Source organism: Vibrio neonatus (assembly GCF_024346975.1).
In the GTDB taxonomy this organism is placed as follows: Bacteria; Pseudomonadota; Gammaproteobacteria; order Enterobacterales; family Vibrionaceae; genus Vibrio; species Vibrio neonatus.
In genome coordinates this window covers 1,787,816-1,903,158 of record NZ_AP024885.1, presented here as the reverse complement: position 1 = coordinate 1,903,158, position 115,343 = coordinate 1,787,816, and the positions used below count along the sequence as shown (strand labels likewise).

104 protein-coding genes, 2 tRNA genes and 2 riboswitches (2 of these 108 running past the window's edge) are annotated in these 115,343 nt (G+C 41.5%); of the genes, 76 read left to right on the top strand and 30 right to left on the bottom strand.

All coding sequences use genetic code 11. From position 1 onward, the window contains the following. Both sucC and sucD read left to right on the top strand, forming a co-directional pair. Positions 1 to 814: the 3' portion of an ADP-forming succinate--CoA ligase subunit beta gene (sucC, locus tag OCU38_RS08770; protein WP_023403469.1), read on the top strand. Its footprint begins 353 nt before the window's first position; only the last 814 of its 1,167 coding nucleotides appear in the window; its start codon lies beyond the left edge, outside the window; its stop codon occupies positions 812 to 814. Further along, complete coding sequence (gene sucD, locus OCU38_RS08765; protein WP_261822790.1) at positions 814 to 1,686, top strand: succinate--CoA ligase subunit alpha; 873 nt, start codon at positions 814 to 816, stop codon at positions 1,684 to 1,686. Before sucC ends, sucD begins: the two co-directional genes overlap by 1 nt. A gap of 262 nt (positions 1,687 to 1,948) precedes the next feature. Here the strand turns inward: sucD and znuB are convergent, their stop codons facing one another. Together znuB and znuC are read right to left on the bottom strand one after the other, a co-directional pair. Beyond that, positions 1,949 to 2,734, bottom strand: coding sequence for a zinc ABC transporter permease subunit ZnuB (gene znuB, locus OCU38_RS08760; RefSeq protein WP_261822789.1), 786 nt, complete (start codon positions 2,732 to 2,734; stop codon positions 1,949 to 1,951). Beyond that, positions 2,727 to 3,512: a zinc ABC transporter ATP-binding protein ZnuC gene (znuC, locus tag OCU38_RS08755; RefSeq protein WP_261822788.1), complete on the bottom strand. Its 786-nt coding sequence runs from the start codon at positions 3,510 to 3,512 to the stop codon at positions 2,727 to 2,729. Before znuC ends, znuB begins: the two co-directional genes overlap by 8 nt. 161 nt (positions 3,513 to 3,673) lie before the next feature. On the opposite strand from znuC, the gene znuA reads away from it, so the two are divergent. The 4 genes from znuA to OCU38_RS08735 all read left to right on the top strand — a co-directional run bounded on the left by znuA (position 3,674) and on the right by OCU38_RS08735 (position 7,491). Then, positions 3,674 to 4,564, top strand: a complete 891-nt coding sequence (gene znuA, locus OCU38_RS08750) for a zinc ABC transporter substrate-binding protein ZnuA (protein WP_261822787.1) — start codon at positions 3,674 to 3,676, stop codon at positions 4,562 to 4,564. A 126-nt stretch (positions 4,565 to 4,690) separates the two neighbouring features. After that, the gene (locus OCU38_RS08745; RefSeq protein ID WP_023403474.1) at positions 4,691 to 4,918 is read left to right on the top strand and encodes a FeoA family protein; all 228 of its coding nucleotides are present in this window, start codon (positions 4,691 to 4,693) and stop codon (positions 4,916 to 4,918) included. After that, the gene (feoB, locus tag OCU38_RS08740) at positions 4,918 to 7,194 is read left to right on the top strand and encodes a Fe(2+) transporter permease subunit FeoB (protein WP_261822786.1); all 2,277 of its coding nucleotides are present in this window, start codon (positions 4,918 to 4,920) and stop codon (positions 7,192 to 7,194) included. The genes OCU38_RS08745 and feoB overlap by 1 nt, the downstream gene beginning before the upstream one ends. 75 nt (positions 7,195 to 7,269) lie before the next feature. Further along, positions 7,270 to 7,491, top strand: coding sequence for a FeoC-like transcriptional regulator (locus OCU38_RS08735; protein WP_261822785.1), 222 nt, complete (start codon positions 7,270 to 7,272; stop codon positions 7,489 to 7,491). 129 nt (positions 7,492 to 7,620) lie between these two features. Here the strand turns inward: OCU38_RS08735 and OCU38_RS08730 are convergent, their stop codons facing one another. Next, a complete protein-coding gene (locus tag OCU38_RS08730; protein WP_261822784.1) occupies positions 7,621 to 8,559 on the bottom strand; it encodes a DMT family transporter in 939 nt (312 codons plus the stop codon). A 195-nt stretch (positions 8,560 to 8,754) separates the two neighbouring features. Beyond that, positions 8,755 to 8,914: riboswitch (FMN riboswitch) on the bottom strand. Positions 8,915 to 9,256: 342 nt separating this feature from the next. On the opposite strand from OCU38_RS08730, the gene OCU38_RS08725 reads away from it, so the two are divergent. Continuing rightward, on the top strand, positions 9,257 to 10,555 hold the full coding sequence (locus OCU38_RS08725; RefSeq protein ID WP_261822783.1) for a hypothetical protein: 1,299 nt from the start codon (positions 9,257 to 9,259) through the stop codon (positions 10,553 to 10,555). 183 nt (positions 10,556 to 10,738) lie between these two features. Here the strand turns inward: OCU38_RS08725 and OCU38_RS08720 are convergent, their stop codons facing one another. After that, complete coding sequence (locus tag OCU38_RS08720) at positions 10,739 to 12,169, bottom strand: sodium-dependent transporter (RefSeq protein ID WP_261822782.1); 1,431 nt, start codon at positions 12,167 to 12,169, stop codon at positions 10,739 to 10,741. Positions 12,170 to 12,520: 351 nt separating this feature from the next. After that, positions 12,521 to 13,468 carry a LysR family transcriptional regulator gene (locus OCU38_RS08715; protein ID WP_261822781.1) on the bottom strand — a complete coding sequence of 316 codons (948 nt, stop codon included), beginning with the start codon at positions 13,466 to 13,468 and terminating at the stop codon, positions 12,521 to 12,523. A gap of 100 nt (positions 13,469 to 13,568) precedes the next feature. On the opposite strand from OCU38_RS08715, the gene OCU38_RS08710 reads away from it, so the two are divergent. The 3 genes from OCU38_RS08710 to OCU38_RS08700 all read left to right on the top strand — a co-directional run bounded on the left by OCU38_RS08710 (position 13,569) and on the right by OCU38_RS08700 (position 16,853). Beyond that, the gene (locus OCU38_RS08710; RefSeq protein ID WP_261822780.1) at positions 13,569 to 14,915 is read left to right on the top strand and encodes an MATE family efflux transporter; all 1,347 of its coding nucleotides are present in this window, start codon (positions 13,569 to 13,571) and stop codon (positions 14,913 to 14,915) included. A 121-nt stretch (positions 14,916 to 15,036) separates the two neighbouring features. Continuing rightward, positions 15,037 to 15,297 (top strand): DUF5062 family protein, encoded by a 261-nt coding sequence (locus OCU38_RS08705; protein ID WP_152819629.1) that lies wholly within the window; start codon positions 15,037 to 15,039, stop codon positions 15,295 to 15,297. Positions 15,298 to 15,644: 347 nt separating this feature from the next. After that, positions 15,645 to 16,853, top strand: a complete 1,209-nt coding sequence (locus OCU38_RS08700) for a multidrug effflux MFS transporter (protein WP_261822779.1) — start codon at positions 15,645 to 15,647, stop codon at positions 16,851 to 16,853. Between the two features lie 108 nt (positions 16,854 to 16,961). Here the strand turns inward: OCU38_RS08700 and OCU38_RS08695 are convergent, their stop codons facing one another. Then, on the bottom strand, positions 16,962 to 18,566 hold the full coding sequence (locus tag OCU38_RS08695; RefSeq protein ID WP_261822778.1) for an ABC-F family ATPase: 1,605 nt from the start codon (positions 18,564 to 18,566) through the stop codon (positions 16,962 to 16,964). A gap of 380 nt (positions 18,567 to 18,946) precedes the next feature. After that, the gene (locus OCU38_RS08690; RefSeq protein WP_261822777.1) at positions 18,947 to 21,697 is read right to left on the bottom strand and encodes a polysaccharide lyase 6 family protein; all 2,751 of its coding nucleotides are present in this window, start codon (positions 21,695 to 21,697) and stop codon (positions 18,947 to 18,949) included. Here OCU38_RS08690 and OCU38_RS08685 point away from each other — a divergent pair. The 3 genes from OCU38_RS08685 to OCU38_RS08675 all read left to right on the top strand — a co-directional run bounded on the left by OCU38_RS08685 (position 21,678) and on the right by OCU38_RS08675 (position 23,730). Beyond that, entirely contained in the window at positions 21,678 to 22,043 is a 366-nt protein-coding gene (locus OCU38_RS08685; protein ID WP_261822776.1) for a hypothetical protein, read from the top strand. The genes OCU38_RS08690 and OCU38_RS08685 overlap by 20 nt on opposite strands. A 515-nt stretch (positions 22,044 to 22,558) precedes the next feature. Then, positions 22,559 to 22,849 carry a putative quinol monooxygenase gene (locus OCU38_RS08680; protein WP_261822775.1) on the top strand — a complete coding sequence of 97 codons (291 nt, stop codon included), beginning with the start codon at positions 22,559 to 22,561 and terminating at the stop codon, positions 22,847 to 22,849. Positions 22,850 to 22,950: 101 nt separating this feature from the next. Further along, entirely contained in the window at positions 22,951 to 23,730 is a 780-nt protein-coding gene (locus OCU38_RS08675) for a glycine betaine ABC transporter substrate-binding protein (protein WP_261822774.1), read from the top strand. A gap of 28 nt (positions 23,731 to 23,758) precedes the next feature. On the opposite strand, the gene OCU38_RS08670 is transcribed toward OCU38_RS08675, so the two are convergent. Together OCU38_RS08670 and argS are read right to left on the bottom strand one after the other, a co-directional pair. Further along, positions 23,759 to 24,790, bottom strand: a complete 1,032-nt coding sequence (locus OCU38_RS08670) for an acyltransferase (RefSeq protein ID WP_261822773.1) — start codon at positions 24,788 to 24,790, stop codon at positions 23,759 to 23,761. A gap of 183 nt (positions 24,791 to 24,973) precedes the next feature. Further along, positions 24,974 to 26,707 carry an arginine--tRNA ligase gene (argS, locus tag OCU38_RS08665; RefSeq protein ID WP_261822772.1) on the bottom strand — a complete coding sequence of 578 codons (1,734 nt, stop codon included), beginning with the start codon at positions 26,705 to 26,707 and terminating at the stop codon, positions 24,974 to 24,976. Between the two features lie 206 nt (positions 26,708 to 26,913). On the opposite strand from argS, the gene OCU38_RS08660 reads away from it, so the two are divergent. Continuing rightward, entirely contained in the window at positions 26,914 to 27,489 is a 576-nt protein-coding gene (locus OCU38_RS08660) for a VOC family protein (RefSeq protein WP_261822771.1), read from the top strand. 69 nt (positions 27,490 to 27,558) lie between these two features. Here the strand turns inward: OCU38_RS08660 and purU are convergent, their stop codons facing one another. After that, the gene (purU, locus tag OCU38_RS08655) at positions 27,559 to 28,392 is read right to left on the bottom strand and encodes a formyltetrahydrofolate deformylase (protein ID WP_261822770.1); all 834 of its coding nucleotides are present in this window, start codon (positions 28,390 to 28,392) and stop codon (positions 27,559 to 27,561) included. Between the two features lie 177 nt (positions 28,393 to 28,569). Between purU and OCU38_RS08650 the strand changes: the two genes are divergently transcribed. From OCU38_RS08650 to rnd, 6 genes are all read left to right on the top strand, one after another. After that, positions 28,570 to 30,507, top strand: a complete 1,938-nt coding sequence (locus OCU38_RS08650; RefSeq protein WP_261822769.1) for an ATP-dependent DNA helicase — start codon at positions 28,570 to 28,572, stop codon at positions 30,505 to 30,507. A gap of 27 nt (positions 30,508 to 30,534) precedes the next feature. Further along, positions 30,535 to 31,236 (top strand): tRNA (adenosine(37)-N6)-threonylcarbamoyltransferase complex dimerization subunit type 1 TsaB, encoded by a 702-nt coding sequence (tsaB, locus tag OCU38_RS08645; RefSeq protein ID WP_261822768.1) that lies wholly within the window; start codon positions 30,535 to 30,537, stop codon positions 31,234 to 31,236. 37 nt (positions 31,237 to 31,273) lie between these two features. Continuing rightward, positions 31,274 to 31,825, top strand: a complete 552-nt coding sequence (locus OCU38_RS08640) for a Slp family lipoprotein (protein ID WP_261822767.1) — start codon at positions 31,274 to 31,276, stop codon at positions 31,823 to 31,825. Further along, complete coding sequence (locus OCU38_RS08635; RefSeq protein WP_261822766.1) at positions 31,825 to 32,493, top strand: alpha/beta hydrolase; 669 nt, start codon at positions 31,825 to 31,827, stop codon at positions 32,491 to 32,493. The genes OCU38_RS08640 and OCU38_RS08635 overlap by 1 nt, the downstream gene beginning before the upstream one ends. Positions 32,494 to 32,804: 311 nt before the next feature. Next, positions 32,805 to 34,487, top strand: coding sequence for a long-chain-fatty-acid--CoA ligase FadD (gene fadD, locus OCU38_RS08630; protein WP_261822765.1), 1,683 nt, complete (start codon positions 32,805 to 32,807; stop codon positions 34,485 to 34,487). 110 nt (positions 34,488 to 34,597) lie between these two features. Then, a complete protein-coding gene (gene rnd / locus OCU38_RS08625) occupies positions 34,598 to 35,716 on the top strand; it encodes a ribonuclease D (RefSeq protein ID WP_261822764.1) in 1,119 nt (372 codons plus the stop codon). A gap of 91 nt (positions 35,717 to 35,807) precedes the next feature. On the opposite strand, the gene minE is transcribed toward rnd, so the two are convergent. Genes minE through minC form a run of 3 tightly spaced genes read right to left on the bottom strand, consistent with a single transcriptional unit; the run spans position 35,808 to position 37,568 of the window. Next, entirely contained in the window at positions 35,808 to 36,068 is a 261-nt protein-coding gene (gene minE, locus OCU38_RS08620; RefSeq protein WP_021715003.1) for a cell division topological specificity factor MinE, read from the bottom strand. 7 nt (positions 36,069 to 36,075) lie between these two features. Continuing rightward, positions 36,076 to 36,888 carry a septum site-determining protein MinD gene (minD, locus tag OCU38_RS08615; protein WP_261822763.1) on the bottom strand — a complete coding sequence of 271 codons (813 nt, stop codon included), beginning with the start codon at positions 36,886 to 36,888 and terminating at the stop codon, positions 36,076 to 36,078. A gap of 17 nt (positions 36,889 to 36,905) precedes the next feature. Further along, positions 36,906 to 37,568 (bottom strand): septum site-determining protein MinC, encoded by a 663-nt coding sequence (minC, locus tag OCU38_RS08610; RefSeq protein WP_023402644.1) that lies wholly within the window; start codon positions 37,566 to 37,568, stop codon positions 36,906 to 36,908. Between the two features lie 178 nt (positions 37,569 to 37,746). On the opposite strand from minC, the gene OCU38_RS08605 reads away from it, so the two are divergent. Together OCU38_RS08605 and OCU38_RS08600 are read left to right on the top strand one after the other, a co-directional pair. Further along, complete coding sequence (locus OCU38_RS08605; RefSeq protein WP_261822762.1) at positions 37,747 to 38,034, top strand: YcgL domain-containing protein; 288 nt, start codon at positions 37,747 to 37,749, stop codon at positions 38,032 to 38,034. Positions 38,035 to 38,059: 25 nt separating this feature from the next. After that, positions 38,060 to 39,061, top strand: a complete 1,002-nt coding sequence (locus tag OCU38_RS08600) for a lytic murein transglycosylase (RefSeq protein WP_261822761.1) — start codon at positions 38,060 to 38,062, stop codon at positions 39,059 to 39,061. A gap of 81 nt (positions 39,062 to 39,142) precedes the next feature. Here OCU38_RS08600 and folD read toward each other — a convergent pair whose 3' ends face one another. Further along, positions 39,143 to 39,994, bottom strand: coding sequence for a bifunctional methylenetetrahydrofolate dehydrogenase/methenyltetrahydrofolate cyclohydrolase FolD (gene folD / locus OCU38_RS08595; RefSeq protein WP_261822760.1), 852 nt, complete (start codon positions 39,992 to 39,994; stop codon positions 39,143 to 39,145). A 199-nt stretch (positions 39,995 to 40,193) separates the two neighbouring features. Here folD and OCU38_RS08590 point away from each other — a divergent pair. The 13 genes from OCU38_RS08590 (at position 40,194) to OCU38_RS08530 (ending at position 54,851) form a co-directional block, all read left to right on the top strand. Then, a tRNA-Arg gene (locus tag OCU38_RS08590) sits at positions 40,194 to 40,270 on the top strand. 921 nt (positions 40,271 to 41,191) lie between these two features. After that, positions 41,192 to 41,818, top strand: a complete 627-nt coding sequence (locus tag OCU38_RS08585) for an LPP20 family lipoprotein (RefSeq protein ID WP_261822759.1) — start codon at positions 41,192 to 41,194, stop codon at positions 41,816 to 41,818. Positions 41,819 to 41,849: 31 nt separating this feature from the next. After that, positions 41,850 to 43,754, top strand: coding sequence for a hypothetical protein (locus OCU38_RS08580; RefSeq protein ID WP_261822758.1), 1,905 nt, complete (start codon positions 41,850 to 41,852; stop codon positions 43,752 to 43,754). Continuing rightward, positions 43,751 to 45,235: a hypothetical protein gene (locus tag OCU38_RS08575; protein WP_261822757.1), complete on the top strand. Its 1,485-nt coding sequence runs from the start codon at positions 43,751 to 43,753 to the stop codon at positions 45,233 to 45,235. The genes OCU38_RS08580 and OCU38_RS08575 overlap by 4 nt, the downstream gene beginning before the upstream one ends. Next, entirely contained in the window at positions 45,235 to 45,873 is a 639-nt protein-coding gene (locus tag OCU38_RS08570) for an ATP-binding cassette domain-containing protein (protein ID WP_261822756.1), read from the top strand. The genes OCU38_RS08575 and OCU38_RS08570 overlap by 1 nt, the downstream gene beginning before the upstream one ends. After that, positions 45,870 to 46,709 carry a hypothetical protein gene (locus tag OCU38_RS08565; RefSeq protein WP_261822755.1) on the top strand — a complete coding sequence of 280 codons (840 nt, stop codon included), beginning with the start codon at positions 45,870 to 45,872 and terminating at the stop codon, positions 46,707 to 46,709. The genes OCU38_RS08570 and OCU38_RS08565 overlap by 4 nt, the downstream gene beginning before the upstream one ends. A 4-nt stretch (positions 46,710 to 46,713) precedes the next feature. Further along, positions 46,714 to 49,251 (top strand): WD40 repeat domain-containing protein, encoded by a 2,538-nt coding sequence (locus OCU38_RS08560; protein ID WP_261822754.1) that lies wholly within the window; start codon positions 46,714 to 46,716, stop codon positions 49,249 to 49,251. Then, complete coding sequence (locus OCU38_RS08555) at positions 49,244 to 50,062, top strand: hypothetical protein (protein ID WP_261822753.1); 819 nt, start codon at positions 49,244 to 49,246, stop codon at positions 50,060 to 50,062. Before OCU38_RS08560 ends, OCU38_RS08555 begins: the two co-directional genes overlap by 8 nt. Before the next feature lie 37 nt (positions 50,063 to 50,099). After that, complete coding sequence (locus tag OCU38_RS08550; protein ID WP_261822752.1) at positions 50,100 to 50,678, top strand: SUMF1/EgtB/PvdO family nonheme iron enzyme; 579 nt, start codon at positions 50,100 to 50,102, stop codon at positions 50,676 to 50,678. 4 nt (positions 50,679 to 50,682) lie between these two features. Next, positions 50,683 to 51,999 (top strand): hypothetical protein, encoded by a 1,317-nt coding sequence (locus OCU38_RS08545; protein WP_261822751.1) that lies wholly within the window; start codon positions 50,683 to 50,685, stop codon positions 51,997 to 51,999. Further along, on the top strand, positions 51,996 to 53,051 hold the full coding sequence (locus OCU38_RS08540) for a hypothetical protein (RefSeq protein WP_261822750.1): 1,056 nt from the start codon (positions 51,996 to 51,998) through the stop codon (positions 53,049 to 53,051). The genes OCU38_RS08545 and OCU38_RS08540 overlap by 4 nt, the downstream gene beginning before the upstream one ends. 1 nt (position 53,052) lies before the next feature. Next, entirely contained in the window at positions 53,053 to 53,955 is a 903-nt protein-coding gene (locus OCU38_RS08535; RefSeq protein WP_261822749.1) for a hypothetical protein, read from the top strand. 47 nt (positions 53,956 to 54,002) lie between these two features. After that, entirely contained in the window at positions 54,003 to 54,851 is an 849-nt protein-coding gene (locus tag OCU38_RS08530) for a hypothetical protein (RefSeq protein ID WP_261822748.1), read from the top strand. Positions 54,852 to 55,397: 546 nt separating this feature from the next. Here OCU38_RS08530 and OCU38_RS08525 read toward each other — a convergent pair. After that, positions 55,398 to 55,958, bottom strand: coding sequence for a ricin-type beta-trefoil lectin domain protein (locus OCU38_RS08525; protein ID WP_261822747.1), 561 nt, complete (start codon positions 55,956 to 55,958; stop codon positions 55,398 to 55,400). Between the two features lie 403 nt (positions 55,959 to 56,361). Between OCU38_RS08525 and OCU38_RS08520 the strand changes: the two genes are divergently transcribed. From OCU38_RS08520 to OCU38_RS08500, 5 genes are all read left to right on the top strand, one after another. Further along, on the top strand, positions 56,362 to 57,525 hold the full coding sequence (locus OCU38_RS08520) for an ABC transporter substrate-binding protein (protein WP_261822746.1): 1,164 nt from the start codon (positions 56,362 to 56,364) through the stop codon (positions 57,523 to 57,525). Next, the gene (locus OCU38_RS08515; protein ID WP_261822745.1) at positions 57,525 to 58,607 is read left to right on the top strand and encodes a FecCD family ABC transporter permease; all 1,083 of its coding nucleotides are present in this window, start codon (positions 57,525 to 57,527) and stop codon (positions 58,605 to 58,607) included. The genes OCU38_RS08520 and OCU38_RS08515 overlap by 1 nt, the downstream gene beginning before the upstream one ends. Then, on the top strand, positions 58,607 to 59,353 hold the full coding sequence (locus OCU38_RS08510) for an ABC transporter ATP-binding protein (protein ID WP_261822744.1): 747 nt from the start codon (positions 58,607 to 58,609) through the stop codon (positions 59,351 to 59,353). Before OCU38_RS08515 ends, OCU38_RS08510 begins: the two co-directional genes overlap by 1 nt. A 278-nt stretch (positions 59,354 to 59,631) precedes the next feature. Next, the gene (locus tag OCU38_RS08505; RefSeq protein WP_261822743.1) at positions 59,632 to 60,318 is read left to right on the top strand and encodes a response regulator transcription factor; all 687 of its coding nucleotides are present in this window, start codon (positions 59,632 to 59,634) and stop codon (positions 60,316 to 60,318) included. A 3-nt stretch (positions 60,319 to 60,321) separates the two neighbouring features. Continuing rightward, the gene (locus OCU38_RS08500) at positions 60,322 to 61,602 is read left to right on the top strand and encodes a sensor histidine kinase (RefSeq protein WP_261822742.1); all 1,281 of its coding nucleotides are present in this window, start codon (positions 60,322 to 60,324) and stop codon (positions 61,600 to 61,602) included. An 82-nt stretch (positions 61,603 to 61,684) separates the two neighbouring features. Here OCU38_RS08500 and rlmF read toward each other — a convergent pair whose 3' ends face one another. Next, complete coding sequence (gene rlmF / locus OCU38_RS08495) at positions 61,685 to 62,656, bottom strand: 23S rRNA (adenine(1618)-N(6))-methyltransferase RlmF (RefSeq protein WP_390625259.1); 972 nt, start codon at positions 62,654 to 62,656, stop codon at positions 61,685 to 61,687. Between the two features lie 156 nt (positions 62,657 to 62,812). Between rlmF and OCU38_RS08490 the strand changes: the two genes are divergently transcribed. Beyond that, positions 62,813 to 63,685: a DMT family transporter gene (locus tag OCU38_RS08490; protein ID WP_261822740.1), complete on the top strand. Its 873-nt coding sequence runs from the start codon at positions 62,813 to 62,815 to the stop codon at positions 63,683 to 63,685. Between the two features lie 72 nt (positions 63,686 to 63,757). Here the strand turns inward: OCU38_RS08490 and OCU38_RS08485 are convergent, their stop codons facing one another. Together OCU38_RS08485 and OCU38_RS08480 are read right to left on the bottom strand one after the other, a co-directional pair. Further along, positions 63,758 to 64,648, bottom strand: coding sequence for a hypothetical protein (locus OCU38_RS08485; RefSeq protein WP_261822739.1), 891 nt, complete (start codon positions 64,646 to 64,648; stop codon positions 63,758 to 63,760). Positions 64,649 to 64,708: 60 nt separating this feature from the next. Then, positions 64,709 to 65,761 carry an aldo/keto reductase gene (locus OCU38_RS08480; RefSeq protein ID WP_261822738.1) on the bottom strand — a complete coding sequence of 351 codons (1,053 nt, stop codon included), beginning with the start codon at positions 65,759 to 65,761 and terminating at the stop codon, positions 64,709 to 64,711. A gap of 41 nt (positions 65,762 to 65,802) precedes the next feature. Here OCU38_RS08480 and OCU38_RS08475 point away from each other — a divergent pair, with 41 nt between their 5' ends. Next, positions 65,803 to 66,807, top strand: a complete 1,005-nt coding sequence (locus tag OCU38_RS08475; RefSeq protein ID WP_261822737.1) for an endonuclease/exonuclease/phosphatase family protein — start codon at positions 65,803 to 65,805, stop codon at positions 66,805 to 66,807. Here OCU38_RS08475 and OCU38_RS17070 read toward each other — a convergent pair. After that, complete coding sequence (locus OCU38_RS17070; protein ID WP_315972549.1) at positions 66,804 to 67,625, bottom strand: MaoC family dehydratase; 822 nt, start codon at positions 67,623 to 67,625, stop codon at positions 66,804 to 66,806. The two genes, OCU38_RS08475 and OCU38_RS17070, sit on opposite strands and share 4 nt — an antisense overlap. A 217-nt stretch (positions 67,626 to 67,842) precedes the next feature. After that, a riboswitch (Fluoride riboswitch) is annotated at positions 67,843 to 67,910 on the top strand. Between the two features lie 145 nt (positions 67,911 to 68,055). Between OCU38_RS17070 and OCU38_RS08465 the strand changes: the two genes are divergently transcribed. The 4 genes from OCU38_RS08465 to OCU38_RS08450 all read left to right on the top strand — a co-directional run bounded on the left by OCU38_RS08465 (position 68,056) and on the right by OCU38_RS08450 (position 72,303). Next, complete coding sequence (locus tag OCU38_RS08465) at positions 68,056 to 68,748, top strand: iron-sulfur cluster assembly scaffold protein (protein ID WP_021712549.1); 693 nt, start codon at positions 68,056 to 68,058, stop codon at positions 68,746 to 68,748. 17 nt (positions 68,749 to 68,765) lie between these two features. Beyond that, entirely contained in the window at positions 68,766 to 69,749 is a 984-nt protein-coding gene (locus OCU38_RS08460; protein ID WP_261822736.1) for a GGGtGRT protein, read from the top strand. 389 nt (positions 69,750 to 70,138) lie between these two features. Beyond that, positions 70,139 to 70,738 carry a LysE/ArgO family amino acid transporter gene (locus tag OCU38_RS08455; protein ID WP_261822735.1) on the top strand — a complete coding sequence of 200 codons (600 nt, stop codon included), beginning with the start codon at positions 70,139 to 70,141 and terminating at the stop codon, positions 70,736 to 70,738. Between the two features lie 92 nt (positions 70,739 to 70,830). After that, positions 70,831 to 72,303: an MATE family efflux transporter gene (locus OCU38_RS08450; RefSeq protein ID WP_261824265.1), complete on the top strand. Its 1,473-nt coding sequence runs from the start codon at positions 70,831 to 70,833 to the stop codon at positions 72,301 to 72,303. Positions 72,304 to 72,367: 64 nt separating this feature from the next. Here the strand turns inward: OCU38_RS08450 and OCU38_RS08445 are convergent, their stop codons facing one another. Both OCU38_RS08445 and rne read right to left on the bottom strand, forming a co-directional pair. Next, positions 72,368 to 73,927 carry a SulP family inorganic anion transporter gene (locus OCU38_RS08445; RefSeq protein WP_261822734.1) on the bottom strand — a complete coding sequence of 520 codons (1,560 nt, stop codon included), beginning with the start codon at positions 73,925 to 73,927 and terminating at the stop codon, positions 72,368 to 72,370. 163 nt (positions 73,928 to 74,090) lie between these two features. Continuing rightward, positions 74,091 to 77,174: a ribonuclease E gene (rne, locus tag OCU38_RS08440; RefSeq protein WP_261822733.1), complete on the bottom strand. Its 3,084-nt coding sequence runs from the start codon at positions 77,172 to 77,174 to the stop codon at positions 74,091 to 74,093. A gap of 602 nt (positions 77,175 to 77,776) precedes the next feature. Here rne and rluC point away from each other — a divergent pair. Beyond that, entirely contained in the window at positions 77,777 to 78,718 is a 942-nt protein-coding gene (gene rluC, locus OCU38_RS08435) for a 23S rRNA pseudouridine(955/2504/2580) synthase RluC (protein ID WP_261822732.1), read from the top strand. 25 nt (positions 78,719 to 78,743) lie between these two features. On the opposite strand, the gene OCU38_RS08430 is transcribed toward rluC, so the two are convergent. Beyond that, positions 78,744 to 79,331 (bottom strand): Maf family protein, encoded by a 588-nt coding sequence (locus tag OCU38_RS08430; RefSeq protein ID WP_261824264.1) that lies wholly within the window; start codon positions 79,329 to 79,331, stop codon positions 78,744 to 78,746. 117 nt (positions 79,332 to 79,448) lie between these two features. Here OCU38_RS08430 and yceD point away from each other — a divergent pair, with 117 nt between their 5' ends. The 15 genes from yceD to OCU38_RS08355 all read left to right on the top strand — a co-directional run bounded on the left by yceD (position 79,449) and on the right by OCU38_RS08355 (position 92,428). Continuing rightward, positions 79,449 to 79,985: a 23S rRNA accumulation protein YceD gene (gene yceD / locus OCU38_RS08425; protein ID WP_021712557.1), complete on the top strand. Its 537-nt coding sequence runs from the start codon at positions 79,449 to 79,451 to the stop codon at positions 79,983 to 79,985. Between the two features lie 5 nt (positions 79,986 to 79,990). After that, the gene (gene rpmF / locus OCU38_RS08420; protein ID WP_004414666.1) at positions 79,991 to 80,161 is read left to right on the top strand and encodes a 50S ribosomal protein L32; all 171 of its coding nucleotides are present in this window, start codon (positions 79,991 to 79,993) and stop codon (positions 80,159 to 80,161) included. 9 nt (positions 80,162 to 80,170) lie between these two features. Beyond that, positions 80,171 to 81,196 carry a phosphate acyltransferase PlsX gene (gene plsX, locus OCU38_RS08415; protein ID WP_261822731.1) on the top strand — a complete coding sequence of 342 codons (1,026 nt, stop codon included), beginning with the start codon at positions 80,171 to 80,173 and terminating at the stop codon, positions 81,194 to 81,196. Positions 81,197 to 81,201: 5 nt separating this feature from the next. Further along, entirely contained in the window at positions 81,202 to 82,152 is a 951-nt protein-coding gene (locus tag OCU38_RS08410) for a beta-ketoacyl-ACP synthase III (protein ID WP_261822730.1), read from the top strand. 66 nt (positions 82,153 to 82,218) lie between these two features. Further along, positions 82,219 to 83,142 (top strand): ACP S-malonyltransferase, encoded by a 924-nt coding sequence (fabD, locus tag OCU38_RS08405; protein WP_261822729.1) that lies wholly within the window; start codon positions 82,219 to 82,221, stop codon positions 83,140 to 83,142. Positions 83,143 to 83,166: 24 nt separating this feature from the next. Beyond that, positions 83,167 to 83,901, top strand: a complete 735-nt coding sequence (gene fabG / locus OCU38_RS08400) for a 3-oxoacyl-ACP reductase FabG (RefSeq protein ID WP_261822728.1) — start codon at positions 83,167 to 83,169, stop codon at positions 83,899 to 83,901. A gap of 161 nt (positions 83,902 to 84,062) precedes the next feature. Further along, the gene (gene acpP / locus OCU38_RS08395) at positions 84,063 to 84,296 is read left to right on the top strand and encodes an acyl carrier protein (RefSeq protein ID WP_017051317.1); all 234 of its coding nucleotides are present in this window, start codon (positions 84,063 to 84,065) and stop codon (positions 84,294 to 84,296) included. A gap of 101 nt (positions 84,297 to 84,397) precedes the next feature. Continuing rightward, entirely contained in the window at positions 84,398 to 85,648 is a 1,251-nt protein-coding gene (gene fabF / locus OCU38_RS08390; protein ID WP_023402689.1) for a beta-ketoacyl-ACP synthase II, read from the top strand. 108 nt (positions 85,649 to 85,756) lie between these two features. Further along, positions 85,757 to 86,563: an aminodeoxychorismate lyase gene (pabC, locus tag OCU38_RS08385; RefSeq protein ID WP_261822727.1), complete on the top strand. Its 807-nt coding sequence runs from the start codon at positions 85,757 to 85,759 to the stop codon at positions 86,561 to 86,563. Next, positions 86,556 to 87,572: an endolytic transglycosylase MltG gene (mltG, locus tag OCU38_RS08380; RefSeq protein WP_261822726.1), complete on the top strand. Its 1,017-nt coding sequence runs from the start codon at positions 86,556 to 86,558 to the stop codon at positions 87,570 to 87,572. Before pabC ends, mltG begins: the two co-directional genes overlap by 8 nt. Continuing rightward, positions 87,572 to 88,201, top strand: coding sequence for a dTMP kinase (gene tmk, locus OCU38_RS08375; protein ID WP_261822725.1), 630 nt, complete (start codon positions 87,572 to 87,574; stop codon positions 88,199 to 88,201). Before mltG ends, tmk begins: the two co-directional genes overlap by 1 nt. A 5-nt stretch (positions 88,202 to 88,206) precedes the next feature. Next, the gene (gene holB, locus OCU38_RS08370; protein ID WP_261822724.1) at positions 88,207 to 89,169 is read left to right on the top strand and encodes a DNA polymerase III subunit delta'; all 963 of its coding nucleotides are present in this window, start codon (positions 88,207 to 88,209) and stop codon (positions 89,167 to 89,169) included. A gap of 67 nt (positions 89,170 to 89,236) precedes the next feature. Then, positions 89,237 to 90,007, top strand: coding sequence for a TatD family hydrolase (locus OCU38_RS08365; RefSeq protein ID WP_261822723.1), 771 nt, complete (start codon positions 89,237 to 89,239; stop codon positions 90,005 to 90,007). Positions 90,008 to 90,408: 401 nt separating this feature from the next. After that, on the top strand, positions 90,409 to 91,797 hold the full coding sequence (gene ptsG / locus OCU38_RS08360; RefSeq protein WP_261822722.1) for a PTS glucose transporter subunit IIBC: 1,389 nt from the start codon (positions 90,409 to 90,411) through the stop codon (positions 91,795 to 91,797). A 205-nt stretch (positions 91,798 to 92,002) separates the two neighbouring features. Then, positions 92,003 to 92,428 (top strand): hypothetical protein, encoded by a 426-nt coding sequence (locus tag OCU38_RS08355; protein ID WP_261822721.1) that lies wholly within the window; start codon positions 92,003 to 92,005, stop codon positions 92,426 to 92,428. Positions 92,429 to 92,683: 255 nt separating this feature from the next. On the opposite strand, the gene OCU38_RS08350 is transcribed toward OCU38_RS08355, so the two are convergent. From OCU38_RS08350 to OCU38_RS08340, 3 genes are all read right to left on the bottom strand, one after another. Beyond that, positions 92,684 to 92,782 carry a MetS family NSS transporter small subunit gene (locus tag OCU38_RS08350; protein WP_023402697.1) on the bottom strand — a complete coding sequence of 33 codons (99 nt, stop codon included), beginning with the start codon at positions 92,780 to 92,782 and terminating at the stop codon, positions 92,684 to 92,686. Positions 92,783 to 92,784: 2 nt separating this feature from the next. Continuing rightward, on the bottom strand, positions 92,785 to 94,254 hold the full coding sequence (locus OCU38_RS08345) for a sodium-dependent transporter (protein ID WP_261822720.1): 1,470 nt from the start codon (positions 94,252 to 94,254) through the stop codon (positions 92,785 to 92,787). A gap of 479 nt (positions 94,255 to 94,733) precedes the next feature. After that, positions 94,734 to 95,318: an outer membrane beta-barrel protein gene (locus OCU38_RS08340; protein ID WP_261822719.1), complete on the bottom strand. Its 585-nt coding sequence runs from the start codon at positions 95,316 to 95,318 to the stop codon at positions 94,734 to 94,736. Between the two features lie 230 nt (positions 95,319 to 95,548). Here OCU38_RS08340 and cydH point away from each other — a divergent pair, with 230 nt between their 5' ends. From cydH to mlc, 3 genes are all read left to right on the top strand, one after another. Continuing rightward, complete coding sequence (gene cydH / locus OCU38_RS17100) at positions 95,549 to 95,638, top strand: cytochrome bd-I oxidase subunit CydH (RefSeq protein ID WP_390625219.1); 90 nt, start codon at positions 95,549 to 95,551, stop codon at positions 95,636 to 95,638. Positions 95,639 to 95,655: 17 nt separating this feature from the next. Beyond that, positions 95,656 to 96,810 (top strand): patatin-like phospholipase family protein, encoded by a 1,155-nt coding sequence (locus OCU38_RS08335; protein WP_261822718.1) that lies wholly within the window; start codon positions 95,656 to 95,658, stop codon positions 96,808 to 96,810. Between the two features lie 97 nt (positions 96,811 to 96,907). Beyond that, positions 96,908 to 98,122: a sugar metabolism global transcriptional regulator Mlc gene (gene mlc / locus OCU38_RS08330; RefSeq protein WP_261822717.1), complete on the top strand. Its 1,215-nt coding sequence runs from the start codon at positions 96,908 to 96,910 to the stop codon at positions 98,120 to 98,122. Between the two features lie 107 nt (positions 98,123 to 98,229). Here mlc and metG read toward each other — a convergent pair whose 3' ends face one another. Beyond that, complete coding sequence (gene metG, locus OCU38_RS08325) at positions 98,230 to 100,281, bottom strand: methionine--tRNA ligase (RefSeq protein ID WP_261822716.1); 2,052 nt, start codon at positions 100,279 to 100,281, stop codon at positions 98,230 to 98,232. A gap of 242 nt (positions 100,282 to 100,523) precedes the next feature. On the opposite strand from metG, the gene apbC reads away from it, so the two are divergent. The 4 genes from apbC to OCU38_RS08305 all read left to right on the top strand — a co-directional run bounded on the left by apbC (position 100,524) and on the right by OCU38_RS08305 (position 105,628). Further along, positions 100,524 to 101,597: an iron-sulfur cluster carrier protein ApbC gene (gene apbC / locus OCU38_RS08320; protein WP_261822715.1), complete on the top strand. Its 1,074-nt coding sequence runs from the start codon at positions 100,524 to 100,526 to the stop codon at positions 101,595 to 101,597. A 143-nt stretch (positions 101,598 to 101,740) separates the two neighbouring features. Next, on the top strand, positions 101,741 to 102,382 hold the full coding sequence (udk, locus tag OCU38_RS08315) for a uridine kinase (protein WP_152819673.1): 642 nt from the start codon (positions 101,741 to 101,743) through the stop codon (positions 102,380 to 102,382). A 163-nt stretch (positions 102,383 to 102,545) separates the two neighbouring features. Further along, positions 102,546 to 104,927 carry an AsmA family protein gene (locus tag OCU38_RS08310; RefSeq protein WP_261822714.1) on the top strand — a complete coding sequence of 794 codons (2,382 nt, stop codon included), beginning with the start codon at positions 102,546 to 102,548 and terminating at the stop codon, positions 104,925 to 104,927. An 11-nt stretch (positions 104,928 to 104,938) separates the two neighbouring features. Then, positions 104,939 to 105,628, top strand: coding sequence for an aspartate/glutamate racemase family protein (locus tag OCU38_RS08305; RefSeq protein WP_261822713.1), 690 nt, complete (start codon positions 104,939 to 104,941; stop codon positions 105,626 to 105,628). 66 nt (positions 105,629 to 105,694) lie between these two features. Here the strand turns inward: OCU38_RS08305 and cobO are convergent, their stop codons facing one another. Further along, positions 105,695 to 106,291 (bottom strand): cob(I)yrinic acid a,c-diamide adenosyltransferase, encoded by a 597-nt coding sequence (gene cobO, locus OCU38_RS08300; RefSeq protein WP_152819676.1) that lies wholly within the window; start codon positions 106,289 to 106,291, stop codon positions 105,695 to 105,697. A gap of 494 nt (positions 106,292 to 106,785) precedes the next feature. Between cobO and dcuC the strand changes: the two genes are divergently transcribed. Both dcuC and OCU38_RS08290 read left to right on the top strand, forming a co-directional pair. Then, positions 106,786 to 108,153 carry an anaerobic C4-dicarboxylate transporter DcuC gene (dcuC, locus tag OCU38_RS08295; RefSeq protein WP_261822712.1) on the top strand — a complete coding sequence of 456 codons (1,368 nt, stop codon included), beginning with the start codon at positions 106,786 to 106,788 and terminating at the stop codon, positions 108,151 to 108,153. A gap of 60 nt (positions 108,154 to 108,213) precedes the next feature. Continuing rightward, positions 108,214 to 109,338: a M20 family metallopeptidase gene (locus tag OCU38_RS08290; protein WP_261822711.1), complete on the top strand. Its 1,125-nt coding sequence runs from the start codon at positions 108,214 to 108,216 to the stop codon at positions 109,336 to 109,338. An 86-nt stretch (positions 109,339 to 109,424) separates the two neighbouring features. Here OCU38_RS08290 and OCU38_RS08285 read toward each other — a convergent pair whose 3' ends face one another. Further along, complete coding sequence (locus OCU38_RS08285; RefSeq protein WP_261822710.1) at positions 109,425 to 110,522, bottom strand: alkene reductase; 1,098 nt, start codon at positions 110,520 to 110,522, stop codon at positions 109,425 to 109,427. Positions 110,523 to 110,664: 142 nt separating this feature from the next. Then, the gene (locus OCU38_RS08280) at positions 110,665 to 111,252 is read right to left on the bottom strand and encodes a YhgN family NAAT transporter (protein WP_152819680.1); all 588 of its coding nucleotides are present in this window, start codon (positions 111,250 to 111,252) and stop codon (positions 110,665 to 110,667) included. 255 nt (positions 111,253 to 111,507) lie between these two features. On the opposite strand from OCU38_RS08280, the gene OCU38_RS08275 reads away from it, so the two are divergent. After that, a tRNA-Arg gene (locus OCU38_RS08275) sits at positions 111,508 to 111,583 on the top strand. Between the two features lie 212 nt (positions 111,584 to 111,795). Here the strand turns inward: OCU38_RS08275 and OCU38_RS08270 are convergent. Continuing rightward, positions 111,796 to 112,788 carry a polysaccharide lyase family 7 protein gene (locus tag OCU38_RS08270; RefSeq protein WP_261822709.1) on the bottom strand — a complete coding sequence of 331 codons (993 nt, stop codon included), beginning with the start codon at positions 112,786 to 112,788 and terminating at the stop codon, positions 111,796 to 111,798. 567 nt (positions 112,789 to 113,355) lie between these two features. Here OCU38_RS08270 and OCU38_RS08265 point away from each other — a divergent pair. The 4 genes from OCU38_RS08265 to OCU38_RS08250 all read left to right on the top strand — a co-directional run. Then, the gene (locus OCU38_RS08265; protein ID WP_261822708.1) at positions 113,356 to 113,841 is read left to right on the top strand and encodes a hypothetical protein; all 486 of its coding nucleotides are present in this window, start codon (positions 113,356 to 113,358) and stop codon (positions 113,839 to 113,841) included. Further along, on the top strand, positions 113,838 to 114,191 hold the full coding sequence (locus OCU38_RS08260; RefSeq protein WP_261822707.1) for a hypothetical protein: 354 nt from the start codon (positions 113,838 to 113,840) through the stop codon (positions 114,189 to 114,191). The genes OCU38_RS08265 and OCU38_RS08260 overlap by 4 nt, the downstream gene beginning before the upstream one ends. Next, positions 114,182 to 114,883, top strand: coding sequence for a hypothetical protein (locus OCU38_RS08255; RefSeq protein ID WP_261822706.1), 702 nt, complete (start codon positions 114,182 to 114,184; stop codon positions 114,881 to 114,883). The genes OCU38_RS08260 and OCU38_RS08255 overlap by 10 nt, the downstream gene beginning before the upstream one ends. Before the next feature lie 63 nt (positions 114,884 to 114,946). Next, positions 114,947 to 115,343, top strand: the 5' end (the start) of a protein-coding gene (locus OCU38_RS08250) for a viperin family antiviral radical SAM protein (RefSeq protein WP_261822705.1). 485 nt of this gene lie beyond the right edge of the window; 397 of the gene's 882 nt are visible here — the first part of the coding sequence; its start codon is at positions 114,947 to 114,949; its stop codon lies off the right edge, out of view.

Below are 115,343 nucleotides of genomic sequence, written 5' to 3'. Positions count from 1 at the left end.
ACGTCGCATTGTATTTATGGCATCCACTGAAGGTGGCGTAGATATTGAAAAGATTGCGGAAGAGACGCCAGAGTTGATCCATAAAGCGGCTATCGACCCATTGGTAGGGCCTCAGTCTTATCAAGGTCGTGAGTTGGCGTTTAAGCTAGGTCTTAAAGGCGATCAAATTAAACAATTCGTTAAGATCTTTTTAGGTCTGGGCAACATGTTTGCACAGTACGACTTAGCGTTATTGGAAATTAACCCGCTAGTGATCACCGCAGAAGATAACCTGCTGTGTCTAGACGGTAAAATCAACATCGATTCTAATGCGATGTACCGCCAACCAAAACTGCGTGAAATGCACGATCCATCGCAAGAAGATGAGCGCGAAGCACACGCAGCGCAATGGGAGCTTAACTATGTAGCTCTTGATGGCAGCATTGGTTGTATGGTGAACGGTGCGGGCTTAGCCATGGGTACGATGGATATCGTAAACTTGCACGGCGGACAACCAGCAAACTTCCTTGATGTGGGCGGCGGCGCAACCAAAGAGCGCGTAACAGAAGCCTTCAAAATCATCCTTTCTGACAGCAATGTAAAAGCCGTTTTAGTGAATATCTTTGGCGGTATTGTTCGTTGTGACTTGATTGCTGACGGTATTATCGGCGCAGTTGAAGAAGTGGGTGTCGAGGTGCCTGTTGTGGTTCGTTTAGAGGGCAACAATGCGCCTTTGGGCTCGAAGAAACTGGCGGAAAGTGGTCTAAACATTATTGCTGCAAACTCTCTGACTGAAGCAGCAGAAAAAGTTGTAGCTGCAGCGGAGGGCAAATAATGTCTGTATTAATTAATAAAGAGACTAAAGTTATCTGCCAAGGTTTTACTGGCGGTCAAGGTACGTTCCACTCAGAACAAGCACTTGAGTACGGCACGCAAATGGTTGGTGGTGTTTCTCCGGGTAAAGGCGGTCAAACGCATCTTGGTTTACCTGTGTTCAACACTGTGCGTGAAGCGGTAGAGACAACCGGTGCGACAGCCTCTGTAATTTATGTGCCAGCGCCGTTTTGTAAAGATGCCATTTTAGAAGCAATTGATGCGGGCATTAAACTGATTGTTACGATCACCGAAGGCATCCCAACACTGGATTTGCTTGATGTTAAAGTGCGCTTAGACGAAGCGGGCGTAGTGATGATTGGTCCTAACTGTCCGGGCGTTATCACTCCTGATGAGTGTAAGATTGGCATCATGCCAGGTCACATTCATAAGAAAGGCAAAGTGGGCATTGTGTCTCGCTCTGGCACCTTGACTTATGAAGCGGTTAAGCAAACGACAGATGAAGGTTTTGGTCAGTCTACTTGTGTTGGTATTGGTGGCGACCCAATTCCGGGTTCTAACTTTATCGACATTTTAAAGCTGTTTGAACAAGACCCTGAAACTGAAGCTATCGTGATGATTGGTGAAATTGGTGGCACAGCGGAAGAAGAAGCTGCAGCCTACATTAAAGAGCACGTCACTAAACCCGTAGTATCGTATATCGCAGGTGTGACAGCGCCTCCAGGTAAGCGTATGGGGCACGCAGGGGCAATTATCTCAGGTGGTAAAGGTACTGCGGAAGATAAATTCCAAGCGTTGGAAGCCGCTGGCGTTAAAACCGTGAAAAGCCTTGCTGATATTGGTCAAGGGCTACGCGAAATTACCGGCTGGTAATGAGATAACCCGCTCTACTAATAGAGAACCTGTAATAGAAAGCCTCTGATGTTTCCATCAGAGGCTTTTTGTTTGGATTCGATTTATTGAGAGGTAATACCAATCGTACTAAATAACTGGTCATTCTAGCTTGTTAAAATGCTCGATAACGGCGTTAGAATTTTTGATTGTAGAATAACTACTTATCGAAAAATTCTGCCTTGTTCTCGAGCATTTTCCCTGCGCTAGTTCTGATCACTTACTTAGTGTGATTGGTATAATACTAATTATTTTGCGGTTTAAGCTGAACTAATAGGAACAGTAGCGCAGCGCTAACCACAACCGATGGGCCGGCAGGGGTGTCATATTGCCAAGAAAGGCTCAGCCCCGATAAGACGCACACACCGCCAATAACCGATGCCATGACTGCCATTTGCTCAGGGCTCTTAGAAAAACGTCGCGCCGTTGCCGCCGGTATAATCAGCAAGGAGGTGATAATAAGTGCGCCGACAAACTTCATGCCTACCGCAATCACCAAGCTTATCATCAGCATAGTGAGCAGACGCATCAGCGAAATGTTAACGCCCTCAATCGCGGCTAATTCTTCATTAACCGTACTTGAGAGTAGAGGACGCCAAAAGCTCACGAGCAGTAGCATCACAATAGCTACCCCAATAAAAATAAACATCACATCTTGTGAGTTAACCGCCAGTAAATCACCAAATAGATAGCCCATTAAATCGACACGAACATTGTCCAGAAAACTGACCGCAATTAAGCCCAGTGATAACGAGCTATGCGCTAATATTCCAAGCAAAGTATCGGTTGCCACCATTTGTTGGCGTTGCAATGCAACTAAAATTACGCCCAATGTCAGGCAGCAAACAACTAACGCAAGATAAAGGTTTACATCAAATAAAAAGCCCAGCGCTAAACCCATTAGCGAGGCGTGGGCGAGGGTATCGCCGAAGTAGGCCATTTTTCGCCATACAACGAAAGAGCCTAGCGGGCCTGCAATAATGGCGATGCCTAACCCTGCAAGTATCGAAGGCAGTAAAAACTCAATCATGTTGGTGTCCGTGTTTATGGTGGTGGCAGGTATTGATATCCCCAGAGGCAGGGTCGCCGGATAAGTCGTGGTGATGGTAGTCGTGCTGGTGGCGATACAGCGCCAAACTTGCTTCAGGGGCGCCGCCAAACATTTTTAAATAACTAGGATGACTGGAAATCGCTAAGGGCGAACCCGAACAGCAAATATGATGCTGCAAGCAAATGACATTGTCGGTTTTAGCCATTACGAGGTGTAAATCGTGCGAGATCATAAATACCGCACAACCAAAGCGGTGGCGTATGGTATCAATAAGGTTATACAAATCTATTTGCCCTTGTACATCCACCCCTTGCGCTGGCTCATCTAATACTAATAATTGCGGGCGAATTAGTAGTGCTCTAGAGATCAGCACTCGTTGGGTTTCGCCGCCAGATAATTTATGTATATCTAAATGGATAAGATGGCTAGCCCCAACCAGTGCCAGTGCCTCTTGGCGCTCTTGTTGGCTGTATTTTCCGGCAAGACGTAAAAAGCGATCCACAGTTAACGGCAGTGTCTCGTTCAAATGCAATTTTTGCGGTACATAGCCAATTCTTAATTTATGGGCCTTAGTGACTTTCCCTTGATACTTTTTATGTATCCCTAATATCACTTTGACTAAGGTCGATTTACCTGCGCCATTAGGGCCGACTAAAGTGGTGATCTCAGACTCGTTGATTGAAAGACTGATGTTGTCCAAAACTTTGCGTTGATTAAATTGAACGGTCACGTCTTTTAATGTGACGATTTGGGTCATAGTGAGTTGGCCTGTATCTATTTGTTATGCAATGAGTATCTTCGCATTAATTCCAAGAATACCTTTGTACCATATTTGGAATCATATTATTCATTTGCTCTGTGTCAGTGTTATAATGTAACATCTGCGCTAGAAATTCTCTAATATTATGGAACACATCAATGAAACGTATATTGCTGTGCTTACTATCGTTGGTATTTGTGAACAATGCCCAAGCGATAGAAGTTGTAAGTAGTATCAAACCGATACATCTTATCACCCAAGAGATCATGACTAACATCGGGACGTCTTCAGCTCTACTAGGAACTGCAATGTCTCCGCATGACTACTCTTTACGCCCATCTGATGTGAAGAAACTTCGCAATGCAGATTTAGTGATCTGGTTTGGCCCAGATCTAGAAAGCTTTATGACGTCAGTTGTAAAAGACCAATCAAACACTTTAGCTATTAGCACAATTTCTGGTCTGGATCTTCGTCACTTTGCAGAAGGCCACGAGCATCACCACGATCATGGTGCACATGAAGGGCATCATCACGGCAATACTGATCCACACTTTTGGTTAGGTCCAAAACAAGCAGCGGTTGCAGCGAAGGCGATTGCGAGTAGACTGATCGAATTAGATCCAGACAACGCGGCTCGTTATAACGTAAACCTTGATAACTTCTTAAATAACTTACAGCTAACAACGACTGAAATTAGCACTAAGTTGCGATCAGTGAAAGGTCATGGTTACTTCGTATTCCATGATGCTTACGGCTATTTTGAAGATTACTTTGGTTTGAACCATTTAGGTCACTTTACCGTAAGTCCAGAAAGAAAGCCGGGTGCAAAAACCCTAATTGAAATTAAAACACGCCTAGCAAAAGGCGATGTACATTGTGTCTTTAGTGAACCGCAATACACTCCTGCAGTCATTGAAACAGTGACTCGTGGTAGTCATGTAAATACTGGCGTATTAGATCCACTAGCGACCGATGTTGAAGAAAGACCAGGCGCTTATTTTGCGTTCCTAAAACAGCTGTCTCAACAATTTGAGACGTGTTTGAAGTAATTTTAGGTGAAACGAATGAATGATAAAGCGCCCTCTCTATAGGGCGCTTTTTTTGATTTAAAACAAGTAAATTTGTAAGAATGTATGATACATTTTATGCAAATGATAATAATTGGCATTTAGATTATGAAACTATCAGAGCTCACAGTTGGGCAACAAGCAAATATTTGCTCTTTAAAACAACTAGATAATTCGACTAGAAAAAAACTAATGGTAATGGGACTACTGCCAAATACAGCAGTAACACTAATCCGTAAAGCGCCAATGGGCGACCCGTTACAAGTCAGAATTCGAGACGTAAGTGTTGCTATTCGTAAATCTACTGCCAATCAAATAACGGTAGAGGTTAACTAATGGACTATTCGATTTTAACCGTTGGTAACCCAAACAGCGGTAAAACAACACTTTTCAATGCTTTCACTGGTGCAAACCAAAAAGTAGGTAACTGGGCTGGTGTGACAGTCGAGAAAAAAGTCGGCGTTTACTCCTTCTCAGGAGCAGAGTTCAGCCTTACTGACTTACCGGGTATTTATGCTCTAGACAGTGGTAACGACACCAACAGTGTGGATGAAACTATCGCGTCTCGCGCCGTTCTTTCTACACCTGCTGATGTGATTGTGAACGTCATTGATGCCAGTTGCCTAGAGCGCAGCTTGTATGTGACCTTGCAATTAAGAGAGCTAGGCCGACCTATGGTCGTTATCCTAAATAAAATGGATGCACTGGCTCGAAATGGTCAAAAAGTTAACACTAAAGGCTTGTCCAAAGCGTTAGGCTGTCCAGTACTGACCGTCACTGCAACTCGTGAAAACGAAGTCAACAAACTAAAAGCAGACCTGCATAGCATGTTGGCTGAAGGTATTGAAGTTGAACCACTAGCACTTGATTATGGCACTGAATTTGAAGCGGTTGCGGCGGATATCCGTTCACTATTTACCAATGACATGGTGGATGAGCGCGCTCTGGCGATTCGTGCATTAGAAGACGATAAACTGGTTTTGAACAACGTTTCTTCCGACGTAAAAGACACCGTTGCTCAAGCTCGTCACTCGTTGGATCTGGACATTGACCTGCACATTGCCGATGTAAAATTTACCTTCCTACACGAGTTGACCAAATCTTTTAGAATCACGGAAGGTAAAATCACTCGTCGTTTGAGTGAGCGTATTGATGCTGTCGTGTTGAATAAATGGGTAGGTATTCCATTGTTCTTCTGCGTTATGTATTTGATGTTTATGTTTGCCATCAATATTGGTGGGGCATTCATTGATTTCTTCGATATCTCATTTGGCGCAGTACTGGTCGATGGTACTCACCATCTGCTTGATCCTTTGTTACCGCAATGGATAGTGACTGTCCTTGCTGATGGTATCGGCGGCGGTATTCAAACGGTTGCTACCTTTATTCCTGTGATTGCGGGTTTGTATTTGTTCCTGACTCTTCTAGAAGGCTCAGGTTACATGTCTCGCGCCGCTTTTGTATTAGATAAAGTGATGCAAAAAGTCGGTCTACCGGGTAAAGCATTTGTACCGCTTGTTCTTGGCTTTGGTTGTAACGTTCCAGCTATCATGGCAAGCCGTACCCTAGACCAAGAGCGTGAGCGTCGCCTAGCGGCTTCAATGGCGCCATTTATGTCTTGTGGTGCTCGTCTACCGGTTTACGCATTATTTGCGGCAGCGTTTTTCCCAAGCGCTGGACAAAACGTGGTATTTGCTCTGTACATCATTGGTATTCTAGCGGCCGTCTTTACCGGACTTGTGCTAAAACACACGATTTATCCGGGCGGTAACGATAGCTTTATTATGGAAATGACTGATTATGAAATCCCTCGTCTACGTAATGTGATTATCAAAACTTGGCAGAAACTAAAACGCTTTGTCTTTGGCGCAGGTAAAACCATCGTTATCGTAGTGACTATCCTAAGTTTCCTAAACTCTATCGGTACTGATGGCAGCTTTGGTAACCAAGACAGCGAAGCGTCTGCGTTATCGAAAGTGGCGCAAGTCATCACACCTGTATTTGCTCCTATGGGTATCAAAGAAGATAACTGGGCTGCAACGGTAGGTATTGTGACGGGTATCTTTGCTAAAGAAGCGGTAGTAGGTACGTTAAATAACCTTTACGCAACTCCAGCTGATGAAGGTGCTGATTATGATTTAGTCGGTAGCCTAAAAGAAGCGGTGATGTCTATTCCTGAAAACTTATCCGGTCTAAGCTTTAGCGACCCACTAGGTATTGAAGTAGGTGAGTTGAATGACACAGCGGTTGCTGCCGATGAGCAAGATGTTGATCAGTCAGTCTTTGCCAACCTACAAAGTAAATTCTTGTCAGGCCATGCGGCATTTGCTTACTTACTCTTCATCCTGATGTACACACCATGTGTGGCCGCTCTTGGCGCATACGTGAGAGAGTTTGGCCGTGACTACGCTAAATTCATTGCGGTATGGACTATGGGACTTGCGTATTCAAGTGCGGTACTTTACTACCAAATCATGATGTTTAGCATGAATCCAGTAGCAAGTGCTTGTTGGATTGTCGGTATTATTGCTGCTGGCTTTGCCACTTTCTTAGGGCTTAAACACCACGCAAGAAAACAACAATGGCACGATGATCCACAACCCGCAGTATAAGATGTAAGGCTCTATATTGGATTGTACGATAAAGCAGTACCGTTCAAATATAGAGCCTAGAAGTAAGGCAGTATTATGATTTTACAACAACTCAAAGCTTATCTTGACGAGCACGGCACCACAGATAGAGTGACGCTGTCTAACCACTTTGGTTTGTCTGAAGATGGCGTCGATGCCATGTTACAAGTCTGGATCAAGAAAGGTAAAGTGTCGCGTATGTTCGATACCATCAAAGGTAAAGAAAAGGGCGTACGTTACACCATCAACCAAGGTATTAGTTTGAACGTACAGATGTAAGCAATTACTTACATCTGCTATTTTCCAGTCAGCTAGGCGTTTACTGCTCACAGTCGCCTAGCTTTTTTTTGCCCAGAATAATGGCTTGACCCCAGTTAATGATTTAGCTGGGGCTATCTTTCTAGCCCATTATTTTGCGAATACCGCATCCACTTCAGGCAGTTCAGCTTGCTTAGGCTCGCGACTGATCATCAATGCACCGCCCACTAGTAACACGGCACCAACAATCTGTTGCGGAGTTAAGGTCACGTCAAAGGCAACCCAGTTGATGACTACCGCTGAAACAGGGAAGAATAGCTCGGCAATGGTGCCATAACGGGCAGGTATTCGTTCAAGGCCTTTATAATAGATAAACATCCCTAGCAGACCAGAGAGCATCACCATATAAAATAGGTGAGAAAAACTGCCCTGTGAAAGAGAAAACTGTTCGCCATAGCCAAGCATAGCGATAGTCAGAGTAAACAGAGCGAAAGTGTATCGACCAGACATGATTTGCATGGTGTTATAACCCATTATGGTCAATTTTCGCCCGTAAACAGTGGATGCGCCCCAAGCAACAACGGCCAATAGCGCACAGCCGTAACCGAGTAAAATAGCCATCAATTTAGGGTTATAGTGCCATACTGAGTTTTCCGACCACAGCGCCATAATATCCGGCGAAATCATCACAATACTGCCCAGCAAACTCACGCTTGCCCAAAGCAAAAAGTGCTTTTGTAGCTTCTCTTTGAGTAAAATGACAGACAGTGAAATGGCCACAATAGGTTGCAGCTTTTGCAACAAAATAACGATGGTAGGGTTCATCAAAGTAAAGGCTTTAGTAAAGGCAAGGGTGCCAATCGCTGAGCCAATCACGCCAATTAAAATAAAAGAAAACAGCGAACCTTTGATATAAGCAAATCGCCAACGAGGCACCATAATCTGCAATAGCGCAATGATGACAACCAACACCAAATGCTCAAAGAACACGATTTGTAAGGTGCTGTTGCTTTCCAGTAACGGATAGCGAAATAAAGTATCGGCAGCCCAAAGACCAGCTGCGATCATAACAAAAATAATACCTGCCACGAGGATCTCCAAATATAAGCCATGCAAGCCAAAAGCGACTTGTGTGCTTGGTTTGATATATACGTGAACAGAGCTAAGAGGTTAGGCAATCGGCGCGATAAACCACACTGCCACTATGGCTAGTGGGTGAGTTTACGCAAAACGCAAAAACCGCCCTAAGTGAGGATCACTAGGCGTCATTGGGTTAAATCAATTGTGTCACTTCTTTCATCCGGACTATAACCGTCGGCTCTGGATTCACACCAGATCTGCTGTCCCTTAATCGCTACTCATTAAAGTAGAAGCTAAGGCGCTCGTGGGCTCAAGCTAGGCTTTTACCACCGGTGGGGAGTTTCACCCCGCCCTGAAGTCCGTTTAAGGTATCAAATTTTGTGGATGAGGCAAATCTCTTTATTGAGATTGTGGGTATTTTTGGTGGGGGGTAAATAAGAGGCGGTGGAGTAAGGCATTGTGCTTTGCTTTGCTCTGCTGTGGGTATGAGGTGGGTTATTTGGGGTTTTAATAGACAGTATATTCAGCCTTATTTGAGCACCTTAGCTCATAATTGGACAGCACTGCTTTAGATTACTGAGGCTCGACTAACAATATTATAAGTCAGAACCAGACTGATGTTGTTATAGCTGATATTATACATTCATTCAAAATGAGTGTGCGCATAGCACCATCGTTGCTTCAAACTACAAGACCCGTCAGCGAAATGAACAAACATCTTAATCTTTTTAGAACCTACTCAAAAACAGAACGAACCTACCAGCTTGAGAACGACTTAACTCGCGCTTTGGCAATCTGCCTCCAAGAAGATGCGCTATTTCTTCATGAAGTACTCAAGTCTATTTTTGATGGGGATGAGCGTTACAATAAACTTTTTCAAGACATTAATAGCTCCCCAAAGCTTAAGATCTCAATTCAAAAAAAAACCGAAAGTATTAAGGGTTATAAGCATATCTATGCTGTTAGTTTGAGTGAAGCAGAATTGGTTGACTTTTGGGGACAAACACAGGTAGATGAGTATGACCCGGTATGTGACCTAGTACTTACTATTAATGATGTTTGTATAGTAATCGAAGCCAAAAGAGATGGTATCGACTGTACTGCTCAATTGTTTAACCAAATCTTCAATATTCTCCGCAAGGACGAATTATCTATCACTGAATGCAAAGATATGGTCACCGACAGGGATCTCAATTGGCAAAAGCTAATGGCAATTGCGGTGAAAGTATCAAGTTTTGAGAAAATGAGTGGGAACAAAAATCGTTTCTTAGCTGATTTTATTCAATTGGTGCGAGACCACAACCCAGAGTGGCTTCCAGCAACTCCAATTGCTTCTCTAAATGCAAATAGTTTCAATGCGATCTATCGTCGTATTCGCATTGCTGTCGAGGAGTTTGTGGCATCTAGATATACCCTAGAGCTCTTAAATTACAATGACCGTCTTGGGACAACCTTTTCTAAGGGATGGGCTGATGAAGTACTCTTTGAAGTATCTTCTGATAAAGGTGACTTAGTGAGTTCAATTTATCCAGCAAATACTAAAGCGCAGGGGTGGCATATTTTCCATAAAGATCCCCAATTTAGTACTGAGATATTATTGAATGGTCAATCTTACTCCTTAGCAATTGGTTATCACGTGAAGTTTTCAGGACAGGGTTACATAAGTGGCTTATGGTTTGATAAAAGTAAGATGAAAAAGAACCTGTACACGCATGAAATATTTAAGAATAAGACTGGCCGATACTCGAGAGATACTTGGTCTGGCATTGAAGAACTACTTGATGAACACTTATCTTACGATTGGAGAAAGCAATCTGAGTGGAAGATGAAGATCTTAGACTCAAATCGCACAGTTATAAACATGGCGATTGGCTACGTAATTACATTGACAATACCTAAAGAAGCTTTGGATAAACTAGATACACAGATCTATGATACTAAACAGCTTACAAAGCTTATTGGAAATATATACGATGCCTTTGAAACTGACTTGATAAAGAGCTAATGGGTTAGCTTTTATGAACAAATCACAGAAAGCGATCTTCTAGTAGTTCGACAACGCTTGTTTAAAACTTAAACCCCCTAAGCTAAAAGGAGCTCAATAGTGAACTCCTTTTTGATTTTCACACTAAGAAACTACAATAGTTTGACCGTGTGGCCTCCTATTGGTTGAATAACTAAGTCAATCTTAAAGCTTCTTAGAAATCAGCGCTGTACTACCAATAATAACCAAAGCCAATATCATGATAGCGCCTTTACCACTTTCAAATCCGCTCAATATGCCTGCACAAGCAACTACTGCAATAGCAACTGGAATCACGTATTTAATTAGGTTGTACCAAAGACCAAACAGTGGGAAAGAGACTTTGCCGTTGTTGGTGATCTCTTTTTCCAAGTCGATACGATTTAAACGCCAGCCCGCAAAGATACAGATAAACATGCCGCCAACTGCTAGGAATACTTTATCAGTCAGAAGGTCGAAAATATCAAACACGCCTGTGTCGAACAGTTTCGGTCCAACGCCGCCAAGAGAGAGTGACGCAAACACACACATTGCGGCCATTACACAACTTGCAGAAAGTACCGCAGTAACACGCTTCATACCTTTTTCTTCAATAAGGTAAGAAACCACAACTTCAAGTAGTGAAACAGAAGAGGTCAGCGCCGCTACAGTTAGGCCGATAAAGAACATCAGTGCAAATAGCAAACCAACGTGACCCATTTCAGCAAATAGCTGTGGCACAACAACGAACACTAAGCCTGGGCCTGCTGCAGGTTCCATATTGAAGGCAAACATTGCAGGGAACATGGCGATACCTGCCAGTAATGCAACCGCAGTGTCCATGCCAACAACCATACCTGTGGTTTGTACTAGGTTCTCTTTCTTCTTCAGGTAGCTACCGTAAGTAATCATCGCGCCCATACCTAGAGATAGAGAGAAGAAGGCTTGACCCAGTGCGGCCAATACAACATGGCTGTCTACTTTGCTGAAATCAGGTTTAAATAGGAATTCAAGACCTGCGCCTGCGCCCGGCAGTGAAAGCCCTTTTACTGCAACTACGACAAGGATAAGGAACAGTAGAGGCATAAGGATTTTGCCTGCTTTTTCTATGCCACCTGAAATGCCTTTACTCACAATCACAATGTTAAGCACTAGGTAGGCTGCCATCCATAGTAGTGGCTGCACAGGATCAGAGATAAATCCGCCGAAGCTGTCACCGATAGCTTCTGGAGTATCAAGTAAGCCAGTGGCTATCTTTGGTACGTAGGCAAGTGCCCAACCGCCAACGACAGGGTAAAAACCCATGATTAATAGGCCAGTAAGCACACCTATGATGCCGACAAAACTCCAACGCTTATCCGTAGATTTAAAAGAACCTACGACAGAGCGGCTTGTATGACGACCGATGGAAAATTCCGTTAGCATAACGCTAAAACCAATCACAATAACAAAGGCAAGATAGATAAGTACAAAAGCACCGCCACCGTTTTCGCCTGCTGTGTATGGGAATTTCCAAATATTACCAAGACCAACAGCCGAACCTGCTGCTGCCATTACGAATCCAAGTTTTGAACCCCAGTTATCACGAGGGGCTGCGGTTGTATTTCCAGTCGCCACAATGTCTCCAAATTATCTGTTATGTGTAGAACTAGGCGCTAAAAAGTGAGGTGTAAACAAAAATGTACACCTATATAAGGATTAACTCACGCTCTAGGTATGGCAAGTTAATCAGTTTGTAGGTAAAGTTGAAACCCTGAAAATTGTATTTATAGACGCTTGATCTTAATTTTGTGATCAAGTGCTGATTTATTATGTAAATCTTTGTTTATTTTCTTTCTTTCATATTGTAAAAACTTCCTCTTAATTCACCTAAGATATTGATATTTATCAATTATGATTGAATATTCAATTTATCCCCATAAATATCCCGACGTGTTATTAATGCGATAAAATCTGCAACTATATTGGCTAATTCTGCGCCATATACCACTCAAAATCATGGCTAAGCCTTTGTAATGTATCGAGCTCTTTCTTTGTCTCACTTTGTATCCATTGGCTTATGTCAGCAACGATAGTCGAAGTGCTTCTGCAATGACAAAAGTATTGCCACGCGCTGGGCTGAATTTGTGCTTTGTTGGGGCAAATTAGATAGCCATGTTCTAGTTCTGGCAAGATGAGCAATAAATCAGTCACCGTTACCCCTTGCCCTGACAAGCAGGCACTTAACGCCAGATCTAAAGTAAAGAAGGTGGTATTACGCACCTTAATAGCATCTTGATAGCCAACAGTGCTGAGCCATGTTTTCCAATCGTGGTGATCAAGGGTAGGGTGCAGGCGAGGCAAACGCAGTAGGGCATCAAAGTTGGGATCATGAGCATACAATTCTTGCGAGCATACCGGAGCCATGTATTCATCTCTTAAAAAGATCACATCACTGCGATCTTTATAACGATGAGGTACGCGTGAATTCAGGATCAACAAGTCATAATCGGTTGAGTTGAGTGCTTCATCTTCTTCAATGGTTGGGATCACCACAATTTCATACTCTGGGTAGCGCTCTTGTAACTGCTGGATCTTAGGCAGTAGAGAGCGAGTGGCATAACTTAGCGCCGCTTTTATTACGATGCGCTTTTGTGTCTCAGGTCGCCACGACTCAAGCAGTGTCTGTATGTTTTGATAGTTTCTTTGCAATACCGCAAATAGTTCACTGCCTTGCGCAGTCAATTCGATACTGCGATGCTTGCGAATAATGAGGTTTACTCCAATCCCTTGTTCCAGCTGCTTTATTTGCCGACTGACGGCACTTTGCGTGACATTTTGCTCATTGGCCGCTTCGGTAAAGCTTAAGTGCCTTGCCACACTTTCAAACATTTTTAGGCTGTTGTGAGAATAGGGAATGTCTGGATACGATTTCATTGTTGATTCACATGATTTCAAGTAATGCCAAGAGGCGTAAATGTTAATTGAATGCTAGCCCAATAATCATTACTTTGGCTAGGCATTCAATGAGGTCTTTATGAAAAACATTTTAAAACTGGCGTTGCCACTTACATTATCCCAACTCATCGGTATGGCGTTGGTGCTCACCGACGTATGGATGATGTCGCGTATTAGTGTTGCTGATTTGGCTGCTGGTGGTCTGGGCGCTTCGGTGTATTCATTTGTTTTTCTTGTAGCAGGAAGCATTGTCGGTTGTGTAGCAAACCTAATTGCGATTGCTTATGGGCAAAGTATTGCCCGTCCTGAGTTTGGTCATCAGCAGATACGTTTTGCCGTAAAAGGGGCGGTCATGCTCTCTTTATTATTGAGCATGGCACTTACGTTTAGTTTTGTTTTTGCGCCGCATTTGCTAATCGAAGCCAAACAATCCCCAGAGGTGGTTGCGGTGGCGATGCAATATTTAAATGCGCTTAAATGGGCCATGTTACCCACTTTATTGCTGTTGGTGCTTCGAGGCTTAACCAGCACTTTTGGTGATGTACGCTCGGTGATGATCATGTCCATTATTACGGTGTTCATCAATGTACCCATTAGTTACTTCATGGCCTTTAACTTGCAGTGGGGTATTGCAGGGCTAGGTTATGGCACAGCGCTATCTGCTTGGATTGTGCTTTTAGGGTATGGGTTTTGGGTGTTTCGCCAACACAAATATCAGCGATTCTCCCCTTGGACAAATACCGATGAATACTCAGCAAAATTGCTATTGCCTATGCTCGCAATGGGAAGCCCAATCGCGTTAGCCGCTTTACTTGAACATGGGCTAATTTATGGTGGCACCTTGATGGCAGGGAGTATTAGCGTGGCATCTCTGGCGATACATCAGATCATGTTGCAGTGTTTATCCTTTACTTGGAATGTGAATTTTGGTTTTGCTCAAGCCTCAGCTATTTTGGTTGGTAAAGAATATGGCGCGAATAACTTTGCGGGCATCAAGAAAATAGCCAGTAAAAGCTTTATTGCGGTCACCATATTAAGCCTAGTGATTGCCAGTGCCTTTGCGATTTGGCCAGAAGTGATTGCCAATTTGTTCCAGCTCGATAGCGGCAGCAGTCACGAGCTTAGCAATATGCTGATTTCTGTTATCTGGGTTGTGGCATTGTGCTTTGTGGTAGATGCATGGCAATTGCTTGCCATTAACCTTCTGCGCGGCATGAAAATAGTGGTGGTGCCTACCATTATGACCGCTATCGGCTACTGGGTATTTGGCCTTCCAGCAGCTTGGTTTTTAATGAAAAGCTACGGCCTAGCGGGCATTTGGGGCGGAATAGGCATTGGACTTGGCGTAACAGGTATATTGTTGTTAACAGTACTTATTTTTGAAACGAAACGTGTGTGTTCGATAAAACTCATTCCTGCCGTATAATTTGTGAGCGAGGTGTGTATGACAGTTTGTGGATGCATTCCCAACTTGAGATCTAGATATACGTGTAACCTTTCTTGTTTGGTATACTCATTCTTAAATCAATGCAAAGGATGAGTTTACTATGTCAAAAACCGCTAAGATCCATAACGAAGACAAGCTAGTTAAAAAAGCAATAGAAGTCGGTTTTAAGATGGCAAAAATGCAAGGCTTTGATTTGCCAAGTTCGACACAGCCTTTAAAAGTACAATCTGTCTACCTATTCCTAGTCGGCGTAAAACAAATCGCCCCCCTCCCAGAAGACAAACAAGACGGCCCAAACATCAAAAAACGCCTAGCCCTCTGGATGCACAAAGTCCTCCCAGACAACGACCCTCTAAAATAGCCGGTCAAAATTGCGGGGTCAGGTCTTGAAATTTGCACTTATCATACTTTTAAGGCCTGAACTCGATGAGCTATTACGGGGTCAGTTGCAGGGTCAGGTCTTGAATTTTGCAGGTTTTGAGGGTTAACAGAATAAGAAAATATCAAATAACATAAGTGGTACTACCTACGGCATAAGAATTAATACTGTGACTAGTATGATTTTTAAGCTAAAGTTTTCTCTATAAGTCGACTCTCAGAAAGTGGTAATTAAAGGCTAGATTGGATATCTAATTGACACTTGTATGACTTAAGCTCAGAATCACCCCCCGCATTTACCCCGCTTAAACTTTGATATAGAGATTTATTTTGACAAAACACCAACCAATCCTTGGTAACAAAGGCACTTTGTTCTTTTTAGTAATTATCAGTGCTTTTCCTCCCTTAACGACCGATTTGTACCTACCTGCATTGCCACAAATGGTCGAAATTTTAAATACGACCCAAGTAATGGTGAACCTCACTCTTAGTGTTTACTTTGTCACTTACGCGGTTGGCTTACTATTTTGGGGGCCATTGAGTGAAAAGTTTGGGCGCAAGCCTATATTGCTGACTGGACTTGGTGTGTATATGTTGGCGAGCATACTTTGTGCCTTTGCTTTTAATATCGATATTTTAATCGGCGCAAGGTCTCTACAAGCCTTTGGTGGCAGTGCTATCACAGTGGTGGCAACGGCAATCGTCAAAGATATGTTCAGCGGCCGCGAGCGTGAAAAAATCATGGCGACCATTATGTCTTTGGTGATTATTGCGCCTATGGTCGCGCCAGTGATTGGCGCACTGTTATTGAAAGTGGCTTCTTGGCACATGATGTTTGTGTTTTTAGCATCGTTTGGGCTTGTCGCAACCCTAGTGGCGCTTTGCTACACAGAGACATTAGAGCACCGCTACGAAGGGTCAATGCTGCGTTCCTGGAGTCGTCTTATTATCGTATTTAAAAATCCACGCTTTGTTGCGTTGCTGGCGATTTTTTCTCTTACGCCAATGGCGCTAATGGCATTCTTGGCTGCCGGTTCTTATATTTACATTAATGGCTTTGGTTTGACTGAGCAGCAATTTAGTTACGCGTTTGCATTTAACGCACTGTTTGCCTCGTTTGGGCCAACGATCTACATGAAAGTGTCCAAACGCATTCGCACGCAAAGCATCATTACCGCATGTTATGTCATGATTGCATTCTTAGGTGTGTTGACACTCACTATTGGTCATCTATCGCCTTGGGTTTTCGCCTTTATTGCCGCACCAATCACCATGGCAATTATTACGACTCGAATTCCTGGTACCAATTTAATGCTAGATCAGCAAGAGAAGGATACGGGCTCTGCGGTTGCAATTATTCAGTTCAGCGGCATGATGGCGGGTTCTTTGGGCATGGTATTAGTGTCACTTCGTCAGCAGTCGCTTATTGAAGATCTTGGATTGATTCAGATTGGAGTAGGGTGCTTGGGATTGGTGATGTGGTTACTGGTGAAAAATCGCGACTTTGTGACGCACAATATTATTAGCAGTAAAAAGTAGCTTCAAATATTTATAGAAAAAGACCTGATTTGTGAGAATCAGGTCTTTTTTATTGGCAATACTTAAAGAAAGGTCAGGTTGCAAATTTCAAGACCTGACCCCGCAAGTTTAGGCTATCGCGAGTTCTTTCTTTTGGTGAGCTAAGTACTCGTCGTAGGTGCCTTGGAAGTTAACTAGCTTTTTATCTTTTACGTCGATAATTGAAGTTGCCAATGATGAAACGAATTCACGGTCATGGCTGACAAAGATAAGCGTGCCTTGGTATTCTTTCAATGCGTTATTTAGCGCTTCGATGGCTTCCATATCCATGTGGTTGGTTGGCTCATCCATGACCAGTACGTTGATGTCTTGCATCATTAACTTGCCAAATAACAGACGGTTTTTCTCACCACCTGAGCAGTTTTTTGCTTTTTTGTTGGCATCGTCAGCGGTGAACAGTAAACGCCCTAGAATACCACGTACCATAAGATCATCGTGCTTGACGGTGCGCCATTGTGAAATCCAATCAAAGATAGATAAGTCATTGTCAAAATCGGCGGTGCTGTCTTGCGGGCAATAGCCGATTGAGGCGTTTTCTGACCATTTCACTACGCCTTGCGTTTGTTCTAGTTCTTTGACTAGGCAGCGTAATAATGTGGATTTACCGACGCCATTTTCTCCGATCACTGCTAGGCGAGTACCGGCTTCAAGCAGTAAATTACCTTGTTCAAATAGCAGTTCATCGTCAAATGAATGCCCTAAATCTTGCAATTCTAGTGCAAGTCTATGCAGTTTTTTACCTTCACCAAAGTCGATAGAAGGACTGATACGGCTGGAAGACTTGACCTCATCTAGCTTGATTTTATCCATCTTCTTAGCTCGTGAACTGGCTTGTTTCGCTTTAGAAGCATTTGCGCCAAAACGGTTCACAAAGTCTTGCAGTTCGTTAATTTCAGCCGCTTTCTTGGCATTACTTGCTAACAACTGCTCACGAATAAGGCCCGATGCTTCAAGGAAGTATTCATAGTTACCTGGATAAATACGAAGCTCGCCGTAATCGATATCAGCCATGTGGGTACAGACAGAGTTTAGGAAGTGACGGTCATGCGAGATAATGATCATGGTGCACTTACGTTGATTGAGCTCTTCACCTAGCCAGTTAATGGTGTGAATATCCAAGTTGTTGGTAGGTTCATCAAGTAGCAAAATATCTGGGTTGGCAAACAAGGCTTGCGCTAGCAACACACGCAGTTTCCAACCGGGAGCCACTTGCTGCATTAAGCCGAAGTGAAACTCTTCTTCAATGCCCGCCTGCAGTAATATGTCCCCAGCGCGGCTTTCTGCTGTGTAGCCATCCATCTCGGCAAATTCGCTTTCAAGTTCTGCGACTTTCATGCCATCTTCTTCGCTCATTTCTGGCAAAGAATAAATACGGTCACGCTCTTGTTTGATTTCCCAAAGCTTGCGATCACCCATGATCACAACGTCGATAACATTGTATTGCTCAAATGCGAACTGGTCTTGGCTTAATACGCCAAGTTTAAGCCCTGGAGTAATCGACACGTTACCTGAGCTCGGTGTTAGTGCACCACTTAGGATTTTCATAAAGGTTGATTTACCACACCCATTTGCGCCAATTAGGCCATAGCGGTTGCCGTTACCAAACTTAGCAGAGATGTTTTCAAATAGCGGCTCTGCGCCAAATTGCATGGTGATGTTTGCGGTAGATATCAAAGAAGAATTCCTAGGTATAGAAGTTGGAAATTGCCCAATCAAAGACAATGAATTTAGAGGCGACGAATTATACAGACTTATCACACAAATGACAGTTATGAGATGTAAGTCACAAGCGGGGTCAGGTCATGAAATTTGCACGGAAGAGCTGTTTATGGAGGATATACCGTCAACAAGGTGGCAAATAAGTTACAGGGGTCAGGTCTTGAAATTTGCACGGAAGGGCTGTTTATAGAAGATGTATTGCCAACCTTGATTTAAATGGTTGGCGAGTTGAACATAAAATAGAAGGTGAGTCGGTGCAAATTTCAAGACCTGACCCCCTAAATAAAAAAATGCCGCTCACAGGAGTGAACGGCATAGCTTTGTTGATGATTCGCTTATTCAGCTTGTTGAGGTTTTTGGTCCATACGGGTTGCGGCACGTATTTCATCAAAACTTGCGGTTAAATCATCGCTTGCTTTTGCTTCATAAGAAACGGCGAAGTTATCTAGGCGCACTTCAAATTTATTTTTTTGATAGAAGCTATCGGTTTTAATTTGATCGTTGGTCAAACTGCCGTCTTTGTCGACTATCATGTTGGCAAAGAGTTCGATGCTAGTATTGTCACCAGTATTAAATGTAGTGGTGACTTTTTTGAAGCAATCTTTATTTGAACCTTCTGGTGCGTTGGCTAGGTCTTTGTTATGCGCGAAATCTTCTTTTAGTAATGTACCTTTAAGAGATTCAGCTGCTACTGTACGTGCGCCAAAGCCAAGGGTTGCAAGGGATTTATCCCCCATTCTGTCACAGTAGTACATAGAGAATGTCACATCTGTGTTGGTTGGTAATCCACTGACAACACGAGTTACGCTAGGTTGTGCGGTAAAGTCATTTTTGGCATCGATATTGTTGCCATCTTCATCTGTACCATTAATGAAGCGTAAACGAATAGACCCTTCGCCAGAAAAGGCGCTGTCTTTAGAGCCGCCAACTTCACCTAGGCCTGCGACACTGTCTTCATGCTCAACCCAGTTTTCTCTATCACCTTTGTAGTATTGTGTGAAGTCGCCATCAACTAGAGGTGCATTTACAGTTACTGTTTCTGGAATGCCTAGAGAGATAGTCACTGTGTCATTTGAGCCAGTATCAAACGGTACTCTTACCCATTTGTATTGGTCGCCTTTCACATCACCTTTGGTGCTTGCAATGCCATCAACTGAAAGTTTGTAGTTACCTTTTACAAATGCACTTAGTTCGTAGTGATGGTTTGGCATAACGGCAATATCCTGACGCATATAACCATTGTCACTAAGAGCAAGTGTTTGACCTGAGAAGGCTTCTGCACCTGTCACTGTGTAACCGCCTTGACCTTGCCAATCTTCTAACCAGTTGTCAAAGTTGCTATTTTTGATGTCAGCGGTGACAACAATTGGGCTTGGTTTGGTGACTTTATAAGTCACAGGGCCTACATCTTTATAGGTCAATGGCGCAACAGTACGAGTGGTTGCATTTCTTTCATCGGCACCAATAGTGGTCATCGCACTACGCAACTGTCCATCCATGTCATAAGTAGGCGCTGTGAAGTTGCGGGTAACGTGTAATGTAGCATCTAAGTTTGGTGTGTTGGCTGTTGGACGATATAGGTGGTCGCCTTGTGTATTACGTTCAAGCTCAGCAGACTCAAAGCTATTTTGACTGGCAAGTTGAGACTCTTTTATACCATCGCTATCCGCGAATTGATTACCAGAGAATATATTGCCTAAGATTTCTGAGTTAGGTGGTAGGCCACGGTCAGAGCTTTTGAAGATAGGGCCAATCGCTTTTTCAACGATATTGTTTTCGATGAACACATTTTGAGGCTGTGTTTTTTTACCGCCGCCATCTAAGTTCAAGCTGTTTACACTGTCGACGATGGTGTTGTGAGCAATATGAACATTTTCAACTTGTTGATAGCCGTTGTCGCCATCACCTGCACCATCAGAGCCTAATAGAACAATACCGCCGTGGTGAGTGGTACTTAAGTAACGAGCGCCATCGATGTAGTTATTTTGGATAACGTGTCCGTTATCAACGATACGAATACCACCGGCAAGAGGGTAACCTTCGCCTAAAATAAAGTTGTTTTCGATATTGTTGTCGTGACCATGACGGTTAGTGAGTGAACCATTACTGTTTCTGATGGTGTTGAAACTAATAGTGTTTTCACTGGCTTTGTTAGAGATAACTTCTGCTTCACCTTGGATGTTTTCAAACAAGTTGCCAACAACAAAAGAGTGACTGGCTTGTTCGTGAGTTTCACTTAAGCCGGTACGAATAGCTTCGTAGTTATTATCTTGTGCACCAGCATAAATTTTGCCATCAGCGGGGGCACGGTTGGCAATGTAGTTTTTATAAACCACGATATTGTGCGCTCTTTGTTCGTCAGTCAGACCTTTTTCACGCACTAATGAAATCATAGGGTTAGCGGATGTTTTACCACTTAGAATACTGTGATCAAACCAGTTACCATCACCATAAAGTTTAACTAGGTTACCGGCTTTGCCTTGTCCTGTTCGTTTGTCTATTACAGTTTTTGGATCAATAACTGAAATCTCAGTAATACGACAATCTGTACAAGTAGTATTGTCATGACCACGAGTATTGATCATGGCACTTTTATAGGTGATGTCTTTAAATACTAAACCTTGAAGTCGGCTATGTTCGCCATTTAACGAGATAGAAATAACACCATCTTTAATAATTGCTTTACCTGAGTGTTCAGCGGCAACGGTCATGCCTCTTACCACCCTTAGGTCAAGGTCATCACTATATTCCCCATCGGCTAAACATAACGTAGAACCTGCTGCTAAAGTCTCAGGATGTCTTTCGGAATCCTTAGCAACCTTTTCTAAATCCTCTAGTGAATCAAATACTTTGTCACATTTTACTTCAGGGATTTTAGTCACACCTTCAGGAATACCGGTTGATCTAAATGCCGCGTCGTTTGCTTCAAATTTACTAATAGGCAGAGTCGGTGTTTGCACAATATCGGTTGCAGGCGAAATCTCAGCCATTTGTGGGATTTCTGTTGATGGTTCAATTTTTGCTGCGTCAACAACCTCAGTAGCCGGTGTCAGTTTAGATACATTAATGACTTCACTAGCAGACATTATTTTAGATGCATTGATTGCTTCGCTATTAGCGGGTGTTAGTTTAGATGCATCAATTGCTTCACTATTAGCGGGTGTTAGTTTTGACGCATCAATTGATTCACTATTAGCTGGTGTTAATATGGATGCATCAATTACTTCATTTTTAGACGGTGCTGCTGTATTAGATTCGCTATTACACCCAACGAGTGCCAAGCCAATTAATATAGCTAATGTTTTTCTTTTCATATTCGCGACCTCTTGTAATATTTATTTACAATATATTACGCTTGGGTCTTCGCTAAACAGTGATATATATCTTGTTTTTATTTCTGATAAAGTCTCGAATAACATATTGTTACAGTGATCTCTCTGTGTTTTTCCTTTAAAAACAGGTATTTAGAATGTTACTTTTTGCCGCTTAATTTCTTGTAGTATTTTAATATATATGTGATAAAGATCTCTATTTTATAATTATCGAATATATTGAAATGGGAGTGGTTATTTTATTCATGATTTCGAATAAATATTTCCAATAATATTCTAATATTTATGCATGTTAAGAAATGTAATTTATTTAATTAAATAAAAGATATAAAGTTAGACTTAAAAATCCCAATAGATAAAAGCTTCTTCCTGCTTAACCCCTAAAGCATGCAAATTTCAAGACCTGACCCCGCTGAATAATTATCTCAAAGTGCGGGGTCAGGTCTTGAAATTTGCAGTGTCGTGATTGATTGCTCCTTGCAATTCTATTATCAATTTAAATTTGATAATAATTCAAATATTGGTGTGTTTACGGATTTTGTTTGAGACTCTAATCTGTGTGCACATTTTTGAGGCATATCGCTTCATTTGCAGATGATTATAGAGAGACATCAAATGAGTAAACTGACTATCGTAGCCAATATCGTCGCGAATCCAGACAAAATTGAATTGGTAAAAGCCGAGCTATTAAAGCTGATTGATACTACTCGAGCAGAAGAGGGTTGCATCAATTACGACTTGCATCAAGATAATGAAAACCCAGCCCATTTTACCTTCTATGAGAACTGGGCATCGCGTGAACTATGGCAAGTACACATGGGTAATGCTCACTTAGCTGATTATATGGCTGCAACAGAAGGCGCGGTGGCGAGTTTTACACTAAATGAAATGACTCACATAGCGTGAGCAAATCGCAGTAAGTACGGCTTGTCCCGTTCACATGACTGAGTCATACCAAAACATTATCTACCGCGATAATCCACCACAATATCCACCGGAGTGTACTTATGTGTAAACAAATCAAAATGGGGGTGACAGACCTCTCTTTTCATCGCATCACCGCTTCTATTGTTAGCCATGTGTTGAGTGATATGGGTTTTCAGGTGCAGCGTATTTATTCACCGCATCAACAGAATTTTGCTAAGTTAAAATCGGCTGAAGTAGGAATGATTACATCGGCTTGGTTGCCATCAAGTCATGGCATTTATAAAGCTGATGTAGAGCAAGTCGAGCCTCTAGTTGAGCTAGGGTTGCATTACGAACCTTACGCACATTGGGGTGTGCCTGATTATGTCCCTGAACAATCAGTCAAAGAGGTAGCAGATTTACTCAAGCCTGAAGTTTTAGCGCGTATGAATAAAGATATTCAAGGCATTAATGCAGGGGCAGGGATCACTCGTTTTTCCATTCAAATGATGGAAGAGTATGGATTGAGCGCTGCGGGCTATCGTTTTCATACTGGCACAGAGCAAGATTGCTTTAGCGCGTTTGAACAAGCTGTGGCTGAGAAACAGTGGCTAATTGTGCCATTATGGAAGCCGCAATTTTTACATCACAAATATGCGATTAGAGAAGTGATTGAGCCTAAAGGCTTGTTAGGAATTGTTGACCGAGCTGTATTGCTGCTGCGTGAAGATCAAGCGAAAGTCTTCTCTCAAGAGCAACTAGATATCTTAGATCGCTTAAGATTCTCAAATGAAATCATTGCTGAGCTCGATTATAAAGTCTCTCGTGAAGGACGCGAAATTGATCAAGTGACGCGAGAGTGGTTAGACGCGCAGTCTTAAACTGAGATCAGTGGGTCAGGTGCAAATTTCAAGACCTGACCCCGCAAGTGCGGTGGGTGAGGTGCATGGTTAAGTAAGAGAGGCTGACGCTTGTTAGTGTGACGAGCGGGATATAAATTGCCACGTCTATGTATGCTAATAGCCAATGATCAAAAAGTGACGTTATAGATTTGATAAATAAAGGGTGTATTAGGTAGACCCCAAAACTATACGCTGCCAATTGTGTTAGTTTTAAATTTTTATTGAGGTGCTGTTTGATTAAGAGAAATAGCGCAATTGAAGCAATAACAACGTTGATGCTCAAGTAAGAATAAAAATACAAATGGGTAATGAAATAGCTACCTAAGACTGTGATTACCACACTAGTAATCAGGGCGATGGTTGCCCATCTCGAATTCAGCTTTATCTCATATTTCCCAATATAGCCTCCTAGACAGAAATAACCGATATAGTTTAAAAACTCATGGGTAAATAAGCTGATTTTTGCATTCAAGTTAAAATACAGCAGCACAATGTCGGACACAGCAGATAGCATTGCTAATGCAAAGCAAAGGCTGATGAGGAGCAATAGCTCCTTTTGCGTGATTGAGTTGCTGATGATTCTTAATACAGGGGTGATGAGATATAAGAAAGGTATCATGAACAAATACCAAAGATGATAGTAAGGCTCTCCCAATACCCAACCTTTTGCAACCGTAAAATAAGCACTGGATAAGTCGTCGTTTAGAGCGTGTTTTACTATCACCCACAGTGAGTAAAACACAGACCAAAAAATTAAAGGCGTTAAAATTCGTCGACAACGTTTTTTGAAGAAGAGACGGTGACTATCTGTTTTATTTAGCAAAAAATAGCCACTGATCATCACAAATAGCGGGATACACCACAGGCTGATAGAGATGTAAATATTGCCTGCCCACCAACTGGCGCTGCCATAGAATGGGTTATGAACATCGATGTCACTGACAAACTCGGAAGCGACATGCAATAACACCACGGCAATGACACTTAAAGCGCGCAAGTTATCGGCCCATAGTAGGCGTGAGTGATGGGTTTTATTCACTATTTTTATCTCGAAGTCATTTCGCTCAATCTAACATTATTTTGCGAAAATTCGCTCGCTCAGCGAACGCTAATGCGTCATAGCACATTAAAAAAGGGTCTGAATGCTATATTCAGACCCTTTACTATTATTGCTATAGCTCACCAAGCGTTAGTTCAAACGTTGGCAAGCACAGCCGGTTAATTACATACGCTCTAGCGTTTGGATACCCAGTAGAGATAGACCTTGTTTGATAGTCTTCGCTGTTAGTGCAGCAAGTTGTAGACGGCTTTGTTTAACCGCTTCGTTTTCTGCTACTAAGATTGGGCATGCTTCGTAGAAGCCAGAGAATTGACCTGCTAGTTCAAATAGGTAGCTACACATGATGTGCGGTTGACCTTCACGAGCGACAGATTGTACCGCTTCTTCAAACTGTAGCAGTTTAGCGATAAGTGCTTTTTCTTTTTCATCAGTAACGATGATATCGCCTTGCAAGTCATCCATAGACACGCCCGCTTTAGCGAAGATAGACGCAACACGAGTGTAGGCATATTGCATGTAAGGCGCTGTATTGCCTTCAAATGCTAACATGTTGTCCCAATCGAACACGTAGTCTGTAGTGCGGTGTTTAGATAGGTCAGCGTATTTTACTGCCGCCATTGCCACTGTGGTTGCGATGGATTTTTTCTCATCTTCCGCAAGCGTTGGGTTTTTAGACTCAATCAGTTTTTGTGCGCGCTCTTCCGCTTCATCTAGAAGATCGACAAGGCGAACTGTACCACCTGCACGAGTCTTAAATGGACGACCGTCTTTGCCTAGCATCATGCCAAATGCGTGGTGCTCAAGAGACACTTCTTCTGGGACATAACCAGCTTTACGCACGATAGTCCATGCTTGCATTAGATGCTGATGCTGACGTGAATCGATGAAGTAAAGAATGCGGTCTGCGCCCAGTTCTTCATAACGGTATTTCGCACATGCAATATCGGTGGTGGTGTATAGGAAGCCGCCGTCACGTTTTTGCACGATAACGCCCATAGGGTCGCCATCTTTGTTTTTGAACTCATCAAGGAATACAACTTGAGCGCCGTCATCTTCTTGCGCTAAGCCTTTTTCTTTAAGGTCAGCAACAACGTTAGCCAACATGTGGTTGTATTGGCTTTCGCCCATCACGTCGTCACGAGTCAGTGATACGTTTAGACGGTCGTAGTTAAGCTGGTTTTGTTGCATGGTGATGTCAACCAACTTTCTCCACATGTCTACGCAGAATTTGTCGCCGCTTTGCAGCTTAACGACGTAGTTACGTGCTTTAACTGCAAACTCTTCGTCTTCGTCATATAGCTTTTTAGATTCGCGGTAAAAGCCTTCCAGATCAGACAGTTTCATTGAAACTTCGCCTTCTTGTTCTTGAACGCGTTCAAGGTTAGCAATCAGCATACCAAACTGAGTACCCCAGTCACCGATGTGGTTAGCACGGATAACTTTATGGCCTAAGAACTCTAAAGTACGCACTACCGCATCACCAATGATGGTTGAGCGAAGGTGGCCTACGTGCATTTCTTTAGCCACGTTAGGTGCAGAGTAGTCCGCGACGATAGTTGTTGGCGCGTCAGTCGATACACCAAGGCGAGAGTCAGCCAGTGCAGCTTTTGCTGATTTGGCTAGGAAATCTTCGCTAAGGAAGATGTTGATAAAGCCAGGGCCAGCAATTTCAGTTTTGCTAGCAATACCGTCAAGGTCTAGGTGCTCAAGCACTTTTTGAGCAAATTCTCGTGGGTTTGTACCTAGTCGTTTTGCTACGCCCATTACGCCGTTGGCTTGGTAGTCACCAAACTGAGCTTTTGCAGATTGACGCACTGCTGCCGGGCTACCCGCTGGGGCGCCTGCGGCTTCTAGTGCTTGAGATACTTTGTCGTTAATAAGTGCTTGAATATTCACACGCAATTCCTTCAATTCAAGGAGTGTCAAGAAAGCTAATAAAGTGCTTTCGTGCCGTAGTTCACAAAAATGTAGGTAATAATAACAAGTTAATGCCCAATCTAAAAGTGCTCCAACTAGTGCAATCTCGAATAAATCTATAGTAAAACTCTGTGTTGCAGGTAAACTTTTGCAAAAGCGCCAAAAAATAAAGAAAAGGCTAAAAAATGACACCTTTATTCGCAGCCGGCCTGCACCCGCAACAGATGCTAGAACGAGTGGAAGCGTTTGCGCAAAAGATAGAAGCATTAGGGCAGGAGATCGGCTTAGAGCTTACTCAATTTCAGGCCGATCATATTGCGCTACGCATTAATGATGCGCAGTTAGCCAAATTGGCACATCAAGCGTGGCTAGAGCAGGGACAGACACTGTCAGAAGCGCAGATTAATGGCAGACCAATCGTAGTCATCGCTTTTAATACGCCCATTCAGGTAGGCGCTTGGTCTATTGAGTGTTTGGAGCTTCCATACCCTGCGGCGGGCAAAATCTATCCGGCTCAAGATTGGGAACATATTGAATTTGTGGTGCCGTCAGATAAAGAGCACGCCAGTGACTATTTAGCTGATTTACAGCAGCGCTTTACTCGCTTTTTACCTAATGATGATTTGAAAATGAAATTATCGAGCCCGAAAGGGGAAGGGGAGCGTTTAGCCAATCCAACCATAGCGTTTAAAAAAGACGGGGTTTGCATCAAACTGCATCCGCACTCTTTAAAGCGCATTGTTGAATCAGAGCAAGCATAAGCAACTGCCGATTATGGTGCAGTTGCTTACTGTCTATACTTTAAATAAGGCGTTTATAAAATAGCGTTCTTATAAAATAACCGTCTTATTGCCGTACACAAATACGTGGTCATTCACCACTTTATTGAGCGCTTTACTCAATACGTTTTTCTCAACATCACGACCGGCTTGCGCCATATCTTGCGCACTAAAGTTGTGATCCACAGGAATCACATCTTGTTTGATGATTGGGCCTTCATCTAAATCATTTGTCACAAAGTGCGCAGTGGCGCCGATGATTTTCACGCCGCGCTCATACGCTTGCAAATAAGGTTTTGCACCAATAAATGCCGGCAAGAAACTGTGGTGAATATTGATAATGCGATTTTGATAATGCTCAACGAAGCTCGGAGTTAAAATGCGCATGTATTTTGCTAGCACGATGTAATCGGCGTCAAAATCATCAATGGCTTCTTGAACTTTCAGCTCGTGTCCTTCGCGCGACAAGCCTTCATGGCTGACGTGACGAAATGGAATATCAAATTTTTCGACCAATGGCTGCAAAATATCGTAGTTACTGACCACTGCGGTAACGTCGACATTCAAACTGCCATCGAACGTCTTCATTAAAATATCACCTAGGCAGTGAGATTCTTTGGTGACGAGCACCACTACTTTTTTCTTGCTCGAATCAACCAGAGTCTTTTCTGCATTATTTGGCAGTGCAAAGTCGAGATCTTCTTTAAATACCGCATCGTTGAAATTGCCTTCAAGCTCGGTACGCATAAAAAAGTGCCCGCTAGTATTATCAACAAACTCATTATTATGAATGATGTTTAGCTGGTGTTTGTAACAGATATTGGTGATCTTTGCGATCAAGCCAGGCTCGTCTGAGCAATGCGTTAATAGGGTTTTTCTTTCCATGATAACTCTTTGATAACAGGTTGATAATGATTGATGATTTTTTCATCCTCTTCCTTGACAGTATCGAATTATCGTCTAGCTTGCAAATTGATCCGCTTATGCTGTCGGGTGTCGCGCCTGAGTCTAAAAGCTGACATAATTATTTTTTGATGCACAAAACGGATCTAAAGGCTTTTTTTGAATATCAGCACGGTTTTTTCTCGCGATGGCGCTCTTGGTAAAGCGATCTCTGGTTTTCAGCCAAGGGATGAGCAAACGCGCATGGCGCAAAGTGTTGTGCAAGCCATCAAAGAGCAAAGTCAGTTGGTGGTGGAAGCGGGCACAGGTACGGGCAAAACTTTTGCTTATTTAGCGCCTGCGCTATTAAGTGGTAAAAAAACCATAGTTTCAACCGGTTCAAAAAACCTGCAAGAGCAGTTGTATCATCGTGACCTGCCGCTAATGAAAGATGCGCTGGGTTTTACTGGGCGCATTGCATTGCTAAAGGGGCGCTCAAATTACCTGTGTTTAGACAGGTTAAGTCGTCAGTTGGTGGAAAGTCATAGCCACGATTCCGACCCACAACTTTTGAGTCAGTTAGTTAAAGTGCGCTCTTGGTCGTCATCGACTCAAAGTGGCGATCTGGGTGAGTGTGAAGACTTGGCCGAAGACAGTAAAGTGATCCCCGATATCACCTCGACCAATGAAAACTGTTTAGGCAAAGAGTGCCCAAGTTTTAACGAGTGCTTTGTTTTTAAAGCGCGCGCTAAAGCCTTAGAAGCGGACTTAGTGGTGGTTAACCACCACCTGTTTTTAGCGGATATGGCGGTTAAAGAAACCGGTTTTGGTGAGTTATTGCCGGAGGCGGAAGTGTTTATTTTTGATGAAGCGCATCAAATTCCAGATATTGCCAGCCAATACTTTGGGCAGTCGATGAGCTCCAAGCAAATTGCCGATTTGGCTAAGGACATTGAAATTGGCTATCGCACCGAAGCCAAAGACATGCGTCAATTGCAAAAAGTGGCGGATAAATTAATCAGCTCAGCCTCTGAAATGCGCCTAGCATTAGGTGAACCGGGCTTTCGCGGCAATTGGCGTGACGCATTAAAAAATCCCAAAGTACAACGCGAAATCGAGCGTCTGCAAGATGCATTGTCCTTATGCCGAGAAGTATTGAAAGTCGCCTTGGGGCGAAGTCAGTTGCTCGACACTGCTTTTGATCGCACCACCCAGATCCAAAACAGGCTGACGCGGGTCTGTGATATCTCAATCATGGGTTATTCGTATTGGTTTGAGTGTACCCCTCGTCACTTTTCCCTCAACATCACTCCATTATCGGTGGCGAACAAGTTTCAAGAGCAAGTGGATAATCATGGCGGCACTTGGATATTTACCTCGGCAACTCTTTCGGTGTCGGGAGATTTTCATTACTTCACCTCTCGCTTAGGACTAAATACTGAGCATAGTTTGGCGCTGAACAGCCCCTTTGATTATCAGTCTCAAGCCAGATTGTGCGTGCCACGATACTTACCTGAACCCAATAGCCCGCAAATGGCGCAGAAACTGGTGTCGATGTTAACGCCAGTCATTGAAGCAAACAAAGGTCGCTGTTTTTGCCTGTGCACCTCGCATGCAATGATGAAAGATCTCACTGAGCGCTTTCGTCAGCGTCTAGAGTTTCCAGTATTGATGCAAGGGGAAAGCAGCAAGCAGGCACTACTAAAAGAGTTTACTGAATTAGGCGATGCACTGCTGGTGGCAACGGGCGCATTTTGGGAAGGGATAGATGTTAGAGGTGATGCGTTAAGCTGTGTTATTATTGACAAATTACCCTTTACCGCCCCAGATGATCCATTATTAAAAGCGCGCATTGAAGATTGTAAGCTCAATGGCGGTGAACCCTTTTTTGATGTTCAGCTTCCTGATGCAGTTATCGCATTAAAACAGGGAGTGGGGCGTCTAATTCGAGACAAAAGCGATAAAGGTGCGTTGATTATCTGTGATAATCGTTTAGTCACTCGTGATTACGGCAAAATGTTTTTATCCAGTTTGCCGCCGATACCGCGCACCCGCAGTCTGTCAAATACGATACATTTTTTGCAGTCAGGGAACGATGAAAGCGTTTCAGACTCATAATAAGTACAACGAATAACTGAGAAATAGATGAAAGCAAAAATTCTAGCACTAGATACTTCCACTGAATTTTGTTCAGCCGCTCTTATGATTGATGGCGAAGTATTGTTTAGCGGTGAAGTGGCTCCTAGAGAGCACACCACCAAGATCTTACCTATGGTTGATAAATTACTGGTGGATGCTGGCGTTAAATTAACGGATTTGGATGCTTTGGCATTTGGTCGCGGTCCGGGCAGCTTCACTGGGGTAAGAATTGGCATTGGTATCGCACAAGGGCTAGCGTTTGGCGCAGACTTACCTATGTTAGGTGTGTCTACGCTGCAAGCTATGGCGCAAGGCGCGTATCGCGTACAAGGCGCAACTCATGTTGCCGCGGCAATTGATGCGCGTATGAGTGAAGTATACTGGGCGCGTTACAATCGTTTAGCGTCAGGAAAATGGCAAACTCAAGATGCTGAGTGTGTAGTGCCGCCACAACAACTTGCCGAGCAAGAACTAGAAAGTACTCAGGTTTGGGCGCAAGTTGGTACTGGTTGGGATGCATATGCTGATGAATTTAAAGCACTTAAATTAAAACGTAGTGAAACAGGCGTGCTTTATCCTGAATCACAAGATATTGTCGTACTTGCACAACATGAACTTGAAGCCGGTCATCAATTGAACGCAGAGCAAGCTTCTCCTGTGTATTTACGTGACAAGGTAGCTTGGAAAAAATTACCGGGTCGTGAGTAATTGGTAAAAAATGAATGGGCGAATACATGGAGGTATTATGGTTAGGATTTTAGGAATATTGATTTTGAGTGCGGTGATGGCTGGATGCAGCTCTTTACCAGAACCTTTAGTGTCATCAAACAAGTCGGTTATCACCGATTACGATACTTGGCTCAATGATGAACAAGGTAATGCCGCTGAGATTCGTCTTGGCGGTGTGATTGCTAAGGTGACCAATTTAGAACAAAAAACGCGTTTAGAATTGGTCAATTTACCGATTGGTAAGAATGGCAAACCTGATATTAACGTCGAGCCTAAAGGTCGATTTGTGGCTTACATTGATGGCTTTATCGATCCTACCACTTTTTCCGAAGGGCGTTTGGTGACTGTATTAGGTCAATCTGATGGCATCGAGCAAGGAAAAGTAGGCGAGTTTGATTATCGTTTTCCGGTGTTGAGTGCCAGCGGTTACCATTTGTGGCAAGTTCGCGAAAAAGTCATTGTGTATGATCAGCCATTAACTAGCTTCCCATGTCGTTCATTACACTGTCGTCAATCTCGTTATGGCTATGGTCCAAGCACTGGACAAGTTATTCAGAGCGTAGAGTAGTGCTAACAGAACAAACCTTTCAGGTTCGACATTATGCGTTATCTGCATTGTGCTTCGAACCTGAGCAATTCACAAGATGCATTGTATTTTTGCACGGTTGGTTAGATAATGCCGCGTCCTTTCTCCCTCTGATAGAGGAGATGCAAAAGCAAAACTCTGCTGTGAAGCTAGTGGCTTTGGATCTTCCCGGTCACGGTTTAAGCTCTCATGCTAGAGATGGCTTTTATCCCTTTCATGATTATATCGATACGCTCAATCAAGTGATCGTACAGCTGAAACAGCAGAGCACATGCCCTGTGGTATTGGTTGGACACTCCCTTGGTGCTTTGATTGCCAGTTGCTATAGCGCGGCGTTCCCCGAGCACATTGATTACCTTGTACAAATAGAAGGTTACGGGCCTATTTCTGAGCCTGAACAAAATGCATTGCAGCGACTGAGAAAAGGCGTACTTAGCCGTCAGCGCGTGATGCAAAAGCCTGAGCGTTATTTTAATAGCCAAGCTCAGATGAAAGAGTTGCGTGCCATGCGTTATGGTTTGACGGTTTCACAAGTAGCAGCGCTGGTGGAGCGAGACAGTCAACATAGTGATAAAGGATGGCAATGGCGGCACGACAAAAAACTCAAAGCAAATTCGCTGTATCGTATGTCACCTAGCCATAGCCAGTAGGTGATAGAGGCTTTGCCTAGCTCCAACTTATTAGTGTTAGGAGATAAAGGTTTTAAGCATTTGGATGTAAATTGCGCATCAAACACAAAAATCATACAGGTTGCAGGTGGTCATCATTGTCATTTCACCTCGCCGCACCCTATAGCGTTCGCAATCTTCGAGTTAATTTTGCCGTTACAGTGAGCTTTTGTGACTCAAGTTTGAGTGAATATCAAAATTCCTACTATCTTGTAATGGAATCGCAATAAAACAAATAAATTCAACCTGATAGTCGTATATAATGCGCTACTATTTTTTTCAGGAGTATTAACGTGAATAAACCTTGGCTCTCTCGATATCCTTCTGACGTTCCAGAGATGATTGACCCTGATTCTTACTCTTCTTTAATTGAGATGTTTGAAAACAGCGTGCATAAATTTGCCGACCAACCCGCCTTCACCAATATGGGTTCGGTAATGACCTACCGTAAGCTCGAAGAAAGAAGTCGTGCATTTGCAGCTTACCTACAAAATGAATTAAAACTGAAAAAAGGCGACCGAGTTGCCTTAATGATGCCAAACCTGCTGCAATACCCAATTGCCTTGTTTGGTGTATTGCGCGCAGGCTGTATTGCGGTAAACGTAAACCCGTTATACACCCCGCGTGAGCTTGAGCATCAACTCAATGATGCACAGGTCGAAACCATTGTTATCGTGTCTAATTTTGCCAACACACTAGAGCAAATTGTTGATAACACTGAGGTGAAAAACGTAGTTCTGACTAGCCTAGGACAAATGCTTCCTAGAGCAAAAGGCACCGTAGTCGACTTTGTGGTTAAATACGTAAAAGGCATGGTGCCTAAATACGATTTGCCGGGCGCAATTTCATTTAGAAAAGCGTTACATAAAGGTCGTCGCCTACAGTATGTGAAACCGTTTTTAAGCGGTGAAGACATTGCCTTTTTGCAATACACCGGCGGCACCACAGGTGTAGCAAAAGGCGCGGTACTGACTCATCGCAATATGGTTGCCAATGTACTGCAAGCAAAAGGTGCGTACTTAGGCAAACTCGAAGTCGGCAAAGAATTAGTAGTTACGGCATTGCCGCTTTACCACATCTTTGCACTGACCGTGAACGGTCTATTGTTCTTAGAGTTGGGTGCGAATAACCTGCTTATTACTAACCCGCGTGATATTCCAACCTTTGTCAAAGAGCTGAAAAAAGTGCCATTTACTGCCATTACTGGGGTAAATACCTTATTTAATGCTTTGGTCAATAATGAAGATTTCCATGAGTTAGACTTTAGCCACATGCATTTAGCTGTGGGCGGCGGCATGGCCGTACAAAAAGCGGTGGCAGAAAAATGGAAAAAGACCACAGGCGTCTTTTTGCTAGAAGGCTACGGTTTGACGGAATGTTCTCCATTGGTTTCTGGCTGCCCGCACGATATGTCAGATTACAATGGCTCGATTGGTTTGCCTGTGCCTTCTACCGAAGTGCGCATTGTAAATGATGACGGTGAAGTGCTACCAAATACCGAAGTGGGCGAGTTGCAAGTTCGTGGTCCTCAAGTAATGCAAGGTTACTGGCAACGCCCAGAAGCCACTCGTGAAGTGATTTCACAAGATGGTTGGTTATCGACAGGCGACGTGGTTAAGTTTGATGAAGAGGGCTTCTTACACATAGTTGATCGTAAGAAAGATATGATTCTGGTTTCAGGGTTTAATGTCTATCCAAACGAAATTGAAGATGTGGTTGCCCTGCACGGGAAAGTGTTAGAAGTGGCTGCCATTGGTGAGGCGCATGAAGTGTCAGGAGAAGTGGTTAAGATCTGCGTGGTGAAACGCGACCCTTCTTTGACTAAAGATGAGCTAATTAGCCATTGCCGTTTGCATCTAACTGGTTATAAGATACCTAAGATTGTTGCCTTTATGGAAGATCTACCGAAAACAAACGTGGGTAAGATCTTGCGTCGTGAATTGCGCACTAAGGTAACGACAGAAAAATCGGCATAGCGGTAACTGACAAAGTTTACTTCTAACCGATACTGAACATAAGCCCTCACTAAGCTGGCGCAATCGGCGCATGCGATGTGGGGGCGTTTTAATTAGGGTATAAGAGCATTTTGAATTATCAAATAGTGACAGACACTCAAACTCTGGCACAAGCGTGCAACCAAGCACGACAGAAAGCAGCCGTTATGTTGGATACGGAGTTTGTTCGTACCCGCACCTTTTTCCCACAGCTTGGCTTGGTGCAAATGTATGATGGTGAACTTCTCAGCCTGATTGATACTTCTGTTATTGACGATATCACGCCAATGGTGGAGTTGCTTCAAGACCAAGATTTACTCAAAGTGTTGCATGCTTGTGGTGAAGACATCGAAGTATTCCAGCATCACTTCCACACCATACCAACGCCAATGGTAGATACTCAGGTCATGGCCGCATTTTTAGGGCACGGGCTTTCTACAGGCTTTGCCAGCCTAGTCAATGAGTATTTGTCCGTCGAGTTGGATAAGAGTGAAGCGCGTACCGATTGGCTAGCAAGACCGCTGACCGCAAAACAATTAGATTACGCCGCTGCCGATGTATTCTATCTACAACCTTTGTTTGACAAACTGCAAGCGTCATTGCAAGAGTCAGGCTACTGGGACAACGCACTGCAAGAGTCTGAATTGCAGGTGTCAAAACGCATTCGTCATCATGAGCCAGAAAAAGCGTATTTAGATATTAAAGGGGCATGGCAGTTGTCACCAAAACAGCTGAGTGTACTCAAGCCATTGGCAACTTGGCGTTATGAAACGGCACTGCGCAAAGATTTGGCGCTTAACTTTGTGTTTAAAGAAGCCGACTTACTCACCGTCGCTCGCTTTAATTTAACCTCTAGTCGCGATATGGAGCGTGAGCAGTGTGATGTACGTTCAGTGCGTCGTTACAGCGCTGTGATAGCCAATATTGTACGTAAAGCACAATCGACGCCAGAGTCAGAATGGCCGCAAAAGGTCGATCGCTTAGTGGATTTACCCACTTATAAGCAAACATTTAAAGTGCTAAAAGATGAAGTGAATAAGGTAGTGAAACAATCGCACCTTGCGCCAGAATTTTTAGCCTCTAAAAAGCAAGTCAATCAGCTAATTTCTTGGGTGTGGCGAAAAGATCAGGCGGCAGAGTTTACCCCTGATTTAATGCAAGGTTGGCGCAAGCCATTACTGGGCGATAAATTGCTAGAAAAGCTGAAATAAGAAGCCAAATTAGCAGTAGAAACTTAAGACAAAAAAGAGGCGATGAATATTCATCGCCTTTCTCTTCATTATGCTATTGGTTTTGCTTGCGCTATTCTTCTTCAGGAAGTTTAACGTTGAGCTCTAGCACTGAAATATCGTCGTCCTTTTGTTCAAAAGAGACGTTCACCATATCCGGTTCCACTTCCACATACTTACTGATCACCCGCAGAATATCTGCTTTAAGCTCTGGCAAGTAAGAGGGCGCCGGGTCGTCATGACTGCGGCGCTCAGCAACGATGATTTGTAAACGTTCTTTAGCAACGTTGGCCGTCGATTTCTTCTTAGGACGGAAAAATTCTAATAGAGACATAGAGCAATTAACCCCCGAATAGACGCTTAAAGATACCTTTCTTCGGTTCGGTTAGGAATCGAAACTCAATTTCTTCACCAAGTAGACGTTGCACAGTGTCGTGGTAAGCCATACCTGCATCAGATTGTTCGTCAAAGATCACCGGAATACCTTTGTTAGAGGCGTTTAGCACCGCTTGGCTTTCAGGGATAACACCCAGTAGGTTGATGTGTAGGATTTCTTCTACATCTTCAACACTTAGCATTTCACCTTGTGTTACGCGAGCAGGGTGATAACGAGTCAGCAATAGATGAGTTTTTACAGGTTCAAGATCTTGCTCAGCGCGGCGAGACTTAGAATCAAGAATCCCTAAAATGCGGTCTGAATCGCGAACAGAAGATACTTCAGGGTTAGTGGTGACAACGGCTTCATCAGCAAAGTAAAGTGCCATTAGCGCGCCTTGCTCGATGCCTGCTGGAGAATCACAGATAACGAAGTCAAATTCCATTTCATCTAGCTCGTTAAGCACTCGTTGCACGCCTTCTTTAGAAAGGGCATCTTTGTCACGAGTTTGCGACGCAGGAAGAATAAATAGATTTTCTGTACGTTTGTCTTTAATCAAGGCTTGATTAAGCGTTGCTTCACCATTGATAACGTTAACGAAATCATAAACAACTCGACGCTCACAACCCATAATAAGGTCTAAGTTTCTCAGGCCTATATCAAAATCAATAACGGCGGTCTTCTTACCTTGCAGGGCAAGACCCGATGCAATAGCAGCACTAGAGGTGGTTTTCCCTACGCCGCCTTTTCCTGAAGTGACAACAATGATACGTGCCATACTTTATCCTTTATCCTTTATTTAATGTTGAGAAAGTCACAGTGTAGAGTTTGATCCGTCAAACTTAAGATCACTTGCTCTCCCCAGTAGTGAGATTCGATTTGCTCGCTAAGCCAATAGTTTCCTGCGATAGAAACCAATTCTGCTTGCATGTTATGGCAAATTATTGATGCGTCCTGCCCACTTGCTCCTGCTAGAGCACGTCCGCGTAATGTGCCATAAATATGAATGTTGCCATCAGCGATAACCTCAGCGCCAGCACTGACGTGATTGAGGATAATAAGATCGCTGTCTTTTGCGTAAATTTGCTGTCCAGATCGCACTGGATTACGCACAACCTTACTTGGTGTTATTTCAACAGGTGCTTTATCGGGGCGATTGGTGCCTGTCATAACAGCAAGCCCTGCTTCTCTGGCGCATTTTTCTAAATGTTTATCTGAACATTCAGTCACGCCAACCGGCACCATACCGATATTAATAATACCTTGCTTTAGTTGTACCAGATCTAACTCAGAACTGGCTTGTGATAAATTAATAACAAGTGGAGCCGATTTAAAAAAAGCTGGAGCTTTGGCTACTTTCTCATCCAAGTAACAAATTGCTGAAGCAGTGCTGTGTTCATACATATGAAGCACAGTGAGTGGAAAACTGGTTCCCTTTAAGTCTGGAGTTTGAGACATCGAAGCTAGCCTTGGCATATAATCAAACAATTACTTGTCATGTTATCCATCGAAGCGACACTCGACAAGTAAACTTGTTGTCAAATATTAGTTTTAGACTCAAAATCGACTTAAGTCTTTAAAAACTCTGTTTTAACTACTTAAGATTAGATATGAACCCAATAGATCAAGGCAATGTATGATTTGTGCAATTTATAAAAGTAACAAAAAGCAAGGTATGTATCTTTACATTACCAAAAAAGACGACTTTTCCCCTGTCCCAGAACCGTTGATGGAAATGTTTGGCAAACCCACTATGGTGATGGTAGTCAATTTGGCTAAGCGTGATCTTGCCACTGTGGATGTGGAAAAAGTTAAAGCCTCTTTGATTGAAGATGGGTACTTCTTGCAGCTGCCACCTCCGGTAGAAAATGAGCTAGAAAATTACAAGTTACGTAAAAAACAGCAAGGTGATCGCGCTGAATAGAGTAACGAAAAAGAGAGCAAGCACTATGATAAGGATATTTAAGTGTAAAAAGAGCCTTGGCTTAATGTTATTGGCAAATAGCTTGTTAGTATCGGCCAATGATCAAGTTTCGGGGCGTGATGTCAGTTTTGATAGCTATGTAGAAAGTTTAAAAAAGGCCGCTATAGAGCAGGGCATTACCCATAAAACGGTGGAGAATGCTTTTCAAAATGTGCAGTTTAAACCTAGGGCGATTTCTGCTGACCGTTCTCAACCTGAAAACAAAATTACTTTAGATGAGTACCTGCCTCGCGCTGTACCACAATGGAAGGTAAAACAAGCTAATCAAAAATATCAACAACATAAAACGGAGTTACAGCGCATTGGCGCGCAATACGGTGTACAGCCTCGATTTATTGTGGCGCTGTGGGGCGTAGAAAGTAACTTTGGTGCGCTTACTGGCGGATACAACGTGATTGATGCGCTATCCACCATGGCTTATGAAGGGCGTCGCGAATCATTTTTCCGCAGTGAACTGATGTCTGCGTTAACCATTTTAGACGAAGGGCATATTAGCGCCGCCAATATGAAAGGTTCATGGGCGGGCGCGATGGGACAACCTCAGTTTATGCCCAGTTCATTTTTAAAATACGCAGCCGATGGTAATGGTGATGGCAGTAAAAACATCTGGGGTAACAAGCAAGATGTGTTTGCATCCGCCGCCAATTATTTACACACCTTTGGTTGGGATAATACCTACACTTGGGGCAGACAAGTCACTTTATCGGCGTCTTTAGATAAGTCGCTGTTTGGCTTAAAGTCGCAACAAGGCAAAACACTGCAAGAGTGGCAAGCGTTAGGGGTACGTAACCTGCAAGGGCATGCGTTACCTAAACTCACCACGCCAATTAAGGCATGGCTCATTGCGCCAGACTCACCTTCAGGGCGCGTGTACTTGGTGTACAACAATTATCAGGTATTAATGAAGTGGAATCGTTCGTATTATTTTGGCTTAGCAGTCAGCCATTTAGCCGATCAGATCAAATAGCTTAAATCGAAAAATTAAAAAGCAATGAGCGAGGAAAACTCCTCGCTCATTTTTATTGGTGTGCTTTAAATTAAGAGTGATTTACCAAGATTTTTCACAAGCAATCATAGTGTTCTCAATTAAGCTTGCTACTGTCATAGGGCCAACGCCACCAGGGACAGGAGTAATGTAGGCAGCGCGCTGACTTGCAACGTCATATTCCACATCACCAATCAATTTACCGCTGTCTAAACGGTTGATGCCTACATCGATAACCACTGCGCCTTCTTTAATCCAATTACCCGGAATAAAGTTAGGTTTGCCCACTGCAACTACCAAAATATCCGCCTGACGAACATGACCTTCTAAATCTTTAGTAAAGCGGTGACAGGTAGTGGTGGTACAGCCAGCAATTAATAGCTCCAACGTCATCGGACGACCCACAATATTGGATGCGCCCACCACAACCGCATGTTTACCGTGCGTTGGCAGGTTGTAGCGTTCTAAAAGAGTGATAATCCCTTTTGGCGTACAAGAGCGAAGCTTAGGCATGCGCTGCGCTAGACGACCCACATTATATGGATGGAAGCCATCCACGTCTTTTTCTGGAGTAATACGCTCAAGCACAGGCGTAGAATCAATGCCCGCAGGTAGCGGCAATTGAACCAAAATTCCATCTATTTCGTCATCAACATTTAGTTGATCAATCAGCGACAACAACTCTTCTTCAGTAGCGGTAGCAGGAAGATCAAAAGATTTAGACACAAAGCCCACTTCCTCACAAGCGCGACGCTTACTTCCTACATACACTTGCGATGCAGGATCTTGACCCACAAGCACCACAGCCAAGCCCGGAGCACGCAGTCCAGCGTCGGTACGAGACTTAACGCGAGCCTTTACTTCAGAACGAACAGTTTGAGAAATCAGTTTTCCATCAATATTTTGAGCAGTCATGACGATCCCTATATTAGGCAGTTCAATGTTTCGGCGCATTGTCGCAGAAAAGAAACACTTTTGCTACATAGCAAACGTTTGCGACGAGCAATTTATATGCACATTTACCATTACTGACCTTTTTTTCAGCATTCAGTCCATAATGTACAATAAAGCCGTTGACCAATGACGCTTAACTCGTATAATTCTTTCCTGTAGCGCGCCCTTAGCTCAGCTGGATAGAGCACGTCCCTTCTAAGGATGTGGTCGTAGGTTCGAATCCTACAGGGCGCGCCAACTCACATAGAAAGGCCTGATAATTCAATGGATTATCAGGCCTTTTGCTTTTCTGTGGTGCCTCTGTGGTGCCGTTGAAATTAACTTTCGTTAAATTTTGTAAACTCTCTTTGAATGCATACTCATTGCATTGAGTCCGTACATTTCTCTCAAATACGTGTCTTGCAACGGCATAACCCACCGCCGAGACATGTTAAATAGGCATAAATTAGCACTACCACTAAATGTACACACTAATGAACGTTAGCCTAGTCGATATAAAACTAAGCAGTATTTCATTGCAGATCAGACTACTTTTGGATCATACATTGCGGTTTATTTGTTTAGTGCTGTAGTTGGCGACCACTATTATTAAAAGCCATTGAATATTTGAGTGTGTTGCAATTAACTGTTGAGTTCAGGAACAAGTTTGATCTAGTGTCTTGTGCTTCTCATTTACACAGTTCAAATATCTTCAAACACTACATACCTCGCTCTGAACATTTAACGTTAAATCAAAATCTAAAATCCCCTCGATTGTTCTAATTTGTAGGCACTGCAATCCGAATCTAACTGCTCAGTATGTCTTAAGTTACCAACTCAACTTCGTAAATGACTGATAATTATGAACAACAGTGTTTTGGTGAATGTTATAGATATTTTTGTTTCATCTAAGGCAACTAAAAGGTGAACGAAAAGCTATCTAGGAAGTATATATTTAAAATCCACTTCATATGAATGGAGGGGATATAAAACACATGGATTATGTGTTTTTTAAACGTAATAAGATATTGAGCTAAAACTAGGTATTCTTCCTGTAAATATGAAAAATTAGTTTTCAGTTACAAAAGAGAAAAATGTGGTGACAACAAAGTAATTTATAGTCGAATGGAGGATAATTTAATAATACAAATAGTAAGAATTTTAATCTAGGATTTACAAATGAATAAAAGTAGAAAAGTCCAAATGTGCATGCTTTCGCTGCTTACTGTACTTTTAGTTGGTTGCTCAAGTTCTGATGCGGAAAAAACATTAGCAGATTCAAAAGCAGCTGCTTCAAAAGAGCAAGGTTGGTGTAAATATGATGATGGGGTAACGGAAGCACCAGAGTTTGTGTGTACAGATCAAATAGATGGGTACAGTTTAGCAGCTCGTGGGTCTTATAATAAATCTGCAGCCGGAATGAATTTTATGGTTTCTCAAGCATCTTTAGCTGCGAGAGTACAATTAGCTCAACAGATTAGGGCGCAAGTATCAGCACTAGTTAAGAGCTATATAGAGCAAACAGGAAGTGCAGATCAATTAGCAATAGACGCTGTCGCTTCGAGTGTTAGTCGTTCATTATCAGACGAAGAAATTATTGGTTCAAAGGTTATTCGAAAAATCGTTGCTCCTTCAGGAAAAGTATATGTGTGGGTTGGGATTGATGAGAAAAACTTACTAGCGAACCAACAGAAAGCAATTCGTACAAGTATGAATAATGAAGAAGCTCTTTGGCAAAAAGTTGAAGCAAAAAAAGCACATGATGAAATGTTGAAAGAAATTAGCGAACTAAAAAGTTCAAAGTAGTTGAAGAATTAGACCTTAAGCTTTCCTAAATATGAAAATAGTTAAAAAAATATCATTAATATCATTAATAGTAATGATATTAATGATTATAGGTTGTTCTGCTATAAACTCTTATTTTGATAATCGTCAGTTAAGTAGTCTTGTTGATGCGACAAATCTTGAGGATGTAATTGATGGATTAGAGTGGGCCAATGAACGCCTGAATATTAATGAAGAAAATAACCCTTCATTAATAGCATCAATAATTCCAGTATTAGTTAATAAATGTAACTCGTTTGATATCAAGCACAAAAATAGCGATTTGTATGAAAAAATTACGGATAAATTAATATTAGTTACACGAAAAGGTATCACATCATCTGATGATGAAGAGTGGATTGAACAAGGTTTTAAACCTAAGCTTGGATCAGAATATTTTAGAGTGATAAGTGCACAATCACTTGATTTGTTAAATGATGAGGATTTATTAGCGATTAATTTAAACTTAATTAAAGAAATACATTCACCTGCTGTACAAAAAATGCTTTTACAAAATATCAATAAGAATATAGATTTTTTTAAAAGTACTGAAAACCTTAAAATACAAACTATCCTATCTTTAGCTAAGGTCAACACTGGAAATGATATAAATTTAATTAACGAAAAAAATCAAGTGGAGAATAGTATTGTCGATCTTAGTTTAATTACTTCGTTATTTAAAAACAAAGATTCATATGAAATAAGCACATCGGATTATGAATATATATTTGATTTGAATGAACGTATACTTAATCAAATGTTCTTAAATAAAAAAGAAGATAGTGCACTAGAAATTCAGTCTAATTTAGCAGAACTGATGGATTTGTCGCTACCTGAAAAACTAAACAAAACTGGATATAAACTTACATATAAAATTTATGAAAGAAAAGCGCAGTCAATATTATTAAAATATGCACCAGGGTTATTTTATTATCAAATGCATAATAATATAATTCAAGATGATTATGCTCTAGCACAAACGATATCTCATTTAAAGGAAATAAAAGTACTTGATAGAAAGTTAAATGGTAAATCCTTATTTTTTATAGATGATAAAAATAATATCATTATTGATCATAAGGCAGTTTTTGGAAATAATACAATATCTAAGGCAATAGCTTCCGATAAAAAGTATCTATTTAGTAACTTGCGAATTCGAGTAGAAAAAAGAAATGAAAAATATATAGACTTTATATATGAAAATATAAGCATGAATTATCCTTCTGAATTTGCTCGCTATTTAACGCATAGAGAGAAAAAAGAACCACAAAAAATAATAAAACTAAAAGATTACTATTCGATATTCTTATCTAAGAATCATAAAGTGAATTCTATTGTTCAGAAAAAATTAAAGAGAATACCTATTGGACATCAGTTTGTTAATACATTATTACTTAATAAATCAGAATATAGCGACTATGTTGAAAGAAACTATCCAATTATAGTGGACTATTACCCAAAAGAGTTTGCATCTTGGTTAAATAAAAAAGCTAATAATATACCAAAACAAAAAGGGTATGAATTTTCTGTTGACTACTATCTATTGTCAATTTCTAACACTCCGAAAAGTAAATTATTCAAATATGTAAATTATATAAACTATGGTATTTCTATGCATGACAGTAAAGAGGTCAAGAAATTATTTGGTGTTCTTAACATGATCAAACCGAAGTATGTCATAGGAACAATAAATAAAGTAGCGTTTCGGAATACACTAGAGGTAACATATCTAGAACCGTTGTATATATCAAATTATATAGATAGATACAATAAAAGGATATCAAAGAAAGATAGGGTAATATTGAAGAAAATACTTAAAAGAATCATAAAAAAATCAAACTCAGAAGACACGCGTCTCGTTGCATTACAACAATTATATCTGAAGTTTCCTTCTGAAAGAAAAGGTGCACAGCTTTGAAGTTAAAGATACTGTTGATATTTATAGCCCAAATTCCTGTTTATGCTTTATCTGCAACATACAGTAGCAGTAATACAGTTAGTATTGTAAATAGTGGTGTACCTATAGCATTTAAAATTAAAGAACAAAAAAATAATACAGTTAATGATTTAGCTTTAGTCGTACCTACAGAAAGACCTATTTCTTTAGACATGAACACAAAACAGTTGATTCCGGTAAAGCATACTTCGAAAAAGTTTGTTTGGACTGAGGTATATCCGAAGCAACCAAGTGCTTCTAGTTTAAAACAAATAAAATTATATCCTATAAAAAATATCGCAATACCAGTTTATTATAAGGGTAGTAAAAGGGTGATGCATAGAATTATTGTGTCAGACAAAAACACAATATATTTTACTTCGGTTTACGGTAGTGGGAACAAAAACAGTATCTTTTTTCCTAAGAAAGGATTTTCATTTCTATTAAAAAACCAAAAAGGAACAGTTAATTCGGATGGATACATGCTATATGAAAAGGGTAATGAAGAAGTAGCGTTAAATAATGGATATCTGATCGAAGGCAAAATTGACAAAATTATAGGTAAAGCAGTAATTGCACCAGACTTTAGGTGGAATGGGGTATATTCTTTGAATTTTTCTGGTTCAAATGGTGCGAATGGGAGTAATGGTAGAAGTGGTGCTAGTTATACCCCTTTTATACAAGGACCCTATGTCAATGGGCGTAATGGTGGTGATGGCTGGAATGGACAGGCTGGAAATGCTGGAGAAGACGGAGCTATTGTTAGTGTAGTATTTGAAGCAGCAAAATCTAGATTTTATGAACGCCCTTTAAAAAGAATGAAAGTAGTTAGTTCAAATGGGACTGGCGTGTACGGTCATATCTTCCTGGAGTCTCAGTCAACTACCATAATTTCTTCTGGTGGAAATGGAGGAATAGGGGGAGACGGTGGTAATGGTGGTAATGGAGAAAGAGGTCATCAAGGAGCTACGGGATATTCGGGTAGAGATGCTTCTAAATATTCCGAAGCGACAAATGGCGGCCCCGGTGGTAGTGGTGGTGACGGCGGTGATGGCGGTGATGGCGGCAATGGCGGTAAAGGCGGTAATGGCGGTAATGGAGGACAGATCTTTGTAAGAATTCTCCAGGGTGATGCTAATTTCAATTATTTGGTTAAGAATTCTTTTGAAGCAAATGTATCACCAGGGAGTGGCGGAGTTTATGGAGATAGCGGACGAGGTGGTATTGGAGGCGGACCTGGACCTGGTGGATTAGGTGGGCGTGGTGGTAACAGTTACCAAGGTAGTGATTGTTATTATGATAGTTATACCCAATCTAATGTATGTACGCCAATATATAGATCTGGTGGATATAATGGACCTTCTGGCTTCTCTGGTACTTCTGGTAATAATGGCACTAGTGGCGTCTCAGGCTCATATGGTTATCTTGGAAGTAGAGGTTCAATAAAGGTTAGTTACCACTGATGGCTAGATTAGAAGTGAAAAATTTATGTTTTAAAAGATACGGAAGAGAGATTATTAATAACTTTTCTTTTATATTTGAATCAGGAAAAATATACGTCATAAATGGATCTTCTGGTGTAGGAAAAACCACGTTACTAAATTTACTTGCTATGAGGTGCAGACCAACATCCGGAGATATTTTTTTAAATAGCGATAATTTCAGTACATTATCTAGGCAGGAAGTGAAGGAGTATCGATGCCGTAAAGTAGCGTACATCGCACAAGATTTTGATCTTATACCTGAAATAACGATTGAAGAAAATTGTGCATTATCATTATTAATTCAAGGTGTTAAACGTAAAGAAGCTATAAAGCATAGTGAAAAAGTCCTAAGGAAATGGTTAAACGAAGAGGTAATTGGTGGGGGAAATATTAACAAAATTTCAGGTGGTCAAAAACAAAGATTAAGTATAGCAAGAGCATTTTCATTTTCTTCAGAGTTTATAATTGGAGATGAACCCTCATCGAACATAGATAATAAGAACTGTATAAAATTGGTAAAAGAATTGATTGATAAAAGAAATAATGGAACTTGCGTAATATTATCATCTCACGATCAAAGGTTACTTAATATCGCAGATGAATTAATTTCTTTATGAAGATTGTTTTGTATAAATTAATAAAGACTGAGCTATGCACTTTAATTATTGTTGTATTGTGTTTTACGATTATTTATGTATGTTTACTTTTAAAAGTAAATAATAAGTTAGATAAAGTTGAAAATAATGTTATGTATGGGCAGCGATATGAGTTCTTAGACTTTAAATCGGTTTATGACAGAGATAAATTTCAAAACGAAAATAAATTAGATAATGAATATTTTAATTATAGTTTATCTAAACTTAAAACTTCAATTATAGTCGAACGTTCGAATATAGAACATAAAACTACAGGGTATAGAGGTCAAATAAAGTTATTTAATCTACCACTAAATATAACGTCATTAAATTTCATAAACAATTATAGAATAGGTTATTATCATTCAGATAAAACAGGTATATTGTATAATGATTTAAATCTAATGATGCTTTTCAATAATAATGATAGTATTTGTATTATAAATAACACATTAGATAAATTGATAGATCCGACATTGAATGTATCTTCTAAAATTCTATTTAATAAAATCGAGTGTCGAGTTATTGCTTTTGTTTTTGATAATAAGAATGAGCCAATTATTTATACATCAAAAAATGTTGATTCTAAAATCTTATCTTACGGGATCAGTTATAGGCAAAATGACGATCGTGATAAATTCAAAAAACCAAAAATTAGTCCCATCTACAAAGAAGAATTAGTTACTATTGAGTCTATAAAACGATACATAACGATTTACTTTATGGTAAGCGTATTTGGTTTTTTAATGCTATTGATACTATATACTCTTGAGTCAAAAAATAAAGAGATTAATATTTTAATTAAGTTAGGTTATTAGACAAGTGAGTATTTTTTGCTATAAGAAGAATATAATTGTTTTATTTTTTATTATTTTATTTGGATGTTCATCAAAATCAGTAACTTCAACGTATAAGCAGTATCTAAAAGACCAAATAAATGTTGATAGCAGCAACTATTCTCAGTGGTATTCGGCACGAATAAATACAACGACTATTTATTTTGACTCTGGAATAGATGAAAACACGAAACTCTTAAAATATGCTATAAACATATTGAAAAATGATAATGATTTAATATTTAAGCTAACTGGAGATGGTTATTATACTGGGGATAAATATGTTTTTATTGATATATCAAAAGATTCAAATACTCAGTCTATGATAAAAGCAATCAGAGCGAACAAATCAAAACCAATGGATTATGTTAGTTCGATAATAACATCGTATAAAAAAAATGATAATCCAGATAGAATTGTATATTTACATTTAAAAACAATTAATAGTGATAAAATTATTTTAGAAGGATTTAAATCTATTAAAGATGGTGATAAATCTAGATTAACTTCTTGGTATGAGAATATAATTGATTTAAGTTCAATGAAAGAAAAAGAAAAAGAAAAAGAAAAAGAAAAAGAAAAAGAAATTAAATTCAGATTCGTAAAACAAATTATTTATACAATTAAATCTGATGTGAAGAAATATTTGTCATTTAAATTTAATGATGCGTATTATTATAACGACAAAATGATTGTCAAATATCCAAAATATACTTATGGTTATTATACATTTGATTATTTGAACGAAATAAAAGCAGATAGAGATAGAAAAATAGCAACACTGAATGATAAAACTTTCATTAAAGGAAAAGGGAAAATTCTAGATTTTGAAATAGTTGGGGATGAGTTATATTATTTAAGTGAAGATGGTTTTAATCAATTTTTAGTAAAAGTTAGTATTAGGGACATAGATAGCAGAGAAATAGTCTTAAAATCGAATAAATGGAAAGAATCATTTCAGAAGTTAAAAGTACTAGATCATTTGCTATATATAAAAACCAATAAAGGGAAATACGTTTTAAAAGATTATAGTTTAAAATTAATTGGTGATGAATCTATTAAATTTATTGATGAATGTGACGTATCTGACATATCTTGTGCAAATAATAATAAATTTAAAGCTGATTACTCAAGTGATGGGTGGATAACAATTGTTGATAAAAAAAGCAAAGATAGAAAATCAATCAATACTAGGCAAGATCAATATTATTTAGATAAATACATACAAAAAGTAAGAATAATTGATAATGATTTTATAGCGTATACGTCTAATGCTATGTTAGTTATTTCCAGTACCAATTCTGTGAAAAATATAAACAAGAAGTATAGAAAAATTATTGAAAGTTATAAATCAAAACGAGATTGGTACCTTTATGATGATATAAGGGTCAGAGTTAATTACGAACCTTATACGAATAAAGATATTATATTATATTATAAGCTGATAACTAGAATAAATGAACAGGTAAAGTTCGATGAATTTTTAAAATTTAATAATTTGGACTTAATTCGACCTAAAGTACTAATATCAGTTGGTGAGTTTTCTAATACTATGTTTAATATAAAATATAGTATTAGAAAAAATACTCTAGGCTATAAAGAGATCACTTTAAATAAAAATATGCCTTATTATGGTATGGAAAGGTTAGAATTGGGTGGTATCGGTTATAAGACAGTTGAGAAGAACTTGTCAATATTGGGGGATAATAAACTGAAGGATAAATATAATTCTCAATTTTATAACGGAAATGAGAGAGTTATCGAGTATGATGGTGAAGATCTAATTATTAGAAAACTCGATTTATCCATAATTAAAAAAATCCCATATAAATCAAATATTATTGATCTTGTAAACATATCGAATGATATTTATATTCTGAATGGTAAATGTATAATTCAAGTAGATATAATTACTAATAAAAAAGCCAAATTGAAATGTATGAGCAAGTCATACGTTTCTTTGGGTACTAATGGACAGATTTTTGTTTTAGGAAGTAAGTATGGTGACATTACTAAATGGGTAAAGCATTCAAACCAAACGCAATCATTAATTGGGCACAAAGATAAAATAAATAAAATACAAGTTATTTCTAATAAAATCGTAACATTTTCTCAAGATAGATTCATTAAAGTATGGGATGCAAATTCTGGTAATATTTTACATAATAATAAAGTAGACAGCATTAATTCATATGGATTCGATAAGTATAATAATTCGTTATATTTTGTGGATAATGGGATAATGTATACAATGTCACTTAACAATTTGATAAAAAAGGAAGTCAATATCACTATAAAGAGTAATATGATAGCTGATTTTGTAGGTGAAGATATTTTTAGTTATGACCAACATGGATTTTCTATAATAAATATCGCAACTAATGATATAATTCTAGAAGGTAAATTACCGAAAAAAGCTATAGTCAAAAAAGTATTTTGGCTTAGTGATGATTTGATCGTAATTGATGCATTTAACTCAGTTTTTCTTTACGACTTTACAAAAGATAGATTTTTAAATGATTAAGATGTTATTTTTATTATTACTAGTCCCTATGCCTGTATTAGCTAATTACCCTTCGGTATGGGATTCTTATGAATTTGGTTTTATTGGCATAACTGATAAGAATGTTGTAAGTGAAACTGACTATAAATCAAACTCATGTAATAACGCTTTGTCTGAGGTTTCCAAATATTTTTCTCAAAAATTAAATATCGTTCAATCATCATCTACTAAGAATATAAATGGAATGATCTATAGATCAGATCAGGAAGAAATAAAATCAACAAGTTCTATTACGATTGAAAACTTAAAAGTATTTGCTACTAGTGAAGATGAACAAAAATATTATTGCTTATATGTTTTAAAACGAGAACAAGTTAATAATATGATGAGTATAATACGAAAGAGAAATAAGTTTTTAAAAAAGCTAAATAAATTAATTAACCATAAGTTTTATACTAGAGCTGAAAATTTACTTTTGAATTCTGAACTGCTAGACAAAGATATAGTAAAGAGCTATTTATTTGAAATAAATAGTTTGAAATATAGGTGTTTGTATAGTGAGATATCTTTAGAAAATAAAAAGTTAAAACTTTACTTTAATCAAAATGTATATTTATCATATTTTAAAAATAATAGCAATTTTATCAAACGTATAAATAAGAATGTTCTTAATATTGAAGGTGGTAAATTTAAATATATTAATTTGAATGAGAATAACTCTATTTACGTAATATATAGTAGGCAAAATGATAAGATATTACATAGTAAATTTATAGCAAAATCAATATTGAGTGATGAACAAAATGTTAAAGTTAAAATTATTGACTATTAGCTTTATATTATTTTCAACTATGACATGGGCTAGCGCTATGAAATGGCATGAAATAAACGGAGAGATCGGAAATGTGAAGTATTTCAATGCTTTTAATATGTTACCAGATTCATTTATATTCAAGCCAGCTAGAAATAAGTTTAGGTTCAAGTTTACAGATATAGTTTCTTGCAATGACTTTTTAGAATCGAAGGTAGGTAGAGTTTCCATGTTTGATAACTATAGGGCGATATGTAAAATAGATAAAGATAGTCCAATGGTTAACATTAGCCTATTAGACGCAAAGAACTATTGTTCTTTATTAAATGCGAGAATCCCTAATGAACAAGAATGGTTTGAAATTCTTTATACGTATATAACTAATAAGTATAATTTTAACGAGTGGTATATCACACTACATGGAAATAAAGATGTTAACGAAATTTTGTTAGACTCTAATATGATGTTAGGGAATGGTTTTGAAATGACAAGTACGGTATCTAATAAACCTATATCTAATATAATGAAAGGTGGTGACGTAATTAATGATTTATCACATTTAGATCCTTTTTTAAAGGCAACTTTTAATATAACATCAAATAGTTATTCTAATTTGATGTTCCGATGTGTTAGGTAAATAGATGTATAAAATATTAATTGTACTTGTCGTTCTCAGTCATTTCGTTTATGCACAAGAGATCAGTTCTTCATTAATAGATGAAACTAATTTAAGTAACGCTACTGTCCTTTATGGTTATCATGACCTACAACTTGATGATAATGGTTTACTCAAAAGAGACTCCATTAGAATTAATTCTGATATTAAAAATAGGATTATAGTCGAATTGAAAAAATTGGTTAAAACCAAATATTCAATTTCATCAGGTGGTTTAGATAAACACAACGAAAAATCTAATGGTAAACTTATTAATAGTGATAAGTTTCTTAAAATAAAACTTGACTCAAATATATATTCGTCCTTCTATGAACTGGGTAATATAAATGATAATAAATATTATATTGTAAAGGTAGGAGACGAATTAAATATATTTAAAAGTGTATTTAAAGGTCATAATATATTTGATTTCTATGGTAATGAGTATAATTCAAAGTCATATGTTTTATATTCAATGTTGAAGTTTAACTTAAAAGATAAAAATTTAATGTATAGACCGGATTTGTCTGTAAAAATAAACACATTTAAAGGTCTTGTTTTAAGTTATAATTCATCATTGAATTCAGACGAAATAGAGTATATACATAATAAGTATACTACTAGATATAAGGATTTAAAATCTAATTTAAAACTTGAAGTCACTAGTGTTGAATTTAAAAACTATATTCGATTTATATATGTGGATGATATCGGTGAGCATATAAATTTGAAGTTCACGCGTACAGGAAAGAGACATAATCTAATTATGGTAGATATGTCATATGATCAACGAATATTAGATCCAAGTGTCACTTCAAAGAATATTTCTAGTTTAGGTATTTTAGCTGTACCTAAAACAATTAATGAAATTTTTCAATTGAGACAATTATCGAAAGATCGTGATAATATAGAAATAAATTGGGATTTCGACTTTAAAAATAATGTGGTTAAAATTAATGACGAGTATAGTATCGTTACTGACGAGAAGTACTATGGTATTGAAGGTCTGTGGTACTATTGTTATTGGATGAATAATAAAAGCGTCATTCAGCGTAAAATGTATTTCGTTAACAATGGAACGCCAATTGCAATCACTGTTAATAATGTAAATCAGGGTATTGATTTTACATTATCTGGGAAAAAGTTATTTAGTTTTCACTTTGTTAATAACTTTATCGACACGTTTATGTACTATCCATTGGATAAACAATTTTCATTGATAGAAAAGCAGAATGACGAAACGGATAGAAATAATGAAATATTAGATAAGTACAAGAAAAAACATGGAATACTGATAATATGAAAACGATATTATATTTGTTATTTACTACTTTATTTGTTGGATGTGCAGATAACTCATCCTATATGACTCAATCAGATTTCGATATGAGATTCGATGATGATTTTCAAACCTCGAACGTAGTCAAATCAAGTGATGATATATACGATGCTTATTTTTTTGATACAAAGAATAGTAAGTTTTATTTTGAAAGTTCAAAGAGTAAATCCAGTTTTGATTTATTATTATCAGATACTATTCAAATTGCTTTGAATAAGGCCAATGAAATAGATGGAAGATTGAACGTAACCCTTTATTATACAGGATCTATTTCACTAAAAAGCCAGATTTTTAATGATGCCAAAGCATATTTTGCTAATTCATCAGACTTTAATTTACAGGATAGTTCTCTTGAAACAAAGAAAATCATAAATAGAATCAATGCAAGAGAATTAGATCCATTTTACGTTAAATCTAAAAATTCCTTTTCTGAACCTGTATCAACTTCAGATTTGATTGTTTTTCTGTCTGGTACCGAAGAGAGGAATAGGGACAAGATTAGAGTAAGCATACTTAATAATAAAGGTGTAGTGTTGGCAACAAAGACGCATTTTGAACACAATACAGATAAAGGTAATTTATTTATCGATGTGTCTGTTAAATACACTGATAGACCTGGATTTAAAAAATTCAAATTGAAATTATTTCCCGTTAGTCAAAGATCCTTTTCAGGTATAGGTAGCAATAACTTATCAGTAACTAACGTAAGTTTCGAGCAAGCAAATGAATATTGTTTAAGAAATAATATGCAATTATCATCTCCTTATATTTTTGAAAATGCAAGAAAGCAAAAGTTGATAAAAAAACCGAATCGCGGTGTTACGTTAGAAATGATTTCTCCTTTAGATTCAGACGATGTTGATGAGCCTTTTCTTAGAGAAGGTGACTATCTTGAATTAGTTGATGATTATCAATCTAATTACATGTTGGTATTTGATTGGACTACTGAAACATATAGAATAGTATTTAATAGTTTTAAATCATCACGGCTTACATTTAGGTGCTATAAAGATTAATATGAAATACTTTTTGCTTTTGACTCTATTATTTAATGTCAATGCGTACGCATCTAATAATATTACAATATCTAAATTTTTGTCATCAATCCAAGGTTCATTTAATATGATTGTGCTAAAAGAAGGCGTCAATAGCGCAAGGTCTTTGAAGCGCACTCGTTTTGCTATCCATAAAGGATATAGTTCTCAAATATTGAATATGCAATTACTTTTGAAGAAAGAACAAGTGAATGCAAATATTCGTAGTTTCAGCGCTGATAGTTATCCTAGATTTGCAGACCAAGAGCGTAGGGGTGAGAATATATTTCAGTTAGCTAGTATGACTATAGCTAGTATAGCTTCACAACAAATTGAGCGGTCTAAGCTAAACCTTCAAGGAACTAGTAGTACCGATCCCGTTGGGACTGATATCGATTTTGATGACTCAATGCTAGAAATATCTGATGTGAAAGATAAATTGCAGCCGTCTATGAATATTGAACAAATAGCAACTTCTGCTTTTATTGATGTGTGTAGTATTTATCAAAATAATCCATTTTTTACGGGTAAAAAAGCTAGATGGTATGGAAAAAGCAAAGAATTTTCCGTTACTCTTGGATCTGGTTTAACAACTTTAGACAAATGCTTTGTGCCAGTTGACTATAATAATAACGTTCAACCAGTTCCATTGCATAGCGTATTTAGTACAATTTTTACTCCAAAACGTCATGGTGTTTTGTATGTTATGGAGATGAATGTGCTGCTATTTTTTAATGAAGCTGAAATAGGTAAAGTTCGTGTTGCCCAGCGCGAAGTCTCTGAGTTCCGTTGGGATCGTAACCCATACTATATTTCAGGAGCTACAGGGACTATTCTAAAAAGCATATTTAGTCATTCATTAGGCAAGAAAATTGAATCATTTTGATTAAGCTACTTTTTAAAATAATTTTGAAACAAAAGAGGAAAAGTTATATGTTCTTTTTTGTTTCTTTATTTATTACTTCTGTCATTTCTTTAGTAAGTATTTCAATTATAACTAAAATAAACGATTATCAAATTAGTACTTTAGAAAAGTATAGTATGTTCGGCTATGTTTCAATATTAACAAGTCCGTCGTTTGATATTATAGAAAATATACACTCTAAACTTAATGTTGGGCTATATGCCTCTAGACAAAAAGAAAAGCTAGCCATTATTGTTGAAGGTGCAAATGGTTTTTCTATATCACCTATAATTTATTATTGTAATTCCGATTCCCAGAAAATAATGATGAATGCAAACTTGTTCGCATTACTTAAAAATTACAAATATGTCTCTTTTAAGGCTAAGGGTTCAAATGATAAAGTTAATATTAATATGAATAACGTTATCATTTACCCTAACCATAGATATGGTGATTCATTAAATATGATGATTTGTAATAATTCAATTAGGTTAGTAGGTTCTCCTGTTTTATTATTTAAGAAAGAGAAGGGTAACTATGATCTTGTAAATAATATTAATGAATTCAATAGATTACATGGTTACACCCCTACAAGATTTTATAATTTATTTGAGTTGGATTCTTTAAAAAACAAAATGTATGAATTAGTTAAAGAGATTAGGTTTATTATTCTACTCTTTGTTATTGTCATTGTTGTTGCTTTGTCATCAGGCATGGTTTATTTTATTAATATATCATCAAGAGACACAATTAGAATATTATTTTCATATGGACTTAGTAAATCGTATTTCTTTGGATGGTTATTTCTTTGTTCTTGCTGTGTTTTCGGTTTAATTCCCATTTTTAATTTTTTGATTATGTCATTTACTCTTCAATGAATTACTTTTATGTAGTAGCGACTGTTGTCAACTAAATCAATTGAACCTTTCCTCAGTCCTGAGATATTATTTAATTTAGTAGAGATATGGTGATGTTTGGATTGAAGGCGCTGCTATTGAAACATGGTAACGCAAAACTACAATCGTAACGTGTTAGGACTATACTTCTTATTTAGTAATTGATTCAATAGGTCTGAAGTCTTTTGTGGAGCCTCACGGCCGTTATTACCATAGATAGTAATGTTTCTATATAAAGGGTTAACTAGCGATACATTGAGCTTGAGACGTTAAATGCTCGAGTTGGTGAGGTGCTAGTAAAAACATCAAAGCAATGAAATAAGTTCTAGGGATAGGTATCCTATTTGAAACTAACATAAGTTCCATAGGATAGTGGACCCTTTATCTGATTTGAACAACAACATAGTATTAATGTATATGTTGTTGTTCAAATCATAAGTAAGAATAAGCAATTCTCACCTGTGAATATGTAGTAGGTAGATGTTTAAAATAATATCAATTATAAGACTAAGTCATCCTATTAAGCTTTTAGCTCGCCACAACATCCCATTGCTTCAACGAATCCTCTGTTTTATCACACTCAGTCAGTTTCAATGTACGCTTAACCCAAGGCCCTGCTTTAATGGTTTTGGTGTCGATAGATAGACAGCGGTTTTGATCCACATCCAACCTGATGGTTTTGTCTTCTTTATTGTAATCAAACTTTTGGTGTGGATGGTCGCTACATTCTAGTAGGGCGAATTCTGATTTCCCGGTTGCCAAGAGCACTTGCATACATTGGTTTTCGTAGGCGTAAGAACGGATTTGTTTGGTTTGGGTGTCGTATTCAAATCGAGCGTCATTACTTGAGTTGTTTCTTGGCGCGTCTTTATCTTTTGATGGTGGCTTACAGGTGTGGGTGTGCATCAGTTCTGAATAGCCGCGGCCGAATGTATCTAGGCAAAAACCATATCCGTTGGGTTCGTCTAAGTTTTGGCTTAGTGCAATGTAGGGGGCTTGTGTTGGAATGTTGAGCGCTTTTGCTGATGCATGTCCAGTAAATAAGATAAATAGAGATAAGACTGAAATTTTGCAAACGGAAGTGTTCATAGAGTTCCCTTTAAACAATAAATATGGTGATAAAAGTGGCTTATTCCATAGCGTGCGGATTGCGGTTAAATGAGAGTGTTAAGCAATTCGATCTGCAGCTAGATTTTGCAACGATAGCAGAATTTATATTGTGGGCTACTGATTAATAATCTGGTTTTATGTTGTGTGAGTGTTACCGCAAATTTACATTTCTTTTTGCGCTAAGTGTTTGTTGGCAATATAAGTCTTAGTTCTATTGTGATATTCGATGCGGTTTTTCTTTACAAAAAACCGCCTAGCTCCCGATTTGTTGAAAACTCTGCAAACTTTGATTGATCTGCATCATATAATTACAAATGTTTACAAATTTATTGAAAGTGATTATCATTCCCAGTCTGACCCCGCAAGGCGAATGCAAATCATTATGAAAAACTCTATTGTTATGCGCTTACTAGTCACTGGTTTGGCGTGCCTACTTTCTTCCCCAGCAGCTTTGGCTGATACGTTTCCTGTTACCGTCACTGATGTTGCGGGGCGAACTATCACCATCGATCATGAGCCTAACAATATTGCCATTTCAACCGGTCGAGTTTTTCCGCTATTAGACATCGTTTACCAACAAGATGCGGCTGCACATTTAGTGGCGTGGCGTGATGATATGCGTACTTCTGCGCCGAGCATGTATGCCAGTTATGTTAAAGATTACCCAAAGCTAAAAAATATAGCGCAATTAGGCAAAATTAAATCGGGTGAGTTTGATGCTGAGCGTTTCATCCAAATGAAGGACAAGCCAGATCTATTCATTGTCGATATCGTGAATGTGAAATTGGCAGAAGAAGAAGGCTTGTTTGATAAGTTAGAGAGAGCGGGCATTAAAGTGTTAGTGGTGGATTTTCGTGAAAACCCACTTAAAAATACGGTGCAGTCTGTAACGAGTGTGGCGACAGCGGTCGGGCGTCATGAACAAGGTCAGAAGTTTGCAGCTTACTATCAGAAACACTTAGATAACTTATTAGCCGGTCTTGCCAAAGTGCCTGCCAGTGAATTAAACAAGAAGGTATTTATTGAGCGCTCTGCGGGTAAACGTGAATCATGCTGCGAAACATTTTCTGCAGGTAACATGGGCGACTACGTTCCATTTTTAAAGGCGGTCAATATTGCGGATAAGCCTTTAAAAGGCGCATTTTCTGGGAACATGTCTGCGGAAAGCCTCATCATTGCTCAGCCTGATATCTATATTATGCAAACCACAGGTTGGGTGGATAAAAATGGCGATCCGAAAGCGGGGATCCCGCTTGGTTATAATCCAAATAAAGACGCCATCAAATCGGCAACGAATAAGCTATTGCAACGCACTTGGATGAGACCGACTCCTGCGTATCAGAACAAACAGGTCTACTCTATCTATATGCCGTTTTATAACTCGCCATACAATCTTGTGGCCTTAGAGTATTTCGCAAAATGGTTTTACCCAAAGCAATTTAAGGATTTAAATCCTGAGCAGACGTTTGAAGAGATGAATCAAACATTAGCTAACCGCACCGTGACTGGCATCTTCGGCCAAGATAATTTTAAGGTTATACAATAGTGAACCCACGACAGAAAACTGCGCCGCCGAGTATAGGAAGTGAGGCCGAAAGTGCCTTGGCATTTCACCGCACCCGTGAGCGTAAAAAAGTCACCATGTTGGGCGTGTTTTTTATACTCAGTATCGTTTTTCTGGTGGCCGATATATTAATTGGCTCGCAGGGCTTAACTTTATCGCAAGTACTTAATGGTATTTTTTATCCTAAGAATAGCGATTTAGCCACACAAATTATCATCTGGGATATTCGCATGCCGATGTCTCTGATGGCGCCATTTGTTGGCGCAGCACTGGCACTTGCGGGCGCACAGATGCAAACCACCTTGAACAACTCACTGGCTGACCCATATACCTTTGGTGTTTCTGCGGCAGCAGGCTTTGGCGCGGCACTGGTGATCATGAATATTGTGGCGGTGCCGTTTATTCCTGTGGAATATCAAATTGCGACGATGGCATTCATTATGTGTTTATTAACAACGCTTTTGATTGCGGGCATTTCATCAATGAAGCGTATTTCAATTGAAGGTGTGATGTTATTTGGGGTAGCCATCATGTTTGCATACGACGGTATGCTGACCATGATGCAGTACTCAGCGTCAGAGACTCAATTGCAAACGTTAGTCTTTTGGCAAATGGGCTCGTTAGATCGAGGCAGCTGGCAAAAAATCATAGTGTTAGCCGTTTTAATCCCAACGGTGCTGGTGATTATGATGAAAGATTCATGGAAGCTATCATCACTTAAAATTGGTCAAGAGCGCGCAGAGTCTATGGGTATCAATGTAAATCGCCTGCGCAACAAGACCTTGCTGTTAGTGTCATTAATTACCTCAATATCGGTGGCCTTTGTCGGTGCGGTCGGTTTTGTGGGCTTAGTCGCTCCGCATATTGCGCGAATGATTTTGGGCGAAGATCAACGCTATTTCTTGCCGGCATCCGCACTTCTTGGCGCGGTATTACTTGAAGTGGCTTCCATTGCCAGTAAATCGATTATGCCGGGGCAAATTCTTCCGTTAACGGTAATGATGTCAATCATTGGTGTTCCATTCTTTATTTACTTAATCATCAAAAAGGGCGGCAGATTTTAATGGGACTTAAAATTAGCAATATATCCGTATCTTTTGCTGGTAACACAATTTTAAATGATCTGAGTATCCCTGAAATTCATTCAGGAGAAATGGTTTCACTTATTGGTAAAAATGGGGCAGGTAAGTCAACGCTATTAAAGCAAATGACTAAGCTGATTCGCTTAAATCCCAAGTCTGTGACTCTGGATGATAAACCTTTAGTTTTGGGTGATATTGGTTATTTACCGCAAGATCATAGGATCTCGGCCAGCATCACTGTGGTAGAGCTTTTAATTACGACTATGCACGTGGGTGTCAGCTCACTTTTTACCCGAGCGCACAGCGCCGAAAAAGCCTTAGCTTTGTTAGAGAAAGTGGGCATTATTCACCTTGCCAACAAGCTGTGTACTGAGCTCTCTGGCGGTGAAAGCCAAATGGTTGGATTGGCACAAGCGGTGATCAATCAGCCGAAAGTGCTGATTCTTGATGAGCCAACCTCAGCATTAGATATGAGCAACCAGTTAAAACTGCTGGAATACGTGAGAAGCTATACAGTAGATAACAAGGCTTGCGTATTGATGGTGGTGCATGATTTAAACTTAGCCATTCAATACTCGCATAAAGTGGCGGCATTACATGATGGTCAGCTGTTTATTTATGGCGAACCGAAAAAAATCATCGACCAACAACTGATTCAAGATGTGTTTAATGTTAATTCGCAAGTTATCCAACTTGAAGATCATCCTGTCGTTGTGGTGCGTCACTAACCCCAAGCGGAAATAGTCACACATAGGCGACATTGTTTTTCTAAAACAGTCATCGCCACCCTTCAATATAGTGCTCCGCTGAGTTTCTGCCTGAAACTAGCCGGAGCAGAATCTCGCTTCCCATATCTTACATATAATCTTGGATTCGCCTTGAGGCGCATGCTTTTTAGCCTTAACCTAGGATTAACCAGTTTAGAGATAAGTTAATGCTATGTACGCTGGGATACATTCCATTGCAGTACATTTCTCTACAAATAATAAAAGGTAAGCGGGTCACTATGGGTTTAGAAAATTGTCAGTTGTTGTTGGTCGAGGATGATTTGGATCTGGCGACAGCGGTTATTGATTATTTAGAGTTGGACTCTATCTCTTGTGACTACGCAACCAATGGTTTATCTGGCCTGAATATGATCAAAGAGAATCATTATGATGCGGTCATTTTAGATCTAAACCTACCCAAAATGGATGGCCTAGAAGTATGCTCAAACCTGCGAGCACAAGGCTATGATATTCCTATTCTAATGCTCACTGCTCGCGATACTCTGGATGACAAACTGAAAGGTTTTTCCAGTGGCGCGGATGATTATCTGGTGAAGCCGTTCGCGTTAGAAGAATTAGTGGCGCGCATACAGGTGTTGTCACGTCGTCGCAGCGGGGAAGTCAATAAACTCACCGTGGACGACTTAGAGCTCGACCTTAAAGCAGAAACAGCGACTCGAGCAGGGGAGAGCTTAAAGTTATCTCCAACCGGCTTTAAAATACTGGCTGCTTTAATGCGAAATACACCAAATGTGATTAAGCGTGAAAAACTGATGCAAGTGGTATGGGGTGATGATCAGCCAGACAGCAATAGCTTAAAAGTGCATATGTTTAATCTTAGAAAAGCAGTAGATAGCCAGTCAGACAACAAACTTATTCATACCGTTATTGGGCAAGGCTTTGCGCTTCGACGAGAGAGCAACTAACGTATGAAAATTCGCGCTAGCCTAAGATTGTATGTCGTTGTTGCCATGTTTTTATCCGGCACATTGCTGGTGGCAGGCATGTCTACGGTAGCGGTAAATTATTTCTTTTATGGATTGGATACTTCATTAACCACCTTCATGCGCTCAGAAGCATTCGAATTTGATGCAGAAGATGGTAAGCCCTATCAAGTGCAAGAGATGACGATTGCAACGCGTTGGCAAGATTTACCAGAATTGATACAAAATCGCTTTAAAGACGTTCATCTAGAAAATGGGAAGTTAGCCAAGAAAATTGACGGCATCCCTATTTTGAAAGTCCCCTCTGTTCGCGACTTTTTGATGAAATTAGAGCGTGATGGCAAGCTTCGTTATATCTCTATCTCTTTTGATGATAGCGATGTGAAGCGTTCGTTAGCCGAAGAACGTCCTAAATTTCTTTATATCTTACTGTTTGCGCTAGCAGCAATTACCCTATTTGGCGTGATACTGCTTATCATGCTTAAGCAGGTGTCAGAGCCCGTTCGTCAGCTGCGTAACTGGGCAAAAAGGCTGGATAAAAAGCAGAAAAACGAACCCACGCCCAACTTTCAATACAGTGAGCTAAACGTATTAGCAGAGATCATTGAATCCAGTTTGAATTCAGTACAAGAAAGCGTCACCCGCGAAAAAGAATTTTTAGGTTATGCTAGCCATGAACTGCGCACGCCCATCGCAGTCACTCGTAGTAATGCCGAATTGCTACAAAAGATGATTGAACGAGGCATCAATACGGATAAACAGCTGCAAGTATTGGATAGGATCCGCCGTGCTTCCTTTACTATGACAGATCTAACTGAAACCTTGCTGTGGCTAAATCGTCAAGAACACAAACAGCTTGCTGAAGAATCGATTGTATTGGGTGATTTGGTGTTTCAAATTCAATCTGAGCTGCGCTATTTATTGGAAGGTAAGAGCGTTAACGTCAGTATAAGCCATGATTCTACAATGCTAAGTATACCGCCTGGCTTGGGACGAATCGTAATTACCAATATTATTCGTAATGCCTTTCAGCATACTTATGAAGGTGATGTTGTTATTGAACAAAAACAACAAAGCTTACTTATTACCAATCATAATTATTCAGATAATGATAACCAACATGACTTAGGGTTTGGCCTTGGCTTGGAATTGACTGACCGATTGATCAAACAATATGGCTGGTATTATAAAAATGAAACGCTGTCAGATGGACGACGTGTAGAAATTCATTTTAATCACCCACAAAGTACACATTTTCTAAAGTGACTCGCAGAGTTTGTAGGACAGCGCTGTGATGTTGAGTTTATCAGTGGTAGCTAGGCTCTCAAGCTCGACTAATACCGAGCGACTAATACCGCCATGCGATAAAGCGGCTGATTTTTTGTCCTTGCGACATTTCGACGACTTTGATCTCTTTGACTTTCAAGCTAGTGAGTTTTTTCTTCATGCTAGAAACGTTTTCTTTTTTAGAGATCAAAGTGCTAAACCAGCCCACTTGGTCTTTAAACAATGCGCTTTCATTGGCCATGTTTTTGATGAAGGCTTCTTCTCCGCCGGGACACCATAGCTCGGCTTTTTGTCCGCCAAAGTTAAGTCCTTTTTGCTGAGGTTTTAGTGCAGAGGCTTTGGCATTCATGCTTTGAGCGCCACGTTTCACTCGGTTTTTGGCAAGGTTGCTGGCTTTTCTTTGCGTGCCTAACTGCGCCTCTTTTAGCGACTTATGAAAGGGAGGGTTACACATTGTTAGGTGATAATACTCACCCTCTTTAATGACACCTTGGAAAATATGTTTAGCATCGGTTTGCAATCTGGGCGTGATCTTTCCTGATAAATGCGGATTCTGCGCCGCAATCTCACTGGCAACTTTAATTGATACTGGGTCGACATCACTGGCGGTAAAATGCCACTGATAATCGGTCGCGCCAATGATCGGGTAGATACAGCTAGCACCAGTGCCAATATCAAGCACCTTAATGGTTTCAGTAGTCTTTTCTAGCAGTTCGGCGAGGCGATGTACATAATCGGCGCGGCCGGGAATAGGCGGGCATAAATAGCCTTGCGGAATATCCCAAACACGCACTTGATAATGTAATGCCAATAGCGCTTTGTTGAGCATAAGCACCGAATCAGGATCGCTAAAATTAACGGTTTTCTCACCCTTTGGATTTAAAACAATTTTACTCTTTAGCGCAGGTAGTGCTTTAACTAACGCATCAATATTGTATCGACCATGATGTTTGTTTTTAGGGTGTAGCCCAGCTTTAACTGCATGCTTTGGTGGATGTGCTTTGTTTTTGTTCAAGGTGTCGATACTCAATATTAGGTGTTAGTCCAGCAGGGCATACCTTAACATAATGAGCCTATCGCATAAATGAGCGCAGATCTCTGTTTGCGTACTTGTCATACAAATTGGATTTATTCGCTAAACACTGGTATCTTCGCGCGTCTTTTGTTGGTTGTTATCTGTTAAGGTTCTATGCGCATTAATAATGTCTCTCAGGCAATTTTACTTTTGGTGTTTGCTAACTTTTTAGCCTCTTTGTCTGATGTCTCACTGAAAGTGCTCAATGGCGAAGTGCCGACGTTTCAGTACGTCTTTATTCGTCAGGTGATGAGCTTGTTGATTATTGCGCCGTTATGGTGGCGACTGCCCAAAGCAGAGCGTATGCAAGGTTGTGGTAAGATCAACTTTTGGCGCGCGCAGTTCATTTTAATTGGCAGTGGTTGCGCTATGGTAGCGATTACTCACTTAACGTTAGCTACGGCCAATGCGATGTTTTATGTCGCGCCTTTGATGATGCTGCCTTTGTCTGTGGTGTTTTTACAAGAAGTACCACCGCTGAAAAAAATCATCGCCACAGGTATTGGCTTTTTAGGCGTGCTGGTGGTGTTAAGACCAGAGCATTTTCATTGGGCGGCGATTATTGCTTTAGGCAGTGCGCTGGCAATGGCGGTGGGTAATATTTTAATTAAGCGGTTACCCAAGCAGCAGTCAGTGGTTTCGACGCTGTTTTGGACCACGGCATTAACGATACCGGGCGCTTTGTTATTGGCGTTACCGCAATGGTCTGAAATTCATATGCGTCATATCTTTTGGATCACCGCCATTAATGTGTTTGTGCTCAGCTACCATGCATTAGTGGTGATTGGTTATCGAAAAGCGCCTGCAAGCCAAATTGCATTGGCTGAATACTCAGGCTTAGTGTTTGTGACTCTGTTTGGCATTATGTGGTTTGATGAAATCCCCGATACCCTTACTGCCATTGGCATTGCAATGATTGTGGTGCCTTTAATGCCAATTCGTTGGAAAAGAAAAGCCAAACCATTGGATGTGGTTCCTGAAGCTTAGCTTGAGGCTATTGAGCGTAAAAAATAACAAGGGCCCTAATTTATAGGGCCCTAAATGTATCACTCTATCCGGTTATACTACTGAGATACGACGAATCAATCCCCAATACAAATTCTTCAATAGCAACAAGAAGCCAATCGGTATCAAAATCGTTTTTAACACGAACATGGCAATCAGCTTTAATAGGTTGACCACTAAAGATTCAGTCTTCACTTTTAGCTCATCAAATTTATGTTGTAGATCTTTTTTGGTGTCAGAGAAGCCATTGGTTACGCTGTCCCAGGTATGCTTTACGCTACCCATAAAACTGTCGTCTTGCTCTGTGGCATCAGAAGAGGTACCGCTCATTAGATCTTGATTAAACTGATGTAAATCAGTGGCGATAAAGTCCGTTTGTTGCGTGATTTGCTCGGTTTGTTCATTGAGAAACAAGGTATCGGCCATGCTGTTGAGGAGCAATGTGCCTACCAATAAAAAGCGCGTAAAACACAAAATAAAAAACGTTGGCTGGGTGTATTTGGTAAAGCGCGCCATTGGCACAACCCACAGCGTGACTAGGTAACTAATGGCACTTAGCGCAATGGTGATGTTGACGATTTTATTGGTAAATACATCCAACAAAATACGTTGCAAGCCAAGGGAGGCAAGGGCCGTGGTGAGCACACCAGAAGTTGATTGCAGTATCTCTGTGGCAGGCGAGAGAATTTCACCGACGCTTAGCGTTACCACGGGCACATTAATTTCTGTGCCTTGTAGCACTGAAATTATGGCATGGATACTACGTACCGAAGCAAAGGCAATCAGCCCTTGGTCGATAGACTCATCAAGTTTGAGCAGGGTGTAGTGATCGGCAAGATTAAAGATAGCAACCAGAGTCAGAGCCACGGCAATAATACTCAGTAAAATGCGATGTGACTTAGCAGAAATGGGCGCAGGTGGCGGTAGGCTGATAGCGTTACTCATGGATAAATCTCGTGTAAAGGCTGGGCGTACCCAGCCATTCGGGCTTTAATGGATAGGCGTTTAATAAGGTGCCGGAAACTGTTTAATGACCTGCGTAATACGGGCTAACGCTTGCTCATCAAGGGTAATATCAAACGCAGCAATGTTCTCTTTTAACTGAGACAAGTTAGTCGCGCCAATGATGCTTGAAGTCACCCCTTGCACGCTGTTACACCATGCCAGCGCTAACTGTGCAGGAGTGATATTTAAATCATGCGCAATTTGGCTATATTGCGCCACAGCTTCATGGGCAAGGTCGCTGCTTCGATAAATGCTGCTTGGGTTCATTAAGCTCCAGCGAGAGCCGTCAGGGCGAGCGCCATTGGCATATTTGCCTGATAAAAGCCCAGTAGCCAGCGGTGACCAAGGTAAATAAGCGACATCATTGTGATGACAATGCTCAATTAAATACGGCCAGTCTTTTTGGCATAGCAAGCTAAATTCATTTTGAATAGAGACCATTTTTGGCAGGCTGTGTTGTTTGGCTAGCTCCAAATAAGTGCTGATTCCCCAAGGGGTTTCATCAGACAGTCCGCAATGACGAATTTTACCTGCGCTGACACACTCTTGCAGGGCTTGTAAAATCTCTAACATCTGTGAACGCTGCGCGGTTACGTCTACTTCATCAAAGCTAAAGGTATTAGGCCACTGCTTGCCAAAGTGCGGTGAGGTGCGGTTTGGCCAGTGCAGTTGATAAAGGTCGATATAATCGGTTTGTAGGCGTTGTAGAGACTTTTCTACCGATTGAATCACCGCCTCTGCGGTGATTGGGCCGCCATCTCTCACCCAATGCATACCTGGGCCTGCCACTTTAGTGGCAATGATGGTGTTTTGGCGCTGCGCTTGATGACGTGAAATCCAGTCGCCAATAATAGTTTCTGTTTTACCGTAGGTGTCAGGGGTTGCAGGAATGGCATACATTTCTGCGGTATCGATAAAATTAATGCCTTGTTCTAGCGCATGGTTAATTTGCAGATCGGCGTCTTGTTGATTGTTCTGCACGCCCCAAGTCATGCTGCCTAAGCAGACACGTGATACTTGCAGGTCACTATGGCCAAGTTTGGCATACTCCATTTCGATCTCTCCTTATCCTGTTTATCTATTTAAGATACTCCATGAAACTCGCCGAAACCAGTAACTTGGGTTATCGTGAAGGTATGCGTTGTGCTTACCACATGGACAAAGACACTTTGGCATTACATCAGTTCAAGATCAGCACCTTTAATTTGTTCAATTATCTTAGCCCGCCAGGGGCGTATTACGATTTTGAAAACATCTACAGCATAGAGCAGTGGCAGGACAAACAGCGTTGGACGTTCGATCAAATCAAACTCAGTGATGCTGATATTATTGGCTTTCAAGAGATCTTTAGCCCTTTGCCATTACAAGAGCAATTGCTGGAGTTAGGGTACCGTCATTTCTCGGTGATCGATGAACCAACAATAGAAGATGAGTTTATCTATTCAGAGCCTGTTGTCGGCATAGCGTCACGTTACCCGATAGTGAGTGCTAACCCTGTTGTCGCCGATGCCCTTGCTAGCCAAGAGCTTGGTTTTGCATTTAGTCGCGCGCCTCTACATGCGGTCATTGAAATTCCCATGATAGGCAAAGTGGATGTGTTCGTGGTGCACTTTAAGTCTCAAAGACCCAAAGCATTGACTGTGCCCAATGAACACTTATTAGAAGTAGAGCGCTGGCGTTCAACCATGCAACGCGGGCTAGAAGCGCGTTTTTTAAGTGCGTTTATGGCAGAGCGCAAAGGTGAAATAGGTTATCCGCAGATATTGCTAGGCGATTTTAATCGAGATTTGCATAGCGCCGAGTTTTCAACTCTCACCTTGGATGAGCAACTGTTACCGAGTAGCGGTTATCTGCAAGATGCCAAAGGTTTATTAGCTACACCAATAGAGCCCATTCCCACTCACTACTATGGCGCTAAAGGCAACGTATTAGATTATGTCTTGCTATCCGAAGAGTTTGATCGCGCTAGCGCCTCTTGCTTATATGAGGTAAGTGAGTACTCAGTATCGGATAGTCATTTGATCAACCCTATCTATGCCATTGACCGAATGGCGAGCGATCATGGCGTAGTCACAGTGACCCTTACAGAACAATGTTAAGTACGCCATTGTAAATCTAATAGCGGTTTGTTTTGAGCATTGAGTAACACCGCTTGCTGTCCATCTTTGAGCAGTTGAGTGTGAGTTGGCAATAGCGCAGGACGTTTAAATTGCACTGCAATTGAGGCTGGGTTGATTTCCAGTGACACCATAGAGCGAGCTAATAAATACATCCCATGTGCGATAGGGTGTTTGAAGCCAAATGGCGCTGCGGTAATTCGATGCAAATGGATTGGATTATAGTCGCCGGATATTCTGGCATAGCCGCGTACATCCGGTTCGGAAAACGATAAGGTATCTATCATTTGATAGCTAGGGTATTGCTCTAGTATTGGCGCTGGTTTATTGGCGCGCTGCAGGTGAGTGATAGAAAAATAATGACTGTCAAAACCACATACCACCTTACCTGAGTCTAAAAATCGCACCTGTAACTCAAATTCAATGCCGCGATCTTTGTGTTCTACTTTACCAATTGCGACTGTGATGTCTAACGAAGTGCTTGGCACTATGGCATCATTTTGGAAAAAATGGATGCGGGTATGAATAAGTCCCAATATTTTTAGAGGAAAGCGTGGGTCACTTAATAAAGCCAGTTGCGCTTTTTGGCTGGCAACAAAAAGATAAGGCAGAGGGAAATGCTCTGCTGGAAAACCACAATATTGCTGATAGTGAGCAAGATGTGCCGGCTTAAAGTTAAATTCATGAAGGGTTAAATTGAGTAAAGGGATTTCGATATTGGTTTGAGATTTAAATAAAGTCTTACTGATTAGAGAAAGGGAATTGGGTAATTCCTTATATTTGATGCTTGTCCGTGACATTATTTTTTATCTCACATTGGCTAACTCGGTTAATTATGGACCAATTTGCGAATTTATCTGTTTTTTACCCATTATTTTCAATTTGTATCTAGTTGATCAGTAAAGGGTTTAAAGAATAGTTTGTTTGAGCGCAAACTTTTGTGAATATCTTATTCCATCGCAGTAATGTTAGGTTTCATATGAATATGTTGTTATCAAATGTGCCATGACCTAAATTAGTTGCACAGGTGATGGGGTTCCACCTACTTAACCGCCAAATCTTTGGCTGATGACTCCTACTAAAATCGAAAGCAGTGACGTATTTATCTTAGGATAATTGTAGCTAGTACTATTATGGTACTCGGTTTGGTAGGGTGTATCTTCAATTCTCATTCTGCCCATTCTTCACTGTTTTCCCAAGCTTAATTCATTTGTTAGAGCGGAAAACACTATGCATTACACAAACGAAATTCAATCAATGTGCCCAATTCAACGTGGCGACCTACATGCTTCTTCTCCAATCCCAGTAGAAGGCCGCATGATTAACCCTAAAGAAGTTATTGCAATTTCTGGCCTAAGCCACGGTGTGGGCGGTTGTGCTCCACAACAAGGCGCTGCAAAACTAACTTTAAACGTTAAAGAAGGCATCATTGAAGAAGTGCTAATCGAAACTATCGGTTGTTCAGGCATGACTCAATCAGCAGCTATGGCGTCTGAAATTCTTACAGGCAAAACAATTCTTGAAGCAATGAACACTGACTTAGTGTGTGATGCAATTAACGTAGCAATGCGTGAAATCTTCCTTCAGTTCACTTACGGTCGTACTCAATCTGCATTCTCTGATGGCGGTCTAGAAGTAGGTGAAGCGCTAGAAGATTTAGGTCAAACACTACGTAGCCAAGTGGGTACAAGCTACTCAACTAAAGCTAAAGGCGTTCGTTACATGGAAATCGCTGAAGGCTACGTGACTAAAATGGGTCTTGATGAAAACGATGAAGTTATCGGTTATCAATACATGAACCTAGGCAAGTTCATGAAAGCACTTGATGCTGGCGTTGATGCAGAAACTGCACTAGCTCAAGCAAGTGGTCAATACGGCCGTTTTGCAGAAGCTGTTAAAACTATCAACCCACGTCAACAGTAAGCGAAGAGGACTGAATCATGAACAACGCAACTCAAGCTCTATTAGCAGAAATGAACTTAAAATCTTTAGAAGAAGCGGCTGCTTATTGTAAAGAATTCGGCATTGATACCCGTGAACAAGTCATGGGAACTCAGCCTATCGCTTTTGAAAGTGCAGTAGACGCATACACACTAGGTACGGCTTACGCATTATTCACAGACAGCAAATCTTCTATCGAAGCGGCAAATGCTATCGGTAAAGGTCTACAAGCATCTTGTAAACCAGGTAGCGTTGCTGACCAACGTCAAGTTGGTATCGGTCACGGTGCTCTAGCGGCTCGTCTTCTTGACGAAAAAAGCACATGTTTTGCTTTCCTAGCAGGTCACGAATCATTTGCGGCAGCTGAAGGTGCAATCAAAATCGCACTTAACGTAAACAAAGCACGTACTACTCCATTAAAAGTTATTCTTAATGGTCTAGGTAAAGATGCGGCTTACCTTATCTCTCGTATCAATGGTTTCACTTACGTGAGAACTCAATTTGATTACGATACTGGCGAGCTAAAAGAAGTAGAACGTCGTCGTTTCTCTCAAGGTCCTCGTGGCGAAATCGATTGTTACGGTGCTGATGATGTACGTGAAGGTGTGGCTATCATGCGTAGCGCTGGTGTTGACGTAAGTATCACTGGTAACTCAACTAACCCTACACGTTTCCAACACCCAGTTGCTGGTATCTACAAATCAGAATGTAACCGTGAAGGTAAATCATACTTCTCTGTAGCTTCAGGTGGCGGTACTGGTCGTACTCTACACCCAGATAACGTAGCTGCAGGTCCTGCATCTTACGGTATGACAGATACTATGGGTCGTATGCACGCTGACGCTCAGTTTGCTGGTAGCTCTTCTGTACCTGCTCACGTAGCTATGATGGGCTTCATCGGCATGGGTAACAACCCAATGGTAGGTGCATCTGTAGCACTTGCTGTAGCGGTAGATGAAGCACTTAAAGCGAAACGCGCTTAAGTACTAAAATTCTGGAGGCTAGCTGCTCCATACCTCTTAATTGTGTCATGGCATTGCGGTGACACATGGCTAGCTTCCGGTCTAATGTCAATTTAGTTTATGAACTTACCTAAATTGATTATATGCCCAAATTTATAAGTGGATGTCTATCGCCAGATTGATATTTATAATAACGACTGGCTAATCACTATCCTCATACTGGGACAGTATTTAGTCAGTATTATGGATAAAAAGTGATACCGCTCATTACTTTTTACCTGTGGGCATTCAGAGCAAACTCATAGTCATGGGTTTGCTCTTTTTCTTTTCTAAAGCCTTTTTCCTTAAATTGCTATTTATGCAAGTGAACTGTAAAGTTATCCACCATTTTGGTTTTTGTGGATACGTTTATGTCGCCTTTCTTCGCCGGACTTTCGATTGGGCTTTCTCTTATTTTGGCTATTGGCGCACAAAATGCTTTTGTAATTAAGCAAGGCTTAATGCGTCAGCATGTGTTTTGGGTGTGCTTGGTCTGCGCCTGCTCTGATGCACTATTGATTTTTGCTGGTGTTGCGGGCTTTTCAGTAGTGGTGAAAGCCTACCCGCAAGTCGAAGATATTGCCCGTTATGCCGGAGCCTTGTTTTTAATCGTGTATGGGCTGAGCAGTCTATGCTCGGCGGTTCGCAATAAACACACACTTGATCCTACCGCGAAAGCGCCATCCTCGTTAACGAAAACATTGGCCGTATGTTTGGCGTTCACTTGGTTAAACCCGCATGTTTATCTTGATACCTTAGTTTTTCTAGGTTCTGTATCTACCCAATATGGCGTAGATAAATACGAATTTGGCTTCGGCGCTGTGTGCGCTTCGTTTATTTTCTTCTTTGGTTTGGGTTATGGCGCAAGATTATTAACCCCTTACTTCAAAAAAGCCCATACTTGGAAAGTACTTGAAGGTTTAGTAGGGGTGACAATGCTACTACTGGCCTTTGAATTATTGAGAAACTAATACTGAACGTGCATAACGAGTCATGCTAGCGGGTAAACCTACTTGGTGGCGGCGTTACTGTGATTGGTATAAGCACAGACCAAGGAGTGATGGTGGCAGAGCAGGAAGCGAAGTTCGTACAGGGTTCGACAATGAAGCACATACTGACCATGTCAGGTGCGGGTTCCATTGGACTCATGTCTTTATTTATTGTCGACCTGCTCGATATGATGTTTATCAGTATGCTCGGTCAGGTGGAACTGGCGGCAGCGGTGGGGTTTGCAGGGACCTTAATCTTTTTCTCAACCTCTATTTCTATTGGTACTTCAATTGCCATGGGAGCGTTAGTTTCAAAAGAACTTGGCGCAAAACAGAGGCAAGGTGCAAAGCACCTAGTGATCAATATATTGGTCACCGCTTTTCTGGTCAACGCCGTCATTACTGGCATCATGACCTATTACATTCCTGAATTGCTGACGTTAATCGGTGCTAAAGGCGCGGCCTTTGAGCACGCAAAAGATTACATGTACATTTTACTGCCGAGTACCCCCTTAGTTGCGCTAGGTATGGCAGCAGGAGCGGCGCTACGTGCCGCAGGGGATGCCAAACGTTCCATGATGGCTACCATTTGGGGCGGGGTCGTCAACGCCATTTTAGACCCTATCTTTATCTTTGTATTTATGTGGAATGTGGAAGGCGCCGCATTAGCATCGGTGATCTCCCGCGCGACCGTATTAACCTTTGCGTTGGCTCCTTTGATTCGACAACACAACCTTGTTGGACGTTTTAACTATCGCCATTGGTTAATGAGCCAACGGGCTATCTTCGCCATTGCATTACCTGCCATTTTTACCAATATCGCGACACCAGTAGGCAACGCCATTGTAACGAGCGCCATTGCACAATATGGTGAAGACTTTGTGGCTGGGTTTGCGGTAATGGGGCGATTAACGCCGGTGGTGTTCGCGGCTATTTTTGCCTTGTCAGGAGCAGTAGGCCCGATTATCGGGCAAAATTATGGAGCCGTGCGCATAGACAGAGTGAAGGAAACGCTACGCAATTCGTTGTTGGTGGTAACTGTGTACTGCTTATTAGTCAGTGTTGTGCTTTTCTTTTTGCAGTCGCAAATTGTGAATGCCTTTAACCTTACTGGCGATGCCGATCTGCTGGTTCGAACTTTTTGTACTTACATTGCGATTACCTTTTTGTTTAATGGCGCGCAATTTGTCGCAAACACCTCGTTTAATAATCTTGGTAGGCCTTTATATTCCACCGCATTAAATGTAGGTAAGGCGACGTTAGGCACTATTCCTTTTGTCTACTTGGGGTCGACGTTATTTGGCGCACTTGGGGTTTTGTATGGTCAAGCACTGGGAAATCTAGTGTTTGGCTTGATAGCGTTAGCCGCCTTACGGTTTCATTTACAACAATTAGATGCCGAAACACCTTCTGAGATAAAAGAGACCTTCGATGAGGAGCTGGAAGAAGGAGTGCATTGCGTCAACATGCAGCCATTTTGTACTCATGACGCTGTGGCAATGGAAGAGCTGGTGAAAAATGATGAGTTGCTAGCTGAGAAAAAATAACTGCTAAAAAGAAGAATGCCGATAACACTTAAGTGATATCGGCATTGTGTAGGTTTGCTAAAGTTTAACCGGCAAGAACATCGGTCGCGACCTTATAGCTAGGATCTTCCTTAACGTTGATTTCAACTAGGCTACCTGCTTTGTCTAATAGTGCGCGACAATCTTGGCTTAGATGACGAAGGTGTAAGGTTTTACCTTCGGTATTGTAGCGCTCAGCAAGGGTTTCGATGGCTTCGATGGCTGAGTGATCGGTCACGCGAGAATCCGCAAAATCGACAATCACATCATCAGGGTCATTCTTCGCATCAAATAGCTCTAGGAAGTTAGCCACTGAGCCAAAGAATACTGGACCGTGGATTTGGTAGACCTTAGAGCCTTCCTCGTTAAGCTGGCTGCTGGCGTAAATGTGCTTAGCATGTTGCCATGCAAACATCAGTGCAGAAGCAATTACACCCACCGCAACTGCAACTGCAAGGTCGGTCAGTACGGTGACTACAGTCACTAGGATAATCACAAAGAAATCTTGTTTTGGTACGCGACGAGCCAGTTTAAAGGTTGCCCATTCAAAAGTGCCAATAACCACCATGAACATGACTCCAACCAATGCGGCAAGTGGGATCATTTCGATTAGACCAGAAGTAAACAAGATGAACATCAGTAGCGCAATTGCCGCCACAATCCCAGAAAGTCGTCCACGACCACCTGAGTTTATGTTGATCATTGATTGACCAATCATGGCACAGCCGCCCATAGCGCCAAATACCGAACAGCTTAAGTTTGCAATGCCTTGACCGACACATTCACGGTTACTCTTACCGCGAGTATTGGTCATTTCATCGAGTACTGTCAAAGTCAGTAATGATTCAATCAAGCCAATAGCTGCCAAAATGATGGCGTATGGCAGGATGATTTTTAACGTCTCAAGGGTCAGCGGTACTTGTGGAATAGAGAAGGTTGGTAGCGTGCCTGCTAAGGTCGCACTTGAGTCGCCTGACATAGCACGCAAGAAATCAACTACGGTGCGAGTGTCTAATCCAAAAAAGTGAACAATAGCGGTGACAGAGACAATGGCAACCAATGAAGAGGGGATGGCCGTTGTAAATTTCGGCAGAAAATAGATGATAGCCATAGTCAGCGCAATTAGGGCAAACATTACCGCCATTTGATCGCTAGGAAGCCAAGTCATTACGCCTGCAATGTCAGGGGCTTTGAATTGTCCCAGTTGAGCAAGGAAGATAACAATCGCCAAACCGTTGACAAAACCTATCATAACCGGATGTGGTACGATGCGAATGAACTTACCCAATTTAAATACGCCGGCCAATATTTGCAGAACACCGGTTAACATAATGGTCGCAAATAGATATTGCACGCCATGCACAGCCACGAGACTGACCATAACCACAGCCATTGCGCCAGTCGCGCCAGAAATCATACCCGGGCGACCACCAAAAATAGAAGTAATTAACCCGACGATGAAAGCCGCGTAGAGGCCGACCATTGGGTCAACTCCGGCTACAAAGGCAAAAGCAACGGCTTCAGGAACCAAGGCAAGGGCTACTGTGAGTCCAGACAGAACATCATTCTTGACGCTAGTGGTTGAAAACTGAGGAGATTCAAACATATGAATTCATTTCTTCTTACAATTATTGTTTAGTCGGCGAATCCTAACGGAAACACCATTGAAGTGCAATCAACAGATAAGATGCAAGATGCATATCTTGTATTATCTAGATATAAAAAAAGAGCCAACCTAATGGCTGGCTCTCGAGTTACATTTGCTTTAACTAGAAGCTAGGCTTAGTCGTACCCGCAGAGGCTTGATGCGTTGCTGCCTGACTACCGGCAGCGCGACCTTCAAAGCGTTCACTACGGAAGTTTGCGGCGTTGACCGTAATTTCCTGTAGTTGCTGTGGACCAGGAGCACTAGTCATGCCCGATTGAGCGTGACCTTTAAAGCTTGCTTTTGGCGCTTGTGGCTCAACCGCTGCAACAGGTTCTGCTTTAGCAGGCGCTGGTTCTGCAACTGGTGCCTCAGTAACAACTGGCTCGCTAACCGCTAGCTCATTAGTAGTAGCTTCAACCGCTTTAGTTTCTGCTTCTACCTGAGGTGCGACAACGGCTTCAGCAACTTTATTAGTCACTGGCGCAGGTTGTGGCTCAACAACTTCATTCGCAACAGGTGCTACTGTAGGTGTTTCAACGTTTTGCGTTTCAACCGCTTTCACTTCAGCTTGTGGAGCTGCAACAGTTTCAGTCACTACCGCTTCTGTTTTCGCAATAGGTTGCTCTATAACAGATTGCTCAGTAACCGCTGGCGCCGCTTTCATGATGATCACTTTACCCATCGACATTTCAGGGAAAGCAACACCACTGGTGATACCTGTAGCGATAACTTCTTCAGCTACACGTGGCTTTCTCTTAGGCTTAGGTAAGTCATATTTTGGCATAACTTTACCCATTGCCATCTCAGGAGAGGCAACACCACCTTTACGTAGACGGAACGGATTAGGTCTGCGATCGCGACCGCGACGGCGACGTTGTCCACTGGCACGTAGGTGACGAGGTGAACGACGGTTACGACGTTGTTGTGGCGCTTCGTTTTGCTCAGACTTGTCTGCTTGCTCAGTTGCAGTCGTCTCGGTAGAAACCTGACCTTTCGGTTGTTGTTTCTTAGCCGGTTTTTCTGCAGCAGGCTTAGCCGCTTTAGCCACTTCAACATTTTGTTGGTTTGCTTCAGTTTGTTGGTCTTTAACGCGCACTTGTTTTTTCATCTGACGACGTTGGCGACGTTGTTTAACCTGACTAGTCTTAGTTTCTTTTTCGTTCTTAGCTGTCGCTTCAGGCTCTTTCTGAGCTTGCTCAGCGATTTTCTTGCCTTGTTCTTCAACTTTATTCGGAGTCTTTCTTTCTTTGCGAGGTTTACGCTTATTCTCTTTACGAGGCGCATCTTGCTGAGTAGACGCTGAATTAGACTTATCAGTCGCAGCTTCATCACGCTCTGTATTGTTACGATTAGAGCGGTTGTTATTTCTGCGGCGATTATCACGATTGTTGCGACGACGGTTGTCATTGCGATCGCGACGTTGTGGTTTTGGTTTTTCTTCTACTACAGGTTCTTCTTTCACTTCTTCAGAGCTAAAGAATTTACCGATAGCGGCAAAGATGCGAGAGAACAAACCTGGCGCTTTTGGCGCTGATGGAGCAGGTTTAGTTGCTTCAGCAGCAGGCGCTTTTTGTGGTTTTGGCGCTGCAGATTGCGTTGGAGAAGCAAAACCTTGTAGTACAGGTTCTTCGATGCGTTTTGGCGCAACTTCTACTTCACCCGCTTCGCGAGCTTCCGCTTCTTTCATTGCATCTAGCTTTTTAGGCAATAGGTATGAAAGTAGGCTTTGTTCTTCACCTTCACGAACGCGAACGATTTCGTAGTGAGGCGTTTCCATGTCTGAGTTAGGTACAATAAGTATCTTAACTTCTTGGCTACGCTCAATATGATTAACGCTGCGGCGTTTTTCGTTGAGTAAGTACGACGCGATAGGCACAGGCACAACAGCCAGTACTTGCGCGGTGTTGTCTTTTAACGCTTCTTCTTCGATTAGACGAAGAACAGATAGAGCTAGAGATTCGTTATCACGAACCACGCCTGTACCTGAACAGCGAGGACAAATATGGTGGCTAGCTTCAGCAAGAGACGGGCTCAAGCGTTGGCGAGACATTTCTAGAAGACCGAAGCGTGAAATGCGACCAATCTGTACGCGGGCACGGTCTAAACGAGCCGCTTCGCGTAAGCGGTTTTCAACTTCACGTTGGTGGCGAACTGGCGTCATATCGATAAAGTCGATAACCACTAGACCACCAAGGTCACGTAGACGTAGCTGACGAGCAATTTCATCGGCTGCTTCTAGGTTTGTATTCAGAGCGGTTTCTTCGATGTCACTGCCTTTGGTTGCGCGAGCAGAGTTGATATCGATAGAAGTCAGTGCTTCTGTTGGGTCAATAACGATTGAGCCACCAGAAGGTAAGCGTACTTCGCGTTGGAACGCAGAGTCGATTTGAGTTTCAATTTGGTAGTGGCTAAATAAAGGCACTTCACCTTCGTATTTTTTAACACGATTAACGAAGTCTGGGCGTACCAATTGAATGTGTGCTTGAGCACGTTCAAAAATAGTGTTGCTATCGATTAGGATCTCGCCAATATCGCGACGTAAGTAGTCACGAATAGCACGAACGATAACGTTACTTTCTTGATGGATAAGGAAAGGCGCTTGATTTGCATCAGCCGCTTCTTTTACTGCTCGCCAATGGTTAAGTAGCACATTTAAGTCCCACTCAAGTTCTTCAGCGCTTTTACCAACACCGGCTGTACGAACAATTAGACCCATGCCTTGCGGTAGCTCTAAAGTGCTTAGTGCTGCTTTAAGTTGGGTGCGTTCGTCACCTTCGATACGACGTGAAATACCGCCGGCTCTTGGGTTGTTAGGCATTAATACTAAGTAGCTACCTGCAAGAGAGATGAAAGTAGTAAGAGCTGCGCCCTTGTTACCACGTTCTTCTTTCTCAACTTGAACAATAACTTCTTGGCCTTCTTTAAGCACTTCTTTAATGCTTGGACGACCTTGGTAGGTGTAGCCTGCAGGAAAGTAATCGCGTGCTACTTCTTTAAGAGGGAGGAATCCGTGTCGTTCTGCGCCATAGTCAACAAATGCTGCTTCCAAGCTTGGCTCAATGCGAGTGATACGTCCTTTGTAGATATTCGCCTTCTTTGATTCGTGGCCAGGACTTTCGATATCTAAATCAAACAGTTGCTGTCCATCAACGAGGGCGACACGCAACTCTTCTTTTTGAGTTGCGTTAATTAACATTCTTTTCATTCGAATTCTCGTCGTTTTTCTCTGATTATTTTATTTGTGATTGTCGCAATTGTTCCTATCAATGGTGCCTGATCCCATGGTCGATCGGTGCAGCCTCACGGCTGGAAGGGATGCTCGGGGACACTTTAGCCATCACATTTTGCTCTTCAGGAAAAGGTGATCTGCGAAAAATTTGCAGTCGAACTCTGCATCGATAGGTAAAAGTTGTGCGACATGCTTGTTCAGAATCAATGTCTTATGCCTTACGCTGCACGGAATAATGAACAATCAACTTTCATTTCTTGTCAATTTGCGCCTTAGTAAAGTGTAAAAAACAACCAAGGGGACATATTGATTGACGAACTATAACAGTGTCACTAATGCACAGCAATCAACAAACAGATAAAGGATAGAAAAAAAACCAACAAATACCAAGTAAAGATAGCTAATTAACTGATTATATTAGAATTAATTAATGTGAGTAAAAATGACAAAACTGTGACGGTGTAATGTTGTACACAGGTTTTTAAATCATCTACGTACAAAAGCGCGTCACGGTCAATTTATCTAGCGCAGAGTAGAAAGATGTGATTTAGAACACTTTAGAATGTTACACTAGGCAAATGAGTGAAATTAGAACCCCAGTCCAGTTTGTTGAGATAGATTCTGACATGGCAGGACAGCGCATCGATAATTTTCTGCGCAATCAATTAAAAGCAATCCCAAAGAGTATGGTTTACCGAATCATACGTAAGGGTGAAGTGCGCGTGAATAAAAAGCGTATTAAAGCCGAATACAAACTTCAGGCAGGCGATGTGGTGCGTATTCCACCAGTGACGCTTCCTGCTACCGAAGAAACACCTGCGTTGAGCACTAAGCTCAATAAAGTGTCTGAGCTTGAACACCGCATTTTATATGAAGACGATCATCTGCTTATTTTAAATAAACCATCAGGCACGGCTGTGCACGGTGGCAGTGGTTTGAAGTTTGGCGCTATTGAAGCGCTACGAGCATTAAGACCGGATGCAAGATTTTTAGAACTTGTGCATCGTATTGATAGAGATACTTCTGGCATTTTATTAGTCGCCAAGAAACGCTCGGCACTGCGCCATCTACAAGCGCAGTTTCGCGAGAAAACCGTGCAGAAGTATTATTTTGCCTTGGTGATGGGTGAGTGGAAGAACAGCATTCGTAAAGTGACTGCGCCACTTCTTAAAAATGAAGTGAACAGCATTGTACGTGTGAACCCGAACGGTAAGCTGTCAGAAACGCGCTTTAAAGTGATTGAAAAGCTGAATAACTCAACTTTAATTCAAGCAAGCCCAATTACTGGCCGTACTCATCAAATTCGTGTGCACGTTCAATATACGGGTCATCCAATTGCTTGGGATGATCGTTATGGCGATCGCCGTTTCGATGCATTTACCGCGAAAGTAGGCTTAGACCGCTTATTCCTACATGCGGCCAACATTAAGTTTACCCACCCAGGTACCGAAGAAGAGATGGATATCTCGGCACCAATGGAAGGTAAACTGACGCGTGCGATTGAGAAACTGCGAATCTAGACGTCAAATGATGGACTATTCGCGCTTAACCTAAGATAGAAACACCTTCATTTTCTAATAGGTCGATAAGCTCAATGAGCGGTAGACCGATGAGGGTGTTAGGATCTTTGCCTTCGAGTGCACTAAATAGAGCGATGCCTAAGCCTTCGCTTTTAAAGCTACCGGCACAATTTAACGGTTGCTCTAATTCAACGTAACGTTTGATTTGAGCGTCGGATAACGTTTTAAAATGCACTTTAAAGGTATCGACAACGACTTGAGTGCGACTACTTTTAGTGTTGTGCAAGGCAAGTCCAGTATAAAATGTAATGGTTTGGCCGCTTTGCTCGGTAAGCTGTTGTATCGCACCCGCTGTGGTATGCGGTTTACCCACAATGCGACCATTAACCACACAAACTTGGTCAGAGCCAATCACGAGGTGCTGACCATCAGGAAGAGAACAAGATTTGGCTTTTCCTTCAGCCAGTCTTGCGACAAGCTGCTCGGGTAATTCATTATCTAGAGCCGTTTCGTCAAAGTCAGGGCTGACTTGTATAAAAGAAACCGATAATTTACGCAGAATCTCTGCTCGATAAGGGGATGTCGAGGCTAACACAATTTGATATTCGTTCATGAATTCCAGTTCGATGTTTGAATTGTTTGGCATAGAATAATCGACGTACAAAAATTGAGTAAGTTTTTTCTGTTTTCCTTTGACTAAATTTGATTTGAGAGATAATATTCGCGCCCTATGCAAAAGGTAAAAATACCGCGAACGGTTGACCCGAGTAAAGCAGCTCAGAAACGACTAGACTATGATGGCATCATCCAAGTCAGTCTGCTCAAGCGCTTGGCCGAGTCGGTCGAAGGCGTAAAACGCAACGCAGAAGTCACATTGTCATTTGACTTAGATGAACAACGATTGGTCGTTATCTCTGGTAAAGCTAACGTCGAAGTCGATTTAGAGTGTCAACGCTGCAATGAGAACTTCACACATTATTGTGAAGTCCAATTCGTCTATACCCCTAATAAGGGCGAAAAGACCGAAGAGGAAGCCCCGGAAGAGTACGATTTGGTAGATCTGAACGAGTACGGTGAATGCGATCTCATACAGTTAGTTGAAGACGAGTTCATTCTAAACTTACCTCAAGTAGCAATGCATGATGTATCTGAATGTAGCGTAAATACACATAACTTGGTTTTTGGTGACATTCCTGAAGAAATTGAGGAAGAGAAACCAAACCCGTTCGAAGTTTTAAAAAGCTTAAAAGCAAAGACAAAGGAGTAGGGTCAATGGCCGTACAAAAGAGCAAAAAATCACGTTCAATGCGTGGCATGCGTCGTTCACACGATGCGCTAACTACAGCTGCACTATCTGTAGACGCAACTTCAGGTGAAACTCACCTACGTCACAACGTGACTGCTGAAGGTTACTACCGTGGCAAAAAAGTAATCAACAAGTAAGGTTACTTTTTGCGAACGATTACCGTTGCACTGGATGCAATGGGTGGGGACTTCGGTCCTCATATTACAGTGCCTGCCGCCGTGCAGGCATTGTCTATTTTTCCAGAGCTAAAAGTTATTTTAGTGGGTGACGAATCCGTCCTCATTCCCCACCTCTCTACATTGGGATCTTACCCCAATGCACGCATTCACATCGAACATACCGATAAAGTGATTGCAGACACCGATAAACCCTCATCCGTTATGCGCCGTAGCGCAGGTACCTCTATGCGTCGCGCAATCGATCTGGTTGAAGAGCAGACCGCACAAGCCTGTGTCAGTGGTGGTAATACGGGTGCCTTAATGGGGTTATCTCGCTATCGCCTAAAACTTTTGCCGGGTATAGAACGACCTGCACTGGTTTCGGCATTGCCAACACGCAACGGCGAAAAAGTATGGCTACTTGATCTTGGGGCGAATGTCTCGGTCAATGCGAACACTTTGTTTCAATTTGCTGTGATGGGCTCGGCCTTGGCCGAAGAGCATTTGCATCGTTCACCACGAGTGGCGATTTTAAATGTCGGTGAAGAGGATATTAAAGGGAATGATCTGGTAAAAGATTGCGCTGAATTGCTGCAACAAACAGAATCTATTAATTACATTGGATTTATTGAAGCAGATCAGCTATTACAAGATGAAGCCGATGTTGTTGTCTGTGATGGATTTGTCGGCAATGTCTGTTTAAAAGCATCTGAAGGGGTAGCCAATCTATTTCTAGATAGGTTAAAACATCATATGCTGGCATCCAAGTTCAGAGCTTGGATATCAAAAATTATTTTCTCGGAGCTGTTTTCTGAGCTAAAACAACTGAACCCCGACCAGTATAACGGGGCAAGTTTGTTAGGATTGCGCGGCATTGTCATTAAAAGTCACGGAAGTGCGGATAAAACTGCTATCATCAATGCAATCATAGAGGCAGTTCACGAGGTCAAACGTCAAGTACCCAGTCGTATAAGTGACCGTTTGGAAACCGTTTTACTCGAGAGGCAAAATTAGTCTTCATGTATAGCAAAATATTAGGCACAGGCAGCTATCTGCCTTCTCAAGTGCGCACCAATGCAGATCTAGAAAAAATGGTTGATACCGACGACGAGTGGATTGTAGCTCGTACTGGTATTAAAGAGCGTCGTATTTCAGCAGCGGATGAATCCGTTGCCGATATGGGCTTTATTGCAGCAAAAAATGCGATTGAGATGGCGGGTATTGATAAAGCCGATCTTGATCTTATTATTGTTGCCACTACCAGTGGTAGCCATGCCTTCCCATCATCTGCGTGTCAAATTCAAGGAATGCTCGACGTTCCTGGCTGTGCTGCTTTTGATATAGCGGCAGCATGTACTGGCTTCGTGTATGCGTTGTCGGTAGCTGACCAGCATATCCGTTCTGGAATGTGTAAAAACATTTTGGTTATCGGTGCTGACGCTCTATCAAAATCAGTAGATGAAATTGATCGCTCAACCGTTATCTTGTTTGGTGACGGTGCGGGTGCAGTGGTATTAGGTGCCAGTGAAGAACAAGGCATCTTATCTACGCACCTTGGCGCGGATGGTCGTTACGGTGAATTACTGAGCCTTGAAATGCCAGTTCGTGGTGGTGAAGTCGATAAATGGCTACACATGACGGGCAATGAAGTATTTAAGGTGGCAGTAACTCAGCTTTCACGTTTAGTTACCGATACGCTGAAAGCCAATAACCTTGAGAAACAAGATTTAGATTGGCTAGTGCCGCATCAGGCCAACCTAAGAATCATCTCTGCGACAGCCAAAAAACTGTCAATGCCGATGGATCAAGTGGTAGTAACCCTTGATCGTCACGGCAACACTTCAGCCGCTACGGTACCAACCGCACTCGATGAGGCGGTACGCGATGGCCGAATTAAGCGTGGTCAGTTGATGTTGCTAGAAGCCTTTGGTGGTGGTTTCACTTGGGGTTCTGCGCTAGTTAGGTTCTGATAAAAGCGCAAATGATTAATTTAAAGAAGTGCAACTGCACTTCTTTTTCAATATTTAGGACGAATTATGAGCAAGTTTGCAATCGTATTTCCAGGTCAAGGCTCTCAAAGCCTTGGTATGTTGGCCGATCTTGGCGAGCAATTTGATGTTGTTAAACAAACCTTTGCTGAAGCATCTGAAGTATTAGGTTATGACCTATGGGCACTGATTCAAGATGGCCCTGCAGAAGATTTAAATCAAACTCACCGCACTCAACCTGCATTGCTAGCGGCATCTGTTGCCATTTGGCGTGTATGGAATGAGCAAGGTCTTGCCACTCCTGAATTGGTTGCAGGCCACAGCTTAGGTGAATACTCAGCTTTGGTTTGTGCTGGCGTAATCGATTTCAAACAAGCGATTAAACTGGTTGAACTGCGCGGTCAATTGATGCAAGAAGCGGTACCAGCAGGTACAGGCGCAATGTACGCAATTATCGGCCTAGCAGATGACGCTATTGCGAAAGCGTGTGAAGAAGCGGCGCAAGGCGAAGTGGTTTCTCCAGTAAACTTCAACTCTCCTGGTCAAGTGGTTATCGCAGGTAATAAAGCCGCGGTAGAGCGTGCGGGCGTATTGTGTAAAGAAGCGGGCGCGAAACGTGCACTGCCTTTACCTGTATCAGTACCTTCGCACTGTGCACTGATGAAGCCTGCAGCGGATCGTTTGGCTGAAGCACTGAAAGATCTTGAATTTAATGCTCCAACGCTACCTGTGATCAACAACGTTGACGTTGTAGCAGAAACTGATCCTGCAAAAATTAAAGACGCGCTTGTACGTCAACTCTATTGCCCAGTACGTTGGACTGAAGGCGTAGTGAGCATGCATGAGCAAGGCGTAGAGAAACTCTTTGAGTTGGGCCCAGGTAAAGTTCTAACGGGTTTGACTAAACGTATCGTGAAAAGCCTAACGGCTGCAGCAGTGAATGACACAGCATCACTAGAAGCTGCGAAATAAGATTCTTAACGGAGACAATAAATAATGAACCTTGAAGGAAAGATCGCATTAGTGACTGGTGCTAGCCGTGGTATTGGCCGCGCTATCGCTGAGACACTAGTGGCTCGCGGCGCAACGGTTATCGGTACTGCAACGAGTGAAAACGGTGCGGCAGCTATCAGTGAGTACTTAGGTGAAAATGGTAAGGGATTGGCACTAAATGTAACAGACCCTGCTTCTATTGAAGCTGTACTAAAACAGATTACCACTGATTTTGGTCCTCTTGATATCCTAGTAAACAATGCGGGTATTACTCGTGACAACTTGCTAATGCGCATGAAAGACGATGAGTGGACTGATATCTTGGATACCAATCTAACTTCAATCTTCCGTTTGTCTAAAGCTGTTCTACGTGGCATGATGAAGAAAAGATGCGGTAGAATCATAAACGTAGGTTCAGTTGTTGGTACTATGGGCAACGCTGGACAAACAAACTACGCAGCTGCTAAGGCTGGCGTAATTGGTTTTACTAAGTCTATGGCTCGTGAGGTTGCTTCTCGCGGCGTAACAGTCAATACTGTAGCACCAGGTTTTATCGAAACTGATATGACAAAAGCACTAAATGATGAGCAACGCGCAGCAACACTGTCTTCTGTGCCAGCTGGTCGCTTAGGTGATCCTCGTGAAATCGCAGCTGCTGTGGCATTTCTTGCCTCTCCAGACGCCGCGTATATAACAGGTGAAACATTACACGTCAATGGCGGCATGTACATGGTGTAATTTTGTGCATTATTTGACGTGATATAAGTCAAAAGTGCCATTAAAATCGGGTAAATGAAAAAATTGTGGTTTGACCAGCAAGGATGCCCTTGCAACTTTTTACCTTTTGAATAAACTACGCAAAACATCGCATTCAGCGACTTATGTATAGGAAATAAAAAATGAGCAATCTTGAAGAACGTGTAAAAAAAATCATCATTGAACAACTAGGTGTTGATGAAGCTGAAGTTAAGAACGAAGCATCTTTCGTTGACGATCTTGGTGCTGACTCTCTTGACACTGTTGAGCTAGTAATGGCTCTAGAAGAAGAATTCGACACAGAGATTCCTGACGAAGAAGCAGAGAAAATCACTACTGTTCAAGCTGCTATCGATTACGTAACTAGCGCTCAGTAATTCTCTTCTCAGGCGGTTAATTTCTTTGACCGCCTGATTCTTTACAGCTTCCTTATCGTTGTATTTCCATCTCTCATTAATCTAACCCCGGAGTAAAAATCGTGTCCAAGCGTCGTGTAGTTGTCACTGGCATGGGTATGTTGTCACCGGTCGGCAACACCGTAGAATCTTCTTGGAAAGCCCTGCTATCAGGTCAAAGCGGTATCTCGAATATCGAACACTTTGACACCACCGAATTTTCAACACGCTTTGCAGGTCTTATCAAAGACTTTAACTGCGAAGAGTACATGTCTAAAAAAGATGCTCGTAAAATGGATTTGTTTATCCAATACGGTATCGCAGCAGGTATCCAAGCTCTAGATGATTCTGGCCTAGAAATCACTGACGAAAATTGCAGTCGCGTAGGCGTAGCAATTGGTTCAGGTATCGGTGGTTTAGGTCTGATTGAAAACGGTATTCATACTATGAACGCGAAAGGTCCACGTCGAGTGAGTCCATTTTTCGTTCCATCAACCATTGTAAACATGGTTGCAGGTAATCTTTCTATCATGCGTGGCCTTCGTGGTCCTAACATTGCTATCTCTACCGCCTGTACTACAGGTTTGCACAATATTGGCCATGCGGCTCGTATGATTGCTTACGGTGATGCAGATGCAATGGTTGCAGGTGGCTCTGAAAAAGCGTCAACTCCAATGGGTATCGCAGGTTTTGGTGCAGCGAAAGCTCTGTCTACTAATAACGAAAACCCTCAAGCGGCTTCTCGTCCGTGGGACAAAGATCGTGATGGTTTCGTATTAGGTGATGGCGCGGGCATCATGGTACTGGAAGAGTACGAATCAGCGAAAGCTCGTGGTGCTGATATCTATTGTGAACTTGTTGGCTTCGGCATGAGCGGCGATGCGTATCACATGACCTCTCCAAGTGAAGATGGCTCAGGTGGCGCTCTAGCAATGGAAGCCGCTATGCGTGATGCAGGTGTGACAGGTGAGCAAATTGGCTACATCAACGCACACGGCACATCGACACCAGCAGGTGACGTAGCAGAACTTAAAGGCGTGAAACGCGCTTTAGGAGATGCAGGTGCAGCTCAAGTACGTGTATCTTCTACTAAATCTATGATCGGTCACCTATTAGGTGCGGCAGGTTCAGTTGAAGCTATCATTACCGCATTGGCGCTTCGCGACCAGAAAGTTCCACCTACAATCAACCTTGATGAAATTGACGAGCGCGCAGAAGCACTGGGTATTAACTTAGTACCAAACGTAGCTCAAGATGTAGAGATGGAATATGCTCTATGTAACTCATTCGGTTTCGGTGGCACTAACGGTTCGTTGATCTTCAAAAAGATCTAATTAACCTAGCAACCTCAAAGTTGTGAGTTAAAATAGTTTGGGTCAGACTCAGTTTCAATCGAAACTGGCTCTGGCCTTTTTTATTGTCGGTCATCTTTGGAATCAAGCATGTATTGGATAAATGGCGTCGAAAAAGACACGATTTTGGCAAGTGATAGAAGTTTCAATTACGGTGATGGCGGTTTTACTACCATTAGAACCTTAGATGGAAAACCGCAACATTGGGCGGCGCACGTCGATCGAATGCAGGCGTGTTTAACTTTGTTACAAATTACTCAGCCGGATTGGAACTTGGTCCGTCTGTGGGTAGAGCACGCCGCGATTGATACAGGGGTTGCTGGAGTAAAGCTGCATGTAAGCCGTGGTAGCGGCGGGCGAGGTTATAGCCCAACCGGTGTTGATACTCCGCAAGTGACTATTAGTGAATTTGTCTATCCAACTCACTACCTAAACTGGCAGCAACAAGGCGTTGAGTTGGGGCTTGCCCAGCATAAACTTGGCCTAAATCCTTTACTTGCCGGTCATAAACACAATAACCGCTTAGAACAAGTATTGTTGAAAGCAGATATTGAAGCGCAAGGTTATGCCGATGGTATTGTGCTTGATCTCAATGAGCATGTTGTCGAAACTACTATGGCGAATCTGTTTTGGGTATCAAAAGGCGTTTTGTATACCCCAAGTATCGAGCTTTGTGGTGTTGCCGGAGTCGCCCGTCGCTGGATATTAGAAGATGCTGCGCAACGTGACATTCCTGTAGTCATAAAAAGCATGACTGTTGCACAACTATTAGACGCCGACGAGGTGTTTATGTGTAATTCCCTATTAGGTGTGGCTCCAATTATAAAAATCACCCATAAATGTTTTCCAATCGGTATAATGACTCGCGATTTCCAGGAGAGGATAAATAGTGCTTAAAAAAATTATAACCCTATGTGTTTTGTTGGTGGTGTTAGCCGGCGGTGGTCTGTTTTATGTATGGAATCAACTGACTAGCTATATGAACCAGCCGCTACAGATAGAGGAGCCAACGTTAATCACTATCAAACCTGGCACTTCATTTAACTCATTATTACGCCGATTTGAAAATAATGACTGGGTACAGCCAAGTGAGTTTTCACGCCTAGCCAGTCGCGCCCATCCTGAACTGACCAAAGTAAAGGCGGGCACTTTTGAAATAGAGCCTAACCTGACCTTAGAGCAAGCTCTGGTAAGCCTAGTTAATGGCTCGCAAGCCGAATTTAGCATCACATTTGTTGAAGGTAGCACCTTTAAAGAGTGGAGAGGGCAGTTTGATAGCGCACCTCACTTAGTTCACAGCACGAAAGATATGAGCGAGGCCGAGATTGCGCAGGCGTTAAATATTGATAGAGACAAACTCGAAGGGTTATTTTTAGCCGAGACTTATCGCTATACCGTAGGCATGTCTGATCTTGATGTGATGAGACGTGCGCACAATCAATTAAATAAAGTCCTAGAAGAATATTGGGCGGAGCGCCAAGATAATTTGCCATTAAAGACCGCGTATCAAGCGCTGACCTTAGCTTCTATTATCGAAAAAGAAACCGCAGTGCCTGAGGAGCGACCATTGGTGTCGTCTGTGTTTGTGAATCGTCTAAAAATAGGCATGCGTTTACAAACTGACCCAACGGTGATTTATGGCATGGGCGATAAATACCAAGGCAATATTCGCAAGCGAGATTTACAAAGACCAACGCCATACAACACTTATACTATTTACGGCCTGACGCCGACGCCTATTGCTATGGTTGGTGAAGAAGCGATTGCAGCAGCAGTTAACCCAGATGACAGTAAGTATCTTTATTTTGTGGCGAGTGGTCATGGCGGGCATGTGTTTTCCAAAAATCTCAGAGATCATAATCGCGCCGTACAAGCGTATTTAAGAAAATTAAGGGCTCGAAAATAATGAAGCAAGGTAAATTCATCGTGGTTGAGGGCTTAGAAGGCGCAGGTAAAAGCACCGCAATTTCTAAGATCATGTCTCAGCTTGCCGCCTCCGGCATTCAAGATATAGTGTCTACTAGAGAGCCGGGCGGAACGCCTCTTGCCGAAAAAATGCGCGCTTTGGTAAAAGAAGAGCATGCGTCAGAGCAGTTACAAGACATTACCGAATTGCTGCTTATTTATGGCGCGCGCGTGCAGTTGGTCGAAACGGTTATTAAACCTGCGTTATCACAAGGGCATTGGGTAGTAGGCGATCGTCACGATCTCTCTTCACAAGCCTATCAAGGTGGTGGTCGTCAAATCTCGGCGGATACCATGCAGTCACTCAAACAGATCAGTTTGGGCGAGTTTAAGCCTGATTTAACCTTGTACATGGATATTGAACCTAGCTTAGGTTTAGAGCGTGCACGAGGCCGTGGCGAGCTTGATCGCATTGAAAAAATGGATATTTCGTTTTTTGAACGTGCCCGCGCTCGTTATCTAGAATTGGCTGCCAGTGATGATTCTATTGTTGTCATTAACGCAGGGCAGGCAATTGAGCAAGTGGCCTCAGATATCGAGTCAGCTCTACAGCAGTGGTTAGGAAAATAATAGCGATGAATAATGTCCAATACCCTTGGTTGCAAGCAACGTGGAATCAGCTGCATTCGAGTTTAGAACAAAGGGTATTGCCCGGCGCTTTGCTCTTTAGTGCAACTAAAGGTTTAGGTGAAGAGTCGATTATTAATCAGTTGGTTAAAGTGCAGCTGTGTAATAACAGCGATACTGAGGCGTGCGGTTTTTGTCATAGCTGCGAGCTTTTCCAAGCGGATACTCACCCTGATTTTCATCGAATTATGCCATTAGAAGGCAAAAGCTCTATTTCGGTAGACCAGATCCGAGAAGGGAATCGCTACGCGCTGGAATCCTCTCAACTTGGTGGTAAAAGGGTCATTGTGATTCAACCTGCGGAAGCAATGACAGAGCAAGCGATGAATGCTTTGCTTAAAACGCTAGAAACGCCTCCAGAAAGTTGTGTGTTTATTTTAAGAAGCCACGCACCTCACCGATTGTTGCCGACCATTAAAAGTCGTTGTCAGCAATGGCACATCCCAACGCCGGATCTGAACAATTATCGCTCTTGGCTAACCGACAATAATATTGGTAACGTACCTGAGCTTTATTACCAGGTCTGCTTAGGTGCGCCGTTAACCTTAAAAGAGTTTGTTGAGAAAGGGCAGAATATCGAGTTTGATGCCACAATTGAGGCACTGGCTGATTTCTTAGAGCAAGAGTTTGCATTGCCTAAAGCGTTTGTGGATGCATGTGCAAGCGAGACTTTGAGTAAACTTAACCGTCTCTCTCTTGCGTTGATTGAATTGCAAAAAAGCTTCTTTGTTGCACAAGCGACGGTTGAAAGTCATGCAGGACTCAAGCGATTACAATCCATAGTGGATTATCAAAAAACCTTTGAACTGTCTCGCCGATTGGCAGAGCTAACTGAGCAACTGACCGTACACACAGGTTTAAATAAAGAGTTATTATTAAGTCAGTGGTTAATTGAAACCAAGATGTCATAGCGCTATCAAGTGGTTCGTTAATCAATGTTTGCAGCGCGCTTAAGGCGCGTTTTTTTATAGGTGTTATATGTTTGTAGATTCTCATTGCCATCTTGATAAATTGAACTATCAAGATTTGCATACCAGTGTTGCCGATGTTGTGGCAAAAGCCGAGCAAGCCAATGTTAAACAGTTATTGTCTGTTGGGGTAACGTTAGAAGCCTTTCCAAAAATGATGGAGCTGATTGCGCCGTTTCCTCAAGTGCATGCATCTGCAGGCGTTCACCCTTTAGATGTAGAAAGTGATTTCGACTATCAGCAGTTAGCGTCATTTGCTCAACAAGACAAAGTGGTGGCGATTGGCGAAACAGGTTTAGATTTTCATTACAAGCCAGAAACTAAAGCGTTGCAGATAGAAAGATTTGAGCAGCAAGTTGAACTAGCGGTAGATGTAAATAAACCTTTGATTATTCACACTAGATTGGCTCGTTCTGAGACTTTGTCTATACTCAAAAAGGGACATGCAGAGCGTTGCGGTGGAGTGATCCATTGTTTCACCGAAGATCGTGCTTTTGCGGAAGCGGCTATGGAGTTGGGGTTTTATATTTCAATCTCGGGCATTGTCACTTTTCGCCAAGCAACTGAACTAAAAGAAGTTGTGAAAGCTTTACCTCTAGAACGTTTGCTTATTGAGACTGATTCGCCTTATTTAGCGCCCGTTCCACATAGAGGAAATGAAAACCAGCCAGCGTATGTAGTCGAAGTTGCAAGCTACATTGCTCAGTTAAAAGGGATATCTTTGGGAGAGGTTGCGAGTAGCACAACGCAAAATTTCTCAGATCTTTTTTTGAGTCGCTAAATTAGTTTTCATTAAATTCTACACCTTCTGCTCGTTTAGTTAACGGTTATTGCTAGTTTTTACTGAATTTGTTGTTGTTTATTTTTTGTGTTGAAAATCTATGTCACAGAGATGAAATAGGTTAATTTCTATTTGAAAAATAAGTGATATTCAACGAATAGCGAAAAGATTTTTAAACGCGAATTAAGTTTTTGCTTATTAATTCAATGTCTTATGTTTGTTTTTATGGCGAATTTACGAATGAGCTAAATGTGATCTATAGCCACTTTTAGCAACTTGTATTTTGCAGGGTAAAGAAACTTAAAAAGCATACCTATATATTTAGAGAAGAAAAATATAATCGGATTCGGTTACGTTTTTAGAGCAAGGTCTATCATTTTGGCTGCGGGGGTAAGTCATTGATGCTGCCAGTATCAGTACTTCCAGTTGCAGGTATTCTACTTGGTGTAGGGGCTGCCGACTTAGGCTTTATTCCAGATGTCGTGTCATCCTTAATGGAGAAAGCGGGTGGCTCAGTATTTGATCAGATGCCATTGCTATTTGCAGTAGGTGTGGCACTTGGTTTTACCAATAATGATGGTGTAGCGGGTTTAGCCTCTATTGTTGGCTACGGCATTATGGCTGCTACTTTGGGCGTAATGTCTGAAGTATTGGAAACGACTGATCCTATCAATACAGGGGTACTTGGCGGCATCTTAATTGGTGCACTATCGGCATGGGCATTTAAACGCTTTTATCGAATTCAATTGCCTGAATATTTAGGATTCTTTGCCGGTAAACGTGCTGTACCTATCATCACAGGTTTTGCCGCTATTGGCCTAGGCATTGTGCTTTCTTTCGTATGGCCTCCTATTGGTAACGGCATCTCATGGTTCTCACATTGGGCGGCTAACCAAAACCCACAATTGGCATTTGGTATCTACGGCGTTATCGAGCGTTCATTAATTCCGTTTGGCTTACACCATGTATGGAACGTGCCATTCTTCTTCGAAGCTGGTAACTGTGTGAATGCATCGGGTGAAGTCCAACACGGTATTTTGACTTGTTACTTGGTAGCTGATGATGCTTCGCGCGCGGCGGGTAATGGCTTCGGTCAACTTGCTGGTGGCTACATGTTCAAAATGTTTGGTTTGCCAGCAGCGGCTATCGCTATCGCGCATTGTGCTAAACCAGAGAACAGAACTAAAGTCATGGGCATCATGTTGTCTGCAGCGTTAACTTCGTTCCTAACAGGTATTACAGAGCCAATTGAGTTCTCATTCTTGTTCGTAGCACCGGTATTGTACGGAATCCACGCTTTGCTAGCCGGTTCTGCATACGTAGTGTCTAACACTCTAGGCTTTGTTCACGGAACCTCGTTCTCTCACGGTTTGATTGATTTCTTGGTACTTTCGGGCAACGCTCAGAAAATGGGACTTATGGTAGCGGTGGGTCTTGGCTATGCGGCTATCTACTACTTTGTATTCCGCACTGTGATTCTGGCTATGGACCTTAAAACTCCAGGTCGCGAAGATGAAACCGCAGAAGAAGGCACAAGCTTCACCGGTAGTGAGCTGGCAGGTGAGTTAGTTGCCGCATTTGGTGGTAAGAACAATATCACAGGTCTAGATGCATGTATTACACGTCTACGTGTTGCGGTAGCAGACACTGAGATTGTTGACCAAGATAAACTGAAACAGCTTGGCGCGGCGGGTGTAGTTGTCGTATCTGGTGGTGTTCAAGCTATCTTTGGTACTAAATCTGATAATTTGAAAACGGATATGGATGAGTGGATTCGTAACAACGGATAATCATTTTCTGTAAACGATACGAAGGAGGCTTATTTAAGCCTCCTTTTTTATTGAGTCATCGCTAGTTTCTGATATGAAAACAAAGTGATTTGATTAAAAAATGTGTCACAAAACGCACTTTGATACATTTGATGTGTTTTTACTGACAAAAGGCGTAAAAATCAGGGTAATATAAGGCAAATTGCATACAAATAGGGAATAAAAAGTGAATATTGGGAAGTTAGCATTGGTTACTGTTGTTCTTACTGGGCTAGCAACTTATGTGGGAGCCGCCAAAGCCGCAACTTCTAACAGCGGTGCTGTAAAGTTAGGTATGGGATTAGATCAAGGCCTTAGTGTTGTCGTTAAGTTTGAAGATAAATACAATTTGTCAGTAGGGAACGACGGTATGGCGTTTGATTATCACTTTTCTCAAGGTAGCTTTGCGGATGATATTCCTTTTAACTGGTTTGTAGGCGCGGGTGCATGGTACGAGTGGAATGATGACTTTGGTCTGCGTGTTCCTCTGGGCTTAGATTGGAACTTTGCCCCTAACTGGAACGCTTACGGGCACATTAATCCAGAATGGCAATTGCAACAGAAGGCAAAACTACAGTTTGGCGCAGGTATTGGTGTGACATATCGCTTTTAACCATTTTTAGCTCACTGTAAGACACTCTAACCGACCTTTAGGTCGGTTTTTTATTATCTCTATCTAGCCCTTGATTTAGCCCTTGATTTCTATGCTAAATCTCTATGCTTTACCCTACATTCAAAAAGTCTAACGCAGTTATCGAGTATTTTAACAAGCTAGAATAACCTGTAATTTAGTACGATTGCTATCAGTTATTTTAGGCAATAAAAAACCGAGCACTAAGGCTCGGTTCTATTCATAAGCTAAGTAGGCTTATTGTTGTTTTTTCATCGCCTTACGGATACAGATAGCTGCGCCACCCCAAGTAATCCCAAGACCAAGAATCATCATAATGATTGCACTAGTAGTCATAATTACGCTTCCTTTTTGCTTAATACGTTGATAGCAATACCGATTACCGCAAGTAGAGCCAGTAGTCCCCAACCTAACATTAGAAGATCAGATTGTGCGTAACCGCCGTAGCCGTCTGTTAGTGTTGTTTTCAATGTATTGAAAAGAGTAATTGCAAGAATTGCAGGGCTTACTACTTTCAGACATAGGTCGTACCAAATGCCAATTTTGAAATCTGATACTGAGTTTACATAGTTACGAATAGTCGCCGCTTTAACAACCCAGACGATGAGTAGCACTTCAATGAAGCAGCTTAGAACGATACCAATTTGGTTGGTAAAGTAATCGACCAAATCAAGCAGTAATAGACCGCCGTTAGTTGCAAATGCAAGAGAAACAAAAGCACCAATACCACACACTAACGTTGCCGCTTTTTTACGACCCACTTTAAATTTATCAATGATGGCAGATGTTACCGCTTCAATGATTGAAATGTGAGAACTTAGACCGGCAATAGTCAGCGCAAGGAACAACAGTGGACCAAGAATATATGGCGCTGGTAGTTCGTTAATTGCCGCTGGTAAGGTAACAAACGCAAGACCTACACCCGCTGAAACAACGTCAGTCAGTTCTTTACCCTGTTGGTGAGCCATAAAGCCCAGTACAGAGAAGATCATGATACCCGCAAGGATTGAGAAACCACAGTTAATCAAAACGGTCATGAAGGCGTTGTTGTTGATGTCTGATTTCTCAGGTAAGTAGCTTGAGTAAGCCAGCATGATGGCAAAACCGATACTTAGGGTAAAGAAGATCTGGCCGTATGCTGCTGCCCAAACTTTCATATCCATGATTTTGCTAAAGTCAGGTTCAAACAGGTAGTTCACACCGTTCAATGCGCCTGGTAGGAAAACCATGCGGATGATAAGGACAATAACCATGATAAACAGTACTGGCATCATGATTTTTGCCGCACGTTCAATACCAGACTTAACACCACCAACGATAGCGGCGTAAGTAATAGCCCATGCTAGAAGCATAGTGCCAGCAATTTTCCATTGGATAGAACCTAAGTTAGACGGTGAGTTGTCGCCTAGATTTAGATATTGGCTAAAGAAGTATGCGTTGGTGTCTGTGCCCCAACCTTGGTGGAATGACATACCTAGGTATGAAATAGACCAACCAATAACGGCCACGTAGTAAACCGCAATACATGCCGCAATACCGACTTGGAACCAACCTAACCACTCAAATTTAGGGTTAACGGCTTTTAGTGCTGCTGGTGCAGAACCACGGTATTTTTGACCTAATTTGAATTCCATAATCATAAATGGAATACCGGCTGTCAGCATGGCAAAAATGTAAGGGATAAAGAATGCGCCACCGCCGTTTTCATAAGCCATATATGGGAATCGCCATATATTACCTAAACCGATTGCTGAGCCCACTGCGGCCAAAATAAATCCAGTACGGGAACCCCATTGTTCTCGTTTCATAACTACTCCTTGTAGTAATTAATTGCATAAGAGCGGCTAGCTTAATTTTAGAGGCGAGAGTTTCTTTCTCTGCTTTTAGTGCTAGTTGTAAAGCATTAACCCTGTAACGGTACGCTGGGTTAGTGATTTGTTCCGATTCTTATGTTTAAAAGTGGTTGAATATGTTGTGTTTTTTGTTACTCAGACTCTAAAACTAGAAGATTATTCTGAGTGATAGGGGCAGATTACCGTGAGATATTCTGTCTGGCAAGATAAAATAAAATTAAAATACTGGAATAAAGATCGCATTTTTACTGAAAATTACAGATTTTGTAAATTATCAAACTGGATATCGCTGATAATTCATATCATTTGTGCGGTTTTGTATGGATGGGCAGTTGATATAACTAAATGACAAGTTAAGAGCGAAAAACCAGTAATCTTTCGGCTCTTAACATTTTGTGGTGATTATATATGCTTTTTCGTGCATATATATGAATTTAGAAACTGAAAGTAAAGCCGACATTTGCTTGCAGTTGATTCATCCAGTTGCCTGCAAATGCCACTTTACAGTTGCTACCTGCCGCGCTCGAATCACAAAGAGTAATGGATTCGCTATCGACCAGAGTCCCCATGTAACGCAGTTGTCCTTGTAGTGCAAAGTAGTCTGTTATTTTGTATTCCACTCCGCCATAGACGCCCAGTGAGAATTTGTATTCAGTATTTGCACCTTGAATATCAATTTGTGTACCACCCAAACTTAAACCAAGGTAAGAGTTCCAATTATCAGTTGGGTAGTAGACCGCACTTTGAAAATGCAAATAGCGTAAAGAGGTATCAACATCGAGATCTTCGATAGAAGAATGTTGCTCAGAATAAAGTAAACCTAATCGACCTTGATCGACATCCGTTTCAATCGCAAGGTTGTAATTGACGTTTCTTTCTATATCAAAGCTATCACCGCTATCAGAATCAAACGATCCTCCCATACCATAGCCCACCATAGGGGTGATATAGACGTCAGCTTGAGTAGCTGCAGAGTAGCTGCAGGCTAATACTAATAGGGATAGGGCTGTTTTATTCATGGTGTTGTCATCCTTGTCGATCAAGAGGCATCTAGTTCAGTCTGCTACTCATTCATAGAAGAGAAAATATGGATTACCATTATTGTAGAGTAATTGTGACAGTAACTACATAATTCTGCACAGGTTTTTGTTAAGCCTTGAGAGTAGCATGTTGCAATGCTAATACTAAATATAGCGTCAGGAGTGTACTGCTAATGTGGGATGAGTATCAACAAATAAAAAGGTGACCGATGAGTACAGAATTGAAATTTACCCTAGTGATAGTTTTAACCAGTCTTGCTTTACTTCTTGCCTATGGTTTAGTGGCAATATTTAGTTGATATCACTGGGTGATTAAATGGAGAACAGCGGATTAATTTGCAGTCACCATACAGCCTACAATCCTAAATTATTTAGCCAATATATAGGAGGCGAAACTGCGCTAGTGGCGCAGGGAGGAGGACAGCGAGGGATTTTTACCGCAGGGGTTCTCGACGCATTCCTATATTCCAATTTTGACCCTTTCGACGCCTTTTATGGCACTTCTGCTGGCGCACTGAATCTTTGTGCTTACTTATGTCGGCAACCGACCTTAGGTAAATCTTTTTTATTGGATCTTACCACTGACGATCGCTTCTTTAATCTGTTCAGTTTTATACGTCAAAAGCACTATATCGGTCTGGATTGGGCGTTAAACCAAATCTGTTCGCCGCCTTATAAGCTCGATATTGATATGGGCAAAAAGGTACTTAGTGACAGAGGAGCGTTTGCCGCCGTCACCCACGCAGATACGTTTCATGATAAGTATTTACCGCTATTAGGAGAAGATTGGCTGGACGTAATTAGGGCGACTTGTGCCATCCCTAATTTGGTCTCAAGGCCAATTTCGCTATCAGGTAACGAGTTTGTCGATGGCGGTGTTTCTGCTTCCATTCCAGTGCAAGAAGCGTGGCGTCGAGAAGCCAGAAATATCATAGTGATACGAACTGAGTTTCCAGAACCAAGAGAAGCGAATAACAATCAACAGCCTCCGGATAAAGAGGTTTGGTATAAAAGCCCCATCGATAATATTCAAAGCTTTTGGAGCGAGCAGATAGATAAAGGCAAGAAGAGTGTGGATGAGTTTATCGAAGAGCGCATTTTGCAAAGCCGAGCCGATACCAGCAGTCCTAGTCTAGATTTACTTAATGGTGGGCGTTGGCTATTTGGTGCCGATAGTGTGTATCGTTTATCGCATCTATTAGGTAACCGTTTAGATGCCGGCATCGCCGATATGTTGATGGTGCATTATCAAACCTACGCTTTGACGCAAGAATTTATTGCTACGCCGCCAGAGGACTGTTTTGTGATGCAAATTGTCCCTGAAGAGCCGCTACACAGCTCGTCATTAATGAGCAGCCATGAGGCGTTACTTTTTGATTATCAACAAGGGTTAAATTCGGGTTATCGTTTTGTCGATGAGTACCAAAAAGTATTAAGAATGAGAATTGCTACACAGCATTGCAATAATTGATTACAAATAAGTGAGGCGCCTCACGACTAGCATATACAGTGCTTCACATTTACTTCGACCTATAAAATAATAGAGTTTCTTGACTAGGGAGACTCGCATGTACACGGCACAACCAAGCCACATTGATCATATTAAACAGATAAACGCCGGTAAGGTGTATCAGCTCATTGATCAGTTTGGGCCTATTTCTCGAATCGATCTCTCTAAACTCAGTGGTCTTGCGCCCGCAAGTATCACAAAAATTTCTCGTGAATTGATTGAAGCACACTTGATTCATGAAACGGTTGTCCAAGAAGCGACCAGTCGTGGTCGTCCGGCTGTTGGTTTACAAACCAATAATGAAGGTTGGCAATTCCTGTCGCTGAGACTGGGACGTGGCTACTTAACCATTGCTCTGCATGAGCTTGGTGGTGAAGTCATTTCTGAAAAGTACATCGATATTGAAGAGCGTAATCAAGACGCGATGCTGGCTCGTCTTCTAAAAGAGATTTATCAATTCTTTGAAGAAAAAGCCGATATGCTAGAGCGCATCACTAGCTTAGCCATCACTTTACCGGGCCTAGTACACTCGGAAAGTGGCTTAGTATTGCAGATGCCGCATTATGATGTGAAGTATTTAGAATTAGGCCCTGCTATTTATAAGGCGACCGGTTTACCGGTATTTATTGCCAATGACACGCGCGCTTGGGCATTAGCTGAAAAGCTATTTGGTAACTCTCAGCAAAATAAAAACTCAGTGCTTATCTCGGTACATAACGGTATTGGCGCAGGCATCATCTTAGAAGACAAAGTACTGCAAGGTCGTTTGGGGAATGTAGGTGAGTTAGGTCACTTGCAGGTCGAACCTGATGGGCATCTTTGCCATTGCGGAAATCGTGGCTGTTTAGAAACGGTAGCAAGCTCGCATGCACTATTACGTCAAGTGACCGAAGCTATCGAAGCGGGTGAAGAGACTTGTTTGAAACTTGAAACATTATCGGTCATTAATATCTGTATGGCCGCCAATCATGGCGATCCTTTGGCGCTGGATATAGTGAAAAAGCTAGGCCAACGTTTAGGCTATGCAGTATCGCTAGTGGTGAATATGTTCAACCCAGAGAAAGTATTGATAGGCGGTGACATTAATGTTGCGAAAGGCATTATTATCCCTGAGATTGAGCGCAGTGTAGAAACTCAAACTTTGCCGATTTATCGTCAAGATCTGGAGATTGCGCCAAGTCGCTTTATTAAAAATGCTACCATGCCAGGCGCAGCTTTGATTAAGCAAGCCTTGTATGACGGAATATTGCTGATGAAGTTGATTGAAGGCTGAACGCTAAATACTGCAATGACAGTAAGTGATATTAAAATCGATTAAAAATAAAAATACCGGCTAATTTTTAGCCGGTATTTTTTTGATGGTGTAATGACGGTAATCCGTTACATTACGCGCATGCCAGGTTGTGCACCTTCGTGTGGCTCAAGGATCCAAAGATCTTTACCACCAGGGCCAGCGGCTAGCACCATACCTTCTGACATACCAAACTTCATTTTACGAGGTTTAAGGTTGGCAACCATCACGGTATGTTTACCAATTAAGTCTTCAGGGTTGTAAGCCGATTTAATGCCGGCAAATACCTGACGAGTTTCGCCGCCTAAGTCCAGTACCAATCTTAATAGCTTGTTCGCTTTTGGCACAGATTCACATTCAACAATCTTCGCGATACGCAAATCGACTTTCGCAAAATCATCAAATTCGATTTCGTCAGCGATAGGCTCTTTGCTTAGCTCAGTTTCGGTTTTCGCTTGCTCGGCTTTTTCTTTGGCTGCTGTTTCAGCTGCCGCGTCTTCTTTTGACGCTTCTACCATAGCTTCAACTTTTTTCGGGTCAACGCGATTAAACAGTGCTTTGAACTTGCTGATTTCATGGTTAGTCAACGGAGTTGCTACGCCATCCCAAGTCAACTCTTGGTTTAAGAAGGCTTCGGTGCGCGCTGCTAATTCAGGCATCACTGGTTTCAAGTAAGTCATCAGTACGCGGAACAAGTTTATGCCAACTGAACAAATGTCTTGCAGTGCTTGATCTTGACCTTCTTGTTTTGCAACAACCCAAGGGGCTTTCTCATCGACATATTGGTTTGCTTTATCAGCAAGAGCGGTAATTTCACGAATCGCGCGGCTAAATTCACGAGTTTCGTAAAGTTCAGCAATACGCTGGGCGGCATCAGCAAACTCTTGATATAGAGCAGGCTCAGCAAATTCAGTAGAGAGTTGACCGGCAAAACGCTTAGTAATGAAACCTGCGTTACGAGAGGCAAGGTTCACAATTTTGTTTACTACGTCAGAGTTTACGCGCTGAGTGAAGTCTTCAAGGTTTAAATCAAGATCATCAATACGGCTGTTTAATTTCGCAGCGTAGTAGTAGCGTAGACATTCTGGGTCTAGATGATTGAGGTAAGTACTGGCTTTGATGAACGTGCCTTTTGATTTAGACATTTTCGCGCCATTTACGGTCACATAGCCGTGTACAAATACATTGTTAGGCTTGCGGTAACCCGCGCCTTCAAGCATTGCAGGCCAGAATAGGCTGTGGAAATAAACAATGTCTTTACCGATGAAGTGATAAAGCTCAGCTGTGCTGTCTTTTTTCCAGTATTCATCAAAATCAAGATCGTCACGTTTACCACATAGGTTTTTAAACGATGCCATGTAGCCGACAGGAGCGTCTAGCCAAACGTAGAAGAATTTGTTTTTCTCACCCGGGATTTCAAAACCAAAGTAAGGTGCATCGCGAGAGATATCCCACTGTTGCAAGCCAGATTCAAACCACTCTTGCATCTTGTTGGCGGTTTCACTTTGCAAAGAGCCAGAGCGAGTCCACTCTTTTAGCATGCTTTCAAACTGAGGCAAGTCAAAGAAGAAGTGCTCTGAATCTTTCATTACCGGAGTTGCGCCAGAAACCGCAGATTTAGGGTTGATAAGCTCAGTTGGGCTGTAAGTTTCCCCACAGTTATCGCAGTTATCACCGTATTGGTCTTCTGATTTACATTTAGGGCAAGTGCCTTTTACGAAGCGATCCGGTAAGAACATTTCTTTTTCAGGATCAAATAGCTGAGAAATAGTGCGGCTAGAGATAAAGCCATTTTTTTTCAGCTCTAAGTAGATGCTTGAAGCCAGTTCGCGGTTTTCTTCACTGTGCGTGCTGTGATAGTTATCAAAGCTAATGTCAAAACCGGCAAAATCTTTTTGATGCTCTTCACTGACACCAGCAATCATTTCTTCTGGTGTAATTCCCATCTGCTGAGATTTAAGCATGATTGGCGTACCGTGGGCATCATCAGCACAAACAAAGTTTACTGTGTTACCGCGTAGGCGTTGGTAACGCACCCAGATATCAGCTTGGATGTGCTCTAGCATATGACCTAGATGGATAGAACCATTGGCATAGGGTAGTGCACAAGTGACGAGCATTTTTCTTAATTCAGTAGTCATACTTAACTTTTCGCAGATAGGATAAATTTCTAGCCGCTAATATTACCGTAAGCTAGCGATAACGAAAAGGATCTCGCGGATAAATCGTTTCTTGTTTATCGAGCAAGCATTGAATAAGCCCCTTTTTGCGCCAGTTTTTAGTGCTTGTTTGGAATTTATTTCTAGTCGCCGAGCAATAACAGGTTAAATGAAGCCCGTAATCAAGCTAGTATGTAATGCATATATGTAGAAAGGACGTATTGATGAAGAACAACAAACAGACACTTTACTCTTGGTTAAATCAGTTTCAACATCCACTTTTGGCCAGCGAATGGGCTGCGACTCAAGGTGTGGTGACGGTAGGTAATACAGAAAAAACCATTGATGTAGAGATCCCTTTTTTAGTGGATTCGTTAACCAAAGCCGTTGGGCAATGGATTTCTGATCACGATGCGCCGCAAGGCTGGGAAGAGTTTACATTTTACGTCTCGGCAAGAGTACGTCCTTTACAAAGTAAAGTGCCAAGCACCTTAACCTCGATTAAAAATATTATCGCAGTGACATCGGCAAAAGGTGGGGTGGGAAAATCGACCACAACCGCTAATTTGGCGTTAGCCATCGCCAAAGAAGGTGCTACGGTTGGGGTATTAGATGCTGATGTATACGGCCCTTCCATTCCATTGATGTTTGGCACTAAAGGACAGTCTTTAGAAGTAGTCGACAACAAATGGATGAAGCCGCTACAAGCGCATGGCGTTTACACCCAATCCATCGGTTATTTGATTTCTAGTGATGACGCGGCGGTATGGCGTGGCCCTATGGCGTCAAAAGCCTTAATGCAACTATTAAAAGAAACCCAATGGCCTGAATTGGATTACTTGATCATTGATATGCCTCCGGGTACGGGCGATTTACAACTGACGCTATCGCAAGATATTCCCTTAACGAGCGCTTTGGTGGTTACAACTCCGCAAGACTTAGCATTGGCCGATGCCATTAAAGGCATTGCGATGTTTGAGAAAGCCGATGTGGGCGTGCTGGGCATTATCGAAAACATGAGCTATCACATTTGTAGAAATTGTGGCTCTCATGAAGATATTTTTGGCAGTGGCGGAGCAGTGAAATTGGCCGCAGATAAAGGCATTTCAGTATTAGCGCAACTGCCTTTGCATGCCAATATCCGCCGTGATATTGATTTGGGCACTCCGTCAGTGGTAAATGCTGATTCTTCTGCACAAGCACAAGCGTATTTTGACTTAGCCGAGCAAGTCGTCAGCCGACTGTTTTGGCATGGAAAGCCGCAAGCTGAGCGAATTAGTTTTGTTGAAGTAAAATAATTGTGGTTATCCTGTGCGATATTTGATGCATATTGCGCAAAATATATTCAACCTTTAGGGATTGTGAGCTTATTTCTGGTATCGAAGTTTATCAATCCCTATAATTTACTTAGTTTAATATCTGTTTTTATTAGGATCAGTGAATGTCTGAAAATAATCAATGTGTCATCATCGGTATCGCAGGTGCATCCGCATCGGGTAAGAGCCTGATTGCAAGTACTATATATAACGAACTGCGTGCCAAGGTTGGTCCAGATCAAATCGGTGTTATCACGGAAGACAGATACTATAAAGATCAAAGTCATTTGAGCATGGAAGAGCGTGTAAAAACCAACTACGACCATCCTCAGGCGTTAGATCATGATTTATTGTGTGAACATTTAAGCCAGCTTGCGCAAGGCAACGCAGTGGAAGTACCAGAGTACAGTTACACTGAGCACACTCGTACTAGTACCACTAAAACAATGAACCCGAAAAAGGTCATTATTCTAGAAGGTATTTTATTGCTTACCGATCAGCGACTGCGCGATTTGATGCATGCCAGTATCTTTATGGACACCCCGTTAGACATTTGTCTACTACGCCGCGTGAAGCGTGATGTAGAAGAGCGCGGTCGTACAATGGATTCTGTGCTTGCCCAATACCAAAAAACAGTGCGACCAATGTTTTTGCAATTTATTGAACCCTCTAAGCAGTATGCGGACATTATTGTCCCTCGCGGTGGTAAAAACCGAATTGCCATTGACGTGTTAAAAGCGCATATTGCTAAATTACTGAAATCTTAGTAATTTAGTCGTTAGCTGTTAGGTTTAAAAATTTATTATGGCTGCCTACATACAAGCGCCAAATTATGGTTAAGAATTAAATGGCACAGGCGTGCCATTTTTTGTGTTTAGCGTTTACGCAGCCGGACAATGCTTAGAAAAATCAGGTTACAGGGAAGAGAAGATGAAGAAGTTTTCACTATTTATTATCACGCCCATTATTTTGGTTGTGTTAGCGGTCATAGCATTATTAGTGTTTGTCGACCCAAATCAGTTTAAACCTATGCTTGTTGACCAAGCCAAGAAACAAACCAACCTCGATTTGGTGATTGAAGGGGACATTGGTTGGCAATTCTTTCCTTCTATTGGTTTCTCCCTAGGTAAAACAACATTAAGTAATCCGGAAGGCTTTAGTTCGCAAAACATGGTTAAGGTTGACGAGGTAGGGCTAGATATTTCGGTTCTTCCTTTACTTAGCAAAGAGTTACAAGTGGGGAATGTGACGTTAAGTGGGGCGCACATCTATATTGAAACCCTCGCCGATGGTAGCAGTAACTTAGATGCGCTAACGGCAAGCTCCAACTCTGCTGAATCCTCTTCTGTTGAACCATTTCCTGAATCTACTCCCTCACAAGACGCTGTCACTGAAAACTCTTCGCAACAAACCTCTTCTAATCAGACAGCCGACAATATTGCTAACTCTTGGGCTATCTCAGTGAAAGGTGTCAACATTAAAGACGCACTTCTAGAAATTAAAGACCAACGAAGCAACCTCTATACCAAGCTAGAAAATGTGAACTTGAAAGTGGCAAGCTTTAAGTTTGGGCAATGGACGCCAATTAGCTTTAGTTTTTCAGGGGTAAATAACCAACAGCAATTTGCAGTATCGGGTAAAGCCAACGCCAAAACGGATGCCGATTTTGTTGATTACCAAGTGAAAGATATTGAGGTTAACGGTAATTTTTCACAACCTGATTTAAACGTGACCAGTTTCAAGCTCAACGTCGATCAATTTAAACTCGATACTTGGTCTGATATTTCACTACTGGCCGAAGGTCAGGCGGCAGGTAATGAGTTTGATATCACCAGCACCACCAAGGTGTTGCTACAAAGTGACTTATCTACTTTTGCCATTAAGAGTTTTGCACTTGGCACGCCATTAAAAGGCAAAGATATTAATTTGGCATCGATTAAGGTGGGTGTCTCCTCATTTAGATTAGGTGAGGTTGGCGCTTTCCAAGTGGGCGTTAAAGGGCGCGCATCGGATTTAGATGCCAATTTAATGGTGATGGGGAATCTGCTGGTTGATAAAAACATTGAAAAAGTCAACGTAGATGCTCTGACGGTAAAAGGCAAAGTAGCCGGTGATGCACTGCCTCAAAACCCGATTGTAGTGGCGGTTGAATCGGACGTTGAATTTGATCTGATTAAGAACAAATTATCGCTATTATGGAAAAAATTGGCGTTTAACCAATTGCAATTTGACGGGACAACCAGTGTTGAGCTGACCGCCATCCCTAAAGTGCGCTTTAAACTGCACAGCCCTGAGATTAATGTGGACGAGTGGACGGGCTCGGCAACAGATGATACGGCTGATAGTAAAGCGGCTGCAGCGCCATCATCAGAATCAGCAAACGAGGCGGCAACCGTTGCCAGTGAACCAGATTTGTCAGTATTAAAAACGGTCGATGTGGCAGGCAGTATTCGTATCGACAAGCTACAAGCTAGCAATGCCAAATTGCAGAATGCGTTTGCTGATATTGCAATTAAAGAGGGTGTATTTAATCTACGCTCGTTAAAAGCCAACCTTTATCAAGGCAGTATTCAAGCTAAAGCTGTGGTTAATGCTAAGCAAGCGGTTGCCAGTTACGACATTGATGCGGCGGTTAAAAACGTCAAGGTAGGCCCATTGCTGGTGGATGTGGCAGATAACAATACTCTTGAAGGGACTGGCAATATTGATCTCGACCTTAGTGGTAAAAGTTTAATTCCAGATGAGCTGAAAAAACACTTAGCGGGCACGGTGAAAGTGAAGTTTGCCGATGGGGCGATTAATGGCATTAACGTTGCACAAATCATTCGTACTAACTATGCAAAATTTAAAGGCGAAAAAGTACCCGCTGACACTGAACCTAAGAAAACCGACTTTAGCTCAATGGATGCCTCGGTCAAGTTAAATAAAGGTGTGGCGACATTATCGAATGTGGCGGTGGCATCGCCATTGTTGCGAATTAAGGCTACGGGTAACGCTAACTATCTCAATGAAACCATGGACATCTTGTCTAAAACTTCTATTGTCGGCTCATTAGAAGGTCAAGGCGGTGGCGGCATTGATGATCTTGCTGATATAACGATTCCTTTGCGTATACAAGGCAGTTGGACAGATCCTAAAGTGAGTCTAGATTTAGCCGCGTTACAAAAACAAGAGCTCGAACGCAATAAGAAAAAGCTGGAAGAAAAGGCAAAAAAAGAAGCCGAACGTGGTTTGAAAAAGCTGTTTGGTGACAACGCCGATAATGATGAAACCAAGAAAATGGCAGACTCATTGCTGAAAAAATTATTCTAAGTGAGGCCAGCATGAGAACGTTGGGATTAATTGGTGGGATGAGTTGGGAGTCAACTCAAACCTATTACCAACTGCTTAACACTCAGGTAAAACAGCGTTTAGGCGGGCTCAACTCAGCAAAGTTGGTGTTGTTTAGTGTCAATTTTGCGCAGATAGAAGAATTGCAACGTCAAGGTGATTGGGATGCCGCAGCTAAGATACTGTCGCGAGCGGCGCTCTCTTTACAAGCCGCCGGTGCTGAGGCAATTGTCATTTGCACGAATACCATGCACAAAGTCGCCCCAGAGATAGAGCAGGTGGTCTCTATTCCTGTGCTGCATATTGCTGACGCGACGGCTAAAGAGCTACAAGATAATAATATTCAGCAAGTCGCTTTGCTTGGTACGGCTTTTACCATGGAGCAAGATTTCTACAAGCAGAGATTGATTGAGCAAGGCATTTCAGTGTCTATTCCTACGCCGAGCCAACGAAGCGATGTACACCGCATTATTTATGATGAATTATGCCAAGGTAAAGTTTTGCCTGAATCTCGACAAGTTTTTGCCGATATTATCGCGGATTTAAAGCGTAAGGGCGCGCAGGGAGTCATTTTAGGGTGTACTGAAATTGGTCTACTGATCAATAGCGATGATACCGATGTACCTTTATTTGATACGACGATAATTCATGCTCAGTCGGCGGTGGATTGGGCGCTGTGTTAGCAATTTTGCTCGAACCAATATAAAAATAGAGGCGGCTATTGAGCGGCCTCTATCTATATTAGTATCCTACCAGTCAACACCTTTACGTGCTTTTATCCCAGCTTCAAAAGCATGTTTCACATTACGCACTTCTGACACCGTATCGGCAAGTTCAATAATAGAGCGATGTGCGGCGCGTCCGGTGACAATAACCGATTGGTGGCTTGGTCTTTCTTTAAATGCCGTCAGCACTTCTTCAAGGTCGATGTAGTCATAGGTGACCATATAGGTCAGTTCATCTAATAGAACCACATCTAGACTAGGGTCTTGCAGCATTTTTTTGCATTCTTGCCAAACTTCTTGCGCTGCAATGGTGTCGGCTTGTTTGTTTTGAGTTTCCCAAGTAAAGCCTGTAGCCATAACATGGAAAGCAACCCCAAGCTTCTCTAACAGGTTACGCTCGCCGTTGTCCCACGTTCCCTTGATAAACTGCGCCACACCACATTTAAAGCCGTGACCTACAGCGCGCGCAACAGTACCAAAGCCTGATGTCGATTTGCCTTTGCCATTCCCTGTAATGACCAGTAATAGCCCTTTTTCTTCTACCGCACTGGCGATTTTCTCATCTACTTTTTGCTTGAGCTTTTGTTGACGCTGTTGATGACGATCCTGTTCTTGAGTCATTGCCGTTCCCTTTATATCCCTGACAGAAGTCTATGATAAACACAGTTTTCGCAAGACAGAAAGGACTGATTGCACCTCAATCCCAAGTGGCAAGGCAGATGCGATGTTTGTTGTTATTGAATAGGCTGTTTTAAATAGCTTGTTTTAATCAATAGGGGGTTGGGTAAATAACAGTCAAGCAATATGAAATGACTAGAATATTAATATGAAGTTAGACTGTTTTTTATTTTCATTAAGATTATTAAACAAACGATAGGGTTATTTGAATGAATACAAAATGTCTGTTTAGTGTAATTATTTTGTTTGTCTGGTGTTTAGATTAAATTAAATAATATGAGGATTTACCTTGCGTAAACTATAAATAAATCACAAACGTAACAAAATGTAATCTTATTCTCCATAAATGTGTCTAAAATTGATTTGAGTCCCTTTTAGAAGGGAGTAGTTCTGGTAACTTAATTTGCATAATTTCAATGTAAATAAGGTCAACTAATATGCTCGAATTGCTTATTGGACTAATAATCACCATTATTGTTGGTTATTTTATAATCAAAGGATATCGCGCGGCAGGTGTATTGCTCACCGCTGGTATATCTCTACTGTTAATCACCGGTTTCTTAGGGCACACCGTATTACCGGCTAAAGTTGCATCTACTGGGAATACTTTTACTGACGCTCTAGAGTTTGTGAAATATATGCTTCAGTACCGAGGTGGCGGCTTAGGTCTACAAATTATGCTGTTGTGTGGTTTTGCTTCTTACATGACTCATATTGGCGCCAACAATGTGGTAGTGAAACAGTTTTCTAAGCCTCTTTCTGTCATCAAATCGCCTTACATTTTGTTAGTTGCCGCTTATATTGTGGCGTGTTTAATGTCATTGGCAGTGAGCTCGGCGACTGGACTAGGTGTGCTATTAATGGCTACTTTATTCCCTATGATGACAGCGATGGGGATCTCTCGCCCTGCGGCAGTCGCCGTGTGTGCATCACCAGCGGCAATCATCTTATCGCCAACTTCCGGTGACGTAGTTGTAGCAGCGGCTAAATCGAATATGCCTTTAGACATATTTGCATTTAATACGGTATTGCCTGTTTCGTTTTGCGCCATCATCGTGATGGCAGCTGCGGCATTCTTCTGGAATAAATATCTGGATAAAAAAGAGAATACGCCAATGGAAAAAGTCGACCTTTCAGAGATGAAAGTGGAGGCTCCAGCGTTCTATGCACTATTACCGTTCTTGCCTATCTTTGGTGTGTTCGTCTTTAACGGTCGCACTATCCCTGGCTTGTCACTGGATATTTATACTATCGTAGTGCTGTCTATCTTTATTGGCGCTTTGGTTCACTATGTCACTAAACGCTTTGATGGCAAGCAAGCTTTGGAAGATCTTGAATCATGCTATGCGGGTATGGCGGATGCATTCAAAGGCGTGGTTATGCTTTTGGTTGCGGCAGGCGTATTTGCGCAAGGCTTAATGTCTATCGGCGCTATTGATCACTTAATTCACCTAGCCGACCACGCAGGTGCAGGCGCAGTGGCATTGATGTTATTGCTAACCGGTCTAACTGTTGCGGCGGCTATTGCGACGGGTTCTGGTAATGCACCTTTCTACGCGTTTGTTGAACTTGCGCCAGCGTTAGCTGCAAAAATGGGCGTAAACCCTGCGTTTCTTATCATTCCAATGCTACAAGCGTCTAACTTAGGTCGCACAATTTCACCAGTCTCTGGTGTTATCGTAGCAACTTCTGGGATGGGTAAAATCAGCCCATTTGAAGTGGTAAAACGTACCAGTGTTCCTGTTTTATGTGGCTTAGCGACCGTAATTATCGGCACTATTTACCTAGTTCCAATGACGCTTTAATAAGTAAACTGAGTCATTAACAAAAGCTCTCATACTGTGGGAGCTTTTTTGAGGTGTAATATGACAACTTCTGTAAATATAGAGACTTATATCGAGCAACTGGCAAGCTTAGTGAACATCGATTGTGGCAGTCATAACCCACAAGGGATCGCTAAGGTTGCTGATATTTTAACGCCAATGTTTGAAAGCATTGGCTTTCATGTACAAAGACATACCGTACATGAAGACGCAGGTCCTTGTTTAGAAATTACCAATAAACCCAATGCGCAGCATTACGATGTCATGTTGTGTGGACATATGGATACGGTATTTCCTGATGGCACAGTTGCGAAGCGTCCTTTAACCCATGATGATGAAAAGATTTATGGGCCGGGTGTGACGGATATGAAGTCAGGTATTTTGAGTGCATGGTATGCATTGCAGATGATATCTGATGAGCAAAAACAAAAGCTCGCTATTGTGGTGGCATTAAACAGTGATGAGGAAATTGGCTCTCGTTATTCGCGTTCTTGGGTGGAATCATTAGCGGTCAAAAGCACGCAAGTATTGGTGTGTGAAGCTTCTCGCGCCAATGGTAATTTGATTCGCTCTCGTAAAGGAAATGCTAAATATGAGCTGACCTTTAATGGTGTGGCTTCACATGCAGGCTCTGCATTGCAAGATGGCGTATCGGCGATTTATGAGTTGAGTCATTGGTCATTGGCGATTAAAGATATGGTCAATCTTGAAACGGGTACCACCATGAACGTAGGTACCATCAAAGGTGGAGTTGCTGTAAATGTGGTGCCTGACTTTGCGCAAGCCATTGTCGATTTGCGTTTTTGGAACAACGAAGAAGCGCAAGCAATTCATACCAAGCTAGAGCAAATGGCGCAATCGCCGTTTGAAGAGGGTGCAAGCGTAGAAGTAAAACGTTTGGGCTTTAAGCCTGCGATGATTCCAACCGATGCAACGGAAGAGCTGATTGCTTTGGTGAGCGCTGAGGCCGATAAATTAAACCTAGTGTATGCATGGGAAAATGCAGGCGGTGGATCAGACGGTAACTTTACCGCAAATATGGGCATCCCTACATTAGACGGTTTTGGGCCATCAGGTGCAGGGCTTCATTCGGCTAAAGAATATCTGTTGATCAATACTATTGCGCCACGTCTGCAATTATTGGTGAATGTGCTTAATCAGCTTTAATTAAGCTAATACTGTTAGCCAAATAAAACAGCCTCTTACACTGTGCAAGTGTAAGAGGCTGTTGTGTTTTTATCGCTGTGAGGACGTTACTCGCTAAGAGTAGGGTAGTCCGTTAAGCCTTTCTCATCGCCGCCAAACAGGGTATTTGGATCGTGCTGTGCCCACTGCGCGCCAGTTTTGATGCGCTGCGGAAGATCAGGGTTAGCAATAAATGGTCGACCAAAACCAATCATATCGGCCAGACCTTCTGCAATGGCTGCATCACCACTTTCGGCTTTATAGCGGCCAGCGTAAATTAGAGTATTTTTAAATGCTTTACGTAGCGCAATTTTAAATTCTTTTGGCGTGTCAGGAGCATCATCCCAGTCAACTTCAGCAATATGCAGATAAGTGATATTGTGTGAGTCGAGCAATTTTGCCGCTTCTGTGTAAGTATGCTCAGGGTTTGCATCCACGGTGCCGTTTAGAGTTGTTAGCGGCGCAAGACGCACACCAACGCGCTCTGCGCCAATAGCATCAACAAGAGTTGCCACCACTTCATCAAGAAAACGTAGACGATTTTCAAGGCTGCCACCGTATTCATCTGTGCGGTTATTGGATTCTGAATCGATGAACTGATTGATAAGGTAGCCATTTGCTGCGTGTAACTCAACGCCATCAAAGCCTGCTTCAAGTGCGTTTAATGCCGCTTGATGGAACTCTTTAACCACAGCTTTAATGTCGCTGGTGGTCATTTCACGAGGTTCAACCACATCAACAAAACCCGGTTCATCAGTGCCGTTGTCGATAAATACTTTGACGTTTTCCGCTTTGATGGCAGAAGAAGAAACAGGTTGCTCGCCACCGATGTTGTCAGGGTGAGTAACACGGCCTACATGCCAAAGCTGAGCGAACATAGCGCCGCCTTGTGCGTGCACGGCATCCGTTACTTTCTTCCAACCAGCGATCTGTTCAGGACTATAAATACCCGGAGTCCAAGCATAGCCTTTGCCCATAGGCGAGATTTGTGTACCTTCAGAGATAATAAGCCCTGCTTGCGCTCGCTGAGCGTAGTAGGTTGCCATCATATCATTGGCCACATCGCCCGGTTGTGAGGCTCTAGAGCGAGTCATAGGAGGCATAACAATACGGTTTTTTAAGGTAAGGTTGCCAAGTTGGATAGGTTGAAATAGTGCTGAACTCATAGAGAACCCTTAACGGTATCTGGAAACTGAGTTCAGACTATCAGCCCTACTGAGTGTGATAAAGCACGAAACAAACAAAATAGTTTTACATGTTTGGCAATAATCAGTTTTTAGTAGGGTTTAATGAGCCAAACGCTAACCATTAGTGCAGATAGCTTTCGATGCCATTTAAGAACATTTGTACCGCAATCATTAGCAGCAACATCCCCATTAAACGTTCTACCGCTTGCAGGCCTTTCTCACCGACAATACGTTCAAACAATTCAGAGAACATAAGAATTACCGCAGAAGCTAGCCAAGCTGCAACCAAAGCCAATGACCAATCAAACATACGAGTTGGATCTTTATGCGCCAGTAAGATTAAAGTCGCAATAATAGAAGGGCCAGCCATCAAAGGAATAGCCAAAGGTACGATAAGAGGCTCTTCACCCGCACCTAAACTCGCGCCAAGTCCGCCTTCTGGTGGAAAGATCATTTTCAAACTGATTAAAAATAAAATGATAGCGCCAGAAATAGAGACCGCTTCTTTATTTAAACTTAAGAAGGTCAATATATTGTCACCTGCAAACAGGAACAACAGCATCACTAATAAAGCAATCACCAACTCGCGAATTAAAACAATGCGACGTCGTTTTTTATCAACGTGTTTTAATAAAGAGCTAAAAATAGGCAAATTACCCATAGGGTCCATGATAAGAAAAAGCATGACCGCAGCAGATATAGTATCCATTCGATGTCCTGAAAAGTTAGGTGAACCCATGAGAGGTCGTGATTATGAAACAGGAAGTCACTCCCTGTACAGCACAATCATTGACTATTTGTTGCTACTTCACTTAATTATTAAAATTAACAGGTGTGACAAATCACAGTTTGGATAAAATGGAGTATTTAATGAATGGAGTTGCGTATTTTTAGAATAAAAATAGCGCAACTGTTTACTAAAGGATTGTCGCCTACATTAAGCTATGATAAAAATACAGCCCAAGTCCCCTTAGTTCAGCTGGATAGAACAAGGACCTCCTAAGTCTTAGACACAGGTTCGAATCCTGTAGGGGACGCCACTTCATATATACTTATCTTAAAATTCAATAGCTTAAATTCTATCGTTTCTTCGGTAGGGTGCTTTTGGGATGATTTCCCGCTTAGGTTAGCTTTAATACTTAAATCCAATTCTAGCAGTTCAATTGCAGTATATGAAAATGCATGCTCTGTCCGATTATTGTCATTACGGTTTAGTCATAACAGGGCAGAGCATACATTGGCTAAGTATTTATTACTGTTCTAAGTCCAGTTTATAAAAGCTAGCTTGCGCGTAGTCGCCTGCAGCTATGCCGTTATTTTTACAACCAACAGGGCCCACATTACATTGATTATATACACCTGCTTTGAAATGCAATACAGATTGCGCATAACCTTCGTCATAAGTGTTGCCAAGGTAGTGGCCTTTCGCAATATTCATGACAAATGTTTTTTTAATCGGTTTAGCGGAATCTAGATTTTTAGTAAACACTAGGTGCATTTCTTCACCTACTACATCAATGCTATAAGCAAATTTTTCGCCTAGTTTAATGCCATCAGTCGGTGTTGGTTGACCGTAACGAATTTTTGATTTACCGAACACATCATGTGATATATCAAGACGTTTTGATTTATTTACGCCAGTAGCATTGTTCTCGTAATTCCAATAAACCGAACCATACTCTTGATCCGGTAATTTACGATAGAAAATTTTCAGTGGTTCGTTATCTTTTGAATGAATCTGACCAATTACCACACTAAATGAATCGTTGTTACGGTGATCGCCACTGGTACTGACATGGTCAACAGAAAGGACAGCACTCAGTTTTCCACCCACTGCGCCATAGTTTTGAGCATTGTCATGACTTGAAAGCACAAAGTTGGCACTAGGTTTAAATTCGTTAATACCTTCGGTTGGATCTAGCATTGCATGTAATTCAGAACGTGCATTTTTTGAATTAGGCGTCGTCATCGCTTTGTTTGGCGCAACAAAAACCATAGCGCCGGTTTTCTTGTCCGTATAAAACCAATCTGATTGCGTATAACCTTTATTTAACTGCTGCACAGAGACTTCCATTACCTGACCTTTACGTTCAGGCTTAGTATCTTCCATAGGAACGTTCAACATCCATTTTGATAAATCAAAATTTTCTGATGGTGGCTTTTGTGGATTTAACGCCGCTGATGCCAATGCAGAGCAAGATAAGCCAAGAATGAGAGTAAGTGCTTTTAATTTACAGTTGAACATTATGATCCCTCTAGGTTGTAATATTTTCTTACCATAAAATAATACAAAACAAAGAAATGATGCCTTTGTCACAGTTTAAGCAAGGTGTTGAATCTAAAAGATATTTTTTGGTGAACGCGTTATGCGCCAAGTATCTTATTGGCGGTGATATAATGGACACATTCAGACTAAATAGTGATTAGTCTTTGATATACAAAGTGCCGCACCTTGATGGGATTGAAGAGTTATCTGGCTGAAAATTAGAGATGGTTAGATTAATTCTATTGAAACTTAGGTTTATGACTTCATTTAGAATGTTAGAATAGATCTGTAACTAATTGAAATGTAAGTTCTATTGAGGTTGTTTTCTTCATTTGTGTTTAACTGCGCAGATTTCAACTTTAGTCTTAGGATTGGTTTGGGTTACGTATCATGATGATAAGTTAATCGATAGGGCACCATCGTAATTTTGATAACAGATTATCGTATGAATTCTAAATAGACATGCTCTCGCATAAAGAGTGATAAGTCGTTGTCGAAGAGCTCAGAAGAATCAAAGGTATTGGAAATAAGGATATTGGCTAAACAATGAAAACAGAAAAAAGCACAGCTTTAAGTGTGTGGCATGGAATCAAAGTCATTTTTAAATGGTTATGGCTAATGACCATGTTTCTGATAGGTATTTATAGCTATTTACTCGTTCCACTCGAAATGTTCGAATATTCGTATTCACTGGGTGAGCTTGATTTAATAGAAACGGCGTACATCGTATTTTTGGTTGTGATTACTTATAAATACATAAAGCTCTGTTCACGGGTCAATACATCAGTGATAAGAAAAGTCATTACTCCATTTGTTCACCAAGCTCACTTAATGTTGCTGCTATCTGTTTTACTTCTGTTTTGCATAAAAATAGAGCCTCGCTTGAATTGGGATGATTTAGCTAGGGTGCCATTTTTGGATTTAATCTCATATATCTTGATAGCGGCGACGTTTACCTATAGCTATCACCGAATTGACTCACAAAACGATGACAACACAGCAACAGTGAATGTGAAGGGAGCGGCAGAATGAAGCCAATACATTATCTAACGGCGTTTCTTTTCATTTTTGCCCGCCCTAGCTATGCACTTATGCATTCGGATGCTAAACCGGGCAGCGTAGAGTTTCTTATTTCTGCTTGTCAGGAGTATACAGAACTCTATAACAAAAGAGATGACTCACGATTTGGCGCTTTTCTGACTACTTCAAAAGAAGAGAGCTTTCGCGCTGGTTACTGCCTTGGTGCGATAATGCATGCCAATAGTCAATGCGCTTACCCTCGTTCACCTTCGGTTTATCGTTCGGCAGAAATCATTGCCTCGGTCAGCGTCGAACGTGCGTTTTCCGAAGCTAGGGTGATAGAGCACGCCGTATGCCGTTAGTCACAACCAATCAAGCTGTGAAAGATCTATTTGGTATAGAAGGGAGTGAGTCACTGCGGTCCAAAGCCAATAGTTTTTTACGCAACCAAGTTATCCCATCCTCATTGATAGTCAGTGATGGGTTTAGCGACGATAGCATGGGAAAGCGGGGTAAGAAGCTATTAAAATCTAAAGCGGTAGATTGCTTGTTTAACGCGCTAGTGTTGGATGGATTTTTTAACGATACAAAGTTTGTTAAAGCCATTTTTGAACAAGCAGCCGTTAGAGCCGAGAGCGTTGTTTTGTGTGAGGAGATTCTACTCAAAGCGCAAGCCGTAGAAGCGCCCGCATTGCTATCGCAGGTAGCGCGAGAATTTATTACTCAGCTGAAAGATACGTCGTTTAATTTACGAGACATCCGTTTAACGTGCCCGTTTTCCGCACAGCGATTGCCACAAATGGATATGGCTTTGCAAAATATAGGGTTGCTGTATCAATTACTCCGAGCACAACGCTTATCACTCTCATACAAAGACAAGGTGTTACTTTGTTGGTTGGAGCAAGATTTATCGACGGCTTTTGAACTGGTAGAGCAGATAGATTCGGCATTGTTGCAAAGTGACATATTGTTAGCCAATTTGGCACAGCAAGTTCGCCAAGAATATAAAGATGGAGAAAGCTTTAATACGCTACTAAATTCATTACCGGACTAAAAAACGCTTTTTTGTGCACTGCACAGATTAACACTACTTCTACAGACCTAAAGGAGTAGTGTTATGAACCAAGCAAATCAGTTAGTTATCAATTATCACATCACCGAAAAATGCAATTACGATTGCCATTATTGTTACGCAAAATGGGCGAAACCCAACGAACTGCATCGCAACTTAGATGACATGAAGGCGGTACTGAGAAAGTTAGCGCAATACTTCTTCTCATCGAACCCTATCTGGCAAGAACTGCGGTATGACAGTGTCAGGCTTAATTTTGCTGGTGGAGAACCTTTACTTTTAAAACAACGCTTTATTGATGCACTTGATTACGCTGTTGAACTTGGTTTTAAGACATCCATCATCACCAATGGTCATTTAATTGACGATCAATTTATTGCCGAACACAGCCAAAAACTCCAATTGTTAGGTATTAGCTATGATTCATCTCATTTTGAGACGC

Coding starts and splice junctions, on each gene's coding strand:
- sucD (WP_261822790.1), top strand. CDS start 814: ATGTCTGTATTAATTAATAAAGAGACTAAAGTTATCTGCCAAGGTTTT.
- znuB (WP_261822789.1), bottom strand. CDS start 2,734: ATGATTGAGTTTTTACTGCCTTCGATACTTGCAGGGTTAGGCATCGCC.
- znuC (WP_261822788.1), bottom strand. CDS start 3,512: ATGACCCAAATCGTCACATTAAAAGACGTGACCGTTCAATTTAATCAA.
- znuA (WP_261822787.1), top strand. CDS start 3,674: ATGAAACGTATATTGCTGTGCTTACTATCGTTGGTATTTGTGAACAAT.
- OCU38_RS08745 (WP_023403474.1), top strand. CDS start 4,691: ATGAAACTATCAGAGCTCACAGTTGGGCAACAAGCAAATATTTGCTCT.
- feoB (WP_261822786.1), top strand. CDS start 4,918: ATGGACTATTCGATTTTAACCGTTGGTAACCCAAACAGCGGTAAAACA.
- OCU38_RS08735 (WP_261822785.1), top strand. CDS start 7,270: ATGATTTTACAACAACTCAAAGCTTATCTTGACGAGCACGGCACCACA.
- OCU38_RS08725 (WP_261822783.1), top strand. CDS start 9,257: ATGAACAAACATCTTAATCTTTTTAGAACCTACTCAAAAACAGAACGA.
- OCU38_RS08715 (WP_261822781.1), bottom strand. CDS start 13,468: ATGAAATCGTATCCAGACATTCCCTATTCTCACAACAGCCTAAAAATG.
- OCU38_RS08710 (WP_261822780.1), top strand. CDS start 13,569: ATGAAAAACATTTTAAAACTGGCGTTGCCACTTACATTATCCCAACTC.
- OCU38_RS08705 (WP_152819629.1), top strand. CDS start 15,037: ATGTCAAAAACCGCTAAGATCCATAACGAAGACAAGCTAGTTAAAAAA.
- OCU38_RS08685 (WP_261822776.1), top strand. CDS start 21,678: ATGACTTCACTAGCAGACATTATTTTAGATGCATTGATTGCTTCGCTA.
- OCU38_RS08690 (WP_261822777.1), bottom strand. CDS start 21,697: ATGTCTGCTAGTGAAGTCATTAATGTATCTAAACTGACACCGGCTACT.
- OCU38_RS08680 (WP_261822775.1), top strand. CDS start 22,559: ATGAGTAAACTGACTATCGTAGCCAATATCGTCGCGAATCCAGACAAA.
- OCU38_RS08675 (WP_261822774.1), top strand. CDS start 22,951: ATGTGTAAACAAATCAAAATGGGGGTGACAGACCTCTCTTTTCATCGC.
- OCU38_RS08660 (WP_261822771.1), top strand. CDS start 26,914: ATGACACCTTTATTCGCAGCCGGCCTGCACCCGCAACAGATGCTAGAA.
- purU (WP_261822770.1), bottom strand. CDS start 28,392: ATGGAAAGAAAAACCCTATTAACGCATTGCTCAGACGAGCCTGGCTTG.
- tsaB (WP_261822768.1), top strand. CDS start 30,535: ATGAAAGCAAAAATTCTAGCACTAGATACTTCCACTGAATTTTGTTCA.
- OCU38_RS08640 (WP_261822767.1), top strand. CDS start 31,274: ATGGTTAGGATTTTAGGAATATTGATTTTGAGTGCGGTGATGGCTGGA.
- minE (WP_021715003.1), bottom strand. CDS start 36,068: ATGTCTCTATTAGAATTTTTCCGTCCTAAGAAGAAATCGACGGCCAAC.
- minD (WP_261822763.1), bottom strand. CDS start 36,888: ATGGCACGTATCATTGTTGTCACTTCAGGAAAAGGCGGCGTAGGGAAA.
- minC (WP_023402644.1), bottom strand. CDS start 37,568: ATGTCTCAAACTCCAGACTTAAAGGGAACCAGTTTTCCACTCACTGTG.
- OCU38_RS08605 (WP_261822762.1), top strand. CDS start 37,747: ATGATTTGTGCAATTTATAAAAGTAACAAAAAGCAAGGTATGTATCTT.
- OCU38_RS08600 (WP_261822761.1), top strand. CDS start 38,060: ATGATAAGGATATTTAAGTGTAAAAAGAGCCTTGGCTTAATGTTATTG.
- folD (WP_261822760.1), bottom strand. CDS start 39,994: ATGACTGCTCAAAATATTGATGGAAAACTGATTTCTCAAACTGTTCGT.
- OCU38_RS08585 (WP_261822759.1), top strand. CDS start 41,192: ATGAATAAAAGTAGAAAAGTCCAAATGTGCATGCTTTCGCTGCTTACT.
- OCU38_RS08580 (WP_261822758.1), top strand. CDS start 41,850: ATGAAAATAGTTAAAAAAATATCATTAATATCATTAATAGTAATGATA.
- OCU38_RS08570 (WP_261822756.1), top strand. CDS start 45,235: ATGGCTAGATTAGAAGTGAAAAATTTATGTTTTAAAAGATACGGAAGA.
- OCU38_RS08565 (WP_261822755.1), top strand. CDS start 45,870: ATGAAGATTGTTTTGTATAAATTAATAAAGACTGAGCTATGCACTTTA.
- OCU38_RS08555 (WP_261822753.1), top strand. CDS start 49,244: ATGATTAAGATGTTATTTTTATTATTACTAGTCCCTATGCCTGTATTA.
- OCU38_RS08550 (WP_261822752.1), top strand. CDS start 50,100: ATGAAATGGCATGAAATAAACGGAGAGATCGGAAATGTGAAGTATTTC.
- OCU38_RS08545 (WP_261822751.1), top strand. CDS start 50,683: ATGTATAAAATATTAATTGTACTTGTCGTTCTCAGTCATTTCGTTTAT.
- OCU38_RS08540 (WP_261822750.1), top strand. CDS start 51,996: ATGAAAACGATATTATATTTGTTATTTACTACTTTATTTGTTGGATGT.
- OCU38_RS08535 (WP_261822749.1), top strand. CDS start 53,053: ATGAAATACTTTTTGCTTTTGACTCTATTATTTAATGTCAATGCGTAC.
- OCU38_RS08530 (WP_261822748.1), top strand. CDS start 54,003: ATGTTCTTTTTTGTTTCTTTATTTATTACTTCTGTCATTTCTTTAGTA.
- OCU38_RS08525 (WP_261822747.1), bottom strand. CDS start 55,958: ATGAACACTTCCGTTTGCAAAATTTCAGTCTTATCTCTATTTATCTTA.
- OCU38_RS08520 (WP_261822746.1), top strand. CDS start 56,362: ATGAAAAACTCTATTGTTATGCGCTTACTAGTCACTGGTTTGGCGTGC.
- OCU38_RS08510 (WP_261822744.1), top strand. CDS start 58,607: ATGGGACTTAAAATTAGCAATATATCCGTATCTTTTGCTGGTAACACA.
- OCU38_RS08505 (WP_261822743.1), top strand. CDS start 59,632: ATGGGTTTAGAAAATTGTCAGTTGTTGTTGGTCGAGGATGATTTGGAT.
- OCU38_RS08500 (WP_261822742.1), top strand. CDS start 60,322: ATGAAAATTCGCGCTAGCCTAAGATTGTATGTCGTTGTTGCCATGTTT.
- OCU38_RS08490 (WP_261822740.1), top strand. CDS start 62,813: ATGCGCATTAATAATGTCTCTCAGGCAATTTTACTTTTGGTGTTTGCT.
- OCU38_RS08485 (WP_261822739.1), bottom strand. CDS start 64,648: ATGAGTAACGCTATCAGCCTACCGCCACCTGCGCCCATTTCTGCTAAG.
- OCU38_RS08480 (WP_261822738.1), bottom strand. CDS start 65,761: ATGGAGTATGCCAAACTTGGCCATAGTGACCTGCAAGTATCACGTGTC.
- OCU38_RS08475 (WP_261822737.1), top strand. CDS start 65,803: ATGAAACTCGCCGAAACCAGTAACTTGGGTTATCGTGAAGGTATGCGT.
- OCU38_RS17070 (WP_315972549.1), bottom strand. CDS start 67,625: ATGTCACGGACAAGCATCAAATATAAGGAATTACCCAATTCCCTTTCT.
- OCU38_RS08465 (WP_021712549.1), top strand. CDS start 68,056: ATGCATTACACAAACGAAATTCAATCAATGTGCCCAATTCAACGTGGC.
- OCU38_RS08460 (WP_261822736.1), top strand. CDS start 68,766: ATGAACAACGCAACTCAAGCTCTATTAGCAGAAATGAACTTAAAATCT.
- OCU38_RS08455 (WP_261822735.1), top strand. CDS start 70,139: ATGTCGCCTTTCTTCGCCGGACTTTCGATTGGGCTTTCTCTTATTTTG.
- OCU38_RS08445 (WP_261822734.1), bottom strand. CDS start 73,927: ATGTTTGAATCTCCTCAGTTTTCAACCACTAGCGTCAAGAATGATGTT.
- rne (WP_261822733.1), bottom strand. CDS start 77,174: ATGAAAAGAATGTTAATTAACGCAACTCAAAAAGAAGAGTTGCGTGTC.
- rluC (WP_261822732.1), top strand. CDS start 77,777: ATGAGTGAAATTAGAACCCCAGTCCAGTTTGTTGAGATAGATTCTGAC.
- OCU38_RS08430 (WP_261824264.1), bottom strand. CDS start 79,331: ATGAACGAATATCAAATTGTGTTAGCCTCGACATCCCCTTATCGAGCA.
- yceD (WP_021712557.1), top strand. CDS start 79,449: ATGCAAAAGGTAAAAATACCGCGAACGGTTGACCCGAGTAAAGCAGCT.
- rpmF (WP_004414666.1), top strand. CDS start 79,991: ATGGCCGTACAAAAGAGCAAAAAATCACGTTCAATGCGTGGCATGCGT.
- OCU38_RS08410 (WP_261822730.1), top strand. CDS start 81,202: ATGTATAGCAAAATATTAGGCACAGGCAGCTATCTGCCTTCTCAAGTG.
- fabD (WP_261822729.1), top strand. CDS start 82,219: ATGAGCAAGTTTGCAATCGTATTTCCAGGTCAAGGCTCTCAAAGCCTT.
- fabG (WP_261822728.1), top strand. CDS start 83,167: ATGAACCTTGAAGGAAAGATCGCATTAGTGACTGGTGCTAGCCGTGGT.
- acpP (WP_017051317.1), top strand. CDS start 84,063: ATGAGCAATCTTGAAGAACGTGTAAAAAAAATCATCATTGAACAACTA.
- pabC (WP_261822727.1), top strand. CDS start 85,757: ATGTATTGGATAAATGGCGTCGAAAAAGACACGATTTTGGCAAGTGAT.
- tmk (WP_261822725.1), top strand. CDS start 87,572: ATGAAGCAAGGTAAATTCATCGTGGTTGAGGGCTTAGAAGGCGCAGGT.
- holB (WP_261822724.1), top strand. CDS start 88,207: ATGAATAATGTCCAATACCCTTGGTTGCAAGCAACGTGGAATCAGCTG.
- OCU38_RS08365 (WP_261822723.1), top strand. CDS start 89,237: ATGTTTGTAGATTCTCATTGCCATCTTGATAAATTGAACTATCAAGAT.
- ptsG (WP_261822722.1), top strand. CDS start 90,409: ATGCTGCCAGTATCAGTACTTCCAGTTGCAGGTATTCTACTTGGTGTA.
- OCU38_RS08350 (WP_023402697.1), bottom strand. CDS start 92,782: ATGACTACTAGTGCAATCATTATGATGATTCTTGGTCTTGGGATTACT.
- OCU38_RS08345 (WP_261822720.1), bottom strand. CDS start 94,254: ATGAAACGAGAACAATGGGGTTCCCGTACTGGATTTATTTTGGCCGCA.
- OCU38_RS08340 (WP_261822719.1), bottom strand. CDS start 95,318: ATGAATAAAACAGCCCTATCCCTATTAGTATTAGCCTGCAGCTACTCT.
- cydH (WP_390625219.1), top strand. CDS start 95,549: ATGAGTACAGAATTGAAATTTACCCTAGTGATAGTTTTAACCAGTCTT.
- OCU38_RS08335 (WP_261822718.1), top strand. CDS start 95,656: ATGGAGAACAGCGGATTAATTTGCAGTCACCATACAGCCTACAATCCT.
- mlc (WP_261822717.1), top strand. CDS start 96,908: ATGTACACGGCACAACCAAGCCACATTGATCATATTAAACAGATAAAC.
- metG (WP_261822716.1), bottom strand. CDS start 100,281: ATGACTACTGAATTAAGAAAAATGCTCGTCACTTGTGCACTACCCTAT.
- apbC (WP_261822715.1), top strand. CDS start 100,524: ATGAAGAACAACAAACAGACACTTTACTCTTGGTTAAATCAGTTTCAA.
- udk (WP_152819673.1), top strand. CDS start 101,741: ATGTCTGAAAATAATCAATGTGTCATCATCGGTATCGCAGGTGCATCC.
- OCU38_RS08310 (WP_261822714.1), top strand. CDS start 102,546: ATGAAGAAGTTTTCACTATTTATTATCACGCCCATTATTTTGGTTGTG.
- OCU38_RS08305 (WP_261822713.1), top strand. CDS start 104,939: ATGAGAACGTTGGGATTAATTGGTGGGATGAGTTGGGAGTCAACTCAA.
- cobO (WP_152819676.1), bottom strand. CDS start 106,291: ATGACTCAAGAACAGGATCGTCATCAACAGCGTCAACAAAAGCTCAAG.
- dcuC (WP_261822712.1), top strand. CDS start 106,786: ATGCTCGAATTGCTTATTGGACTAATAATCACCATTATTGTTGGTTAT.
- OCU38_RS08290 (WP_261822711.1), top strand. CDS start 108,214: ATGACAACTTCTGTAAATATAGAGACTTATATCGAGCAACTGGCAAGC.
- OCU38_RS08285 (WP_261822710.1), bottom strand. CDS start 110,522: ATGAGTTCAGCACTATTTCAACCTATCCAACTTGGCAACCTTACCTTA.
- OCU38_RS08280 (WP_152819680.1), bottom strand. CDS start 111,252: ATGGATACTATATCTGCTGCGGTCATGCTTTTTCTTATCATGGACCCT.
- OCU38_RS08270 (WP_261822709.1), bottom strand. CDS start 112,788: ATGTTCAACTGTAAATTAAAAGCACTTACTCTCATTCTTGGCTTATCT.
- OCU38_RS08265 (WP_261822708.1), top strand. CDS start 113,356: ATGAAAACAGAAAAAAGCACAGCTTTAAGTGTGTGGCATGGAATCAAA.
- OCU38_RS08260 (WP_261822707.1), top strand. CDS start 113,838: ATGAAGCCAATACATTATCTAACGGCGTTTCTTTTCATTTTTGCCCGC.
- OCU38_RS08255 (WP_261822706.1), top strand. CDS start 114,182: ATGCCGTTAGTCACAACCAATCAAGCTGTGAAAGATCTATTTGGTATA.